Source organism: Flavobacterium procerum (assembly GCF_042431625.1).
Lineage (GTDB): Bacteria > Bacteroidota > Bacteroidia > Flavobacteriales > Flavobacteriaceae > Flavobacterium > Flavobacterium procerum.
The window spans coordinates 1-115,343 of the sequence record NZ_JBHLYW010000003.1 but is presented as its reverse complement, the minus strand read 5'-3'; the positions used below and the strand labels follow the sequence as shown (position 1 = coordinate 115,343).

The window sequence follows — 115,343 nt, the reverse complement described above, 5'->3', positions numbered from 1 at the left end:
TTACGGCGGTTACGAAAAAGTTGAAAGATCTTTTCTTAATAAAATAATCCGTTTTGAAACCGTTTTAACAGCTGTACAATATTTTTCATGGGCAAAATTAGGACTTCCATACATGGGCGTCGGAAGAAATTTAGCTTATAAAAAAGAAGAATTTTTCAACGTAAACGGATTCATTAATCATATTCAGGTACGTTCTGGAGACGATGATTTGTTTATAAACGAAGCAGCAAACAAAACCAACACAACAATTGCTTTTGCTCCGCAAAGTTTCACCTATTCAAGACCTAAAAAGACGTTCAAAGAATGGTTTACTCAGAAAAGAAGACATATTTCTACTGCAGAACATTACAAATTCTTTGACAAAATCCAATTAGGATTGTTTTTCTGTTCACAATTCTTTTTCTTTTTAATAGCTATTATTCTGCTTTCATTTCAATTTCAATGGATTGCAGTTTTGGCAATACTAGCAGCCCGTTATACCATAGTCTGGACAGTAATTGGCTTTTCTGCTGGGAAACTTAAAGAAAATGACTTGAAATTTTGGTTTCCTGTGGTAGAAATTGCGCTTATATTGACGCAAATTAATATCTTTATAACTAATATCTTTTCAAAACCAGTATATTGGAAATAAATTCTAAAATAGAAAAAGCAAAAAAAGGCGATCAAATCGCCTTTACTTTTTTATTAGACCATTATTGGAACGAGGTTTACAGTTTTATGCTCAAACGCACCGAAAACGAAACCACCGCAGAAGACATTACTATAGAAACATTTGCCAAAGCATTTGACAAAATTGGCTCTTACAATCCTGAATTTCAATTCAACACCTGGCTTATTGCTATTGCAAAAAATGTTTACATCGATATACTGAGAAAAAAGAAAACCAGTCTTTTTATCGAAATCACAGATAACGAAAACCAGCAAGCCTACAACATTGCAGACCCAACTCCTTCTGCAGAAGATGCTTTAATCAAAGAACAAAATCTCTCTAGACTTCTTTTATGCATCAAAGAACTAAAACCACACTATCAGGAAGTAATTCAGTTGCGTTATTTTCAGGAAATGACCTATCAGGAAATTGCAGTTAAAATTGACGAACCTTTAAGCAGTGTAAAAGTAAAGCTACTTCGCGCGAAAAAATTATTGGCTGAAATCATCGAACGTAACAGATAATTTACTATCTTTATTAAAAGAATAAAATATTCTTAGCTTTATTCTTAAAAAACATATTCTCTCACATTAAAACTGACTGCTTGTATTGTCAGCCCAACCCAAAACTTACTGCTTATGATTTAAAGTTACTTAACCTTAAAACCCAAAATTATGTCTAAATTAAGCCTTTACGAAACCAAGTGGACTGATCTTGTTTTCGAAAATAAAAACAAAGAGTATGGTGCGTATCAATTACGCCAGGAAAATCCTAAAACCACTGTCACTGCTCTATTTATGGGTTTGCTGTTAATAACTGCACTAGGAAGTGTGCCTGTGCTTATAAGTAAATTCACAACACAAAATGTTGTGGAAGAGATTGTTCCATCAGACTCTGACCCAATTACTCCTGTGGACCTATCTAATGATATTGTTCAACCTAAAACAGAAGAAGTTGCACCACCTCCTGCTCAACAAGCAGCTGCTGCAGATGTGATTGAGACAAAACAGCTGGTAAATCCTGAAATTGTACCTGAGAACCAAGCTACACCTGACATTGCCAAAAACGTAGACAATGTTGTGGCTACGCCAAACACTGGCAATGGAGAAGGAAATGTCAAAAATGCAATTCCATCAACTGTTGGCGGCAATGGTGTTGTCGACGGTACAGGACCAGAGATTACGACACCACTTCCTCCTGGAGCTCTAGACAAACTTCCTGAATTTCCAGGTGGAATTGAAAAATTCTACGCTTATGTGGGAAGAAACTTTAACCGACCAGAATTAGATGTCGAAAAAACACTAAAAGTATACATTTCTTTTGTTGTTGAGAAAGACGGATCACTTACCGATATTATTGTTAGAAACGATCCTGGTTACGGAATGGGAAAAGAAGCCATCAGAGTTTTAAAATCTTTAAAAACAAAATGGGTTCCTGGAATGCTTGACGGAAAAGCCGTTCGCACCGCATACAGCCTTCCAATTACTGTAAAAACAGAAATTGAATAAATAAACAAAAAAAGCAGAATTTAGGTTCTGCTTTTTTTTGACATATCACAAAAAAATAATCTCAAGTCTTTGTTTAGCAGCAGTAAAAACTCACTATTTTTACTTAAACTTTAAAACAAAATCAGATGGGATTATTTTCAGCTCTTATGGGTAACGCTGGCACTGTAAGCCAAGAAGAATTGCTTAAAAAATATGGACAGCTTTTAACCGACAACGAACAAATCGAAATGGGTTTTAAACTGATTCGCGACACTTTTATCTTCACTAACAAAAGATTAATTCTGGTAGATGTTCAAGGATTAACTGGAAGCAAAACGGAATACAAATCTATTTCGTATAAAAGCATTACACGTTTCAGCGTAGAGACTGCTGGAACTTTTGATTTGGATGCCGAATTAAAAATCTGGGTTTCGAGTGAATTACAGCCAAGTATCGTTAAACAATTCAACAAATCTGTAAATGTCTACGAAGTACAAAAGGTATTAGCATTTCATGTATTAGGTTAACCATTTTTATACCCCTAAAAACTTGGTACATATAAGAAAGCCGACCGTTTTTTCTCAAACGGTCGGCTTTTATTTTTTTTTAGAAATATTATTTCTTTTTGGTTGTAGTTTTCTTTGCAGTTGTTTTTTTGGTTGTTGCCGTTTTCTTTACAACCGGTACAGAATTGTCAATTTTCTGTTGTACATATGCTTTATAAAGTCCGTCTTTTTCAGCTCTTTTTTTAGCATCATCAGCTCTTTTTTGAGAATCTGGATGTGAACTCATCATTCTTGTAATAAATGAAGAATCGGTTCCTTCACTCATTTTTGCTAAAATCCTGAAAGCAGATTCTTCTGCATTTACATTATAACCATTTTTCTTTAAGAAATTGTAAGCATACAAATCGGCTTCAGATTCTTGTGTACGGCTGTGTTTACTATCTATTAAAGCACTTCCTATTTTACCCAACTGGCTATCTGTAACCGTTGCAATTTTTGCCGATTGCGAAGCTGCTCCATCAATCAAAGCCTCTTTTTGATACGCTGCTCGCATCGCATCTCTTGAGTCGTTGTTTGCAACGTGTCCGATTTCGTGCCCAATTACAGCTAATAATTCATTATCATCCATGATATCCATCAATCCAGAGTAAACACGAACACTTCCGTCTGCAGTAGCAAATGCATTTACCTCTTTCACTTTGTAAACTTTATAGTTTAAAGTAAGACCATCTGAATTTGCATGTTTCGCAAAAATCCTGTTTAAACGAAGCGTATAGCCATCATTCGGCCCTGCTACTTCGTTTTCTGCATCTAATTTAGCTACTGCCTCTTTAGACAAAGCCGCTGCGTCTGCATTGGTTAATGTAAATGCTGCGACTCCTTTTTGAACTGCACCAATTGCTTTTTCCCCTAAGTTAATCTGTGCATTGGTTTCTGTAACAGCAAATAAAGCGAACAAAACTCCTACTATTATAAATTTCTTTTTCATTTTTAAATTAATATTAAAATTTAACACCAAATGTATTATTAATAATTTTTCAAATCTTATCCCTTGACGTTTATTTTCTAACAATTAAAGGTATAAAATTTACATAAGAAATCATCGACCAACTACCATTATCTTAGCTATACTTCAAATTTACAAAATATAAACATCTTTTATAACTAATTTACTGACTAAAAATGATTTTTTTAACTTACTTTTTCAACAATTCTCAATCAAATTTTGTTAAAAATCAGCCATTTCACAATCAAAATAAACAGCAAACAAATCATCAAATAAAGTACATTCATTATCTTTGTATCCAGATTTATGAGATATGGAAACAGTCATTGAAAATATACCACCAGCAAAACCTAAATGGTTAAAGGTGAAACTACCAATTGGACAAAAATATACTGAACTTCGCGGTTTAGTTGATAAATACAGCTTAAATACGATTTGCACCTCTGGAAGCTGCCCGAATATGGGTGAATGCTGGGGAGAAGGAACTGCTACTTTTATGATTCTTGGAAATGTGTGTACACGTTCTTGTGGCTTTTGCGGAGTAAAAACAGGAAGGCCTGAAACGGTAGACTGGGATGAACCTGAAAAAGTTGCCCGTTCTATTAAAATCATGAATATTAAACATGCTGTAATTACGAGCGTTGACCGAGATGACTTGAAAGATGGAGGTTCTATTATCTGGATGGAAACCGTAAAAGCCATCCGAAGAATGAATCCAAATACAACTCTTGAAACATTAATTCCGGATTTTCAAGGAATTGAAAGAAATATTGACCGTATTGTCGAAGCCAACCCTGAAGTAGTTTCACACAATATGGAAACGGTTAGAAGATTGACACGTGAGGTGCGCATTCAAGCAAAATATGACCGCAGCCTTGAGGTACTTCGTTACTTAAAACAACAAGGAATCAACAGAACAAAATCTGGAATTATGCTGGGTCTAGGCGAAACAGAAGAAGAAGTTTTTCAGACGATGACCGATTTACGCAATGCTAATGTTGATGTGGTTACGATTGGACAGTATTTACAGCCAACTAAAAAACACCTTCCGGTAAAAGAGTTCATAACTCCTGATCAATTTGCGAGATATGAGAAATTTGGCCTTGATTTAGGTTTCCGTCATGTAGAAAGCGGACCTTTAGTTCGTTCTTCTTACAAAGCTCAAAAACATATTTTATAAAACGTTTAACTGGTTGTTAAACAAACAAGCATCCAAAAAGATTGAAAACAAGAATTGCCATTAACGGCTTTGGGAGAATAGGCAGAAATTTATTTCGCCTTCTCTTAAACCATCCTGAAATTGAAGTTGTTGCCATCAACGATTTAGCAGACAACAAAACAATGTCACATTTGATTAAATATGACAGCATTCATGGTGTACTACCATATGAAGTAAGTCATGATGAAAATGGGATAATCGTAGACGGCAGGCATTTCTATTTCTTTCATGAAAAGAAAATTTCAAATTTGGACTGGAAAAGCCATGATATTGATTTTGCAATAGAATCAACTGGAAAATTCAAGACACACGAAGATTTAAATCTGCATCTTGAGGCTGGAGCAAAAAAAGTGATTCTTTCTGCTCCTTCTGAGGTTGACACAATAAAAACCGTCGTTCTTGGAGTAAATGAAACTATTCTGGACGGAACTGAAACTATTGTTTCTAATGCAAGCTGTACCACAAACAATGCCGCACCGATGATTAAAATCATCGAAGAATTGTGCGGTATCGAACAGGCTTACATTACAACCATACATTCTTTCACGACCGACCAGAGCCTTCACGATCAACCTCATAAAGATTTGAGACGCTCGCGAGGAGCAAGCCAGTCTATAGTCCCGACAACTACTGGCGCAGCAAAGGCATTGACAAAAATTTTCCCTAAACTGCATGATAAAATTGGAGGTTGCGGCATTCGTGTCCCAGTTCCAGATGGTTCATTGACAGATATAACCTTTAATGTAAAACGCAATGTAAGCATTGAAGAAATTAACAAAGCATTTAAAGAAGCCTCAAAAACAAATTTAAAAGGAATATTAGATTACACAGAAGATCCTATTGTTTCTGTTGATGTAATTGGCAATACGCATTCGTGTTTATTTGATGCCCAGCTTACCTCTGTAATTGACCGCATGGTAAAGGTAGTCGGCTGGTATGACAACGAAATCGGCTATTCATCAAGACTGATAGATTTGATCTTGCTTATAAGAACAACATAAGATTCATCGTAAAGCAATGCCAAACATGAAATATTGTCTTTTTATTGCTATTTGTTTTTTTTCTTCGTTTTTGTATCCTCAGACTAATAAGGACACAGACAGTATTTACTATTACAACAGACTAGCAAATTCGAACCTAAGCAATAAAAAGTACAATGAGGCAATTCTGTACACTCAAAAATCTATTAAGCTCTGCGAAAACAGGGGCAAAAAAGAAAGTCTTGCCAACCAGACATTCAAACTTGGTAAAATCTATTACAATCAGCATAAGTACGAAGATGCGCTAAACAATTTCTACAAAACAGTTTCTTTATTTGACAATCTAAAACCAAACTGCACAAAAGTCCTTGCATTGCATTATATCGGCATAGTAAATACCGCAAAAGGAGATCCTAAAACCGCTACTTTGTACTTCACAAAATCCAGGAATCTTCTAGAAGAACTTAACATTCCTGATTATGCCGAAACTTTGGATTACCAAAAAGCAATGGTCTTAAAAAACAGCAATGAGCTAATTCCGGCGATTAGAACGTTTAGAAATATCATTCAAAAAAAAGATAACCCACAGATCTTAAAAACAAAAGCAGATTCGTATTATCAGCTCGGACTTATTGAGACGCAGCTCAAACACAATGACTCAGCAATAATTTATTTCAATAATGCTTTAAAATACAACGCCCAAAAAACTGATTTACATCAAAAATCAAAAATTGTTTTGGCAATTAGTCAACATTACAAAAAAAATCGAAATTTTGACCTAGCTTATTCTTATCTAGACGAACATTATCAAATTGAAAACTATCTCTTAAAGGTTAAAAACTCTAAAATTGATTTTAATGAATTTCAGAAATTCAAAAAAAATCAGGCCCTAAACAATACAATTAAAAAAGAAAGCGAAGAAAAAATCCAGCTCAAAACTTATCGTTATTCTAAGTTAGTCAGCATTCTTGCCATTGCACTGATTTCGATTCTATCACTTTTAAGCCTTGCACTTTACAAAAACAACATCATTAGAAATCAGAACAATTTACTGCTTCGTGAAAAAAACAAAGAATTGATTCTGGCCAAAAACAATGCTGAAAAAGCTACAAAAGCAAGATCAGAATTTTTATCTACCGTAAGCCACGAGTTACGTACACCCCTAAATGCCATTAACGGAATAACACATATATTACTAGAAGACAAACCAAAGAAAAGACAGCTAAAATACCTTGAATCACTTAAATTTTCGGGCAACTACCTGACTACTTTTATCAATGAAATTCTTGAAATAAATAAAATCGATTCTACTAAAGTCGAGGTCGAAAACATAAGTTTCAACCTAAAAGAATTACTGTTTAACATTCAAAGTTCTTTAAAAGAACTCGCTTTAGCCAATAAAAATTACTTTAATCTGGAAATTGACAAAGGCATTCCCGACAATTTAATTGGAGACCCTACCAAATTGTCGCAGATTATTTTAAATTTGATAAACAATGCATTGAAATTTACCCACAACGGCCACGTAAATGTAATTGCAAAATTGCAAGGAAAAGAAAATGACCATGCAACTGTTTTTTTCGAGATTGTTGACACGGGAATTGGCATTCCTGAAGACAAACTGCAGACCGTTTTCGAAAGTTTTTCTCAAGGATCTATCGAAGTTAACCGAAAATATGGCGGCACAGGATTGGGGCTTACCATCGTAAAAAAACTAATCGAAATATTAGGCGGAGAAATAAAACTAAAAAGCGAGGTTGGCAAGGGATCAACCTTTACATTCAAATTAAACTTTAAAATTAATAACGAACCGTTGGAATCACAACAAGAAATCAAGCCGTACAGCGATAAGCAATTAAAACATAAATCAATCTTACTGATTGAAGATAATAAAATCAATCAGATGATTACTCGTAAAATGCTCGAAAACAAAGCCATAAGCTGCGAGATTATCGACAATGGCGAAGAGGCTGTCGAGCTTTTAAAAGTAAGACGTTTTGATATGGTTTTGATGGACGTACACCTTCCAGGAATAAACGGTACAACGGCTACAAAACTTATTCGCGAATTTGATAAATCGACTCCTATTATCGCTCTGACGGCAATTTCGTTAAACGAAAACCGCGATATGCTAATCTCTTTCGGGATGGACGATGTTATCACAAAACCTTTTGTGCCAGACGAATTCTACAGTACAATTGCTAAGTTTTTTGATTAATAGTCTAAGATACTAAGTTTCTGAGATGCTAAGTTTATTTTACATACTCTAGAATTGTTGTGTCAAAATTTTGCTTGTGATTTATGAAAGTGCTTTTTATTGGAAGATAATACAATTGAGAAACCAATTTTGAATCTTTTAAACGAACATAATCTTTCTCGGTCGTAATTATTTTTTTTCCATTTGCTTTTAGCAGAATTGATTCTAAATCGGCATCTGAAAAATGATGATGATCTGGAAAAGTAAGACATTCATCATTTTCATTCTTTAAATAATCAAAGAATGGTTTTGGTTTTGCAATTCCTGCCAAAAGCAATTTAGATTCTGATTTTACTTTGTTCACAGCAATTTTCCCTGTTGAACTGTAAATTTCTTCATCATAATCTATAAACGTAAAGAAGATTTGCTGCGAACAACTTAGTTCTAACTTTAATCGAATTTCAGCTTGTTTTTCTTCAGATAAAACTTTTGGACATTTGGTAACCACAACAATATTGGCCCTTTCTGCTCCACTCCTGCTCTCTCTTAAATTTCCTGTAGGAAGCATAAAATCGTCTGCGTACAAATCATCGTAAGCTGTTAGGAGAATGTAAAAACCGGCTTTTACTTTTCTGTGCTGATAAGCATCATCAAGCAAAATAATTTCTGGCTTTTCATTTTTTGAAAGTAATTGCTGAATTCCGTTTGTACGATTGGCATCAACTGCAACCATTACATCGGGAAATTTTTGATAAAACTGAAACGGTTCGTCTCCCAAAATTTCGGCATTCGAATTTTTATCAGCTAAAATAAAACCTTCTGATTTTCTTTTATAGCCACGGCTTAAAGTGGCAACTTTATATTTATCAGATAATAATCGGATTAGATATTCTATTTGAGGTGTTTTCCCAGTTCCGCCCACGCTTAAATTTCCAACTGCAATAACCGGAAAATCAAATGAAGTCGATTTTAAAATTCCTTTATCAAAAAGAAAATTACGGATTGAAGTAATGAATCCATATAAAACGGCGAAAGGGAAAAGTAATTTTCGAAGTAAGTTCATAGAAGTTATTTATCTGAGTAGTGACCCATTGCAGAAACGACAAAAATTGTCACTGTATCATCTTCTAGATAATATATCATTCTGTCTTTTTGATTTATTCTTCTAGACCAAAATCCAGAAAGTTCATATTTTAATGGCTCAGGATTACCACTTCCTTCGAAAGGAGTTTCAGTCAATTCTAAAAGAATTTTCTCAATATTTTTAATGCTTTTTTTATCACCTGACTTATAATGCTGAATTATGTGTTTTTTTGCCAAGTCTTTTATTTCAATCCTAAACTTCCCCATACATCCTTAGGATTAACTTCAGTACTATTTTTACTTTTAGCAGATTTCAAAACCATATCTACAAATTCAGGATTATATGGACTTTCTTTTTCTTTTTTAGAATCGGTTTCAATTATTTCTATTCCGTCAACACCTTTAAAAAAAGCTTCAAACATCGCCATAAATGCTTTTCCTGATTTGGTGCGTTCGTCAATTTTTATTGTAGTCATGACTTTTGATTTAGAGTTACAAATATACGAAAATCAAACCATTCGTTTACATAAAGTAAACAGACCTAATTCTAGGAATTAAATAAATTATAATATTTTTCGTTAATTTGTTTCATGAATTTACTTCAGGTTTCGCATTCAAAGTTTTTTCTCATCAATATAAAACTTGGAACAAATAAAACCTGAAACTTGAAACAAAACCTAAAATGAAAATCAAAAATATTATATCTGTTCTAGAAGAAATAGCTCCTCTGGCTTACGCCGAAGATTTTGACAATGTTGGTCTTTTAGTCGGAAACTCAGAAACTGAATGTTCAGGTGTTTTAGTGTGTCATGACGCATTAGAAAATGTAATTGACGAAGCTATGTCAAAAAACTGCAATTTGGTCGTTTGCTTCCATCCTATCTTATTTTCTGGAATCAAAAAAATTACGGGCAAAAATTATGTAGAGCGAGCGATTTTAAAAGCCATTAAAAATGATATTGCCATTTTTGCTGTTCATACAGCACTTGACAATCATTCGCAAGGCGTAAATAAAATTTTCTGTGATGCGTTAGGATTGACGAATACTAAAATATTAGTTCCTAAAAATAATTTCATTCAAAAACTGGTCACTTTTACTGTTCCGGATAATGCCGATAAAGTTAGAAATGCCTTATTTGAAGCGGGCGCCGGAAAAATTGGAAATTATGACAATTGCAGTTTTAATACAGAGGGATTTTTTACTTTTCAGGGAAATGAAGACAGCAATCCCGTTATTGGCGAAAAAGGAAAATTGCACACGGGAGAAGAAATCAAAATCGAAGTTGTTTTTGAAAAACATTTACAATCCCGCATATTAAAAGCGCTATTTGCCAATCATATCTACGAAGAAGTCGCTTATGAAATTTACGATTTAAAGAATCAACACCAAAATATTGGTTTAGGAATGATTGGTGAATTTGAAAATGAAATGGAAGAAAAAGATTTTCTTCATTTTGTAAAAGACAAAATGATTGCAGACGGAATTCGTCATTCTGCTTTTTTAGGAAAAAAAGTAAAAAAAATAGCTGTGCTTGGAGGGTCTGGAAGTTTCGCTATAAAAAACGCAATTCAGGCTGGAGCCGATGCTTTTTTGACTGCCGATTTGAAGTACCATCAGTTTTATGAAGCTGAAAGTAAGCTACTTTTGGCTGATATTGGTCATTTTGAGAGTGAACGCTATACAAAAAATTATATTGTTGATTATCTTCGAAAAAAAATTCTTAATTTTGCAATCATTTTATCGGAAGAAAATACAAATCCAGTTAAGTACTTATAAAATATGACGAATACGAAAGAATTAAGTGTTGAGGACAAGTTAAGAGCAATATACGATTTACAGCTTATTGACTCTAGAATTGACGAAATCAGAAACGTTAGAGGAGAACTTCCTTTAGAGGTTGAAGATTTAGAAGATGAAGTTGCAGGTTTGAGCACTCGTTCAGAGAAACTGAAAGGTGAACTTGAAGTGATTGAGGAGCAAATCAAAGCAAAGAAAATTGCTATTGAGGAGCATAAGGAAGTTATCAAAAAGTACACAAAACAACAAGAATCAGTACGTAACAACAGAGAATTTAATTCTTTGACAAAAGAAGTTGAATTTCAGGAATTAGAAATTCAATTAGCTGAAAAGCAAATCAAAGAGATGAAAGCTTCTATCGAGCACAAAAAAGAAGTTATTTCTAACTTAAAAGAAAAACTTGATGCTAAAAGCTCTCACTTAAAACATAAAAAATCTGAATTAGACGCTATCATGGCTGAAACTCAGAAAGAAGAAATCTTCTTGACTGAGAAATCTGCTGAATATGCAGCGCAAATCGAAGACAGATTATTAGCTGCTTACAACAGAATCAGAAGCAGTGTTCGTAACGGACTGGCTGTAGTTTCTATCGAAAGAGGAGCTTCTGCTGGATCTTTCTTTACAATTCCACCTCAAACTCAGGTAGAAATTGCTTCAAGAAAGAAAATCATCACTGATGAGCACTCTGGAAGAATCTTAGTTGATACTGCTTTAGCAGATGAAGAAAAAGAAAAAATGGAACAATTGTTCGCAAAATTCTAAATATCAAGTCCCGATTTAATCGGGACTTTTTTTTTGCTTTTTTTTGCCACAGATTAAAAGGATTAACACTGATTAAATTCCCTTTATGCTGAAGAAAATCTTTTTTAATCCTTTCAATCTGTGGCAAAACTTTTTTTTACCTTTAGAAAAAATTTAAGTTTTGGGAATTAAAAAAGGAATTCGTTTTATTACATTAAAATCCGTTGGGTCTTATATTAATTTATTAAGTTATATAAAACCGCAAAAAGCTCTAGAGCTTTCTTATGCGCTTTTCAGCCAGCCCACAATTGGCAGACTGCAGAAAGAGAATCTTCCTAAGATTTTAAAAAATACCGAAACAGAAACGTTTCATCACAACGAACATCATTTTCAAACCTATATCTGGAAAGGAAACGAAACCAAAATTTTGTTGGTTCATGGCTGGGAAAGCAATTCTTCGAGATGGAAAAAGACTTTACCTCATCTTCAAAAATCCGGAAGCACGATAATTGCCCTCGATGCACCCGCACACGGACAAAGCAGCGGAAAAGAATTTAACGTGCCACTTTATGCAGAATTCATCAATAAAGCTGTAGAAAAATACCAGCCAGAAATTATAATTGGGCATTCAATTGGTGGTGCAGCCTGTGTTTATCATCAATATCTATTTCCGAACACCAGTATTTCAAAAATGGTAATTCTTGGAGCTCCTTCAGACTTAAAAACTTTGATTGACAATTATATTTCGATGCTGAGTCTAAACAACAGAATGCTTCCTCTTTTAGAGAGCAAATTTGTAAATCGTTTTAACTTTAAACTAGAAGAATTTTCAGGACAGAAATTTGCTTCTGCGTTTAATGTTCCGGGGTTAATCGCGCATGATGTTTCAGACAAAATTGTCGCTTTTGAAGAAGGAAAAAAAATAGCCAGCAACTGGAAAAACAGTCAATTTATCGAAACACGCGGTTTAGGCCACGGAATGCATGATGATGAATTGTACGATAAAATAATCGAATTTCTTTTTTCTGAGAATTCTGAGCCACTAAGTCGCTAAGCTACTAAGTTTTATCTAAGAAGTCTAAACAACAATCTTAAAATACTCAAACAGCTCCTTCTCTCCTTTTCCTGTAACAATTATTACTCGAGAATTTTCGGTCTTTCTGATCCAGTCTTCTTGCAGCATTTTATTAAAAAGCAATGTTCCAACTGAACCGGCAATATGATTTCTACGTTCACTCCAATCCAAACACGGTTTTAAGAAAATTCGTTTTCGCTTTTGCGCTTCTTCTAAATTAATCCCAAAATCTGAAAACCATTTTTCTCCTTCTAGGCTTACTTCAAAAGTATTATCCTTATCTAAAATTATTTTTTGTTCCAATAAACTATCCGTTAAAGCCACACCTATTTTTCCTGCGAGATGATCATAACAAGTTCTGCAGAATTTTATTGAAGGGTAATTTTCCGTTTTGCTTTTTGAAGAAACTTCAGATTTCGGAATCAAACTAGCCATTGCTTCAAGCGCATAGGCGACTTCTTTATTTGAAAACCGATAATATTTATGACGTCCTTGTTTTTCTACACAAAGCAAATCGGCATCTAGAAGTTTTCCTAAATGCATACTTATATTTTGTGGTGAAGTGTTGGCGCTTATTGCTAATTCTGTAGCAGTAAAAGCCCTTCCATCCATTAAAGTCCATAAAATCGAAGCACGCGTTGGGTCTCCAATTAAAGATGCTGTTTTTATAAATTGATCTTCCATTTCGGCATTCATAGTTAAGCGTAGAATGAACTATCGCCTTGTAAAGTTAAATAACTTTGCTAAAAACATTCGACATGAATTCGACTTTATTCCTTCAATCTGACATAAGCAATCCGTATCTGACCTATAAAACTATGTTGCAAAACAATCCAGTTTATTGGGACGAAACAAATAAAATATGGGCACTATATTCTTATGAAGATTGTGTTTCTATTTTGAAAGACCCTAAAGCCGAGATTCCGACTGTCAATCCAAATAACGAACAAAAACTAAATAAAAAAGCTTTAGAAATTTTAAACAACTTGACACGATTATCAAACGGAATACAGCATAAAATTTCAAAAGAAATTGCAATGTTGCTGTTCTCAAAAATGAAATCTGTCGATATAACTTCAATTCTTTCTCAACTCATAAAAAACAATTTGGCAGCAAATAAAATGGATTGGGTCAATTCTGTTTGCAAGAAACTACCGCTATTAGTTGTCTTGAAAAGTTTTAATTTTGAGGATAAGGATTGTAGTTTTATTTTATATCAAATAGAATCTTTGGTTAAAATAATGCTTCCGCAGAAAACAGAAGAGCAAGTGAAATCTATAAATGAAATTTCAGAAACAATCTTTTCAATCGTAGAAAAACAGCTCTTTCAATTAAGCTTTTACGAATCTTTATCAGCCAAAATTACCGAATCAAACGCTCTTTCGCTTGACGAAATTAAAACGATAAGCATTAGCAACTTAATTGGATTATTTATTCAGAGTTTTGATGCAGGAAGAGGGATTTTGAGTAATTCGTTGTTACAGATTCTCAACAATAAAACCTTTTCTACTAAAACGGAAATTGAAAAATCGGTTATCGAAACGTTGCGTTTTGATCCGCCCATTCATAATACAAGACGAATTGTTGTCGAAGATATTTTCATCGGCGAAAGCCTAATTAAAAAAAACGATTCGATTTTATTAGTGCTTGCATCGGCAAATCGAGATCCGAAGAAGTTTAAAAATGAATCAAAATTTGATATGGAAAGAAATACTAATACTGAAAATCTAACTTTTGGAATTGGCGGTCATATGTGCCTCGCAAAACATTTTTCCATTCATTTAGCCACTGAAGCATTATGGTTTTTATTTAATGAATTTAAAACCATTAAAATTTTAGAAAATAATATACAATACGAACCAATGATTAATGCCCGATTACCAAAAGTAATCTGGATTTCATTACAATAAAAAAACAAAAACATGATAGCTGTAATTTTTGAAGTTATTCCTAACGAGGGAAAAAAAGAAGAATACCTGGATATTGCCGCGAGCCTTCGTCCTGAACTAAACACTATTGAAGGTTTTATTTCTATTGAACGTTTTCAAAGTCTTACTAATTCTGGAAAAATCTTGTCATTATCTTTTTGGAAAGATGAAGAAAGCATCCAAAAATGGAGAAATCTAGAAATGCATCGTCACGCACAAGCGAAAGGAAGAAACGGGGTTTTTAAAGATTATCATTTACGAATTGCAACGGTTGTACGTGATTACGGCATGTTTGAAAGAAAAGAAACTCCAGAAGATAGTTCGATTTTTCATTCTTAAGGCACTAAGCTTCTTAGAATCTAAGATGCTAAGATTTCAAAAGCGTTTTTACTTTTTTAAAAATCTGAAATCTAAAGTCTAAAATCTAAAATTCTAAACTTTTGCCTACTTTTGCAGTATGGAAGAAAATTTGAAACGTCTTAATAAATTCATTGGAGAAACCGGTTTTTGTTCACGTCGTGAAGCAGACAAGCTGATTGATGAAAAACGTGTAACCATAAATGGCGCTGTAGCCGAAATGGGGACAAAAGTCTCTCCGGATGACGAAGTGCGCATTGACGGGAAATTAATCGTTGAAAAGCACGAAAAAATGGTTTATCTAGCTTTCAATAAACCGGTCGGAATTGAATGTACAACCAATCTCGAAGTACGAAATAATATAGTGGATTATATCAATTACCCGAAGCGAATTTTTCCGATTGGAAGATTGGATAAAGCCAGTGAAGGACTAATTTTTATGACCAATGACGGAGATATCGTAAACAAGATTCTTCGCGCACGAAACAATCACGAAAAAGAATATACTGTTACGGTAAACAAACCTATTACCGAACGTTTTATTCAGCGAATGGGAAATGGTGTTCCGATTTTGGATACTGTGACCCGAAAATGCAAAGTAGAACAAATTAGTAAAAACACGTTCAAAATTATTTTGACGCAAGGATTGAACCGTCAAATTAGAAGAATGTGCGAATATCTAGGTTATGAAGTAACTGCCTTAAAACGCATCAGAATCATCAATATTTCTTTGGATGTGCCTGTAGGACGCTACCGCGATTTAACAGATGCAGAAATTAAGGAACTCAACCAACTGATTGAGCCATCGAGCAAAACAGAAGAAGCGAGTCTGCCAAAACCAGAAGCTCCAAGACGAAGAACAGATATCAACAGAAATGACCCTAAATTTAGACGAAGAAACAATTAGTTTACCTAGTCAATTATTTTCTTTAACAGCTTTATTTTAGAACTGTAAACCTGCTGACCAAATCTTTGTATTTTTCACTTAAAGTTACATTGTGGTTTCCTTTTAATATAATCAAATTATCACTCAGCACTATCTCTAAGATTTTACTTGAGTTGACAATATAATTTCGATGCGTCTGGAAAAATTTGGACGCATCAAAAAGATGCATGATTTTGGTAAGCGAAATCAAGATTACGAATTTTTCAGTCTCTGTAATGATGTTACAATAGCGATCCTCTACCTCTATGTAAACAATATCCTCGATACGTACTTTTTTTAAAGCCTTATTTTTTTTAATAAAAAGAGTATCATTGCTTATTACTGTATTTTGGTCTTCGCTATGAAAAACATTCGTCTGCTCATAAAACTTCTCAACGGCCATTTCTAAAGCATACAAAATCTCCAATTCGTTAAAAGGTTTCATTAAAAAGCTGAAAGGCTTGGTCAATTTTGCCCTTTCAAAAATCTGACGGTCTTTTGAACTCGTTAAAAAAACAAACGGTTTTACGCTGTTCGGAACAATGTTAATGGTTTCTGCAAATGTAATTCCGTCCGGTTTTCCATCTAGAAAAACATCAATAATTACGATATCCACCACATTGTTGTAAAACATTTCCAACGCCTGATTGTACGTTGCGGCAATTCCGACAATATTGTAATTATTGGCAGAAAGTACTTTTACGAGCGCATCACTTTCTGAAACAGTGTCTTCTATAACAAGTACGTTTATATTATCCATGATTTTTAAACTTTTGTAGTGCAATAATAATTTTCGTTCCGATGTTTTCCTCACTCTCTATATCGAGTTTACCGCCATTTTTATGAATCATGCTTCTACACAACTGCATTCCGAGTCCGGTTCCGATTATATCGTCGTTTTTCTTTTTAGAAAGCAACACCGAATCTTTAAGCAGCTCTTCGCGGGTTGATTTGCTCATTCCTAATCCTGTATCTTCTATAACTAAATAACAGAAATCTTCAGATGATGGACGAGTATAAATGCTTATCGAGCCATTTTCTTTTGTGAATTTAATCGCATTATCCAAAAAATTTCTAAGAACAATTTTAAGCGAATCCATATCTGCAAAAACATATTCTCCAGAAGGCACATTGCTCGTAAAAGAAATATTTTTAATCAGCATCAATGGTTTGTAATTGTATTCAACTTGTTGTACAATAGACGCCAGATGCAGCGATTCTTGATAAAAATAAGTTTGTTTTGTCTGCAACAAAGCCCAATTAAGCAGGTTATCTAATAAATTATAAGCTCCGTTGGCAATTGTACTATTGTTATGAAGCAGTGTATCCAGTTCTTCATAATTCTTATTTTCCAGATTTTCCTGCAATCTTCCGTTGCTTGTTTTTAAAGCATTTACAGACGACCTTAAATCGTGGCTGACAATAGAGAACAATTTGTCTTTAGTGGCATTTAATTCATCCAGTTCTTCTTTCTGCTTTAAGATAATTTTATTGCTTCTGATTTTCTGTCTGTAAAAATAGACTCCTGTACCAAATAAAATCAGCAATAAAACCGAAGAAATGAGAAACCCATTTCTTTCGGCTATTTTTGCTTTATTCTCTGCAGCCAGAACATTGACTTCTTTTTGTTTTTGCTGTACAGCAAACTTTTTTTCAAGATCGGCAATGGCCCAGACTTTATTTTGATCGTTTAAGGAATCTTTCCAAGCTTCGAATTCTTTTCTGTATACTAATGCAGTTTGAAAGTTTTTTCTATTTTCCTCTACTGCTGCCATATTTTTGGCTGCTGCTCTTTTTAGATCAAAAGATTTTACTTTTTTAGATAGATTATAAGCTTTTTCAAAATAAGGAATTGCCTCATTATCTTTATATTGTATATAATATAAATTGGCAAGATCCATATAAGAACCTATTAATAATAGCGTGTCTTTTTCTATCTCCTGTAACCTTGTACTCTCAAACAAGTATTTCTCGGCTTTAGCAAAATTTCCTAAATGCAGATAACATAATCCTATGTTATGAGAAACAGAACTTTTTTTAAAATCGTAAGAACGTTCATGTAACTTATCAATCGAATTAAAATAGGATAATGCTTCTTCTAATTTATTTTGTTGCAATGCTATTTCCCCTAAAGAAAAATTAACCTTGTAATAAAAATCAAATTCAGAAGAGATTTGACCAAACTCTTTTTTTGCCTGATCTAAAATTTTTTTATTCTGAAAGCTTATCCCTCTAAAATAATGACAATAGTCCTTTAATTCTTTGTTCTTGGTCTTGCTAAGCTGTTTCATCGAATAAACTAAGGTAGAATCCCAGTTCTTTTCAAAAAAGAAGCGCTGTGCTTTATTAAAATTAATTTGATCATTATATTTTAAAACTTTTGCTTTTATCTGTAATTCTAAAAGGTTATCAGTTTTTTTGTTCTGCGAAAAAAGAATAAGAGAGTTGAGTGTCAAGAATAAAGTAATAAAAAAAACATTTTTAATCATTGTCCTTTTATTATTTATTAAGTACCTTAATTGTGCTGTACAGTAGTCTCCGTTCCTCTCGACGTTTCAGGATCTATATCCCAAAGAAAAGTTTGAATTGTATTTATGCCATCAAAAGCATTTTCTCCATAAGGAAATTTTTCAGCTTTAAAACTTGCTTCGTAAACATCAAAATTTTTGTTTATGTTATCATCGATATTATAAGCTATAAAAAACTGTAATTGACGTTGTCCGTCAAGATCTACATACCAATTTTGAAAAATCTCAAATTTTAACTCGCCTTTTTTTTCATCTTCTTCTGCTTCTTCTCTTTTTGGTTTACAAGCAACCAAAAAAACGGCTCTAATTTGGAATGTTCCATCCTTAAGCAATGTAGCTTGAACAATTGGAGCAAAAGGAATTTTTGAATTATTCTCAGGAAAACTTAGAGGTTTAGCTGTCAATTTGCTTTTATGTTCTAGTTCAATACATTTTCCTGGAGGATTGATTGTTTGATCTGGCGATAAAAGGGTAGTTGTTGTCATAATAATTGTTTTTGGGTTAAATTAATAGTTTAATGAAATTTTATAATTTCTTACAAAAAGCATAAAAAATATAATTTTTCAGGAATCAAATATAATAAAGATTTTCCTATAACATTTAGTGTTATGTCGATAAATAACATAAAAATAAGACGAACAACAAAAAATAACTGTCTGAAACAAATGGTTAAAAAAAAATCCCACCTCGTAAAAGATGGGAATCCAAAAAATAAACAATTCTTACTTTGTCTCTGTTGCTATAAACTCATAATACAAAGCTTTTGACAAAAAGGAATCATTTTTATGACTCAAAATACTATTCTCATTGTGGTATTCTTTTTTAATAGTTTCGTTTTTTAAAGTCTTGAAATAAGCTTCACGCTGTTCATCATTAAAATTTAATTCAAACAAAAAATAAGGCTCTACCCCTTTATTTACAGAAATATTATAAGTGGTTATCAAGTTTCCCCAGTTGACATAACTGCACAATAATATTGTACCGTAAAAAAACCAAACCATTTGATTGAAAAGAAATGCGTTCGTTTTCTGTTTCATTATTTTATAAAAAGTGAAAACGAGTCCAATCACGGCAAGAATCAAGAAAGCAAATACGCCAAGCCTTTTGTAGGTAAAACCGAAAAAAGAAACATATTCGGCATTTTTAAGCAAAGCGCTTACAATTAAAACTGCATTTAGGACAATCCAGATTTTGGATAAGTTTTTGAGTTTTGAAGCTTTTTCATCAAAATTAAAACCTGACTTGAAATAAAACAAAATCACGCCAATCGCCATAGTAATTGAAAAAATCACAGCATTTACTCTTTCATGCGTATCTGCGCTTAATTGGAAGATTTCATTCGATTCAAAAAATTGTTCGTAATTGTATGTCGCAATAAAAACTAAAAGCATCACATTGAGCAATAAAAGCGTAATCTCGCCACTTCTTCTTTCAAAATCCAAATCAAGGAACGAAAACGTGTTTTTATGATTGTTTTTAACGGAAGCATCAAAATCATTATCCAATTTTGAATTGTATTGAAAACTAAAATCAGGAACCCAATAATTCCAAAAACTGAACGAAATATAAAATCCTACTGCACTGATCAAAAACAGAACCGGAGGATCAATATCGAACGTATAATTTTCAAACAAAGAAGAGAAATGATTACTTCCGAAGGAATAAACCGTAAAGAACAAAACCAAAAACACTAGCGGAATAAACAAATAGGCAATAAATTTTTTCAATGTATCGTTCTTGACTTCCTTTTTGGGAAGCCATTGGCTGAAAATTAAAATCCTTCCTAAAGAAGTGATTCCGTTTAAAAAAATGAGCGGGAAAACCTGCAGAATTTTGAGTTCATTATGCTGCGTTTTAAACTGCAGAAAAAGAACAGACAAAGCCAAAGCCAGAAACGAAGGGAAATCGCCATACCAAGCAAAAGCAATAGCCGATAAAACCGAAGTAACCACTAAGATAAGATGCGTTCTACTGACAAATCGTTCTTGAAACAAAAAACAGATCATTGCAGTTAAAAAAATAGCAAAAATGCCCAAATTAACCCCAAGGGATTCTTTGTAAAAAAGCAATACAAAAACAAGACTGCTGACTAAAATAATTTGATGTTTTTTCATGATTTTAAATTAAAAGTACTTTGCAATTCAAAGTTTTTAGACAAAATTTTTTAGTTCTTATGATTTCATTAATTTTTCGAGATATGACAGGTGTTCTTTAAAGGCCTGACGTCCTTTTTCTGTAACCCGATAAGAGGTTTTAGGCTTTTTGCCGACAAATTCTTTCTTTACTTCAATGTATTCTGCCTTTTCTAATGCTGCCGAATGACTTGCTAGATTACCGTCGGTAATATTAAGAAGTGTTTTCATCTCCGTAAAATCTACCCATTCATTGACCATCAGAATAGACATAATACCTAATCTGACACGGCTTTCGAAATCTTTATTTAATTTATCAATAATTCCCATGGGCAGGTTTTATTTGTATTTTCTAAACATAATCAATCCGTACAAAATATGCAGAATTCCAAAACCAATAATCCAGAAAATTAAGCCGTAACCGATTAAAAAAAGCGAAATTAATCCCAGCAACAACTGTGAGAATCCTAAATATTTTACATCCGAAAATGTATATTTTTCAGCATTTATTACTGCAAGTCCGTAAAATATCAAGGTTGCAGGCGCCACAAAACCGAAAATTCCGTTGTAAATCAAAGCCAGGCAAAAAATACCACCAGCTACAAGCGGAACCCCTAGATTAAAAAGCATATTTTTTGTTGCAGATGTCCAAATCGGCAGACTGTATTTTCTGCTTTTTCTGATTGTAAAAAAAATACCAAACAGCACTGCAAAAAACATTATTGCAACTCCAGTCCAAAATAATTCTTTTACCAAAGCAAATGAATACGACCTGTGCTCGTCTGTAAGATAATCTATGCCGTTTGATTTAAACAACAGATAAACGTACATTCCACCTATAAGCGCAGACAGACCGGCAAAAACGCCCGATAATCCACTTAAGGATATAAATCTTGAAGAACGTTCCATCATGGAACGGATATGTGCTAAATCTTCTTGGTGCTTCTGATTCATAATTAAAGTACTTTGAAGTGCAAAGTTATGATTTATTTTGAAATCACAATGAAAAAAAGACCGCTTTTTTTAAAGAAAAGCGGTCTTAGAATTTAATTTGTCCGAAGACTAATTATAATTCGTCTTAAAATTTTGAAATTTATACAGTAAAGAAAACATGATGTAACGCTTTAAAACATTATTTTCTGAATCGACAACAGCTGTTGGAGTAATGGTTCTCGAAGTGCTCTGATTTTGATTCAGCAAATCATAAACCTTGACTTTGGCGGTAAATTTCTCTTTAGCAAATCGGTAGGATAAACTTGTATTCCACAAATAAAAATCTTTTTTATACGGCCCCGAAATATTCGAATTATAGGTATAACCAAAGTCGTTACCAAAAACCCAATTCTTAGGCCAAAAACTCGTCATTGCTATACTACAATTATGAATCGTATTTGAAGTTGAACTTAAAGAAGTATTGTTATATGAAACGTCATTGTATGAGAACTTATACGATGGCTGAATGTTTAGTAAGTCTCCATATTCATATGTAAATGCAAAACCAGGCGTTAATCTAAACGCTTTTGCTTCGTACAGCTGATTGTTTGTAAAACCTTTATTAAAAGTATAATTGCCATACATACTAAAGCGCAGTTTAAACTTATTTGTCTCTCTCTTTATCGTTTTATTCCACTCTCCTCCCAACGATATATCGTATGTGCCACTTACATTATCAAAAGTTGAAATTTGCTTTCCAGAACTGTTATAGGCAGAGGCATCCACAATCTGACTATCATAATATGCTGCATTAAAATTAACGAAATAACTAGAGCCTGATTGAAAATCATAACTTGAAAAATTTCCAAGTAAATAATGAAAAGTGGAAGCTTTTAGATTCGGATTCCCTGTTCTAACAATCAAAGGATTATCTAAGTTGACAACTGCCAAAACCTGATTTTCTGTCGGGAGTGTAAATTTGCGATCATATATCATAAAAAGTCTTTTTGATTTTCCAAAACTGTAACCTACATTAATTGATACATTTGGAATAAAATAATTCTTATTTAGATCTATTGTTTCCATTAAATATACAGCATGATTTTCAGTCTTGACCACAGAAGTTCCTGTAGATACAATTAAATTAAATTTCTCTGCACCAAAACCAGCACGCATTTTGGGCTTTACTTGAAAACTATTAAAAGAACTAAAATTACTAAGCAACTCATTAAAAACATCATATTCAACATCTTGACCATTTCGGTCAAATGTTTTTTTATCATTTACTCTTTTTTCAAAATCTGTATCTACTGAAAATTGTAGGCTCAGCAAATCGGTTACCGGTTCAGCATAGTCAATAGTTCCTGTATATTTTTGCCTATCATTTTTCTGAGTAACGTTTTGGTTACGTAAATCATCTGGACTTGTTCCCTGCGCAAAAACCGTTTCTGAATTTATCCTCGATTTTGAATCGTCTTGTGAATTATCGTTTTGAAAAATTACAGAAAAGTATCTTCCTTCTCTCTTACTTCTTGACACAAGCATAAAACTATTTCTGAAACTAGTGTTATTACTTTCATTTGTATTGAAAGAATTACTGGAATTGATTAATTGATTATTCTCGTCCCAAGTTTCTTTTTCGAAATTAGCCGTCGATAATGTTTTTCCCATATCAATAGAAGGTGCAACTACAATTTTTGTTAAAGGGGAAATATTAAAACTAAAACTTAAATTTGCATTATGTTTATTAAAATCCTGATTGCTTTTTGATGTAGATTTGGCTGTTAAGGAACCTGTTGGAAGCAAAGTAAGTTCTGACGTTTTACTCGTATTGTCTGAATTGGAATTGGCAAAATTATAATTAAAATCAGTATTCCCATCTTTAAACCATTCATCAGTATAATTTACTCCAACTATATTCGATTTTATTATCCCTGTTCCACCACCAGAAGCACCTCCAAAACCTTCGTTTCTTCCGCCACCCATATTATCAAAAACCTCATCCATAGAAAAGCCACCTGAATTAATATTATTAGAAGAAGCCAATAAACTGATGCGTCTTTTATCTTCAAAATAACTCATTAAAAGATTATTCTCATATCTCTCCGAACTTCCGTAGCCACCTACAATTTTACCAAAAAAACCTTTATTTTTCTCTTCAGCTATCGTTAAATTCATTGACACATTTTCTGATGTCGAAGCTTGTTTGGTAAATTCTTGCTCCTTGGTTTTAGCGTCTGAAACCTGTATTTTGTTTATCAACTCAGCCGGAAGGTTTTGAATTGCCACTTTTCCGTCTGGACCAAAAAAAGTTTTTCCGTTAACTAAGATCTGGCTTACCTTTCTTCCGTTTACGGTTATTCTCTTTTCCATATCAATCTCTACACCCGGTAATTCTTTTAGCAAAGCTTCTACATTGGCATCTGGACGTACTTTGAATGAAGAAGCATTAAATTCGATGGTATCTTTTTTTATTCGGATAGGAACTTCACTTTTTATAATAACTTCATCCAATTCAACATCATATTTTACAAGTTTAATCACTCTCAAATCTATATTGTTAGTGAGTTTTTCTATAGTAGTAGAAAATTCCTGATAACCTTCTGCTGCAATTTTTAGAATGCTATTTTGAAGTCCTGATTTGGCTTCCAATTTAAAGAGACCGTCTTTATCTGAAATCGTATAAGTAACTACGGAAGAATCTTTAGGATGCAATAAATAAATCGTTGCGGCTTCGATAGGTAAATCTTTTTCGGTAGCAACTTTACCTGTGATGATGACATTTTTCTGTGCAAAAGAGGAAAGACTACATAAGAACAAAACAAATAGAGTCAGTGCTTTAAAACTGCTTCTTATTGAGGAAAATTTATTTAAAAGAACTAATAATGTGGCAATTGGCAAGTTTGCATTCATGGGGAAATGATATACTTCTAAAGGCTTAAACTGTTTGTTTTATTAGGGGCAAACTTACTTTATAAATTCAAAAAATTACAACTAATTGTTAAAAATTAGATGTTAAATTTTAAATCAAACAAATAGTTAGTTTTTATCGATTGCGGAAACTTATTATGAATTCAAAACGGTTGCAGAATTTTGAAAATCCTATAAGAATAAATGTTTTTTAAAGACCTTGGTTTGCGTGAGGGATAGGAGCTGGCTACCGAAGTAGCGCGGATAGCCCGACCGAGTCTGCAGAAAGGCGCACATACGTACAAAGATTGAAAGCGCCTTTTTGCAGACTCGGTCACGCCCAAACTATAAAAACAAAAAAGCCCATTCGTAACGAACAGGCTTTGTATTATTTTTAAGTTTTAGAACCATCTTCTTCTTTTGAATAGGAAAACTCCAAAAGTAGATAACAATATGGAAACAAAAAGCAAGATCCAAATTCCGTATTTGCTTTCTTCCAGACCGTTTGGCACGTTCATTCCGTACAAACTGGCGATAAGGGTTGGAATCATCAAAATAATCGAAATGGAAGTCATCTGCTTCATAATATTGTTCATATTATTGGAGATTACAGAAGCATAAGCGTCCATCATTCCGGTTAAGATGTTGTTGTAAATATTGGCAGTATCCTGCGCCTGATTTAATTCGATTTCGACATCTTCTAATAATTCCGGATCGTAATTGGCTTTATGGGCTTTTAAGTTTTTAATTCTTTGAAACAATACATCATTTGCTTTTAGAGAAGTGATAAAGAACACAAAACATTTTTCGATTTGAAGCAAGGCTTGCAATTCTTCATTTTTGATTGATTTCTCTAAATTATCTTCCGCGAGTTTTATTTTATGATTGATTTGTTTCAGGTATTTCAAATACCAAACGCTGGATGATAAAAGCAATCGTAAAACCAAATTGAAATTATCTTCTATTTCGATGTTTTTGCGCTGTGAATAAGCCACAAAATCTTTAATGATTTCTGTTTTATAAAAACTGATGGTAACACAAATATCCTCTTTAAAAATGATTCCGAGAGGAACGGTATGAAAAGGAATTTTTACATCTCCGCTTTTTATAGGAATACGCATAATAATCAAAGTCCAGCCATCTTCGATTTCGATACGAGGTCTTTCGTCAATATCCTCAATATCATTGTAAAAAGCTTCAGGAACCTGAAGTTCTTCTAACAAGTAATTTTTATCTGATTCTGTTGGAGATTCGATGTGAATCCAGCAATTTGAAGTCCATTTTTGGATTTCTACCAATCCGTTGTTGTTTGCGTAAAAGGCTTTCATTTCAAAATACAGGGTTTTAACGCAGCATTTTGAAATTTCAAAAGCTGCTTAATTTAATACTAACGAATAATAATAATCGTCCATTTGGAGAAGTGTTTTTTAAGTGGTGCAAAAGTATCCTTTATTTTTAAGAACCAAAACTTTAAACTATTAATTATATATTAAAATGGCCATTTGTGAAGTTTTTTTAAACACATAGAGGTATAGATATTTGTTACCGTAAAAAGGCGTTTCACTTATTATAAAAAACATAGATACCTTAGCTCTGTGAGAGAAACTAGTTTCTCTTTTATATTCTTTTACGGAAAAATTAATTCTATGTTTCTATGTGTTTCAAAAATTTATACAACAAAAAAAAGCCTGCTCAATTGAACAGGCTTTCATAGTATTTTGAAAAAGAAATTATTTATTTCTTGCACTTCTCATTTTACGAGCTAAAAGTGTATTTTTAAGTAACATCGCAATTGTCATTGGTCCTACTCCACCTGGAACTGGCGTAATGAATGATGCTTTTTTACTTACTCCGTCAAAATCTACGTCTCCTTTGATAACGTATCCTTTTGCATTTGATGCATCTTCTACGCGTGTAATTCCAACATCGATAACGGTTACGCCTTCTTTTACCATATCTGCTTTTAAGAATTCTGGAACTCCTAAAGCTGTGATAATGATATCTGCATTTTTAGTGAATTCTGCCAAGTCTTTAGTGCGGCTGTGCGTCAAAGTAACTGTCGAATCCCCTGGATTTCCTTTACGGCTCATCAAAATACTCATCGGACGTCCTACAATATGGCTTCTTCCAATTACAACGGTATGTTTTCCTGAAGTTTCTACTTTGTAACGCTCTAACAATTCCATAATTCCGAAGGGAGTTGCTGGAATAAAACTTTCCATTTCAAGCGCCATTCTTCCGAAGTTAGTTGGGTGAAATCCGTCAACATCTTTGTCAGGATCGATTGCTAAAAGAATTTTCTGCTCGTCAATATGTTTTGGCAATGGCAACTGAACGATATATCCGTCCAGATTGTCGTCTTCATTTAATTCTACAATTTTGGCAAGCAGTTCCTCTTCAGTAATAGTTTCCGGCAGACTTACTAAAGTAGAATCAAATCCGATTTCCTGACAAGATTTTACTTTACTTCCTACGTAAGTTAAACTTGCTCCATTATTCCCAACTAAAACCGCTGCTAAATGAGGCACTTTTCCTCCAGCTGCTTTTATAGATTGAACTTCGGCTGCAATTTCGTTTTTAATGTCGTTAGATGTTTTTTTACCGTCTAGTAGCTGCATTGTTTTCTAAAAGTTAAATGTTCTATGTAAGAAGTGAGAAGTTATCTTCTCTTATATTAATTCAGTTATAAAATTTAAGGTCTAAAATTCCAACGTGTAACTTGAAACTTTAAACCTTAAACTTTTATTTTATCTCGGCATTCCTCCTGGCATTCCTTTCATGCCTCCCATCATTTTCATCAGATTTTTTCCGCCAGGACCTTGCATCATCTTCATCATCTTGCTCATTTGGTCAAACTGCTTCATTAACTGATTTACTTGCTCGACTTTAGTTCCCGAACCTTTTGCGATTCTGGCTTTTCTTTTTACGTCAATAATGGATGGCCTGCTTCTTTCTCCCGGCGTCATCGAATGAATAATCGCTTCAATATGTTTGAAGGCGTCATCTTCGATTTCTACATCTTTCATGGCTTTTGAGGCTCCTGGTATCATTCCAACCAAATCCTTCATATTACCCATTTTCTTTACTTGCTGAATCTGGGTTAAGAAATCGTCAAAACCAAATTCGTTTTTAGCGATTTTCTTTTGAAGTTTTCTAGCTTCTTCTTCGTCAAATTGTTCTTGAGCTCTTTCAACAAGAGACACAACGTCTCCCATTCCTAAGATACGCTCAGCCATACGTTCTGGATAGAAAACATCAATTGCTTCCATTTTTTCTCCAGTACCTACAAATTTGATTGGTTTGTTTACAATCGATTTGATTGAAAGCGCCGCTCCACCACGAGTATCACCATCTAATTTCGTTAAGATAACTCCATCAAAATTCAAAATATCGTTGAAAGCTTTTGCTGTGTTTACAGCATCTTGTCCTGTCATCGAATCGACAACAAACAAAGTTTCTTGTGGCTGAATTGCTTTATGTACACGAGCAATTTCATCCATCATTTCCTGATCTACTGCCAAACGACCTGCTGTATCGACGATAACAACATTGAATCCGTTTGCTTTAGCGTGCTTGATTGCATTTTGAGCAATCTCTACAGGATTTTTATTTTCTGGTTCTGAATAAACTTCAACACCTATTTGATCTCCAACAACATGCAACTGATTGATCGCCGCAGGACGGTAGATATCACAAGCTACAAGAAGTGGTTTTTTATTTTTCTTTGTTTTTAAGAAGTTGGCTAATTTTCCTGAGAAAGTAGTTTTACCAGAACCTTGAAGTCCTGACATCAAAATAACAGTTGGATTTCCTGATAAGTTAACACCAGCAACATCTCCACCCATTAATTCCGTCAACTCATCTTTTACCAGTTTTACTAATAATTGTCCTGGTTGCAATGTTGTCAATACGTCCTGACCAATTGCTTTGTCTTTTACTCTTGCTGTAAAATCTTTAGCAATTTTAAAGTTAACGTCGGCATCAAGTAAGGCACGACGTACTTCTTTTAAGGTGTCAGCAACGTTTACTTCTGTAATCTTACCGTGTCCTTTTAATATATGGAACGCTTTATCTAACTTATCACTTAAATTATCAAACATACTATTTTCTTTATTTGAGGTGCAAAGATAATCTAATTAGATATTTTAGGCAATTTTTATTTATGCTGAATTTTGCCACGAAGACGCTAAGGCACAAAGTTTTTTTTTGCCACCAACTACATTAATTTTTCGAATTACTTATGCTTTTCCTCTCGAAGATTGAGCAGATTGAGCAGATATTTTTTGATTGAGAATAAAAAATCCCTTTAATCTGCTAAATCTGCGAGAGAATAAAACTTAGTGCCTTGGTGCCTTTGCGGCAAAACAAAAAAAAGCGCAAAAGAATAAAACCTTTGTGCCTTTGTGGCTATGAACCTTTAAAATTGAAAGTATATAAACGGCTGCGAACCGGCTACGGCTGTTGCGTAAACAATCCAGTAAACAAAACCTAGAATAATAGCTTTTACTAAAATTGGTGTTTTATCAAAAACAGATTTCATTCCGTTTGTGAATGATTCGGGCAAGAAATGCCAAACGTAACCAAACAACATTAATCCGAATACATTTTTATATCCTAAAACAATTGTTTTCCAAAGTTCTGGTTCGAATGTCAATTGTCCGATCGTATTAATTACTTGCAAGGCTGTTTCGAAATCTCTGGCGCGGAAAAATATCCAGCAGAAAACTACAAAATGAAACGTGATGACGATTGAGAAAAATCTCCACAGAAAACTTGGCTTTTTGTCTTTTTTCGAAGGAAAGAATTCCATGAAAATTTTATGAACTGCTAATGCTATTCCGTGTAAAGCTCCCCAAACAATAAACTGCGCTCCGGCACCATGCCACAAACCTCCTAAAAGCATTGTGGTAAATAGATTGAAATTAGTCACCAAAGTTTGTTTTCTTTTACTAGAAAGTAAAAACGACAAACAGAAAATCAAAATACTAATTCCAGCTACAACAAGCGGGATTATAGTTTCATTATAATTTGAAATTCCCCAAAGCAATAATCCAAAGAAAAATAGACTTGGGAATAAATATCCTGCAAAAGAACCTGATCTGTTTCCTCCAATCGAAATATACAAGAAATCTTTTAACCAAGTTGAAAGCGAAATATGCCATCTTCTCCAAAAATCAGTAATCGAAGTTGATTTATATGGCGTTCTAAAGTTAGCTGGCAACTTAAATCCTAGCAATAATGCAATACCAATTGCCATATCTGAATATCCTGAAAAATCGCAATAGATTTGAATCGCATATCCGTAAGAGGCCATTAAATTCTCAAAAGAAGTATAACTCAACGGCGTATCAAAAACACGATCGACAAAGTTTACCGAAATGTAATTTGAAATTACGGTTTTCTTTATCAATCCTCCAATAATCAAAAACAGTGCGTTGTTTACATCTTCTCTAGTTAAATTTAACTTTTGGTAAATCTGCGGAAGGAAATCTTTTGCGCGTACAATCGGTCCGGCAACCAACTGCGGGAAAAACGAAACGAAAAATAAATATTCGATATAATTTTTGGTTGGTTTTATTTCTTCACGATAAATCTCAATGATGTAACTCATCGATTGGAAGGTATAAAACGAAATTCCGACTGGAAGGAAAATATCATGAAATTTAAGATTTCCGCTAAACATATCGTTATATGTTCCAATCATAAAATTCATGTACTTGAAGTAGCCCAATAATCCTAAATTTAAGATTACACTTACTACAAGATAAATTTTCTTGACATTATCACGGCTCTCTTTGTAAATAATCTGGCTCAGTCCGTAATCTACAACAGACGAAAGCAACAGCAGTAAGAAATAAACACCACTTGATTTGTAATAAAAGAAAAGCGAGAAAAAGATAACATACGTTAATCTTAAATAAAATGTCTTGCGTAAAAAACCATACACAAAATAGAAAACCAGAAATAAACCTAGGAATAAACCGGTATTAAATAAAAGCTTTTCGTCTGGATTGTAAACAAACCAACTTTCAGCCTTTTCCATCGTAATTGCACCAAAATTTTCAATAAACCAATTATTGATGCTCTCTATTGTTGTCAATGTTATCTCTAGTTTTTATAATAATTATAAGCTTTTAATAAAGCCTCTGTAAACATTTTCCCTTGTTTTTCGTAACCCTTTTTAGAATAGTGAACCCAGTCTGGGCCAATTAAAGCTTCTGCTTTTAGCTGCCTTATACCGCTCATTCCTCCAAATTCATCATATAAATCCCAAACTGCAAAACTGTCATTTTTTGCTGTACCAATAATTCCTTTTGTGTAATCATCGATGTAAGTATTTGGTTTTCTTCTGAGTAATGATGGCGGAGGCGTCATTACTATAATCGGCGCTTCTATTTTCTGCTCCCTTATTTTACTGATAAACTCCCTTAGTTCTCTGATGTATTTTTCAGCATCTAACTTATCATAACTTTCATTTGTTCCTAGCGAAAAAACTAGCAAATCGGGATGCAGTGATTTTAGCTGCTCAAAAAATAACGGGTATTTATTATAGTCTGAATATTTAGCGCCGTTCACCCCAATTCCGCTGTAGATTATTCCTGGATTGTCTTTTTCTAAAACCAATCCATTTAATTCATAATTTGAAGCCTCTTTATTGGGGACCAAAAATATTCGGCTTAAAGGATTTTCTGAATTATAATAATGCGAAAACGAATCTGATTGTATTTCTAAAGGCACAAATTCAGACATTGAAATTGTTTTTGGCTTTGTCTGATTGGTCGGAATTTTTAAAGTTCGTCCTGCACGTATGCCATTCGATTTTAGATTATTCGCTCTTTTGATTTCAGTAATCGAGACATTGTATTTGTCTGCGATTGTACCCAGCACTTCTCCTTTTTTAATTTTATGAGTAACTACCTTTCTTTCTGTTGTCTGAATCAGATTGACTTTTGAAGAAACCGCCAGATCAAACATATCTTGATTCTGAGGTGTTATAATTTTAATTGTATTGAATTTATAAGCTGGATCTTTTACATTCATTTCCATTACAAATCCGCCACTGTCTCTCCAGAGTCCTATACCGCACAAACCAATCGGATTGCTTTTTACCGGATAAATGTTTCTATAACTTTCCCAAACTCTGTTCGATTTAAAACGTTCGTTGTATGAGCCATTTGTTTTAGCCAACTGATACGGAAAAACCAAACCTCGGCCGGCGTTTCCAAATTCTTGTTGAAGTCGTTTTCTAACTTCATTAGTCATTAAATCACTCTGGATATGAGAGTCGCCAATATGCACAATATTGATTTTTTGGCTTCGCTGCTTTTCGTTTTCTTTCAGCTTCTCAAAAAAATCCTTCAATGCTACCGCATTGTAGATCGGATTATCAGAAGAAGTTTCAACGGCTGCAGTATCGGCTTTTTGAATCATGTTTTTGACTATTGGGTTTGACTCTGATTTTGGATTTTCATCATTTGTTGAAAAAAACAGACAACAAAGGATAACAATAAGTTTATTCATCATAAGCTGTCACTTTTTACCGAGACGGAATCGGGTCTTGATTTCCTAACCGTTCTTTTATTTGATCCCGAATCTCTTTTTTCTCTAAGTATTTTGTACTCTTCGTAACCTTCGTTCAGTTGATCATACAATAGTTTTCCAATCGCTTTTGCACCTCGCTGATTAAAGTGTGTGTAATCTTTATTGGCTTTGGCAGGAGTTTCTCCAACCCATTTCACCATAGATCCGTCACCGCCCATTAGTGTGTACAGATTCACAAAACCTGATTCTGTTTCTAAAGCGTATTTTTTCTGTGCTTTCATCAAAGGAACTACGGCCGAATCTGTTTTCATTTCAAGATTATATTTCGTCGATTTGTCAGCGGTAGAAACAATCAGAATTGAAACTCCCGGAAACGATTCCTTAATTTTGTTAACTACTTTAGTCATTCCTTTTTCGTACCATGAATAATTTTTGGTACCATAATTCAATACGTTAGTTCCGTAATGAAGAACCACTAAATCGTATTTTAAATTGGTATTAAAAGCCTGCATTACATTAGCATCAAAAATCGAAATCGGAAGCCCTGAATTTCCTCTCTGAGAGAAATTATCCACATGAACACCAATTCCGTTGTCAAAATTAAATCCAAAAATCGGAATAGAATCCGCTTGTATAAAATTAGCTTTGAAAGCTTTCAAACTTCCAGACGAGACTTTTAATGTATTTACAAGACTGTTTGGAGACAAGGTTTTTTTAAGCGTATCTTTTCCGATAATAAAATTGACCTTTCCAGTTCTAGAGGAACGCCCGTAAAATAAAGTCGGATTATCTAAGGTAGTAGCAAATTTATTTAATCCCGCCTCAAACTGAATCCAAGTTGTATTAGTTCCATTATTAGCAAAAAACACGTGGCCGTTTACTCCAAAAGGACTTATTGGTTTTTTTACATTCAAATACGATTGGGTTTTCCAGTTTTTAGAATATTGTCCTTTTATAGAACCACGAGAAGCTGCAGATTCTGAAGTTATCGAAACAAAACCAACTCCAGTACCGCCAAAACGTTCCTGATAATTCATACGGACATCTTGTACGATTAGATCTCCGTCGGTCATAGAATCTCCGTAATACGCAATACGAACTTTTGCCTGCGGATTTTTTTCTAACTGATACAATTTTTCGTAAAAATGAATTAGGTATTGGTACCCTTTGTAATTTTCAAATGTTTCTGACGGAAATTCAATTCCTCCAGCTTCATCAAAAACAATCTTCTGACGATTCAGTTTTCGGTCTTCTTTAGAAATGCTGTCGCTGTCTAGAGCCAATGAATCTTCGGCAACCGATTCTAAAAGAAGGCTGTCTATTAATACATTTTTAGAATCTAATTTGCTTTCTGAAAATATTTTATCCGGAAGGATTTGTTTGAACCCAATAAAAGCAACCAATGCCAATGCAACGATTGCAAAAGACTTAAAAAAATATGATTTTGTACCCACCTATTAATTATAAAATTATAAAGAACTGCATTCAAAAATTAAACCAATTAAATAATTGTTAACTTATTGCAGGAAAATTTTTTGCAAAGATAGAATAACATTTTATTTCTAATTCATTTTAACCAGAAACTAAATCAAAAAAAAAGAGGCTAGACGAATCTAACCTCTTTATCAAAAAAAAATAAAAAAAACAAAGCTAATGATTAACTAACTTTTTGATGTTTTTATTTAAAAACAACCTTCAACTACAATTATTTAAGGTTGTTATTTTTTTATTTTAAGATAGCATATTCCAATGAAGGATAACCTCTTTCTCCTGCATCATTTGTCAATGCAAGGAATTTAACTTTATAGTAGTTTCCTGCAACATCTTTTACTACATAAAAACGATCTGTTCTGATACTTGGTAAAGTACCTGGTCCACCACCATTTCTCCAGTTAGCTCCAATAATTCTCTGATCAGTTGAAGAAGTTGTAAAGTTAGTTTCAACAATTTTTGCTTTTGTAAAATCAGCGTATGATACTCCATCAGCCACTAATACTTGATATACTTGAGTTCCTGCTTTTACGTTTGTAGTAATAAAATCAGCATATCCGTAAGTTACATCCTGTCCTTGATAAGGAGTGTAGTTTGTAAATGTTGTAAAATTCAAATCCCATTTTGCTTTTTCAGGCTCAACAGAAACTGTATTTCCTGTAGTTAAGCTGAAAAATGTAAAGTTATAAGCAGCGTCTTTAGAAACTGTCTTTTCTGTAAAAGTTGCAGAAGTTAAATCTGCGTACTGAATTTTGTACCCATTTCCACTTCTTAAAATTCTTACTTTTTTCCACCCTCTTGCCGTTCCGTCTACACTAGCAGATCCTGTTGAAGGTTTAGTTGTAGAAATGTCAAATCCAAGGTTTACTAAATAAACTTTGTTATCTGCATCTGTAGCAGAAATTTCTGCAATTGCTGTTCCTACTCCTGCACCAGCACCAGCTAAAATACCAGTTGGATTATCTACATATCCTAAAGAAGCTGCAGTATCAAAACCAACATTTACAGTATTGTCAATTTCCTGAGATACGGTAATATCAGACGTAGCTAATTTTTTTATGGCCATCTTAAGAGATCCGTTAATTACCACTCTAAAGTCTGAACTAGATGAAAAACCAAAATCCCAAGAACTTCTGTTGATTGATTTAGATTCTTCTGTACTCAAATCAAGGTAAACCTGATTAGGCTGATTTGGACCTCCAACAGTTGGCTGTAAAACAGCTCCAACAGTTGGGATTTCAACTTCAGGTGTATCATCATCGCTTGAGCAAGCAGTAAGGGATAAAAACGCGAATGATAGTAATAATAATTTTTTCATTTTATTTATTTTAATATTAAAGATTAAGGTTATACGCTAATTTTAAAAAGTAAGAACGTCCATAAGCCAGCATTACGTTGGATCCTGATGAATGTGCTCCTTCACTTGTTCTGGTTTGATTCACATTAGTTACATCAAAAATGTTTCTTGCTCCAAGAGTTACTTCAAACTGGTCTTTAAAGAAATTTTTTCTAATAGAAGCATCAAACCAATTGCTTGGATCAATTTCAGACAAAGCATATTCAGAACCAGATTCTATAAATTGTCTGCTTTTTCCATTGTATTTATAGTATCCCGAAACAATTGTTTTCCATTTTGTTATATTATATGAGAAACTTGCATTAAGATTAAATGAATAAAGAAACTGATCGTTTGAAGTAAATTTATTATTGTCTACCAATTGTGAAATACCTATTAAAGCTGCTCCTACATTAATTGTAAGATTGTCTTTTATAATTTGGTTCATCGTAGAAAAATTCCACATTTGATATTTACTAATGTTTATGTATTGGTATTCCGGCGTTCCCGTATCAGGGTTATTGCGCACAAAAGCCATATCAATTCTGTCGTCAACATTTAAAAAACTTCCTGCTATAGTGTTTGACAATTGCCATCCCGAAGAAAAAACAGTAAATTTTTTAATACTCGCTTCGTAAGAAGTACTGGTTTCAGGAATTAAGTTTTCATTTCCTGTAAAGAAATGTCCGTCAAAAATTTGCTTTGAATACAACTCAGAGAAATTTGGAGTTCTAAATCCGTTTCCGTAAGAACCTCTAAGCTCCAGCCCTTTATCAAATAAATATCTTAAACCAACTGAAGAAGCATATTGATTTTTAAATTTAGATTGTGCAGAAAAGCGCAATCCCGGCTTTATAGAAAATCGATTGGTTGCCATAATTTCTGAAGAAGCAAAAAAATCATAATTTTCAAGTCTTTTACGAACAGGAACAAACAAATTATTCGCTTCCTGTACAAGGGCAAAACCTTGATTATTTACAAAATCATATCCAATTTGTAAATCAACTGTTTTATCAGAAAAGAAATTGTTCAAGGTTCCTGTAGAAGAAAGAACTTCCATCGATTGATCTTTAGCAGTGACATTAAGTCCTTCTGTTTTTGTAAACAAGTAATATCTGAAATCTTCTATTTCACGTTGCTGTTTCTGATGAGAAACAGAAATATTGTAATTTAATTGTGAAAATATTTCACCTGTCGCGTTTAGATTATGAAAATACCTATTGGTATAATATCTCATATCTTCACTATAGCGATAAGCTCCCAATGTAGGACTAAAAGTAGACTGAACTGTAGTGTTGTAATAATCAACATTTTCGTCTAAAAATTCGAACTTATAAAAAATGCGAAACCTATCTTTCTGATATGATATCAAAGCATTCCCATTTAATTGTTCTTTCGGAAGCCAAGTATAACCTCTCGTTTTGTCATTTTCAAGATAATTTTTTCCTTTTCTATCGCCTAAATATCCTTGAAACTCATTTCTGTTAATCCCCGCACTTACAAACCAATTTTTGCTGAAAGTATGCGAAGCTCTTAAAGATTGTATATGACGGCCTTTATCAAATAAAGCATATTCATTACTAACAGTTTCTTCCTGAACAGAAGCATGAATATTCCATTTATACTTGGAGGATTTCTTTGTTATAATATTTAAAACTCCACTGACAGCGTTTGCTCCATAAGAAACCCCCATTGAGCCTTCCACAATTTCTATATGATCAATATCGTTAAGGTTTATTTGAGACAAATCTGTGTTATTTCCGACACCTCCTTCATTTACTAATGGAATGTTATCTACCAAAATCTTAAAATACTGCGCATCTAAACCAAACAATGAAACTGTCGATCTACCACTTGTTCCACTTGGTCTTACAGTGATATTTAAATACTGATTTAATACATCAGACAAATTATTTGCTGCTAAGTTTTGTATATCCTGATTTGAAATCACACGTACATTAAAAACAGATTTTTTTATCGATTGCGGTTCAAATTGTCCCGTTACAACAACCTCTGATAATTTTTCTGATGACTTGATAGTGTCTTTTTGCTGCGAATACGCATTAATACAAAAAAGAAATCCAGCAAAAAGGGTAATTTTTATTTTCATTATTTTTATTCAGTCTTAATAACAGCTGCAAATATATAACTATTTTTAATTATTCTAAATTAAATTTATATATTTGCAAAAAATTTAAAACAAAAGAATAAGTTATGATTTCAAAAAGCCTCTTTTTATCGGCCGCTATGGCTTTAACATGTGGTCTTGGTTTTAGTCAGGACAAAAAACAACAAGACATAAAATCTATAAAATCTATGTGCGGTTGTTATGAAGTGAAATTTAATTTTACTGAAACATTCTCATACCCAAAAGATTCTCTTACTTACAAACCATCTGAGACAAAACATGAATCTGCTTTAGAATGGGTTCAGTTGTTAGAAGACACTCCAAATAAAATCGTAATGCAGCACTTATTAATTGTAAGTGACGATATGATCATCAAACACTGGAGACAAGATTGGTTATACGAAAACACAGACTTATATTCTTTCGATAAAGGAAATTCTTGGAAATACAAAAAGCTTGACAAGAAAGCCGTAAAAGGGCAATGGACACAAAAAGTATATCAGGTAGACGACAGTCCTAGATACGAGGGAACTGCAACTTGGGTACACGTTGACGGAAAAGATTACTGGGCTAACACTGCAGATGCACCGCTACCTAGAAGAGAGCAAACAAAACGTAACGATTATAATGTTTTAAAAAGAAGAAACATTCACGAAATTACTGCAACAGGTTGGAATCATGAGCAGGATAACGACAAACTTGTTCGTGATGGCGCTGGAAAAGATGTATTATTAGCGCAAGAAAAAGGATTTGATGTTTACACTAAAGTACCAGACATTAAATGTCAGGCTGCTCAAAAATGGTGGGTTGCAAATAATGTACTTTGGAAAAATGTTCGTGACAAATGGCAAACCCTTTTTGACAGACATCAGGACTTAAACTTAGAAGCTAAAGTAGAGAAAAAAGCTCTTTACTCTCTATTGTTTGATTTAAAACCAGATACTGCTAAAGCAGAAACTGACAAAATCATTGACAAATTTGTTAAATAATATTTTTGTATTAGTTGAAAAAGGCCGGTAATTTTAAAATTACCGGCCTTTTTTGGGTTTTAATTAGTCAATATCCCAAAATATTTTGGTTTTTAATTTATCTCCTCCAATTGCAGCTGATGCTGCTTGATAATTAACCGCATTTAAGGTCTGTTCTCTAATTGGATACGCCATTCTCGAAGGAACTTGACCTTCTGCTGCCGGATCAGCGTTAGACGGAGCTGTCAGCATTGGAAAATTTAATCTTCTTGTAGATGTCCATCCTTCAAAACCTCTGTTGTATTTTGCATACCAAGACTGTTCTCCGATTTTTTGTTTCCAAGTTCCTGTCGCTGTTGTGTACGCAACGCTTGTCTGCGCCAAATACGTATCTGCATCAGATACAGAAATTCCCCAATCGTCCATAGAAGCTCTAATTGCCTTAACATAATGTGATTCTACAGAACCGCTTACAGCAACACCTCGTGCGGCAGCTTCTGCTAATAAAAATTCAACCTCAGAATAATCCAAAAGAGTTCCCTTAAAGTCTGGTTCTTGAATTGCATCACTTACGTGCGTATATTTTCCGTATGAATTCTTAGTTCCAACTACACCTCCTTTATAAGGTGCTGGATTTCCAGACGCGTCTACAAGATTTTGAGCAAAATAGGCTTTTACTCTTGGGTCATTCTTTGCCACGACAGCATCCACAAATGTAGAAGCAGGAACAAAGTCGTGTCTGCCAGAAAACACTAAGTCAACATAGATCGGATTTGTATTTGGAAGATCTGCCATATATCTCAACTTTGCATTATCACTATTAGAAGTAAATGCATGAGATGCAGCCGCTTTAATTGCAGCATCTGCAACTGTGGTTTCTAATCCCGAAGCTTTTAAATTGATTCCCAGTTTCAATTTTATACTATTTGCAAATTTTATCCACGCCTCGAGATCATCATTGTAGATAACATCGGCGCTTCCAAAAGCACTACTACTAGAATCAATTCTTTCTAAATCTTTGTCCAAACGTACAATCAAATCTTTATAAATATCAATAGCTTTATCGTATTTTGGCATATAGTCTCCAGATCCTTTTAAGGCTTCAGAATAAGGAACATCTCCAAAAGTATCAACTAATACTTGAAAGGTGTAAACCATTAGAATATCTATCAAAGCCAACTGGTTTTTCTTAATAGTAGTTTTTTCTTTGAATTCAGGGTCACTGGATAAAATTTCAGAACTCTCTAAATTTTTCTTCGCTATTGCTAAATCCGCTAAAGGTCCCGCATATAAAGCATCCCAATGTCTTTCTGAAATTTTTCTCGAAGTCCAATTATAAATTGATTCGTCCAAATAAGTAGTCTCTGTCCATTGCTGGTTAGCAAGTCTGAAAACGTTTCTATTTACATTAGAATTTACCATTTGATCTGTTAACGTCTTTTCAGCACTTGTAAACAATGAAGATGCTGGAACCGTTGATGGATTTTTTTCATCCAAATTCAAATTTGTAAGCGCATCATCATCACAAGAAGCTGTAAGAACAAGAAGTCCGATAGCATATATTATTTTTTTCATTTTCATTTTGATCTATATTAGAATTTAAATGTTAAGTTGAAGCCGATATCTCTCGTTGTTGGCAGTGAACCAATCGAATATCCTCTAGAGCTATTTCCTGATGACAAACCACTTTCTGGGTCGGCATATGGAAGATTTTTACTTATGATCCACAAGTTTGAACCTAAAAGACTAAATGCAGCACTATTTATGAAAGTTCCTTCAAACAAATGTTTAGGGAAATTATAGGTAACAGACACTTCTCTTAATTTAACATATGAAGCATCGTAAATAAATGCTTTGTTTGGTTCTGCTGTATAACCGTAATTGTTAGAGAAGGTACCAGGGTTTTTAACAATCATAGTATTAGCACTTCCGTCTGGCGCTACTCCTTTATTTAAGATACCTTTTTCACGTATATCGCCTACAGCTGTTTCTGGATACAAACCTGTGGCAAGACCATAATACATGTCTAAAGAGAAAACATCTCCGCCCTGTTGTGTATCGATTAAGAAACTTAAAGAAACATTTTTGTACGAGAATTTATTTCTCACTCCCCCAATCCAGTCTGGTGTTACATTTCCGATGCTGTTTGTTGCAGAAGTAGTAATCATATATCTTCCTGTAGCTTGGTCCACAGTTCGTTGCCCATTTGTATAAACATAATCTGTTCCTTTCAGAGTGCCATATGGCTCTCCCGGAGTGGCATTAACCGTAACTCCTCCTTGAAAACTCCCTAACTGTAAATTATCTGCACCTTCTGGAAGCGAAACCACTTTACTTTTATTATTAGACCAGTTGATTGTAATGTCCCAGCTAAAATCATTTGTTTTAATCGGGGTTCCTGTTAACTGCAATTCAATACCTCTATTCAAGATATCACCTCCATTTACAAAAGCATTGGTCGCCATAGATGCCGAAGAAACAGCAGCAGCCACAATCTGATCAACAGAATTTGTTCTGTAATAGGTTGCATCAAAACCTAAACGCTTATTAAAAAAACTTGTTTCCAAACCTACTTCAAACGACTTAGTTCTTTCTGGTTTTAGGTTCGGGTTATTGTTGGTGTTTGGAACAGAATAAACTGGCTGACCTAAAAAGTTTGCACTTCTTCTATACGTATTAACTAAACTAAGAGCTGGTGCATCATTCCCTACTTCGGCATAATTCATTCTAAACTTCCCAAGATTTAACCAATCTTTTTGCAACAGATTAGAAAACAATATTGAACCCGAAATCGCTGGATACACATAAGAATTATTTCCTTTTGGAAGTGTCGAAGAAACATCTCTTCTAATAGATGCATCTATGAAATAAGTATCAAAAAGACCAACCGATCCTTGAGCATAAATACCATTTACCTGAGATTTTACCTTCTGCTCTATCGGGAAAGGCAACTCAAAACGAGAATTAGACAAAGCATAGATACCTGGCGTAACCAATCCTCCAATAGTTGATGCAAGAACATTATCCTTGTCCGTTCTTCTAATATTACTTCCTAGAACTCCATTTAAGCTTACGTGATCCCCTATTTTTTTATTGAAATTCAACATCAAATCATAATTGATTTCTTGATAATTGATATCGTATCTTTGATAACCTGATGGCTCATCCACGGGAGACAATCCAAATCCGGCTGGAATTGAACCTACCGCTCTTCTCTCTTCCTGCAATTCCTTATAAGTATCTAAAGAAACCCTTCCTAATGCACTCATCCAACTGGTAATTTCGTAATTAAGCGATGCATAACTAAACAAACGAGTTCTTTTATCTGAAGAGTAATTTTGATAACGTGTAAAATAAGGATTATCCCAATATATTGGAGTGATTCCTTCAGGAGTTGTCGGGTCAGACCAGTTCCACGTTATGTTTTGCCCTCCAGAAGAATTGTAAACTTGTTTTAAAGACTTAATATCGGTGTTGGTCTGCCACCATTGTCTAAAAGTTCCCATAATATTGTCATTGTAACCCGTTGAGTTACGACCGACCGTATTTTGTAAAGTAACAGCTGCATAAGCATTAGCCGTTAATTTGTCTGTTATTTTTTGGCTGAATCTTGCGCTTAACTGATTTTTTTTCAGTTCGCTGTTCGGCAAAATCCCAGTCTGATCTATATTAATATAAGACATAGACAGACTAGATCTTTCTGTAGATTTTTCTAATGCAATACTGTTCGTAAAAGTCTTAGCAGTATTAAAAAATGTTATCGGTCCATTTTTTGCCGCTACCCAAGGAGTTGCTTTTCCGTAATTTGGAGAATAAGGAGTAAAAGCATCCCATTGATAAACTGGTTGGCCGTCGAAAGGATCTCCGTAAGAAGCATCATTCGATGTATCTACTGTATCTGGAGAACCTGTCCCTAAAAACGAGCTTCCAAATCCATATCCTGATCCATATTTATCTTGGTATTCAGCAAAAGTAGATTTATCAACTTTACCAATATTTACCCCACTAGAAAAAGTAAAACCAATTTTATTATCCTTGTTTTTACCTTTTTTTGTTGTTACCATTACTACTCCGTTACTTGCTCTTGAACCATAAAGCGCTGTAGCAGCAGCTCCTTTAAGAATATTGATACTCTCAATATCTTCCTGATTGATATCAGAAATTGTGTTACCGTAATCATAACCACCACTTCCTGTCATTTGAGTTGCTGTGTTTGAATTTGTATTGTCTATCGGCACACCATCAACCACCCAAAGAGCCTGGTTATTTCCTGTCAAAGATTTGTTACCTCGAATAACAACATTTGTAGAGCCACCAAAATTTGTGTTTCTAGATACCTCGACACCTGCAGCTTTTCCGGAAAGTAGATTGGAAATATTAGTATTTCCTGCACCACCATTTAAATCTTTTCCGTCAATCTGTTGAGAGGCGTAACCTAAAGATTTCTTCTCTCTTTTAATTCCCATAGCAGTCGTAACCACCACGCCTTCTAATTCTTGCGCATCTCCTGCCATTTTAACATTGATTGTCGTTGACTGAGCTGTAATTTCCTGCGTTTTCACGCCCAGATAACTGAATACCAAAGTCTGAGATGATGATGCTTTAATGGAGTATTTCCCATCAAAATCTGTCTGGGTTCCTGTTTTTGTTCCTTTCAGTAATACACTTACACCCGGAAGAGGCATTCCTGCATTATCAGAAACTCTACCAGAAACTGTTCTCTCTTGTGCGAATATTACCTGCATACTCAATGCAAATAACAAAAACGCAATTCTTTTTAGTTTTAGTTTCATATTTTGAGATTTAAATTTGAAGCGAACTTAAAGAATTATATTTTTTTTAACAAGAATTTACATTTATTTAACTTTTAAAAATGTAGTATTTATTTTATTTAAAAATAAATTTAATAATTATTTGAAGCTAAAAACCTTCAAATAATAAAAAGATAAGCGATATAAAACCATTTCTTACATTAAAACGAAATCTTCGAAGAATCGAAATAAAAAAACCGTCTAAAAAATTTTAGACGGTTGGATCCTTTATTACTTTTACTAAAAGCTTACTAATTCAAAATAGATAAAAATAAATATAAGGAAGATATTTTTCGTTGGTAATGAGCAAGTTTGAAACTAAACTTTGGAAATCTATAGCTTGTAAGAAGAGCTCTTAAATTATATAAGAGGAAATAAACTTTACAATATAATAGGTGGTATATTGTTTTCAGAATTCTTAGACAAACATAAATAAAACAAACGTACTTTCCTACAAAAAAGAACAACCCATTCTAAAATATGTCTTATTTTAATACTTATTGTTTTTTAGGGGTAATTGTAAAAACAAAAAGCCGATAGTATGGAACTATCGGCTCTTACATTTTAATTAGAAAATTCTAACTAGATGCAATTATTTAGATTCTGCACATTCAGAAAAAGTAATCGCATGCTTTGTTAAATCTGTCCATTTCGGTTCTGGAGTTGATGAAATCAATTGATCACATCCTTCCCACAATGTTGGAAATTCTTTTTTGTATTCTTTTTTCTTCAATAAAAACGCTGGTGCATTCTTTTTAGCCACATAATATGATTTAGCATCACCCCCAACGAATTTTACTCCTCCAACTCCTAAAGAAGCAGTTTCTTTTGCGTAAGGATCACAATATATTTTAAATTCTTTACTGAATGCAGGGTTCAATAACTGCATTAATAATTTTGAAGTTTTTTTCTTAATTTTAACTTCAGCAGTTTCAAAATATGCATAACCTTCTTTAATATATTCTTGGTTCAATTTGTCATCGTTCCATTGTTTAAAATCAGAGATAAAGTCTAATTTTTTTCCTAGATTATCAAGTCCGCTTGGTGGTAAATACATGTACTTAATATCTTCTGGTTTCAATTTGTGTTTTTTTCCAGCTGCGTCTTGTAATTTAATAAATTCAATTAATCCTTTGTCTCTATCAATATCTCTGATAGTACCGCTAAGTTCAGTTCCATCTGCCAATGTAATGTAAGCTGTTTTACTGTGAGAAAATCCATAAGAAGGGGCAATTAAATCTTGTGCTTTTGTTGCCGTAAATGCAAAAAATAGCATAATAAGTAGTAAAGTTTTTTTCATCATTATTTTTGGGTTTAAAATTGTGCCTACTCTCACGATTTTCGGCTTTCTCGATTATTGTTCACAGTAAAAACCAATTAAACACCTAATAATCAAAAGATTAAAAGATGTCATGATTAATAATTTTCTTACCGTAAACATAAATATAAAAACCATAACTGCAAATTTTATTTTATGTCTTTATACTAAAACTGACTCAGTTCCCAACCTCATCCTATCTTCTTCAAATAAATTATCAATAATTAGTATATTTATAAAAAAGAGCCGATAATTAAGTCAATTATCAGCTCTCCTATTATTTATAATGTACAAAATTACATTCTTTCTGGAACTTCAATTCCAAGAAGGTTAAATGCACCTTTTATTACTTCAGCTACTTTTTGTGAAAGCTGTACTCTAAATATTTTTTTTGTTAAATCTACTTCTCCTAAAATATGTACTGACTGATAAAATGAATTATACTCTTTTACCAAATCATAAGTATAATTAGCAATTAATGCTGGGCTATGATTCTGTGCTGCATTCTGAATTACCTCTGGAAAAAGTTCAATCTGCTTAACCAATTCTTTTTCCTTTTCATGCAATTCTGTGATTTCAGCCGGAGCCGAAAAATCAAAATCAGCTTTTCTTATGATTGACTGAATTCTAGCATAAGTATATTGAATAAACGGCCCTGTATTTCCCGCAAAATCAACTGATTCTTCAGGATTAAAAAGGATTCGTTTCTTTGGGTCAACTTTTAATATGTAATATTTTAAAGCTCCAAGACCAATTGTTTTGTACAATTTGGCTTTTTCTTCAGCATTGTAGCTGTCCAATTTTCCTAAATCTTCTGAAATCTTTTGCGCCGTATCGGTCATATCCTGCATTAAATCATCAGCATCTACGACAGTTCCTTCACGGCTTTTCATTTTCCCTGAAGGCAAATCAACCATTCCGTATGATAAGTGATACAAACTTGAAGCCCAATCAAAACCAAGTTTTTTTAAGATTAGGAACAATACTTTAAAATGATAGTCTTGCTCATTTCCAACAGTATAAACCATTCCGCCAACATCTGGCATGTCTTTTACACGCTGAATTGCAGTCCCGATATCTTGTGTCATGTAAACCGCAGTTCCGTCAGAACGTAAAACAATTTTGCGATCCAGTCCTTCATCAGTTAAATCAATCCATACAGAACCGTCAGAATCTTTTTCGAAAACCCCTTTGTCAAGACCCACCTGAACAACATCTTTTCCTAATAAATAGGTATTGCTTTCGTAGTAATATTTGTCGAAATCAACTCCAAGGTTGGTATAAGTAGTGGCAAAACCATCATAAACCCATTGGTTCATTTTTTTCCAAAGTTCAATTACTTGCTCATCTCCAGCTTCCCATTTTTTAAGCATATCCTGCGCTTCAATAATAATTGGCGCTTGTTTTTTCGCTTCTTCTTCGGTTTTTCCGGTCTGAATTAAACTATTGATTTCAGATTTATAAGCTTTATCAAATTCAACATAATATTTACCAACCAATTTATCACCTTTCAATCCAGAAGTTTCGGGAGTTTCTCCGTTTCCGAATTTTTCCCACGCCAACATAGATTTGCAAATATGAATACCACGATCATTTATGATTTGTGTTTTATACACTTTTTTGCCCGATGCCTTTAAAATTTCGGCAACAGAATATCCTAACAAATTGTTACGAACGTGCCCCAAATGCAAAGGTTTGTTAGTGTTTGGAGAAGAATATTCTACCATCACCGCTTTTTCTGCCGGATCCGGTGCTACAAATCCGAATTGTTTATTTTCTTTTATTCCGTTAAAGAAATTCAGATAATAACCATCAGAAATTACAATATTCAAAAAACCTGAAACTACATTAAATCGGGCAACTTCAGAAACATTTTCAACCAGATAAGTTCCGATTTTATTTCCTAATTCGACAGGATTGCTTTTGACTACTTTCAACAAAGGGAAAATTACCATTGTAATATCTCCTTCAAACTCTTTTCTGGTAGTCTGAAATTCAATTTTATCAACAGTAACATCAAATAATGCCTGAATTGCTTTTTGTATAGAAGGTGTAAGAATTTGCGGTAATGACATGTAAACTTATTTTAAAGTGAGCAAAGATAGTGCTTATTCATCAATTAGAGAAAATCAAAAACATATTAAATTTCACAAAACAATTAGAATTTAATAAAAAACGACTTCTACAAAGCATTAGAATTACTAAAAAACCAAAAGCATAAAGTCTTACAAAACAGGCTTCCAGAAAAAATTTTAATCTTTTTTTAATTTTAACTGTAACATATCTACCGTAAATGAGTCTTAATAGGGACTTCAAATTTTATTGAAGTTAAAAACAAAGAAAAAAAACAAAGCTAACAATCATCATCATCAATCAATCAAAATAATCATTAACTAACATGAAATTAAAATTCTTTCTGTTTGCATTACTAGGTATAATCGCAACAGCACAAGCCCAGAACACAGGAACGGTCAGTGGGAAAATTACAGAAAAATCGAATAACGCACCAATCTCTTACGCTACGGTTTCGCTAAAAGAAAATGGAAAAGTAGTTTCTGGTGTTAACACAGACGACAATGGAGATTTTTCTTTTAAAAATGTTGCCTTAAAAAGCTACACTATCGAAATTCAATATATCGGATTTAGAAAATACGTTGGTTCTGTTCTTTTGAGTGAAAACAAAAAAACAGCCTCAGTTAATGTTGCTCTTGAAGAAGAAGCGACACAATTAAAAGGTGTAAACATTGTAGCAGAACGCTCGACAATCGAACAAAAAATCGACAGAAAAGTCGTGAATGTCGGAAAAGATCTTACGACTGCAGGTGCTTCGGCATCGGATATTATGAACAATATTCCGTCTGTGAATGTAGACCAAGATGGTAAACTTTCGCTTCGCGGAAATGATAATGTTCGTGTATTAATTGATGGCCGTCCGTCTAATATCGACCCAGCTCAATTGCTGAAACAAATTCCTTCGACTTCTATTAAAAAGATTGAGCTGATCACCAATCCGAGTGCAAAATACAATCCTGAAGGAATGTCTGGAATCATCAACATTATTCTGCACAAAAATGCGAATACTGGTTTTAATGGAAGTTACAGTGGCGGAATTACGTTTGGTGAAACGGCTAAATTTAACCAATCTTTAGATTTGAACTACAAAACTGGAAAAGTAAACTTTTTTGGAAACGCTGGAAACAACTCTGGGAAATACTTTAATGATGGTTTTATCGAAAGATCAGATAGAACTGTTACTCAAAAATTAGATATTGTTAACGACAATGAATCATACTTATATAAAATTGGTATGGATTATTTAATTGACGACCACAATACTTTGTCTATCTACACGAATCAAAATAAATCAACAGGAACTGGTATTGTGAATACCGACATTGATTATATCAATTCTCCAGACAACATTACTAATATGTATCAAAAATCAAGATATCAAGGACCTAATGAAACGGGAACTTATAACTTGGCATACAAACATATCTTTAAAAAAGAAGGACACACTTTAGATTTCGAAGGAAACTACAGTTACACAAAAGAAAGTCAAAATGCAAATTTTGATAATCAAATCACAATGACTAATAATGCTACGAGTTCTGAAATTTATAATGATTTCTTGAGCAATACTAGAAAATTAAGCACTTTAAACATTGACTATGTTAATCCGCTAAACGAAAAAACCACTCTTGAAGCCGGAGCTGAGGCAAGATTGACAAGAACCGACAATGACTATAACCGAGTAAACGATCAAAATCCTACGCAGAACTTAGTCTCTAATTATACTTATGATACTGATATCTATTCTGCATATGTAACTTTTGGACAGAAATTCAAAAAAATCAGTTATCAATTAGGTGCTCGTGTTGAAAGTTACAAAATGCAGGCGAATTTAAATCGTGGTGAAATTATGTATGATGATGATTATCTTACTTTATATCCTTCTGCCTATTTGACTTACAACTTAACTGAAAAAAACACTTTACAATTTAGCTACAGCCGTCGTGTAGACCGCCCAAGTTTAGGACAGACAAAACCAATTCGTGAGTTTTCTACTCCGTTAGTAACTTCTTTAGGAAATCCAGATCTAAGACCTCAGTTCACCAATTCTGTAGAAGTTAATTATACTAAAACTCTTGAAAAAGGAAGTTTTACAGCTGGTGTTTTTGTAAGAAGTATCAATGATCAAATCAGCAGAATTTTGTATCCTGACGAGACAGATCCAAGCGGAAACAAACAAATTATGTCTTATACGAACTTTGACCACAATACCGCTTACGGATTTGAAATATCGCTGAATTATAAAATTACAAAATGGTGGGATATTCAGCCATCTATTGATTTTTCTAGTATAAATCAAGAAGGAGTTGTATCTAAATTTAACGAAGGCAATAATCAAATTATCGCAGAAAATAGAAAAGTAACCGTTGCTGCATTTAATGGACGTTTGAACTCAAACTTCAAAGCCAATAAACGTTTAAGCTTTTTACTTTTCGGATTCTACAGAGGTGCTGTTGACGGGGTTCAAAACAACAGTCACGATATGTACAAAATGGACATCGGTTCACGTTACACTTTGTTAGACAACAAAATGAACATTAGCGTGCGTTTTAATGATGTTTTCAACACTATGAAATATGCTTTTGACACTCAATATCCTTATGCTCAAACAGGGCAATTTACCTGGGAAAGCCAAACAGTATATTTAGGATTAACTTATAACTTTGGAAGCAGTAAAATCAAAAAATTACAGCGTAAACAAAGAGATGACAATACTAACAAAGGTGGCGGAGGCATGTTCTAAACCACTCTAGCAATTAATTTTATTTTTAAGCATACTTGTAGAAAAGAAAAAGCCTGAAGTTTTTTGCCAACTTCAGGCTTTTTTTATTGATGTGAATTATAAAAAATTCCGTAATTCTTTTATTTCTTCCGGATTTGCTGTTTCAGTTCCGTTTGTAATCGCTGATGAATGATAGAAAGTAGGTTCGAGCTTTTCTGAAATCAATTTAATATTTGAAGACCGAAGACCGCCACCAGGCATAATTTCGATTCGGTCGCCAGCCAGTTGCTGTAATCTTTCTAAAGCATAAATTCCTTCCGTTACATCAACTCCCTGACCAGAAGTCAAAATCGTCTTAAAACCAGATTCGATTAAATCTTCAATTGCTTTTTCAGGATTCTTGACCACATCAAAAGCACGATGGAATGTACAAGAAAGCGGATGCGCCAGATGGACCAACTCTTTATTTTGTTTTTTATTTACTTTTCCGTTGTCTTTTAAAATACCGAAAACAAAACCATCTACTCCCAATTTTTTATATTGTTTGATGTCTTGTTTCATTTCTGTGAGCTCTTCATCAGAATAAACAAAATCACCGCCACGAGGCCTTATAATGACATGCATTTTTATATTGAGGCTTTCGCGAACTTTTACGACCAAAATAGAATTTGGTGTCGTACCGCCCAATTTCATGTTTTCGCAAAGTTCAATTCTGTCAGCGCCATTTTCTTGCGCAATCAAAGCTGAGTCGTAATTAAAGCACGCTATTTCGAGTTGATTCTTTTTCATTTTTTGTTTTCGAAAAACTATTCCTTGCCAAAAATAAAAAACCTGCTCATTATCTAAGCAGGTTTTAATATAAAATTAAGATGAAATTTTACCATTTGATGATGGCGCTTGCCCAAGTAAATCCGCTTCCGAAAGCTGCCAAAACAACAGTATCTCCAGATTTGATTTTTCCTTCTTCCCAAGCTTCTGTCAAAGCAATCGGAATAGAGGCTGCAGTTGTATTTCCGTACTTCTGAATATTATTATGCACCTGATCATCGCTAAGTTTAAATTTATTCTGAATGAACTGCGAAATTCTCAAATTTGCCTGATGCGGAATCAGCATATCGATATCTGAAACCTGCAGTCCGTTTGCTTCCAACCCTTCGTTAATAACTTCTGCAAAACGAACAACTGCATTTTTAAACACAAATTGTCCATTCATATAAGGATAATAACTTTCGTCGTTCGGATCGTTATCTGCAATAATATCAGTTACCCATCTTGCTCCCATTCCAGGCGCTTGCAAAGCCAATTCTTCGGCATGCTGTCCTTCAGAATGTAAATGCGTGGATAAAATTCCTTTAGTCAAATCTTCTTCACGACTCAAAACAGCTGCTCCAGCACCGTCTCCAAAAATTACAGAAACACCGCGTCCGCGTGTGGTCATATCCAAACCTGTCGAATGTACCTCTGACCCTATAACCAAAATATTTTTATACATTCCGGTTTTAATATATTGGTCTGCAACAGAAATTGCGTAAACAAATCCTGAACATTGATTTCTAACATCTAAAGCACCAACTGTTCTTAAACCAAGGTCACGCTGCACTAAAACACCTGGACCAGGGAAATAATAATCTGGACTTAATGTAGCAAAAACAACAAAATCAATATCTTCTTTGGCAACTCCAGAACGCTCTATAGCAATTTTAGCTGCTTTAACTCCCATTGACGTTGTGGTATCTTCGCCACGAATAATGTGTCTCCTTTCCTGAATTCCAGTTCTTTCCTGAATCCATTCATCATTGGTATCCATTATCTTAGACAAATCATCATTAGTCACAACATTTGAAGGAACATAATATCCTAAGCCCGCTATTTTTGAATGATACATACTCTTTATTATTTATTAAAAAATTGGATTGCAAATTTACGCATACTTTAAAACATAAGCGTACAAATTACTATTTTTTTCGTAATCGACAATTTATTATCTTCTAATAATGAGATGATTTATGCCTTTTTAAATTCAAAAAAAACAAATAAACCCACCAAAACATAAAAAGAATTAAATTAGCGCTATAAATTGTAACAAGTCTAAATGTACTTAGACAAACAATTATTACCATCATTTTTTAATCCCAAAAAAAACAAACCATGAAATTAAAGGTCACTTTATTTTTACTGCTGAATGTTGGTTTTTTCGCCATCGCGCAGGAAAATCTGACATACCAAAAACCCTCCAAATCAATTTTGGATTTAGCCGATTACGAAAGAGCGCCAACGGTATCTATGGATACTAAAAACGAAAATATACTCTTAATGTATCGCAATACCTACAAGACCTTAGACGATTTAAATCAGGAAGAACTTCGTCTTGCCGGTTTAAGAATCAATCCGATTACTAATATTTCGAGTACAGTAACTTATACTACCAACCTCAAGGTGCGAAAAGTAAACGGTACAAATGACATACAAGTTGCTGGTCTCCCTGCAAATCCGAAAATCAGCAATATCGCTTGGTCTCCAAACGACAAAAAAATACTTTTCTCGCACACCACTGCGACTGGAGTTGAGCTTTGGGTTTTGGACCTAGCATCTGCGCAAGCAACCAAATTGACAGAAGCTACTGTAAATGCAAATCTTGGAAATCCGTTTAGCTGGTTACCAGACAACGAAACAATCTTGGTGAAGATGCTTCCTAAAAATAGAAAACCGCTGCTTGATTCTAAAAAAGATTTACCAACAGGACCAATTATTTCTAATGCATCTGGAGAAAAATCTCAGAACAGAACGTATCCAGACATGCTTAAAAACAAAAATGATGAAGTTAATTTTGAAAACATCATTACTTCCGAATTGTACAAAGTAAGCCTAAACGGAAATGCCGTTTTATTTAAAGAAGCTGCCATGTTTTCTGGTGAAAGAATTTCGCCAGACGGAAATTACATCATGCTGACTACCATTCACAAACCTTTTTCTTATGTAGTTCCCTTATATAGATTTCCTTCCAAAACAGTTGTTTACGACATAAGAGGAAAAGAAATCAAAACGGTAAACGAGGTTCCACTGAGCGAAATCATGCCAAAAGGTTTTATGGCTGTTCGCAAAGGAAAAAGAGAAATGACATGGAGAAACGACAAACCTGCATCGTTAGCATATGTTGTGGCATTAGACGAAGGTGATCCAGCAAATAAAGTCGAATATAGAGATGAATTATTTTTATGGGATGCTCCTTTTACAGGAAATCCGGTTTCGTTTGCTAAAACACAGCAACGTTTTGATAATATTATTTGGGGTAACGACAATATTGCCATTCTTTCAGATCAATGGTACGATACCCGTAACACTAAGACGTATTTGATAAATCCGTCCAATCCAGCTCAGACTCCAAAAGTAATTACAGACCGAAACGCTCAAGATGTATATTCTGATCCAGGTAATTTTGAAACAAAAAAGAATGAATACAACAAACGTGTATTATCTCTAGAAAAAGACAATGCCTATCGTATTGGTGAAGGATATACCAAAGACGGACAATTCCCTTTTATTGACGAGTTTAATACAAAAACGCTTCAAAATAAAAGACTTTACACTTCTCCATATAAAGATAAAAAAGAAGATTTGTTGGAAATCGATGTAAAATCAGGAAAAGTGCTTGTTCAAATTCAGTCAAAAAGCGAATATCCGAATTACTATTTTAGAAACATCCACAAAAAAAATAGCTTAACACCAATTACTGCTTTTAAAAATCCTTTTGAAAGCATTAAAAATGTAAGCAAAGAGGTAATCAAATACAAAAGAAAAGACGGTGTAGAACTTTCTGGAACTTTATATCTTCCGGCTGGTTATGACAAAACTAAAAAAGAAAAACTCCCGCTTTTAATCTGGGCTTATCCAGCTGAATACAAAGACAAAAACAGTGCAGGACAATCTACACAAAACTCAAATGAGTTTACATTTCCATACTATGGATCTTTTGTGTATTGGGTAACCAAAGGTTATGTTGTTTTAGACGATGCAGCTTTTCCAATTATCGGTGAAGGAACTACAGAACCAAATGATAATTTTGTTTCACAGCTGGTTGCCAATGCAGAAGCCGCAATAGATGCCGTTGATGCTTTAGGGTATATCAACAGAAAAAAAGTCGCTGTTGGAGGACATTCGTACGGAGCTTTTATGACCGCAAACTTATTGACACATTCTAATCTTTTTGCCTGCGGAATTGCAAGAAGCGGTGCTTACAACAGAACTTTGACTCCATTCGGATTCCAGACAGAACAAAGAAATTACTGGGAAGTTCCAGAAGTATACAACACAATGTCTCCTTTTATGAATGCCGACAAAATGAAAACACCTATTTTATTGGTTCATGGAGAAGCAGACAATAATCCGGGAACTTTTACTTTGCAAACAGAGCGTTATTTCCAAGCTTTAAAAGGTTTAGGAGCGCCTGCGCGAATGGTTATTCTTCCGAAAGAATCTCATGGTTATGTGGCAAAAGAAAACATCTTACACTTGCTTTGGGAACAAGATCAGTTCTTAGAGAAATATTTGAAAAACTAATATTCAATTGGTTTCTAAAAATAAACCCGACAGCTGTTCTGTCGGGTTTATTTTTTATAGATAATTCAAAGCCAAAAACACTTCCTGTTCCTGCGGTAAATCAATTTCACTTTCAAAAAAGATCAATTGCCTTTTATAAACCGCTTCTATCAAATAATGTCCGCCTCTAAAATAAGTCCTTCTGATTTTTACCAAAAGTTTTGACTCGGAAACCATTTTAAATTGATGTGGATAAACTAATGTTTTATGTGTTTCGTCTTCATAAGGCAATAACAAATGAGTAGCAATCTCGTTTACTTCTCCAAAAAGCGAAGCGACATATTTTACCTGAGGGTCTTCATAAATCTTGCTAGGATTGTCTTTTACCATTACTTCTCCGTTGCGCATCACAATAGCCTGATCAGCAAAAGACAAGGCGTCTGTACTGTCATGAGTCGCAATGATACAAGTAATTCCTTTTTGCTTTAGATAACGAAACAAATTACGGCGAAGTGCATTTTTCCTGAAAGCATCAATCTGGCTGAAAGGTTCGTCAAGCAAAATTACTTCGGGTTCTAAAGCCAAAACGCGAATTAAAGCTACTCGCTGCTGCTGACCTCCGCTTAAGAATTTAGTTTTTACATTTGCAAACTGCTCCATTTCTACCATTTCGAGTAGTTCCTGAACGCGTAGTTTTTTCATATTGGCAAAACCATTCGAAAGGAATTTACCCACATTCTCTGCCACCGTTTCATATGGAGACAAATCAAAATCCTGCGCCAGATATTTCATGTATGGCATTCCGGGAATCAAATTAAACTTCGGTCCTAAGACAGGCTTTCCTTCATAAAAAATTTTTCCTTCATCCAAATCATACAAACCATAAATAAGTTTTAGCAGTGTGCTTTTTCCGCAACCGCTCTCACCGATAATGGCAATATTCTGACCTTTCTCAATAGTAAAGGAAATGTTTTTTATAACAGGATTTTCGGTATACGAAAAAGTGATATTTTGAATGTCGAGCATGAGATGTAATTAGAAAGGTCAAATTTACGATGTTTAAGTTCTAAAGTCAAAAAAAAGCTGCTTCAAATATGAAACAGCTTTTTTGATTTTTTATTTTGTCGGAAATTATTTTCCTGCTTGGTTTTTAGCATCATTAACCATTTTGTCGTTTGCTGTAATTGCAAATTCAACACGACGGTTTTGTGCTCTTCCTTCTGGAGTATCATTTGTTGCAATTGGATCTGCAATTCCCAAACCAGAAGTTTTGAAACGGCTTGCTTTTAATCCTTTAGAAACTAAATAAGCCTGTACAGAAGCTGCTCTTTGTCCAGAAAGCGTCAAGTTGTATTCTGGTTTTCCTGTGCTATCAGTATATCCAAAAATCTGAATATCAGTATCCGCATAGTCATTAAAAACTGGAACCAATTTATCTAGATTTGCTTTTGCCTGAGGAGTAAGTGTAGATTTATTAGTATCGAAACGAACTGCGTTTTCATTCAAAGTCAAGTGAATTCCTTCACCTACTCTTTCTACAGAAGCACCCGGCAAAGCCTGATCAATTTCACGTGCTTGCTTATCCATTTTGTTTCCAATAAGTGCTCCGGTACCACCACCAACGGCAGCTCCAATTGCAGCACCTAAAGCGGCATTTCCACCTTTTCCTAAATTATTACCTAAAACAGCTCCAATCACACCACCAGCTACAGCACCAATTCCAGCTCCTTTTTGTGTATTATTTGCGTTTTTTACGGAATCACAACTAGTAAAAAAACCAGTCACTACGAATAAAACGCTTAAACCTAAAACAGTTATCTTTCTCATTTTTTCTCTTTTTAAATATTAGTTTGCTCTTTGAAATTGGTAAGTTACATCTTTAACCTGTCCGCCAACGTTGATGTTGTCAATCAGCTGGAAAGAGCTCTCGGTTAAACCAGCAACTTTAAGCAGGTATCCATCTCTAACATTTTTTCTTTTGGTTCCTTCCTGAACAATTTTAAGCACAAAAAGCCCTTGATCGTTAATACTCCAAGCAATAGGAGAAGAAAATGCTGTACAGTTTGGAGAGTTCAAGGTCATCGTACCTTTGTTGTTATTTGAAATAAAACTCCATGAACTTCCGATAAAACATTTAGAATCTGCAAGATCAAACGAGTTTACTTTGATGTAATCAGAACCAGCATATGTTACATTTGTTAATACCCAATTCCCTTTAATAGCTACTTGAGTTGGTCTATCCAATTTTTTAGAAAGCGGTGTTTCTGTTGAGGCTGTCGATGAGGCAGATTTACACGCAAAAAACATTGCGGCAATCATGCATATAAAAATACTCTTCTTCATTTGTACAATTTTTATTAGATTATTATTTTGCCTTTTTAACAATTATTGTACCACAAATATACGATTCGTTCCTATATTTATCGTTTTACAATCTATTTATTTTCTTTCAAAATTAACATTTCCGACATTTTGTCACCTTCAAAAAATTGGTATTTTATTTGACTAAATGAAAATCATCACGTTAAACTCAAAAAATAAAAAATATGGCAACAGGTAAAATTAATGTTTCAGTAGAAAACATTTTTCCTTTAATTAAAAAGTTCTTGTACAGCGACCATGAAATTTTCTTGCGCGAGCTTGTTTCTAATGGAACTGATGCTACTTTAAAACTAAAACATCTTATCAGCATCGGTGAAGCGAAAGTAGAATACGGAAACCCGATTATCGAGGTCAAAGTGGACAAAGAAGGCAAAAAAATCCACATCATTGACCAAGGTTTAGGTATGACTGCTGATGAAGTAGAAAAATACATCAATCAAGTAGCTTTTTCTGGTGCTGAGGAATTCTTGGACAAATACAAAGATTCTGCAAAAGACTCTGGAATTATCGGACATTTTGGTCTTGGTTTCTACTCTGCATTTATGGTGGCTGAGAAAGTTGAAATCATTACAAAATCATACAAAGACGAGCCGGCAGCACACTGGACTTGCGACGGAAGTCCAGAGTTTACTTTGGAGCCAGCTGACAAAACTTCACGTGGTACAGAAATCATTCTTCACATTGCAGAAGATTCTTTAGAATTTTTAGAAGATTCTAAAATCAGCGGCTTATTAAACAAATACAACAAGTTTATGCCAATTCCGATTAAATTCGGAACCAGAACAGAGACACTTCCAAAACCAGAAGATGCTCCTGAAGATTATATTAATGAAACTGTTGAAACTGACAATATCATCAACAATCCTAATCCAGCTTGGACAAAACAACCTTCTGAATTATCTGATGAAGATTATAAAAACTTCTACAGAGAATTGTATCCAATGCAGTTTGAAGAGCCATTATTCAACATTCACTTAAACGTTGATTATCCGTTCAACTTGACTGGAATTCTATATTTCCCTAAGTTAGGAACTGATATGCAGATTCAAAAAGACAAAATTCAATTGTACCAAAACCAAGTTTACGTTACGGATAACGTAGAAGGAATTGTACCTGAATTTTTGACAATGTTGAAAGGTGTAATCGATTCTCCAGACATTCCGTTGAACGTTTCTCGTTCAGGATTACAGGCTGACGGTGCGGTTAAGAAAATATCGAACTACATTACTCGTAAAGTAGCCGACAAACTAAAAGCATTATTCAACGAAAATCGTGCTGATTTTGAGCAAAAATGGAACGATATTAAAATCGTTTTAGAATACGGAATGCTTTCTGAAGAGAAATTCTACGAAAAAGCTGGAGCATTTGTATTGTATCCAACTGTAGACGATACTTATTTCACTTTAGATGAATTAAAAGAAAAATTAAAAGAGAACCAAACAGATAAAGACGGTAAGCTCGTGGTTCTGTATGCAGGAAACAAAGATGCACAGCATTCTTACATTCAGGCAGCAAAAGAGAAAAACTACGAAGTATTGCTTTTAGATTCTCCGATTATCTCGCACTTAATTCAGAAAATCGAAAACGACAATAAAGACGTAACTTTTGTACGCGTTGACTCTGACCACATCGATAACTTAATCAAAAAAGAAGAAAATGCTATTTCGAAATTATCTGACGACGAAAAAGCAACTTTAAAAACTTCTTTGGAAGCTTATATTCCAAAAGCATACAGCGTACAGCTTGAAGCTATGGATTCTCAAGCAGCTCCATTTATCATCACGCAGCCAGAATTTATGCGAAGAATGAAAGAAATGAGCCAAACAGGCGGTGGCGGAATGTTCGGAATGGGCAATATGCCAGAAATGTACAATTTGATTGTAAATACAAATTCTGACCTAGCTTCTAACATCTTAAATACTGAAGATAAAGTTCACCAAGAACATTTAGTAAAACAAGCTTTAGACTTAGCTAAATTATCACAAAACCTACTAAAAGGCGAAGCATTGACTGCCTTTGTAAAAAGAAGTTTTGAGATGATTAAATAATTAATCGATACAATTTTCCGAAAGCCCCGCAAGTTAACTTGCGGGGCTTTTTTCGTTTAACACATCAGAATTCATCTGAAAATAAAACAATTACATCATGAATAAGTACAAAAAAACTTATATTTTTGAAATGATTTTTATACGAAAATACTAACAATACCCCAATACACTAATCAAGGAGCCAGCCCAAAATCCTAAATCGAGTAGGCAGTCAAAACCTAAGAACAATGTTTTATGTAAGATTAAATAAATTGAGGATTATAAAAAACGGAGATTTGCTTGGAAAAGGTGAAATCCAGTTTATGAGTTTTATCAATCAGTCAAATGATAGTTTTCCGGATTTGAATGAATTTTTTGAAACGAATGACGAGAACAGGAAAAAAGAAATCATCAAAGATGCAGTTTCCAAAGTCATTCAATCGCGAATCCTTTTGACGATTAATAAAGTAAAAGATAAAAGTATAATCACTTTTGGAGATACAGGCTATATTGTCTACAAAGAAAATAAAATTCCGAAAGATTTCAGCTGGCAAATCATCGCCGTTGATTTAGATAAAAAAACTCGCGACACTGCAGGATTGATTAAATCAATTTTGACAGATGCAAACATTAGCACAATCACAAAAGCTATAGAAATTCTGGCCAAAACAAGCAATCCGATCAGCGGAGCCGTGGTCGAACTTTCTAAGTTAGTTACTGGAATCATTTTGGACTTAGCCAAAAATAAAAAAGACGACCAAGTGGGCTATTTCCTTGCTTCGTTTATCGAAAAACTAGATTATCCTAACGGAATTAGAGATCGCCAAGACGTGCCAGATCTTACAGGCAATATGTTTGTCGATTATTCCATTTTTGGATATGAAGATTACGCACTTAAAGGCATTGAAAGCCTGAAATAACAGCAATTTTCTATTTTTCCAATAACATCAAATCCTGTAGAATTAATTTACGGGATTTATTTTTTTGAAAAAAAGGGTATTTATCCCCTTTTTTCAGAAATAGCTAAATTCTATTTTTACACAACTGAAAATCAAAATTTTAAAACAAAATAAAACTAGAAATATAAAAATTCCAGTTCAGGAAGGCGGCGGTGTTCTCGATTGCATTCGAAGGCTGTGCATATATTTAGAAAAAGATGATAATCTTTTTTAAGTTTAGCTGAAACATCTGCCCGCAGTATCAATACGATGCTCATGGCTGCCGCCAGAACTTAATTTTAATTGAAACAATCTCTCTTCAAATCCCGCCATACTCTAGAATTTTCTGTTTTTCAGAACTGATTTCTAAATACTTAAATTTCGAAAATCCGCAGAAATAGCATTATGGTTTTTTTTACGACTGATTTTTTTCATTACATTTGGTTGCCTTATCAATCTCATCTAAAAACAAAAACCAAATGAAAAAGACCGCAATTTTACTTTCAGCAGTTTGCGTATCAGCATTTCTGTATGTTTCATGCTCAAATAGTGATGAAATCACCAATCAATTTGACACCACATCTGTAAGCGCTTCTGCAGTAATTGATGCCTTAGACAATCTGGACATCAAAAATGCATTAACCATAACCAATACAAATCCAGCTGAGAGCCCAGCAACAAACTGTGCCAATATTACTGTAGAAAGTCCAAACGGAAGCGAATACCCAAAAGTTTACACAGTAGATTACGGAACTGTAGGCTGTACATTAAACAACATTACCAGAAAAGGGAAACTTAAAATTACACTTACAGGTCCAGTAATTACAACAGGAAGCAAAATGACTATAGAGCGAATTAATTACTCTCTAAACAGCTTTCTTCTTGAAGGAACTATCGAATACACCAACACGACTGCAACAGCAACAATACCGCAATGGACAAGAAAGGTAACAAACGGCAAACTTACCGATATACTTGGCCGCACATTTACAAATTCTGGCATTTACACAGTAAAACAAACCGCAGGTGTTGACACTCCATATGTACTAGAAGACAATGTTTATGAAATGACAGAAGGAAACCATACTGTAACATCGGGAACAGGAGGCACTTTAACACTTACAGTACAGGAAACATTAATTAAAAAGTATTCGTGCGAGTATATTTCTCAAGGGAAAGTAAAAATCCAAAACGCATCTTTAAACGGTGTTGTTGATTATGGAAACAATACCTGCGACAATAAATATACTTATACACATGAAAACGGGACAACCTACACTATGTCAATGTAATAACTATTCCGTTTTTCAAAAACAAAACAATCCCGATTTAGAAATAGATCGGGATTTATTTTTTTATAAAAATAAAACTGTCCCCTCTTTACATTTAAACTATTTTCTTTATTTTGCACCAAAATCTAAAAACCAATGAAAAAAACTATTATTGCTTTTGCTGCCTTAATCATCGCAGCATCTTGCAGCAAAAAAGAATCAACAGATACGGTACATATCACAGGAAATATTAAAGGCTTAAAAAAAGGAACCTTGTATATCCAAAGAATTGTTGATACAAATCTTGTAGCTATCGACAGCATCAAAATCGACGGAAATTCTGCTTTTGAAAGCACTATAAAATTAGAATCTCCAGAAATGCTTTATTTGTTTTTAGATCGCGGTGTGACAAATTCACTAGACAACAATATTTTATTTTTTGCTGAGCCAGGAAATATGACCATCAACACAGATTTAGACAATTTTATTTCTAGCGCAAAAATTACTGGTTCTAAGAATCAGGAATTATACGAACAGTATGAAAAGATAAACTCTCGTTTTATTGATGAAAACCTTTCTATGGTTGAACCTCGCTTTAAAGCAATAAAAAGACAGGATCAAAAAGCACTAGACAGCCTTAATGTTAAGCAAGAATCAAACATCAAGAGAAAATATCTTTATGCAACAAATTTTGCGCTTACAAACAAAGATTACGAAATCGCGCCTTATATTGCCATGTCACAGATTTATGACATCAATGTGAAGTTCTTAGATACAATTCAGAAATCAATGAGTCCAAAGGTCGCAAAATCGCTTTACGGTAAAAAGCTAACCAAATATGTAGCTGACATTAAAAAAGAACAGCAGAAAGCAGAAACAGCTCCTGCAACGACAGCAAACGAATAATTCTTAATAGAAATCACAATATTTAAATTCCAAATTCCAATCGACTTAAATGACTTGGAATTTGGAATTTTCTTTTTTTGAAATTTTTCAGAGATTTTCTAAAACAAAAAAACCATTCACGATTTGTGAATGGTTTTTATTTTGAGCCGATAGAGGGACTCGAACCCACGACCTGCTGATTACAAATCAGCTGCTCTAGCCAGCTGAGCTACATCGGCGTTTTTTTGAAGAACATTCCTTTTTAAATGAAGCTGCCCCTCATTTTAAGCAAAAAAACCATTCACTTTCGTGAATGGTTTCCGTTGAGCCGATAGAGGGACTCGAACCCACGACCTGCTGATTACAAATCAGCTGCTCTAGCCAGCTGAGCTACATCGGCCTCATTACGGGTGCAAATATAAAGCGGTTTTTCAATTTCCCAAAATAAATTTGCACTTTTTTTATACTTTTTTTGCTTACAAAGCGTTTATTTTTTCAATCAATTGATTAGCAGTTTCTTCCAATTCTGCATTTATTTGTTTGAAGTGTGCTTTTTTGTTTTCAACGTTCTTTGCGTTCACTTTTGTGATCAAAGTATCAAATGCAGCAATAGCTTCATCAACCAAAGCATTCGTTTCTGGAGTTGGATTTCCTGTTGTTGACATCTCGAACAAGTAAACTGCCTCAATAATATCACCCAATACAAAGTTGATGTCTTTCTTTAAATTCTTAACGTTTGCCATTTTTATTATAATTTTAATTTGCGTCTGCAAAAGTACATATAATCTTTAGAATATATGTTAAGAAATGTAAATTTCTAAAATTGAAGCTTTTCCGCTCAAATTAAATGCATTTATCGCAGCCGGAACCAAAACGGTATCTCCTTTTTGATAAGTCTGTTTAAATCCGCTGTATTCAACATCAAAACTTCCTTCTATACACATATAAACTGTAAAAGTCTCTCCAGTTTTAGACACTTCGATTTTATCTTCTAAAGGGACGAAATTTGTTGTAAAATAAGGACAATCAACAACTGTATTCGAAACATTTGTTTTAGAATCGTATTTCTTTTGTGTATCAACTTTATTATAATTGATTGCATCTAGAGCCAAATCTACGTGAAGTTCTCTTTTGTTTCCCTGCGCATCAGTGCGGTCAAAATCGTATAATCTATAAGTAATGTCAGATGTTTGCTGAATTTCGGCAACAACCAAACCAGCTCCGATTGCGTGAACCGTTCCTGTTTCTAAGAAGAAAACATCGCCAGATTTTGCTTTTACGTCATCTAAGATCGTTACTAAAGTATTATCATTTAAATGTTTTAAATACTCTTCTTTGCTTGAATCTTCTTTAAAACCAACAATAATTCTTGCATCTGCGTCGGCTTGCATGACGTACCACATTTCGGTTTTTCCAAATGAATTGTGACGTTCTTTAGCTAGTTTATCATTTGGGTGAACTTGAATCGAAAGATCTTCTCTAGCATCAAGATATTTAAAAAGCAACGGAAATTGTTTTCCGAAACGCTCGTAAACTTTTGTACCCAAAATCCCATTCGGGTTCTCGTCAATAAGCTCCATCAAAGATTTCCCTTTCAAATCTCCATTTGCAACTACGCTCACATCTCCTTCAACCGTAGACAACTCCCAGCTTTCTCCAGTGATTTTAGAAGTAATCGGCTTGTTTAATTCTGTTTTTAATTTTTCTCCTCCCCAGATTCTTTCTTTTAAAATCGGTTCAAATTGCAATGGGTATAAATTCTGACTCATTTTTCTTGGGCTTATAATTTTTGTTAATTCTGTTTGTTTTGTTTCTAGTTTACAAAACCAATTCTCTTACTGTTTCCAGCGCTTTCGGAATATGTTTTGCGGCATTAACACTGTCAAATATCGAAATGACTAAACCGTTTTTATCAATAATATACGTAACACGGCCTGGCAGAAGTCCGAACAAATTGTTTCGGACACCAAAAAGTTTTCTTAGTTTTTTGTCAGGATCTGATAATAATATAAAAGGAAGTTTGTGTTTGTTGGCAAATTTATGATGCGATTTTACACTATCACTACTAATGCCGATTACCTCAGCTCCAAGATCTTTAAAATCTTCATATTGATCTCTAAAACCGCAAGCTTCTGTGGTGCATCCTGGCGTATTATCTTTCGGATAAAAATAAACCACCAAAGGTTTTCTTCCTAAAACACTTTGGCTTTCAAACAATTCTCCATGACTGTCTTTGGCGGCAAAATTCGGAACTATATCTCCTATTTTTAATGACATTTTACTATTCTCCTTTATAAGTTACAAAATTGCGGTCTGTTTCGTTTAAAACGACTTCTAAATCGAACTCGGGCTGAATTCTTTTTCTAATTTTATTCCATATCACAACAGCAATGTTTTCTGCGGTTGGATTCAAATCCTGAAATTCTGGAACATCCAGATTTAGATTTTTATGATCAAACGGAATTTCCACTTCTTCGCGTATAATATCCGCTAATACTTTCACATCTAAAACAAAACCAGTTTCTGGGTCAATCTTTCCTGTAACACTTACTGTTAGACCGTAGTTATGACCATGAAAATTAGGATTGTTGCATTTTCCAAAAACAGCATCGTTTTTTTCAAATGACCAATCTTTTCGATGCAATCGATGTGCAGCATTAAAATGCGCTTTTCTTGATATGGTTACTCTCATTTAGGTTTTTTGGTTCGTTTGGGTTAAAGTTTATGATCTTCCAAATAATGATAAAATTCATCAAAAATTATTTTAAACCAAACCGTATATATTTCGGGCTGTTTTTCTATATCTGCTTTTACATCTTCGATTTTCATCCATTTCCAATCTTCGACTTCTTCGGTATTGATATTTGGATCTTCATTATAATATCCAATCATTACATGATCCAATTCGTGTTCTGTCAATCCGTTATCAAAAGGCGCTTTATAAATAAAATGAAACAGCTCTTTCAAATCTGTTTTAAATCCCATTTCTTCAAACAATCTTCTGCTTCCCGCTTCGATATTGGTTTCGCCTTCACGCTGATGACTGCAACACGTATTTGTCCACAGCAAAGGAGAATGATATTTCTGATGTGCACGTTGCTGCAGCATGATTTCATTTTGTTCATTTAAAACAAAAACCGAAAATGCACGGTGCAAAAGTGCTTTTTCATGCGCTTCCAACTTTGGCATTAAACCAATCTGCTCGTCATTTTGGTTAACTAATATTACGTTTTCTTCTGTCATAAGGCCTATTAATCAAACAAAAATACGAAAAAAGAAATGGCATAAAAGACTTCACAGGATTGTCAAAAACACAACTCGCCACTTTAATTTTTACTTTACTGATTTCCAACAAACTAAATTCACGTAAAAAATAAAAGCTGTTAAAATTAAGACATAAAAACCACAAACTCTTATTTTACGTAACTAATAAAAAGTTAAAACACACTTAAAAAAAACTCAATTATTTTAAAGTCAGTATTTCGTGATAAATCGCAGCGTATCTTTGAATAACAAATTTAAAATCTAAAGAATACCGACTGAACATCAAAAGCTTCATTATTCTAGTTATGAAATCTAAAACCCAACTTCTCAGCCTTTGTTTTTTACTCCCGCTTTTCATTTTGCAAGCCTGCGGACAAAACAATAATAAACACACAAAACCAACTTCTAAGGAAAACGTAATCAATAAACCAAACAATCCTTATTATTCTAATACAGACACTACGAAACTAAACGTAAGTAACGCCGAATGGAAAAAAGTTCTACCGGAAGATGTTTACGCAGTTATGCGCGAAGCTGATACAGAAAGACCTTTTACTGGAAAGTATTGGAATGCGAATGAAAAAGGAACTTACTATTGCGCTTCTTGTGGCAATAAACTTTTTAGATCTACTGCAAAATTCTCGAGCAGCTGCGGATGGCCAAGCTTTTTTGAACAAGACAACAAAAAAAGCATTGTTTTTAAAAACGACAATTCACTTGGAATGGAACGAACCGAAACGCTCTGCGGGCGTTGTGGCGGACATTTGGGCCATATATTTGACGATGGTCCTGAACCAACTGGAAAAAGATATTGCATGAATTCAATTGCTCTTGACTTTATTCCTGATTCTAAATAATCTATTATGAAAAATATACTTTTAATCTGTTTTCTGGCGCTTTCGCTAAAGGGAATTGCCCAAAACAAAAAAGCTTCTAATCTAGAAACCATTACGCTCGGTGGCGGATGTTACTGGTGCGTTGAAGCGGTTTATGAAAATCTGGACGGCGTAAAATCTGTTGTTTCTGGATTTTCTGGTGGAAATGTTGCCAATCCTACTTACGAAGAAGTCTCCACTGGAGAAACAGGACATGCAGAAGTTGTTCAAATTACGTATGACAAAACAGTAACCGATATTAATGAAATTTTCAAAGTCTTTTTTACTGTTCACGATCCAACAACTTTAAATCGACAAGGCGCTGATGTGGGAACGCAATATCGTTCTGTGATTTTCTACAAAAATGCTGAACAGAAAAAAGCTGCCGAAAGCATTATTGCTGATTTGAATAAAGCCAAAGTCTATAAAAATCCGATTGTGACCAAAGTAGAACCTCTAAAAGCTTTTTACAAAGCAGAAGATTATCATCAGAATTATTATGCGAACAATAAAAATCAGCCGTATTGCAAAATGGTGATCCAGCCGAAACTAGAAAAGTTTGAAAAGGTCTTTAAGGATAAACTTAAAAAACATTAAACATAAAAAAGGGAAATGAAATTGGCTTCATTTCCCTTTTTGCTGTGACCAAACTTTCTCAAAGTTGAATCAACCAAATTTATTTTTTCGCTACTTTTTTGAATCGCATTACTGGAACATCCCCATTAATCAAATTCAGCTTTCCGTCTTTGTCAATAGCATAAGTTGAAACTTGTTTTATTTGTTTCAAAAACTCTTGTTCTCCTCCACCTTCACAAAACATCATCGTTGCTGGTCCTGCTTCTCCAAAAGTCAGGGAATTTCCTTTTAGAGTGTATGGGGCACTATAACCATTACATCCATTATTGCCATAAACTCTAGTTTCTTTTTGGTTAAAAGTAAGCTGTGGCTTTTTATTCGGATACAATCCTTCAAAAGCAATTCTTGGTCCAGAAATATATTCTAATTCCCAAGTTGTATCAAATAGATTTCCTTCGTTTGAAGTGTCTTTTGATGCATTGCATGAAGCAAAAAACAAAGTCAAAACTGAAACGACTGCAAGTGTGTATTTTTTCATAAAAATGTATTTTTAAAATTAAAATTTGTCTATAGACATTCCGTTTCTCAATATTCATGCCCAGTTGTCAATTTATTAAAAAATCAATTCCGCAACAGACCTATTTTTTAATCTCTAAGTTATGTCAATTTATCCAAAACACTACTAGACAAATATTTAAATTCTAAAATATCGTTCTCTTTTTTTTGTAATTTGCGGTAATCAAAAAACCAAAATCATCAACCAAACATCAAAAAAATGAAGCAATTTCTATTATTGTTTGTCTTTATTATTAGTTTTTCTGGAATTCATTCGCAAGAAAACCTTCCAACAGATTTCCTTTCAAAAGAATTTCACAAAGGCCGTCGAGATGCTTTTAGAAGTTTAATGCCAGCCAATTCGGTTGCGGTAGTTTTTTCGTATCCTGAAAGAGTGTTTTCTAAAGACATTAATTATACGTATCACGCAAATCCTGATCTGTATTATTTAACAGGCTACAAAGAACCAGATGCCGTTTTGTTGCTTTTTAAAGAACCACAAGGAACCGAAAAATACAACGAAGTTCTTTTTGTCAGAGAAAGAAATGCTGCTCAGGAAACTTGGACAGGAAGACGTTTAGGTGTTGAGGGAGTCAAATCGAAACTAGGTTTGACAACTGTTTATAACGGAAAAGATTTTAATTCCTTTGTCATTGACTTCAAAAAATTTGACAAAATCATCTACGATAAAATTCCAACAGATCTTGGAAAGAATAAATCAGGCTTTGATCTTTTCGGTTTAATTGAATCTTTTAAATCTAAAGCGTCAATTACAGCTGAAAATGAAGCTTCAGTAACTCTTTTCGACAATATCACTAATTCTTTAAGAGAAATAAAAACTCCTGAAGAAGTAGACTTAATGCGTAAATCGGTTAAACTTTCCTGCATTGCACACAACGAAGTAATGAAAGCCGTTGGTCCAGACATGAGCGAAAATGAAGCAGACGGAATCCATAGATATATTCACAGGCATTATGGTGCAGAAGACGAAGGTTATCCACCGATTGTTGGCGCTGGAGCGAATGGCTGTATTTTACACTACGGAGAAAATAATGCAACCAAAATGGATAATCAGTTGTTGTTAATGGATGTTGGGTCTGAATATCACGGTTATTCTGCCGATGTAACCAGAACAGTTCCTGCGAATGGAAAATTTACTGAAGAACAAAAAGCAATCTATCAGCTTGTGTATGAAGCTCAGGAAGAGGTTTTCAAGATTTGCAAAATTGGCACACCTTTTCAGGATTTGAACAAAAGAGCGAGAGAAGTTATTACGGCTGGATTAATCAAACTTGGAATTATAAAAGACGCTAAAGACGTTAGAATTTATTACCCGCACAGCTGTTCGCATTTTCTGGGCTTAGATGTACATGACAAAGGAAATTATGCAGGAACTCTAAAAGAAAACATGATTTTTACCGTTGAACCTGGAATTTATATTCCGGCAAACAGCAACTGCGATAAAAAATGGTGGAATATCGGCGTTCGTATTGAAGATGATATTTTAATCACTAAAAATTCATACGAAAACCTTTCTGCAGAATCTCCAAGAAAATGGCAAGATGTAGAAGCTTTAGCAAAACAAAAAAGCACTTTTAACGAGATGAAGTTTCCTAAAATATAATTTATTTTTAGCCACAGATTAAAAGGGTTAAGAGGATTTTTTTTCAAATAGTAAATAGTAATCAGTGAAAATCCTTTTAATCTGTGGCTAAAAAACTTTTCAATCTAAGAGCGAATTTTCCCGTACTTTGTATTCTTAAACGAATTAAAAAATGAAAGCACTTACCTTCTCTACTTTTGGAGATTCAGCTGTTTTAGAATATATAGAGATTCCAAATCCGCAATTGAAAAACGACGAGATTCTAGTCGAAATGAAAGCCATCGGATTAAATTTTGCAGATGTTTACCGCCGAAAGGGAAATTACCACTTAAAAGGAAATCCGCCTTTTATTGCGGGTTATGAAGGTTCCGGAATTGTAGTTGATGCAAATAATCATCCTGAATATAAAATTGGTGACCGTGTAGCTTTTGCCGATGTTCCTTTTGCGAATGCTGAATTGGTTGCTGTTAATGTAAATCACGTTCTGCCATTGCCTGAAAACATTTCGTTTGAAACCGCAGCATCAGTTTTGCTTCAAGGTCTAACCGCTCATTATTTAGCAACCGACAGTCATAAAACAGCAAAAGGCGAAACAGTTTTAATTCATGCTGTTGCTGGCGGCGTTGGGCAAATCCTAACCCAAATCAGCAAACTATTTGGCGCAACAGTTATTGGATTGACCTCATCTGCCGAAAAAGCAAAAATTGGATTTGAACAGGGCGCCGATCATGTTTTTCTTTATAATGACGATTGGAAATCTCAAGTTTTTGGAATTGCTCCAAAAGGTGTTGATGTAGTCTATGACAGCATTGGAAGCACACTCATGGAAAGCTTTGAAGCGACCAAAGAATGCGGGCAAGTAGTCTTTTTTGGAATGGCGGGCGGAGATCCTGCACCAATCAATCCAAGAATGTTAATGGATGGCTCCAAAACTTTAACTGGCGGCGATTTATGGAGCTATTTAAATTCTAAAGAAGAAAGAATCAAAAGAGCTTCTCAATTATTTACTTGGATTGCTGACGGAAAAATCAAACTTTCAGAGCCAACTTCTTTTAAATTATCAGAAGGAAAACTGGCTCATGATTATCTGGAAAGCCGAAAAAGCACTGGGAAAATAATTTTGATACCGTAAACTTTTTTTCGCCACGAATTCACGAATTTTACTTTTAAAATCTATGCGCAAAGTTTTTAAATAAATTCGTGAATTGCTTCGCCAGTTCGCTATCGCTCGGGTCGTGGCTATTTGCTAAAGCTGGTCAATCTCAATTTTTGTCAATTCAGACAATTCTAAAATCCTTCCGACATCATTTTTATTAGCAACAAAAAACAGGTAATTATCTCCGTTTGTATTGTAACTCATCAATTCGAAACCACGTTTCTCTAAAGCAGATTGAATGTAGGGAAACAGATCATGGCTGTACGTGTCTTCTGGGTATTCAAAATTCAAATCCTCACCAATCATTTCAGAAATAAAATATTCTGCATCTTCAGGATCAAATTTCCAGTCGCTGTTCCACGCATCGATACCTTCAAAAAACTCAAAATGCCCTTCTATCGCATCGTAATAATCTTCTTCTGGCTTCTTATAATTTTCAAACAGAACAGTGGCTTGTTCTTTGATCTCTTTTTTGTCGATATCACCTCTCGAAACCAAGTTTATAAATTCTTCGAAAGTTTTAGTGGTAACTTCTTCAAATTCAATTAAATTTTCATTTGAAAGAAGCTCAACCGTTTCAGGAATTTCGATATTTAAATATTGGCAGATTCCCTGCAAAACCACTTTAAAATCACGAAGCCCTATTTCTTGACTTTCATTTTTGGGATTGCCGACATCGATAACTTCACTTTCCAATAATCCTTGCGTATAATCAAAAAAATGCCTTCCAGAATACAACAATTTAAAATCGTTTATTTCTAAACTATTAGTACAGCAAAAAAAGATAATGAAGTTTTTTATAGAGCGTTTAAAGAACTTTTTTTCATCTGCAGTTGGTTCCGAATAAAACTGAATATGTATAAAATCATATTCTAAACCTTCCTGAATAATTTCTTCAGAAAGAGTACTAATGTTCATTTTTTTATAAAGCTCATTTAAAACTTCATACGAATTATTAAAACCTGCCTTTTTAATTTCTGCATATCCTTCTTCATGATCGAAAGAACCCGGAAAGAAAAACAAATTTACATTTACATTTTCTTGAATTCCTTTTACCTTAAATTCAACATCCGACTGCTGATTATATAAGTACGAGTAAATAGGTTCAATAACATCGAAAGAAATTATTGATTTTGGATCGTTATTGCGTCCGAATAAATTGGAAAAGAAACTCATTTTGGTTGTATTATGACGTTAGTATGAAAATTTTATTCCTGATTTGAATATTCAAAACTCTGGTCCATTTTTTCAAAAGGAATAATATCCAAAAGCAATTGTTTGAATTCAATATCAGTCAGCAAACCTCTGGCCGGTTCTTTTCTTTTTGCAAAAACAACTTCGTAATCGATGATGTCCCTTTTCAGAATCTGCTCCAAAATCTGATTTTGCTGTTCCGTTAAATATTTTTTGTGTGTTTTAAAAACCGATTCGATATTGCTTCTAAATTCTTCATCGCTCACTTCATTATAAAGATCCTGATTAGCCATATCCGTCAGAATCATTCTAAAAATAAAATCCTGAAGATTTTTTGCTAGATAATTTGCTTCGTTTGAATCATGCCAAATATACACAACAGGAATATCGCCATTTTGTTCTTCATTTAGAAAGAAACAATAATGATCTCCTGCTCCACTTTGCGCAAAGGGAATAAATTTAAATTCTGGATTAATTTGTCTGTAATCATCCGGATCAGAAATATCTGCAATTTCTTCATTGACTGATTTTAGATTCAGCAGTTCAAAATCGTAAGAATGCAAAAGCAAGGGAGGATTATCTTTTAAAGTTGGATAAACTTCAGCATACCAATTTGGACCATATTCTCCAATATTCAGCATACCATCAGCATCTAATTGTTTGTATAAAATTGGGAATTCGAATCCGTGTTTCGTTTCAATGGCGTTTATAGTCATCTTTGGGTAATTTCTATTAGAATCAAACCACTAAGATAACAATCTTTTTACTACATGAAAAAACCTGAGATCAACTATTTCAAGGACTCAGCAATCATCAACGCACATTTTTCACCATCAATTGCTGCAGAAATGATTCCTCCAGCATAACCTGCACCTTCTCCGCAAGGATACAATCCTTTGATTTGCAAATGTTCTAAAGTCAATGGGTCTCTCGGAATTCTTACTGGAGAAGAAGTTCTGCTTTCTGGCGCATGCAAAATCGCTTCATTGGTTAAATAACCACGCATTGATTTTCCGAAATCCTGAAAACCTTGACGCATAATCTGAGTTAAAAATCCTGGAAAAACCTGTCCCAATTCTACCGAAGTTGTTCCTGGAACATAGGATGTTTTTGGAATATCTGCCGAAACTTTACTTTGGGTAAAATCTATCATTCGCTGTGCTGGAACTTTTTGAGTTTGTCCAGCCAAATGCCATGCTTTTTGTTCGATACTTTTTTGAAATTCCATTCCGGCCAAAGCACCGAATTTTGCGAAAGGCTTAAAATCTTCCAATTTTAACTCAACTACAATTCCAGAATTTGCTGTAGATTGATCACGTTTAGATGGCGACCAGCCGTTTGTAACCACTTCACCCGGGCTTGTAGCACATGGCGCAATTACACCGCCCGGACACATACAGAACGAATACATTCCGCGTCCGTTGACTTGTTTTACAATTGAATACGGTGCTGGAGGCAGATGTTCTCCACGATAATCACAACTGTATTGAATACTGTCAATCAATTCTTGTGAATGTTCTGCACGAACTCCCAAAGCAAAAGGTTTTGCTTCAATTAAAATTTTTCTTTTATCTAATAATTCAAAAATATCACGAGCCGAATGTCCTGTTGCCAAAATCAGTTTATTGGCATGAATTTTATCTCCGTTCTGTGTTACGATACCTTCAACTTCATTATTCTTTATCAAAATATCATCTACTCGGGTTTCAAACAAAACCTGTCCGCCAAATTCTCTAATTTTCTCGCGGATATCTTCGATAATTTTTGGCAATTTATTTGTTCCGATGTGCGGATGCGCTTCGACCAAAATATCTTCAGAAGCACCAAAAGCTACTAGAAGCTCTAAAATTCGGGTAACGTCACCGCGTTTTTTAGAACGTGTGTACAATTTACCGTCAGAATAGGTTCCTGCTCCTCCTTCACCAAAACAATAATTCGAATCTTCGTTTACGATATGCTCGCGATTGATAGATTTTAAGTCACGACGTCGGCCACGAACGTCTTTTCCGCGTTCAAGCACAATTGGTTTCAAGCCTAATTCGATTAACTGCAAAGCCGCAAAAAGTCCGGCCGGACCTGCACCCACTACAATAACTTCTTGGGCAGAAGAAACATCTTTATAATTAGGAAGTTCAAGTTTGGTTTCCTGAAAAGGTTCGCCTTTTAGAAAAATAAGCACTTTCAAATTGATTTTAATCGCTTTTTGACGTGCATCAATAGAGCGTTTTAAAATAGAAACATGCTGAATTTCCTGAGAAGAAACTTTTATCTGTTTAGATAAATGGTCTTTCAGCAATGATTCGTTTGCAGCGGTTTCTGGTGTAACTTGAAGTAAAAGCTCTTTTGGCATTTTATAAATGATAATATTATTAAAAGAATCTAACCATAACCATTAACAAATATGCTATATAGCATAATAATGGCATAACTACTATCGAGATGTAATGAAATTTTAAATATTTAAAAGATGTTTCTAATGAATCTGAATCATCATATTCAAGAGCTATTTTAAGATTCGTCGAAAATTTAAATAAAAAATAAGTCGGTAAAAAACAAAATATAGTCACAAGAATAATAAAATAGGTCATCGCCCACATAATCAAATACCCGACTCCTCCTCCTGAAGGCACATCACCGAAATTTGACAAAAAAATATAATCATAAATACACATAATAATCGCACCTATTATTACTATTAACCCAATAATTGACATCACATAAACCCATTTACTAATGGCTCCCAAATGACGTTTTGCGCCATCCGTAAATTGTAAATTATCTGAAACTGAGTTTTCCTCCATTTAATATGATTTATTACGATTTTTAAGAATCCTAAAATATTCTGCAAAAATAGTACTTTGAAATGAGATTTTATCTTTACTGTGAGATTTGCACGCAGATTGACACAAATCTAGATAGATTTTCAGCACAAAGTATATCGTAGAGACTCACTGCAGTACTTCTAACATATTGCGATAAACGTTGCGTAGACGCACTGCCGTGCGTCTCTACAGAATATCAGAACGATAACAAAATCTTAATTGATAAAAAAATTCATCCAAACGAATACACATCAGTTTGTCTCCAAAGAAAACTTAGAATCTTAGCATCTCAGAACCTTACAACCTTTAAAAAAGACTTTGTACCTTTGTCACTTTGAACCTTTGGAACTATAAAATAATGTCTAGAAAAATAAAACTGATTTGGGATTTCCGCGGTCCGGCTTCGGCTAAAACAGCAGAACACCACGAAATTCATTTAAAAGAATATATCGCAATAGAAAAACTGCCATTAAATATTACTGGTTTTTCAATTCTAAATGATATGCACGCAACCGCTTTTATGGTGGTTACTGATGAAAATATGATTCAGGTGAGAGATGCCTTGAAACCACATCGAGGGGAATTGTATGAAGGTTAAAATTCCAATATTCTGGTAAATTCCAATAAAAAAATTCCAAATTCCAATTGCTGAGATGGCTTGGAATTTGGAATTTTATATTTTAAGATCTTCTTTATTTCAAATCAAGATTATAATCTGTAAATATATAGGTGTTGTCATTTTTTCCTGAAAGTTTAATACTTTTAAATTCAACAGACTCCTCACCTTTTACTTCATAATTATAAACATCAATGTCTTTACTACTTGCAGATGCCTCATAAAATTTGCCGTTTTCTGTCCACCATTTTCCTTTTTCTGTAAAAGTTTCAACTTGACAATTCTCTATAGTCGTAAACATAATCACATAAGTTCCGTCTTTAAATCTTTGCTGTATCCAATGTTTTTCGACTCCATCAATCTGACCATCTTTCTCAAAACCTTTCCAGATTCCTACCAATTTAGAATCGTTGCTCTTTTTGTCGATTGAAAAACTTAAAATTAAAATTGAAATTACCGCTAAAGTGGCAATCTTAAATAGCGAAGACACGTTTTTCATAAATATTAATTTATTGGGATTTCTATAGTTTTCATAAAGTCATTAGAAATAGAAAACATAAGAGCATCAATTTGCTTCTCAATCTTAAACTCATTTTCTTTTTTCTTTAGAGCTTTATTTTCTCTTCCTATTCCGGGATTTATTATTAAAAATATACTGTTGTTATATTGAGGACCAAATCCCATTTCTTTAAATTGATTAAACCTGGTTTTATACTCTTCAGTATCTTTAAAATATCGGAAATAGTTTTTTCTGAACTTCTTAAACTCCTCCGTAGTCAATTCTTTTGATTTAACATTTAAGCCATTTTTTATTTCGATCAAATTATATTTTTCATATAAAGACGAATAACCTAAACGACCATAATCTACCACGTCTCCGAATACACAGATTAATAACCCAGAATAAAAATCGCACTGAAAATTGCTTTCTTTTCCAAAAATATCTTCATAAATTGAAACCTGAAAAAAACTCACATTACCTTTTTCATCCGTTTTATATTCTTCTGTATAAATATTTTCAACAACAAGTTTATCGCCCACCAATTTAAAATAAGCGAAGTAACCTCTCCAATTAGCATTAGAAAGACTAGTTCTTATATTTTCTGGAATGGGATGATTCTTAAAATAATCTTTTAAAGGATCCGACTGAATTCTTACAGTATCTTTATCAATTATTAAATAATCGGGATTATCTGCTATAGCAAATAATTTGGTTGTAATTAAAAAGACAAGAATCAATTTAAAAAAATTCATAGCTGATCTTAATTCGCAACTTCGCTAATAAATTTAATACGCATTAGTCGTAGCTCATCAATATCGTAATCGCCATCGAATTCTTTTAGTGCATCTTCAATTTTATCCGATTCTGATTCCATAAAATAATCATGGATTTCTTCCTGCTGATCGTCGTCTAGCATATCATCAATCCAGTATTTTATATTTAATTTGGTTCCCGAATATACGATTTGTTCCATTTCCTTAATCAGAGCATCCATGGTCAAACCTTTTGCAGAAGCGATATCATTTAATGATAATTTTCTGTCGATATTTTGAATGATGTATAACTTATTAGCAGAATTAACCCCAGTAGACCTTACAACAAGATCGTCTGGACGAATAATGTCGTTGTCTTCAACATAACGGCTAATCAAGGCTACAAACTCACTTCCATATTTTTTAGCTTTTCCTTCACCTACACCATGAATATTGTATAATTCGGCAATTGTAATCGGATATTTAAGCGCCATATCTTCAAGAGAAGGGTCCTGAAACACTACAAACGGAGGTACTCCCAGTTTTTTTGCTACTTTTTTACGAAGCTCACGCAACATTCCTGTCAAAACTTCATCGGCAGTACCAGAACCTTTAGAGCCTGTTACAATTGTTTCGTCATCAGCATCTGTATATTCATGGTCCTCAGACATCATAAACGATACTGGATTTTTAATAAAATCTAATCCTTGTTGTGTAATTTTAATAACACCATAGGTTTCAATATCTTTCGACAAATAACCAGAAACCAAAACCTGTCTTAAAAGCGCCATCCAGTACTTTTCGTCATGTTCTGCCCCTGATCCGAAATATGGCTGAGTATCTGTTCTGTGTGCTTTAATTACGGCATTTACACGACCAATTAAAGTAAACACAATTTCTTTTGATTTGTATATATGTTTGGTATCGCGCACGATTTCCAGTAATCTGACTGCTTCATCCTTGGCTTCGATTTTGCTTTTAGGATTACGTACGTTGTCATCCATATCAGCACCTTCACCATTTTCGCTGTCGAATTCTTCTCCGAAATAATGAAGAAGAAACTTTCTACGCGACATTGAGGTTTCGGCGTAAGCTACAACTTCCTGCAAAAGGGCAAAACCGATTTCTTGTTCAGCAACTGGTTTTCCGGACATAAATTTCTCCAGCTTTTCTACATCTTTATAAGAGTAATAAGCCAAACAATGCCCTTCTCCTCCGTCACGTCCCGCACGTCCGGTTTCCTGATAATAACTTTCAAGCGATTTTGGAATGTCGTGGTGAATTACAAAACGAACATCCGGTTTGTCGATTCCCATTCCGAAAGCGATTGTTGCCACCACTACATCAACATCTTCCATCAAAAACATATCCTGATGTTTTGCACGCGTCTTTGCATCTAAACCTGCGTGATAAGGAACCGCACTGATTCCGTTTACCTGAAGAACTTCGGCAATCGATTCTACTTTTTTACGACTCAGGCAGTATATAATCCCTGATTTTCCTTTATGCTGTTTTATAAAACGAATAATATCAGACTCGATGCTTTTCGTTTTAGTTCGCACTTCATAATACAAATTTGGCCTGTTGAATGATGCTTTAAAAGTATTTGCATCAGACATATCAAGGTTTTTGAGAATGTCTTCCTGAACCTTTGGAGTTGCAGTTGCAGTAAGTCCGATAATAGATACTTTTCCTAACTGCTTAATAATATTTCTTAGATTTCTGTATTCAGGTCTGAAATCGTGGCCCCATTCTGAGATACAATGCGCTTCATCAATAGCTACAAATGAAATTGGCACACTTTGTAGAAAAGAAACATACTCTTCTTTTGTCAAAGATTCGGGAGCTACGTATAAAAGTTTGGTTAAGCCTGAAGTAATATCTTTTTTAACCTGTGCAATTTCTGTTTTTGTAAGGGAGGAATTCAACACATGTGCAATTCCATTTTCTGAAGAAAGGCTTCGAATCGCATCGACTTGATTTTTCATCAAAGCAATTAGCGGAGAAACAACAATTGCTGTTCCATCCTGAATTAAAGCGGGTAATTGATAACAAAGAGACTTTCCACCACCGGTCGGCATAATTACGAAAGTATTCTTTTCATCTAAAATACTCGTAATGACTTGCTCTTGCAAGCCTTTAAATTGGCTAAAGCCGAAATACTTCTTTAATTCTTTATGTATTTCAATTTCGTTTGAATTCATTCTCTATATTAATGGTAATTTGTATAAATTTGCAACACATAAAGATACAACTTTCTTTTATACCTACAAATTTTAAATATTCTGTTTTGATTACAAAAGAAAATATACTGGCAATCGCCAAAAAAACAATTCTTTCTGAAAGTGAAGCAATTACAAAACTAATTGATTTTCTTGATGAAAATTTTCACGAAGCAGTTCTACGTATCTATGAATCAAAAGGGCGATTAATCGTTACAGGAATCGGAAAAAGCGCAATCATTGCACAAAAAATGGTGGCTACTTTTAATTCGACCGGAACTCCTTCTATGTTCCTGCATGCATCAGAAGCCATTCATGGTGATTTAGGAATGATTCAGAATGATGATGTTATAATCTGCATCTCTAAGAGTGGCAACAGTCCTGAAATTAAGATTCTTGTTCCGCTATTAAAACGTTTTGGAAATACATTGATTGCAATTACCGGAAATATCACTTCGTCTTTAGCAAAAGGCTCCGATTATATTCTAAATACTACCGTTGACACAGAAGCTTGTCCTATTAATTTAGCACCTACCAACAGCACAACAGCACAACTTGTAATGGGCGACGCTCTTGCAGTTTGTTTAATGGAGATGCGTGATTTTAAACCCGAAGATTTTGCGGTTTATCATCCAGGAGGCGCTTTAGGAAAAAAACTTTTGCTTCGCGTAAAAGATATGATTGAAAATTCGTTAAAACCAGCTGTTAGTCCAGAAACCTCTATCAAAAAAGCAATTTTCGAAATTTCTGAAAAAAGATTAGGAGTTACTGCCGTAATTGAAGACAATAAAATTGTCGGAATTATCACAGATGGTGACATCCGACGAATGCTAAACGACGTAGATACTATAGCAGATTTAACAGCAAAAGATATTATGTCTAAAAATCCAAAAATAGTTTCTTCTGAAACTATGGCGGTAGAGGCTTTGAATATACTTGAAGATTTTTCAATCACCCAATTGATTGTTGCAGACAATGGCGAGTACAAAGGAGTACTGCATTTACATGACATTTTAAAAGAAGGAATCGTATAATGGCAAAGAAAAACCTAAACGAAATGTCGTTTTTAGACCATCTTGAAGAACTAAGATGGCTTTTAGTTAGAAGCACAATTGCAGTTATTGTAATGGCTATTGTGACTTATTTTATAAGTGATTATTTGTTTGACGAAATCATTCTAGGGCCAACAAGACCCACTTTTTTTACATATGTATGGTTTTGTGACTTATCTCATCAGTTGGGATTTGCAGACAGTATTTGTATTACAGAACTGAATTTCATCATTCAGAATACCGAAATGGAAGGTCAGGTAAACATATTTGTATGGATGTGTATTTTGGCCGGATTTATCCTGAGTTTTCCTTTTATATTATGGGAAATCTGGAAATTCATCAGTCCAGCTTTGTATGAAAAAGAAAGAAAAAATGCTAAAATATTCATTTTCACTTCCTCATTACTATTCTTTTTAGGAGTGGTTTTCGGCTATTATGTAGTAATCCCGATGTCTGTAAATTTCGTCGCAACCTTTTCTATCAGTGATGTTGTCGTAAATCAGTTTACGCTTGATTCGTATATGGGAATGGTAAAAACGAGTATTCTGGCAAGCGGTCTGTTTTTTGAACTGCCAATTATCATTTATTTCTTAACCAAACTAGGACTTGTAACACCTGAATTCTTAAGAAAATATTGGAAATACGCAGTTGTAATCATTTTAATTATTGCCGCAATTGTTACGCCACCAGATGTTGTGAGCCAAACTATTGTAGCGATTCCGATGTTAATTATCTACGAACTCAGCATCTGGATTTCGAAGGTTGTTTATAAAAATAAATTAAAAGAAAATGTCTGATTTAATTCAAGAATTCAACGATTATCGTTCAAAAATGAACGAAAAACTACTCGCAGATAACAACAAAATTGTAAAGCGTATTTTTAACCTTGACACCAATGCATATGCACCGGGAGCTCTTGATGTAAAAACAAAAGAACTTCTAGGTTTGGTGGCTTCTACGGTTTTACGATGCGACGACTGTGTAAAATACCACTTAGAAACCAGCTACAAAGAAGGTGTTTCTAAAGAAGAAATGATGGAAGCAATGGGAATCGCAACTCTTGTTGGAGGAACTATTGTAATTCCGCATCTACGAAGAGCTTACGAATTTTGGGAAGCGCTGGAGGAAGCTGGGAAGTAATTAGAAAATGTGTCCATTTGATAATTAGATAATTTCTTAAAATACTCTAATTATTTAATTCTGAAATACAAATTCTAAATTTTGAAAATGCAATAATTTGTTAATTGATTCATCCTATTGAATATTTTACATTTATTTTGCCATTCAAATCAAATTATAAAATTGATTATGATTTAGTTTTTTTAATTATCTCATTTTCAAATTATCTAATTTTCACATTAAACAAATGAAGCTAAGAGCTGATAATTTAATCAAAACCTACAAAGGAAGAAGTGTTGTAAAAGGAATTTCTGTTGAAGTTAATCAAGGAGAAATTGTAGGGCTTTTGGGGCCAAATGGTGCCGGAAAAACGACGTCTTTTTACATGATTGTTGGATTGGTAAAACCTAATCAGGGAAATATTTATCTCGACAACTTGAACATCACCGACTATCCAATGTACAAACGTGCACAACAGGGAATTGGCTATCTGGCACAGGAAGCTTCTGTTTTTAGAAAATTAAGTATCGAAGACAATATTTTGAGCGTTTTGCAATTGACCAAGCTTTCTAAAGAAGAACAAATCGCTAAAATGGAGAGTCTAATTGAAGAATTCAGCTTAGAACATATTCGTACTAACCGAGGAGATTTACTTTCGGGAGGAGAACGACGTCGTACTGAAATTGCACGTGCATTGGCAACCGACCCGAAATTTATCTTATTGGATGAACCTTTCGCAGGAGTTGACCCCGTTGCGGTTGAAGATATCCAAAGAATTGTCGCGCAGCTAAAAAACAAAAACATCGGAATCCTGATTACCGACCACAACGTTCAGGAAACATTAGCAATTACCGACAAAACCTACCTAATGTTCGAAGGAGGAATTCTAAAAGCAGGAGTTCCTGAAGAATTGGTAGAAGACGAAATGGTTCGTAGAGTTTATCTAGGACAAAACTTCGAGCTTCGTAAGAAGAAACTTGAATTCTAGTATTTCAGTGGTCAGTTTTTAAGTGATCAGTTATTTGAAAGTAATTTAGTGGTCAGTTTTTTAGTCATCAGTTTGAAGCTGAATACTAAAAAACTGATTTTTTTGACATAAACTGATTACTGAAAATCTGAATACTGAACACTTTTTTAGGACTGAACACTACTAAAAACCTGAATACTGAACACTATTCCACAGTAATAAACTGCAATTGTTCTATATCGCCATTGTAAATATTGACATCAACACGATGTTTTATTCCAGACAAGGAAGCCTTTTCTGTAAACTGCCAGAAAAGCCAGTCGTCTTCGATTTTTTCGCGGTAAAAATTGTAATTGGCAATCCAAAACAAATAATCCCCGAATTCTTCTTTTAAAAAATCTGAATAATATCTTTCTCCTGAATAAATAATCGGACGCACCTGATAATGTTTTTCTACTTTAATCAGCCAACGTTTTAAACCTTTTTTTAAACTGTCTAAAGATTGATTTTTAGGGAGTTTTTCGATATCTAAAACTGGCGGAAGATCGCCCTTTTGCAGTTTCACAGTTTTAATAAAAAGATCTGCCTGCTCAATTGAATTTTCGTTTGGACGGTAATAATGATAGGCTCCGCGCATAATCTTATTTTCTTTTGCGCCTGTCCAGTTTTTCTTAAACTGACGATCAACTCTGTCGTTTCCTGCCGTTGCACGGATAAAAACAAATTGTATCGGGTATTTGTCTTCTAAAATCTCAACTTCATCCCAGTCGACTTTTCCTTGAAACTCAGATACGTCAATTCCAATCACTTTTCCTTTGTGATTTTCCAAGACACGAATATTACGTACATCAGAAAGATGTTTATCAACTTCATCTTCTCCTATAACTTTTTCTGATTTGAAGCCAAGATAATAAGCAAGTCCGTGGCGGTAATGATAGATTACACCAACAAATAGTGCTACAAAAAAGAGCAGAGAAAGCGTTCTAAAAATTCTGCCGAGAAAAGACCTGCCTGCAGGTTTTCTAGAATATGTTTTACGATAAGTCGTTTTTCTTGCCATTACAATAGAACTACTTTTTCAAAAACAAATTATTGACGATAGACAATAAAACGTAGAAAACAATAATCAACGGAATTGCAATATATTGCAGCAAAACCAACATCACAATACAAACTGCTAAAAACACGAGTTGAAGTGCGTTTTCTTTTAAACTGAATTTTTTAATCTTTAAGGCAAACAACGGAATTTCAGCATTCATAACATAAGCACTGCAAAATGTTATCAGCAACAAAATCTTATGATTGGTAAACAATTCTAAAATAAAAAGAGAAGACGATGCGTATTCATCTAAAACCAATTTCAAACTAATAATAAAAATTGCATTTGCTGGTGTTGGCAACCCAATAAAAGAATCAGTCTGACGCGTATCAACATTAAAATTAGCCAATCTGTAACAAGCCCCTAAAGTTACAATAAATCCAAAATACGGAATATATTCTGACCCAATTACATCGTGAGGATTAGCGCTTTGTAAAAACATACTATACATTACATAACCTGGCACAACACCGCTGGTAACCATATCTGCCAAAGAATCCAATTGTAATCCAAGCGGACTGGAAACTTTAAATAGTCTAGCGAAAAATCCATCGAAGAAATCAAAAAAGATTCCTAAAAACACCATGCAAAAAGCCATCAAAAAATTGCCTCTTGAGACAAAAACAATAGCTACGCAGCCACAGAAAAGATTGATTAATGTAATTAGGTTTGGAATTTGCTTTTTAATGTTCATGTTTTGATTTTGATAAATTATGAAGGACAAATTTCGTATAAATAAGTGAACTTTGATAGAAAAGTTCACACTTTGATTTACAAATTTCGTACCGCAGGCAAATTCCCAAAACTTAACTTTTGTAATAATTGAATTAGATGATTAAAATATTCTATTTTTGGTAAAAATTAAAACAAACCTCAATCTGCAAAAATCGATACGTTGAAGAAAATCTTTGCATTTTTACTCTTTTGGAGTTTTACCTTTCCATACGCACAAACCGTTCGAAAATATTCGAATGAATTTATGAATATTGGAGTTGATGCTGCTGCTCTAGGAATGTCGAGCGCCGTGACCGCGTCTACAAACGATGTAAATGCCGTTTATTGGAATCCGGCCGGCTTAACCAATCTCGAAGATCATCAGCTTGCTTTGATGCATGCCAGTTATTTTGCCAATATTGCGCAATACGATTACATTGGATATGCAAGTCCGATTGACGATAGAAGTGCTTGGGGAATTTCGATGATTCGTTTTGGAGTCGATGACATTATGGACACCACACAGTTGATCGACAGTCAAGGAAATATAGATTACAACAGAATTCGATTATTTTCTACAGCAGATTACGGATTCACTTTTTCGTATGCTAGAAAATTGCCTGTTGACGGATTTCAGTATGGTGTTAATGCAAAAGTAATTCGAAGAGTTATCGGAAAATTTGCCAATTCATGGGGATTCGGATTTGATATCGGACTTCAGTTTGAAAGAAACGACTGGAAATTTGGTTTAATGCTTCGTGATATCACCACTACTTATAACATCTGGAATATTGATGAAGAAGAATACAAAAAAATCTCTGATGCAATTCCAGGAGAGAATAATGAATTGCCTGAAAGTACCGAAATAACGTTGCCGAAAGCGCAACTAGGAGTTTCTAAGAGATTTGATTTTCATAATGATTACAGTCTTGTAACTGCTGCGAATCTAAATATGCGATTTGAACAAACAAATGATATTATCTCATCAAAAGTAGTAAGTATAGACCTAGCTCTAGGGTTTGAATTTGGCTATACAGATTTGGTTTTCTTAAGAGCCGGTGCAGGAAATTTTCAGAATGTAACGCAATTAGACAATACAGAAAAATTAAGTTTTCAGCCTAATATCGGTTTAGGATTTAGATACAAAGGAATTCAAATTGATTATGCTTTGACCGATTTAGGAAACCAAAGCACCGCATTATATTCTAATATTTTTTCGCTGAAAGTAGATTTAGGAATCTTTAGGTAATAATTAAAACCATAAATCTTTAAAAAAATTAAATCATGAAAACTGTCCTATTCAAAAAAACACTTTTTATTTTATTCTTCTTATTAAGCTTTATTGGTTTCAGCCAAAGTTTGCCCTTATCAAAAGATGCTAAAATAAGTATTCTTACTTGCGGACTTGGAAACGAAACGTATTCTTATTTTGGTCATACTGGTATAAGAGTTTCTGACCCTGGAAATAATTTTGATGTGGTCTACAATTACGGAGCTTTTGATTTTAGAACACCAAATTTTGTTCTAAAATTTGCAAAAGGAGATTTACAGTATTTTGCTACTGTACATTCGTATGCTGATTTTTTTAATGAATATACCTATGAGAAAAGAAGCATTTTTGAGCAAGAACTTTTGATTTCTCTAGATTTAAAACAAAAACTTTTTGATCGATTAAATGCTGTATTAGCTTCAGAAGACCGTTATTACACCTACAAATTCATTGATAAAAACTGTACTTCAATGGTTGTTGATGTAGTGAATAAAGCATTAAATGGAAATGTCATTGCTAAAAAAGAAGATGCAGACAAAACGTATCGTTCGATTCTGTTTCCGTATTTTAACGAACATTTTTATGACCAATTAGGAACCAGTATTATTTTTGGAACAAAAGTTGACCAAATGGGAACCAAGATTTTCCTCCCTTTTGAACTAAAAAACAGTTTAGATAAAACTACTTTCCAAAACAAACCACTGGTTGCAAAAAGCAAAACATTACTTGAGTTTAAAAAAGAGACACCTAAATCGTGGTGGAATAATATTTACACTTATCTTTTTATTTTGCTTTTTGTAGTTTTTGCAAGAAACAAAACCGTTGATAAAATTTATTTTACAATCCTTTCCTTAATTGGAATCTTTTTCGTGATTATGGGATTTTATTCTTTTCACCAAGAACTAGCGATGAACTATAATGTTTTATTATTCAGCCCATTATTGTTGCTTCTTGTTTTGTTTTCAATTTTCAAGAACAAATTATGGACCTATAGATTTTCGCTAATCAATTTTGTGTTTTTAGTAATTTACTTTTTGTTTTTGATTAATAAGGCACATTTCTTTATCACTTTGCCGTTAATCATTACGAGCGGAGTACTTTTGGTACGAACCGGAATTCGCAACAAAAAGCCAATTCCGATTATAATCTAAAAACTATTGGCCTCTATAGAATAAAACCGTAGTAATGGTTTTAAAAGTGATGCTTAAATCAAGAAAAACGCTTCTGTGTTTGATGTAATACAAATCATATTGAAGTTTAATCAAACTTTCGTCTATAGATTCTCCATAAGAATAATTTACTTGCGCCCAGCCGGTAAGTCCTGGTTTTATCACGTGGCGAGTTTCATAAAAAGGCATCAGTGCAGCAATTTCGTCAACAAAAAATGGACGTTCTGGTCTTGGGCCAATGACTGCCATATCGCCCTTTAAAACATTAAAAAACTGAGGAAGCTCATCAATTCTTGATTTACGTAAAAACTTCCCGAAAGGCGTAATTCTTTTATCATTAGACGACGCAAATACAGCACCGTTAACTTCAGAATTTTCAATCATTGTTCTGAACTTATAGATTTTAAAAATCACTCCGTTTTTGCCTACTCGATCTTGTGTATAGAATAAACTACCCCTGTTTGCTATCAGATTTCCAATATAAATAATTGGAATAAAGAGAAGGCAAATTGTAAGACCAAAAGCGGACAAGAAAAATTCCATCAAACGAATCTGAATCAGATACAACTTGTTATTATTGCTCCTGCTGAAAGGGAAAAAGCGGTAAAAATCTCGACCGATATAATGAACAGGAATTCGCTGTGTTTTACTTTCGTAAACCTGAGTATATTCTCTAATTATATAACCCGACTCTAACAAATGAAGCAGTTGTTGGTAAAGATCCGCTGTAATTCCGTCGGTTTTCTGCGATGCAATTATAATTTCCGAAACATTATTCGATCCAGCAAATCTTTTTAAATCTTTCTTTTTGATTTCTTTTACATAATGAAAATCAACATCGGCAACTGACTCAGAATCTGAATTTACGAAGCCTATAATTTTATAATGCGGATCTACATTTTCTAATCCTAAAACCAATTCTTCAACTTGACTCTCATCACAAATCAAAACAACATTCTGCGAAAAACGAGTAGATGCCAGAAAATAGACATAAAAAAAACGCCAAGCTAAAAGAGCGCTCAACACCGCAAAATAAAAGACTAAAATTACGATTCTTTGCTTAGGCAGTTCAGGAGAAAGCACCGGAGTAAATAAATAAAACGTAGAAGCTGTAATAGAAGAAAGAATAACACTTCTCAGTACCTGAAGCTGGTTACTCGCAGTTTGAAGATTATACATTTCGAAAATAGTTCCAAAAATGTATATATAGGAAACCAATAATAGGCTTTTTAGGAATTTTACCGTACTCCATTCAAAATAGTGGAATTCAAAAATTAAACTCAGCAGATAGAGAAAAGACAAAATAAATACTGCATCAAATAGATGGAGTAAAATTTTCCTTTCAGAAATTTCGAAATGTATTCTTCTTTTTGCAGGCATCTGTCAAAATGTTTGGGAGTCATTTTATTAGCAGCAAATGTATTGTAAAAAAACCGAGAAAATCTATAAAATATTATGCTTTTTCTGATTTTTCAACCACAACAGACAGAAGCGTAAGAGCATATACAAAAGCAGGAGCTGCAGTTCGCATTGCAGCGTGATTGATTGTAAGCAACCAGAAAGCAAAAAAAGATAAAAAATAAAGATGTTGCCTATTGTTTACATAAAGTATAAGTGGCGTAATGAAAAGTACTAAAAAGGCAAAAATTCCAAATATACCATGTTCAGAAATCAATCTAGTTATCTCATTGTGAGAAGCGACTTCATCACCTGTAGTTTCCATTCTTTTTGACTTACTCATACCAGCCCCTATTCCTAAAATGGGATTATCAATAAACAACTTAATTTCTTCATTCATAATTTCCTCTCTTCCTCCTAGACGATCTGCTTTTTCTCTTCCAAGTGCATCTTTATTAGCATATCGTTTTTCGATTAAACCGTTAGTTTGCAAAGAGCTGTAAGTCCAGATGCCGATAGCCATAAGGCTCGTCATAAAAAAAACTAAACTAAATTTAGATCTTCCTTTTTGGTTAGAGAAAAAATACACCACAAACAACAAGCAAATAATCATTCCAAGAGCCGTTAAAACACCTCCACGCGAAAATGTTACAATAGCTCGATAACTTATAAAAATCAGCAAACTTACATTTAAAAGCATTGTCATTTTTGACTTTGAAAATAAAACTAGTTGTGTAAAAAAAATGAAAATACCCAACCCTAAAATGGTAGAAACTTGATTAGGGCCAAATCCTCCAGAAGTCTCAAAATTAGATTGCGTTCCAGTTACCACGTCTTTCACACTGGGATTATATAAAAATAAATATACAGTAGTAGTTATAATCGGAAGTCCCATTATCAACAAAACATTCTGTAAATCCGAAAGCAAAATTTTGCGTTTTACCATATAAACCGCACAAAAAAATAGACATACAGGCCCTGACAAATTAAACATCAAGATTTTTCTTATGTTGACATTAAAGGTATCTAACGTCGTGGTTAACACAGCACTCGGTACAAGAAGAAGAAAAAACAATACATAAATAAAGGCATTTTTAGAAAAACTACTATAAATCATGCCTAAAAACATGTAAAAAATTAGGCAGACTTTTACATATTCATTATTAAAATTTCCACCCGTCATTCGTAAAAAGACTTCAACTCCCACCATATAAGCACTTACCAATAACACTTCGTTATTTTTATTCTTATTGATAAAAATAATTGAAAGCCCAAAAACTAAAATTAAAAAGCTGTAGATTTTAGATAAAAAGGGTAATGCAAAAATTGCCAGAGCAATAAAGACATGGCTTAAAATAAGAAAAACATGTAATTTATTACTTTTCATTTTTTTATTTTTTGGTATTCTGAAATGATTTTATTTATAACAATGTCTTCTGCGTAATTTTTTAAAATAGTTTCTTTTAATTTCTTTCCTAAACCCTTTCTGTAGGATTCGTTATTAATAAGTGCTGACAACTGCAATTTTACTTGAGAGTCCGAGAGAGGATCAAATAATAAGCCATTAAAGCCATGTTCAATAATTTTAGAACAGTATCCCGCATTAGTAGAAACGACAGCTAGTCCTTTTTCTCCATATTCGAGCAAAGCAACAGGAAAACCTTCTTCCGTAGAGGACAAAACTCCTATTGAAGCCTGAGATAAGATATAGCCAATATCATTTCTTACTCCATACAAATATACACTATGCTCTAAAGAATTTGTATTAATGAAACTTTTGATTGTATTCGAATAATCATCAGAATAATTTTTTCCAATCAAATGTAAACTCCATCCTAAATCATTTAATTTTAAATCTCGAAATGTTTTTAAAATCAAGATATGATTCTTGGGGTTCTTTAAATTCGCCAAAAAAACGATTCTTTTTCCTTCATCTCCTTTCAATTTTGTTGTTTGTTCACGTATGTCTACATTCGCAAAATTGGGTATAAAAGTTACTCTAGAGCATTTCATGTGTTTTCTACTCCATTCCTCAAGCTTTGGATTTACCACAAAAATTGAAGAAAAAAATATTGACAAAGAAATCAAAACCTTATTCTGTTGTTTTGTTTCCTTGATTCTTGTTCCATAGTGGTCATGCCATACAATTTTTATTGCTGGCATTGTTAATTTTACAAACACAGCAATAAAAAATGATGAGCCATGTGTGTGTAAAATATCGATTTGATTTGTTTTTAGATATTTCCTTAAACGAAAAATTGCCAGAATATCGATAGTCTTATTTCTTTCTAAAAAAAAATAAGGAACTTCTTTATACAATTGTTCCTTTAAAACTCCTTCTTTTCTTGTTGATATCAATCCTGAAAAATCTATTTTCCGCGATAGAGAATTAGCGTAATTCACCGCCATTCTTTCTGCCCCTCCAGCTTCTAATGAATCTATAACTTGTGCAACTCTCATTTGACTAAAAGCTTTTTAATTTCTGCTTCAAAAATATCTGTTGTATAATCTTTTGACCATTCTGATGCCAATTTACTTTTTGCTAAAAAACACTTTTCATTTAAGAGTATTTGTTCAATAGCTTGCAAATCTTTTTCTAAATTCATTTCTAATACAATTCCTCTATTCCCATAATCTAACATATAAGGAACACATGAAACAGCAGTTGAAACAGGAACACATCCCCAAAACATACCTTCTGCGACTGTTTTAGGCCAACCCTCACTTTTAGATGGTAAAATTACAAAATGGCTTTTTTGATAAGCTATTTTCAAAACATCTTTATTTTGGTTACCATGCAAAAAAACCGATTGTTGCAGTTTGTTTTCTGCAATAAAATTTTCAAGAGAAGTCCTTTCAGGTCCTTCACCAAATAAATCAAATTGAACTTTAAAGTCTTTTTTCAGCAATTCATTTACAAGCAATAAGGCATACATTGGATTTTTTCCTGAAACCAAACTTCCTGTAAAAATGAATTTTATACTTTCACTTAGTTCTGATTTTTGAATTTCAATTTTCTCTTCTTCTCGATAAGTCGCTGTAAAAAAAGGTTTTATGTTTTTTGATTGATTTTTCCATTCTCCATAAACCAAAACTTGCATGTTTTTAGTTAGAAAGGTATTGCTCAAAATATATTTCTGTAATCTATAACTCCAAGGCTGTTTGCTTTTAGGATCCCAATTACCAGCATACTTTGCGGTCTTTGTTTTATGCGGAAAAAAAACCTGTACAACACTTGCAAGCAAACCAATATTTCCTGGACACCTTAAATGAATATGGTCTGCCTTTCGCATCGCTTTAAACAAAATCATGAGGTTGTAAAAAACGCTGAAAAAAGATTTTATCGCATTTTTCAGTGTTTTTAGATTTGAATCAATGAGCTTGAAATGATGTGTGATTTCAAACGGAATTTGAGAAATCAAAAGCCCATTCTCTTGTTTCCAGACTGGACAGCAAAAATCTATCTGAGCTGCATTTTTTTTTAAAATAACAAGTTCATTTACATAAGGTGCATAAGCAAAAGCTTGTTTGTCTTTGTAAATTATCGGTGCTGTTGATACGATTAGTAATTTCATATATATCCGTTTGATCCTTTTTGCGAAATTACAACAGCGGGAACTCCTGAAAGTACCGAAAAACCAGGAAAACTGTCTTTTACAAGCGAACATGCACTAACTAATATATTATCTCCCAAAACAATTTTTCCTGCAACAACCGCATTTGCACCAATATAGATGTCATTTCCTAGAATAGGCACACCGCGTTTCTCTCCAATACCAGATACGCCTATTGTAACTCCTTGCGAGATATTGCAATTATTTCCAATAATAACATTTGCATTTATAATTATGCCTCCGAAATGCCCGATATAAAAAGAATGTCCGATAGTTACGGAAGACGGAATTGATATTCCTGTCAGGATTTCAATTATTTTCTGATTTATCAAAACCCAAAATAACAAAGGAAAACGAAAAATTTTCCATTTTGCTTTTTTATAGATAAAATGAGAAATCCTATAATTAAAAGACGCCCAAAAACCTTGCGTAAAAAATACAATGCCGAAAAAATTCCCACCGTATTTTAAGTGTTTTTTGTAATCAGACTTAATCAGCTGCAATAATGTCATAATCTATTTTAAATCGTTTGTATTTTCATTCAATAAAATTAAATCTTTACTGCCACTTTTTTCAAAATCAAAGCTTTGGTAATACTTCGAGTAGTAATCACATACATTTTTCATCATTTTACTTTTAGTTTCTGGTGGCATTGCTAGGGCCTTATCTATGACTATTTTAATATCATGGATTATTTCGTAAACTAAACAATTAAACCATTTTGAAGTGAAGGGTTCAGCCAGTTAGGATAATTTAAAATCGGTATTACGCCAACCGGCATCGCTTCAAGGACATTATGGCACATTGGCATTGTCATGCCGGGTGCACAAAAAATAAAATCGGTTGCAGATAGATAATGTCTCCATTTATGTGTAGGAATAGCTCCCGACTGCCATTTCATAAGAACAAACTTGCCGTCAAATCTATTAGAATCAAGCTCATTTACAAAATCAGTTCCTGAAATTGAAATTAGTTCATTATATTTTATGACTTCCTGATAGATTTCCCATCGGTTTAATAATCCGAAATTTGATTTTATTGTTTTGGTATTATAAATCTTTTCTTCAAAATTCCCGCTCATTAAAATACCTGCTTTTTTGGGCAATTTATTAACTTCTCTTTGCATATAATTTCCCGGATGCATTATATAAGGAAGTGTATTCTCTTGAAAATCATTTACACTGTAAATTTTTTTATAATTGTAATTAATTCTGAAATCAGCATTTTTCTTATGACTGAAAACTTTAGCTTTTTTGTTATTTGAAAATGGTACTTCAAAATAAATATAATCAAGATTCTTAAACCATTTTGCTAAAAAAATCATTCGAAGCACAGAAAACTTTATAACGATTGGCTCTTTGTAAACACTACGAATTCGGAAAAAAAGGTTTAAATAAGTCCTAACCTTCGTCTGATGATTTAAATGAATATAAATTACTGGTTCTTTTTCTTTATAAAAACGAACCTTCGAGTAGCTCTCTTTAAATTCTTTAAGCTTTTTGAGTATTTTCTTTTTTAATAAAAATATCATTGAATTTTGGGTTTATTAAACAATAATGATCCCAATCCTGCCATTCTGCCTAAGCTTTCTGTAAAAGCACTTTTCTTTTGTTTTTCGGTCAATATATTGGTCAATCTAATTAGGATTAGTAAAATGGTTATAGAATTCCACTTCAATCGGTCTTTTAAAGTTGGATTTGGATTTTTTACTCTCCATACATACCAACCGTTTCGAACCACCATTTTTCCGTATTTATACTGATTTGGTCTTCCTGATGGAGCATGAAAATGATCTAATTTTACTTTTGTGTTAATTACATTTTTCCCGAACTGTAATGCTCGCAGACTAAAATCAGCATCTTCATACAAGCCATAACCCTCAAAAAATTTTGAAAATTTGATTTGATTATAAACATTTTTACGAAACGCCATTGACATCCCTATTAGCAAATCAGCTTCGTAGATTTTACCCGTCAGAGGAAATCCACAGGTTCTGCCATGCGAAAACAAAGGCATTTTTCCTGGTCCTAAATCTGATGTAAGTTCTAAATAATTTCGAACCACATTTCGTAGCCCTTCTTTATAAACAAAACCTTCGAAGGAATAATATTTTCGTTTATCATAAAATATCTCAGGTTGCTTTTCTTTCCATTTATTTTCATTTACCGCAACTCCTCCAACTCCTGTAATTTCAGCATCATTTTGAAAAGTCTCGGCAATTTCGGCAAAATAATCGCTTTCCAAAATTGTATCATCATCTATAAAACAAATAAAATCCGAATCTTGATTTACTTTTGAAATACCCAAATTTCTCTGTTTTGTTAAGCCCCGGTTTTCATCAGAAACTAAAAAATACGCTAAGTTTCGGAAATTATTCTCGCGAAAAATTGCTTCCGTTTCTTTATTTACAGAACCGTCAATAATTAAAATTTCATCAGGATATAAATTTTGCCCCTTCACTGAATTTAAAAGACTCAATAAGGACATTGGGCGCATGTATGTACAAATGATTAATGAAAATTTCATCAGCTGTTTCTTAAATTATTCATCCAATATAAACTTTGTCTCCATTGTTTTTTAAAATTTGCATAGTACAAAATTGGGTTTTTAATTTTTTGAACTTTATAAAACTTTAAAAATAGAATCAATTTATAGGCACGAATTTGGTTTAATGTTAAATGAAACTGCTTGCATAACATAACTGTTGGCGAAGGTTTTGGCTGAACTGAATCAGAAGACCATTTCAAGACTGGTTTTGTTCTGAAACCACCGATTGGTGCTTTTAGATGCAGTATTTCTAAATCAGGAAAATAAATTATATCTGTCCCTATGTTTCTAAGTTGCATACCAAAATCAATGTCTTCTCCATACCCAAATTCAAATTTCATATCAAATCTCACTTTACTTAATATGCTTGAACAAATAAAACTATTCCCTGAACCAAAAAAAGAAGATTGTTTTATGCTTAGATCTTTTTTAATCTCATTTACTTGCAAGTAAGAAGTTGTTAGTGCTTTTAAACCAAATCTTTTTAGATTACTTAAAACATTTTGAAGTAAATCAGAGTTAAATCTGTTATCATCATCGTTTAAGAATACCCATTCGCTTTCAACTTGATTTAAAGCTATATTTCGTGCATTGCAAGCACCTGCCTGATGAGTAAAAGTATGTTTTATAATAAAAGGCCAATTTTCTGAAGTCAAATAATCCAGTTCTGAAATGCTTTCAGGGTTAGGGTTTTGCTCGATAATAATTACGTTTACTGGCAAATGAGTTTGTACTGCCAAATCTTCTAGAACATCATATAGGTATTTTTTTCTCCCAATTGTTGGAATTATTACATCTATAGTCCCTAATTGTACAACATTTTTTGAAGAAATGACTTCGATATTATCTAAAACAACAGTTGTTAATTTCTTGTTTTTAAAATAGAAACTCCTAATGAGAGGCAAAAACTTGAATTTTCTCTCAAACAATGCTAGACAAATAAATAAAAAGAAAGTCCATTGAGATTTATAATTCTGTTTCACAAATTGGAATAAAATGAAAAAATCTTCTTTGAACTCTGCTATTTTAACAGATTTATTCTTTAATAATTTTGGCTCTGAATAACACAGAAGTCCTTCTTCTGAAGCTTTCTTTGCAAGGGAAATTAAAAAAAAATCGAGATTTCTGATATGGTAAAAATCCTTTTTGAGAGCTTTTAAAATTGATGCATGAATACCTCCTACCCAAGAACTCATCATCCAGGTTGGATAAGTAACATTTTTATTAATTTTTAAAAAAGGTGCCCCATCTACATAACCAATTGAATTAGGCAAAAAAGAATTCTCACCAGGATTATAAGAAGCCATTATCTTTTTATGATGAAAAATAGCTTGTAGATTTTCAAAATTCAAACTGTCTTTCAATTCAATCTGGCACCAAATAATGAATTGATCTTTAAATTTCTCTGCCGCTTCAAACAAAACATCTACTGGATTTTCATTTTGAAATTTTAGCAATCCTTGATCATTTTCAACCTCAACAATTTTATTCTTTTGATGATAGACAATAATCATGATTTCTTATTTGAGTTTATAATCTCTTTGTAAAACTGTATGTTATCATGAACCAGTTTACTTATATCAAATCTTTCGTAAACTCTTTTTTGGGCTGATTTCCCGATTTGGAGTGCAAATGAATCGCTTTCTACTATTTTCACAATTCGATTAGCAAACAATTCATGATCAGAAGGATACACCAAAAATCCGCTTTCTTGATCTACAATCAATTCCTGCGCCCAGCCGATGTTGCTGTTTACTACAGCTTTCTGCATTGCCATAGATTCTATGGTTACCATTCCTAACGTTTCTGCATAGGTGGGGAAAACGCATACATTTGCCTTCTTGATATATTCCTGCACTTTTTGATACGGAATTTTACCTGTATAGCTAACATTTTGCAAATCGTCATTTTTAAATTTCTGTTGCATCAAATCCCAAGTTGACTTTGAACCCGTTGTAATATCTTCTGAATCGCCACCGATTAAAATTAATTTTGCATCTGGAAAAACCTGACGAACCTTACTGAATATTTCAGGAAGTTCTAAAACTCCTTTTTTTCTAATCAGCGTGCCAATATACAAAAGCAGTCCTTTCTCAAAAACTTCAGGAGATTCATTTTCAAACTTTTCGGTCTCCAATCCGTAATGAATGGTTCTGATTTCTTTATTTTTAATATCAAATAATTCTTTCGAGACTTTACCAGCAAAAGCTGTTGGAGCAATAAATGCTTTTGCTTTTTTTATTGCTGTCTTTTCAAACCAAAAATTCTTTCTTTTCTGCGGTCTGTTTTCGAGATGGCAGAAGTAAGTATCACTTCCGTGAAAACGAATTGCTAATGGTATAGCGAAACGCATAAAAGCAGTGATTCCTGTCCAGTCCGGAGCTTCTAGTAAATCTATTTTTTCTTTTTTAACAATCGGATTGATATAATTTTGAATGTGTTTTCGATGAAAAAACCATCCAAAAAATCTATATTTTTTATGTTGAATTAAATGTATTGTGATTCCGTTTTCTTCTAAAATTTCCTGAGTTTTCTGTCCATAAACAAAAACAGTAACTTTAATGTTCTCGGCACTCAAAGCTGTGCAAAGATTTTTTATGCTCGTTCCGATTCCGGCAGCATGAGTAATCTTTGGGTGAGGAAATTCTGGGGTTAAAAAAGCTATATGCATTTATTTCTTAAAAAAGTCTTTTAAAATTATGGCCGAAAATTTCCTTGCGCCGTCATCTGTCATGTGTCCGCATGAAGAGAAATATTTATTTTCGATAACCGCATTTTCATAATTATGAATTTCTGGATATGCTTTTTTTACCTTATCGAAATAATTCATTCCAACCACATTTTCACACATTGGTGTCATTATAGCAATAAAGTTGATCTTATTCTTTTGGCATATTGCTTTTATTTCTTCATAATACTTATTATGAGGCAAAGGATTTAGATTGACAATATTATTTTTCATATTGCCGTTTTTGTGTTTTTTTAAGGGGTAAAATCCCAAATTATCCATTGCATTTGTTTCTTCATTTTTTACAATTTTAAACATCTCTCGAAAACCAATCTTCGAATCGTATTTTATATATCTGTAAAAAGGAATATAGTACAGTTCGTTAAAATCTTTCTCTTCTTTAAAATGCTTTTTTACTACTTCTGAATTGTGGATAAATGGTAAAAATTTTGCCGACACTCCCTCTGATTGTTTGTCATTAGAAAGATTCAAATCGGCCTCAAGAATTACATTCTTAATTTCATATTTTCTTTCAATCATTAATTTCAGCATTAAAGAAGCTTCAAATAGATGACCGCCACTAATTCCATAATTAAAGGTTTTGATTCCCTTATCCTGAAACATCTGAGGTACAAAATGATTATTTGCCCTTGATGATCCCAAAATCACCAAATCATAATTTTGAGCGTCAGAATTTACCACGCTTTCGATTTTGCCTCTATTTTTCGAGTGCATGAAAATGTATGTATAAAGACCGTCTAGAAATACAGCTATTAAAGCCACGACTATAAAAATCTTAACGATATACAATAAAAACTTTTTCATTAGAACTGAAAATATATAAATTCTTTATAATCTGAATAGGTTCCAAAAGCAACTATTGCTATTATTGCCAAAGCAGTTTTCAGCATGCTGTTTTTCCCCGAAAGTGGCTCAACTCTGGTACGATTGTACCATTCAACCAAAACAAAAACACCTATCATCAAAATTATTTCATAATTGTAGCGTTCGTTATCCAAATATTGAAAACTGAAATTCCAATCTGTTGCCATTCTTTTTAAGTATAAAAAGGCATCAGAAATTGTTCTGGCTCTAAAAAATACCCAAGCAATACAAGTCAGTAAAAAAGTAAGCAAAATGCTGAAAATGACTTTTAGGGATTCCAAATTCCATTTTAAAATTACTGAATCTATGTTGTTCCTATTGCTATTAGATAGTAATAAGGGAAGGAAATAAACTGCGTTAATAAATCCCCAGACAATATAGGTCCAATTGGCGCCATGCCAAAAACCGCTGACGATAAAAATGACAAAGGTATTTCTGATTTTCATCCAAAGACCACCTTTACTTCCTCCTAACGGAATGTACAGATAATCGCGGAACCAAGATGAAAGCGAAATATGCCAACGTCTCCAAAACTCTGCAATATCTCTTGAAAAGTAAGGATAATTGAAATTTCGAAGCAGGTCTAAGCCAAATAGTTTTGAAACCCCAAGTGCAATATCTGAATACCCTGAAAAATCTCCGTAAATCTGAAAAGCAAAATAAACCGCTCCTAAAATCAGCGAAAAAGTATTCATAGAAGTATAATGATCAAAAATCGCATTAGCATATACCGCGCAGGTATCGGCAATTACAACTTTTTTGACCAAACCCCAAATAATTTGATAAACTCCTTCTTTTGCTGTTTGAAAATTAAATTCGCGTTTTACTTTTACCTGAGGCAATAAATGAGTAGCTCGCTCGATTGGTCCAGCAACCAAAAGCGGAAAATAGCTTACAAATAATGAATAATCTACAAAATTATATTCAGCTTTTATTCTTTTATAATAAATATCAATTACATAAGATAGTCCGTGGAACGTGTAAAATGAAATTCCGACTGGCAAAATCACATCCAACAAAATCGGACTTACTTTGAAACCGAAAGAAGTGAACATTTCAGCAAAAGAAGCGGCAAAAAAATTGTAATATTTAAAGATTCCTAGAAATCCTAAATTAACTATAATACTCAGCCAAAACCAGAACTTACGGCTTTTCTCTGACTTTCCTTTTTCAATCTGAATCCCGGTATAATAATCTAAAAAGGTTGAGAAAACTAGTAAGAATAAAAATCTCCAATCCCAACAGGAATAAAAGTAATAACTAGCAATTATCAGTAAAGCATTCTGCGTACTTTTCGTTTTATTGAAAACAAACCAATATAGAAAAAAGACAATTGGTAGAAAAACAGCAAACGCTATAGAATTGAAAAACATAAAAAAATTACTTTCTTAAAATCTCATTAAAACTTTTCCAGATATTTTCAGATGCCTGAGTAGGTTTTGTCCCAACAATAATATCAAACCATTTTTTCCCTTCGTTAACACTCGAAAGTTTTCCGTCAATTATATCTTTAACGATTCCGGTCAAATCGGCTTTATTTCTTACCCACAAAGCAGCTTCTTCAGAAGGTTTTGATCTAAAATGAATGTATTTATAATTTTGTCCAATATCTCTAATTCCTTTTTTTAATTGTGGCTGTTCATAATCAAAAAAGAGACAAGACTTATCATGAGCTGCAAAATCAAAAACCATAGAGGAAGCAATATTGCCAACAAAAGCAGTATGTTCGCACACATTTGCCTGTAAAGCAAAATCTTCTTTTGTAGGCATAATTTCATTCCAGCTTTGGCCAACTGGGCTCCAAAGCGGATCTATACTCACAATTACATCTTTATATTTTTCTAATACTGCCTCATATCGATCTGTAAAATCTACAGGACATTTTCGGTATATTATTCCTAAAGAATAGCCTTGACTGTTTAATTCTCTAACCGAAACAGCAAGATCTTCAAGATAAAATTGATCTAATGGAGATGTTACGATATCGTCTCCAGAATAACAGATGTATTCTTTGGAAATATCTAAATTATGCGATTTGTAAAATTCTTCTTTTGTCTGCAAAAGGCTGTTATCAAAATGACTTTCAAATTGAGGCGTTCCTGTTACAAAAACCTGATTTTCTTTTACATAAGGGCAATACATTAAAACCTCTTTTTTCATGTGCTCGCTCCACACAAAATAATAATCTGTTTCTACCAGTGTAGTTGCTTTAGGAAGATTATCCCATGAAAATATAAAAGTCCCTGTCGGAATTCCTAAATCCTGAGCGGCCAAAATTGGTGCAATTGCCTGCGTTGGACGCTGGTTGGTACAAAAGACAAAATCGGGCTTATGTGTTTCGAGCTGTTTTCTGCAATATTGGTATTTTGGAGTACTTCGTTCTAATTTTTTAATTTTATTTCGAACGAAATCAATCCCTTTCTGATTAGATCCAAAAGTCGTTAGGGTGTCAACCATAAGGCTCTTGAATGCATTTTTAATTCCTTTATACGAATGCGGAAAATTGTAGGTATTGTAAACTGTTTCTTTAAACTTCTTGTCGAAAAAATTCAACTCCATACGTTTGCGCGCGCGCGTATAGACCGTCGTAAAAGGATGCAAAGAAGTATCTTCAATCTTCACTTCCTTAAAACCTAATTTTTCTGAAATTGAAAAAGGAGTATTATTCCAATAGGTAATATCGTAGTTGTTGTTTTCTCCGATGCTTTTAAAGGCTGTTAAAGCAAAATTACGAAGCCCGACGCCGTCAGGCAGAAAAATAAAGATGTTCTTTTTCATTTAAAATTTTAATAGACTTGGGATAGACTTAGCAACAGTTTTATTTAAAAGGACAAACTCTCATAAGTCCGTCACATAATTCAATGATTTTTTCTTTTTGAGGCAAACTTGGCAATTCTTCAAAAAGATTTTTCATTTCAATCTCTGTATAAACTTCTGATTTGATTTGAGGTTTATAAAATGGCATTTCAACAGATTCAAAATAATCTTGATACTTTATGTCATCACCAAAAACTTTGTTTGAAAATTTTTGCCAAACTGCAGGAATATTATACGCATGTGCTATAATTACGCCATGGAGCGAAGATGAAATAATTTTTTCACATTGTAAAAATTCAACTGTTTTCGATTCGATGTCGTTTGTCATCATATCGATCAGTAATACTTCCTCATTATTGGCAAACCAGTCTTTTACCTGTTTGTAATCATTATAATGAGGTACAAAGCCGTATTTGTATTTTTTTTCGATTTTTGGATTAAAATATCGTGGCAACAAAAGTGCCGGATCTCCATAAACTTCTGGAACATCGTAACCAGAATTTAAAAGGAACTTTCTAGTCTGAGGTCCGCGGACAGCCAAAAAAACAGCTTTTTTTATTTGATTTCTTTGATCAATAATACCACTTCCCCAAACAATACATTTTTCGTTTACGTTGGCCAAAATACTTCCAACAGTAACATAAATAGGTGCAAACCAATCTAAAAAAGAAAATTTCTTTGGCCAGGCAAAAACAACTTTCTTATCCGATATTTTTTCTACAAGGTATTTTCCGAGAACATCACCATAGTTTTCATGAGATTTACCCTGAATAATTCTTTCATTCCACCAAAAAAGTCTGATTTTGCCTGACAACATACAGAATTATACCTTTTTATTTTTCAGTTTATCTCTTTGCACTTGTTCAATTGGCAAAATATCAGAAGTCTTGTAAGTCAATGCCTCATAAACAGCCGAAAGATCACGTGTCAGTTTTCTTAACCCCATTGGCTCAAGAGAAGCTGCATGATCAGTGCCTTTCCAAGTTCTGTCAATTGTATAATGTCTTTCTATTATATTGGCTCCAAGAGTATAAGCAGCAATGTCGACGGCAATTCCTAAATGATGACCTGAAAAACCAATATGTTTTACTTTGTCTTCGTATTTTTGTCTCAGCAGGTTGATATCCAACAGACAAACATCCTCAAACGGAACAGGATATCCAGAAGTACAATTGTATAAAACCAAATCTTTGTTTCTTCCTTTTGATGTAAAGAAATCTACCAAAATATCAGTCTCACCTTTAGTTGTCATTCCAGTTGAAATATGGATTTCGCCAGAATAATTTTCACATAGCCAACCCAACATTTCAAAATTATTATTACAAGCAGAAGGGATTTTAATAAATTCTGGATTCAATGCTGCGATTTCTTTTGCCGATGTAGTGTCCCAAACCGAAGTTGAGTAAACAATTCCGATTTCTTCACAATATGCTTTTAGTTCTGCGTGTTGCGCTGCATTAAATTCTAAAAATTCTCTGTGCGCACCATAAGTATCTCCATACGAATTACTTGCATTCGGATGTGGCGCATAATACTGTTCTTCTGTTAGAAGTTCCTTGTTGTTGCGTTTTTGGAATTTTACAGCATCTGCATTACCAAAGATTTTAGCAATTTTTATTAATTCTTTGGCTATTGCCATTTCACCCTTATGATTACAGCCTATCTCGGCAATGACGTAAGGTTTTTTAAATTCCTTCATAACGTTTATTATACTTTAATAAAATTTCACAAGTCTCTCGTATTGCACCTGCTCCAGATGCGTGAGTCAAAACATAATCAGCATTTGCTTTAACTATATCTACCGCGTCTGCAGGGGTAAATGACCATCCTACACTGCATATATTGGCAAGATCATTAACATCATCACCTACGTACGCAACGGCGCCAAAACTACTATTTCTCTCTGAAAGAAAATGTGTTAAAAACGAAAACTTATCCTTTACCCCTAAAAAAGTTTGATTTAGTTGCAATTTTTTCATTCGTTGAGCAACTAATTCAGAATTTTCTGATGTTAAGACAATGACTTCTACCTTGTTTTGTCTTAAAATTTCCAGTCCCATTCCGTCACGCATATCAAATTTTTTGGCCATTTCACCATTCTGATCATAATAAACGCAACCATCTGTAAAAACACCATCAACATCGAGAATCAAATATTCAATACGCTGATGTATTTTCTTTTTCTTCTGACGGTCTGCCAGCAGTTTTTCGACAATATCCCAGTCAGACAAACTATCAATTTCTACAAGAGACTCTTCTGCCATTTTAACCAGGCCGATTGTACCACTCACTCTGTTTTTTGAACTTATAAAAGCTTCTTTTGTTGTACAATACACTGCACCGTTTTCAATTAAAAGCCCTTGAAAATCTTGTCTTCTCGGACGATTGAAAACATCATAATTCTGTGGTGTTCCATCTTCGTTCCAAATAAATCGATGGGTATTTACAACAGTTAAAGCAGAAGTTTTTTTATTGCCGATGACTTCCTTCAGGGCATTATTAATATCTAATGCCGTTGTTTGTGGCGAGGTTGCTTGAAGCAGACAAAGCAAATCAAAATCATAGTTTACAGTTGTTGCAAATTCAATCATCGCACTTTCTGTTGATGCGGTATCAGATGCATTCTCATCATTTCGCAAAAGCGTTTTTATTTTTGGAGTCCAAAAATATTCTTTTTTAATGTAGGCAATTATTTCTTCGTCATCCGTAAAAACATATACCTCATCTAATTCCGAAAAAACGGCTTCTGTAAGCACCCAAGAAAAAAGCGGACGTCCCAGCATTTTCTTTTTATTTTTACCCGGAATTCCTTTCGAATTTTTACGAAGCGGTATTATAGCTGTTTTTTTCATATTCTTTATTATTTACAAAGGAGACCATTCTGTGTCTAGGCTATAGCAATCTATATTATTTCGCATCAAGGTTACAAAACGTGAAATATTGCTTGAATTTGTTCCTATGAATATTTTTGAATTTATCAATAAATTAGCATCTTTCAGAACATCTATTACTTCGGCTCTTTTTCTTTTAATATCTTTTGTGTCATTATATTGAACCTGAAAATAACCTGCCCTAGCTGAATCACAGAAACTCAAATAACTAAATTCTGGTGATTTTTCTCGAAAATTTTCTACTACATTGTAGTCGTCTGTGCAAATGGTAATTTTTTTAATCTCCGAATTAATTTCTTGAACTTTATCTAAATAGAGCTCAACATCAAATAGCTCTGCTTCTTTTGTTTTGCCAGTTACTTTGTCACCTCTTCTGATATGAATTCCAAAACTTTCCTTTACAAAATTACTATCATTCTCTTTCATGAAAAAGATTTCTTCAGCGGTTTCTTTATTGTAGTCCAATAATATATCAACAAGCTGTCTTTTTGCGTCAAAAATAGGCCCGTCAATACCCAACTCAGGAAAACTAAAATGTTTTTCGGTAAATGAAGTGCTTCTCATTTTGTTCCAAATATCATCTCGTAAAATCTTCCTACCCTTTATTTTTTTATGATACATTTTAAAAAAAACATCAATTCTTTTTTCAGAAAACACATCACTAGGTACAGGAATTAGTCCCTTATATTCTTCAAGCAAAGGTGTAAAATAATCATTCCAGTTTCCTCCAACCCAATTTCTGGTGCAAAGTCTTAACTTGATTTCATTATCTAGGCAAAACAAAGCCGCAAGGACAAGATTATTAATTTCTGAGAAAAAACCTCTATTCGTTAGCGGATATATTAGCTCCGTTTTGCTTATCGAATTATTTATTGATTTGTACGCTTCTCTATATTGATTTATCATATTTTGCTTTGACATTATTTGGTTTGAAAAGATGCAATACCAGCATTTTCTCTTTAGTTTTTTCTTTGAACTATAGAATAGAGCTTTTCAACAATTTTATCGAGTATCTTTCTTCTTTCTGAATTTTCCAAATCTGGCCCCTTTTCGCTTATTGAATTATACACACTTATGCATTTATTTAATCGTAAGAGATACTCATTATCTGACATTTGCTCCATGTAATCAAACAATTCTTTCGGATTATTAAATTTAGAATAGTCAATAAAGCTGTTTTCCGGGAAAATTTCATAAACATTCGTTCCTTCACCATAATAAATTGGAAGGCAATAACTTTCTATACTATCCCAGATTTTTTCTGTCAAATAATTAAAAGCAATCGTATTCTCGAAACATAGATTAAATTTATAAGGATCCAATAAAGTTTGTTTTCTTGTCCTCCATTCGCCAGCTCTTGAATTTTCTTTAGACATACCCTCAGGCCATCCTTTTCCATAAATATCCATAATAGAAGATTTATGACCTTCAGTAGCGATATGTGCTCTCAATGCTATTAAATCAATATTTTCGCCATCACGTATTAGTTTTGGCGCATTCACCCCTCCATAATAAGACATTAAAACTACAGCCTTTTTCGTTTTTTCTGGACTTATTTTTGTTATCGGCTCCAATCTTTTATTTATCAATACTGCAGTAAAAGACAAATTGGAAACGAATACATCAAGCGTATAAATATTCATAAAATGAATTTTTATCAATCCAAAAAAAATCTTTTTTAAGGCTTTGAAAGATGTATCAAATCTTGGTTCATTAGTCCAAATTAAAAATTTCTTTCTCTGAAGGAATCTCCAAAAATGCTTTTTTAAGTGCTTATAATTCTGTGAGATTATGACATCTGCCTCATTAACATTATCAACTATAATAATATTATTTTTAGACAAAAAATCTAAATCACCGGGAATATAGTTTCCAAAAGGAGTATAGGTAAATGTCGAAGCTTTAAATATTTTGATAGGGGTCATTTATTTCTTAATTGTTAAACGAATTTTATTTTCATTTATAGAATATTGATAAGGTGCATTTCTGTAAAAAGAAATTATAGCTTCTAAAAGCAGATTGTTTATTGTTTGTAATTCATAATATTCTGTATACTTTCTGCCAATAAATCTCTTAATTAGATTTTTAGTTTTATCCTCATCTGCAGTCATCTTAATTTCTATTTCTGCAATTGAATTTTTCAAATCTACTAAGGTACCTCGAAGCAAAGCATCAACTGTTGCTTTTTCATTTGTTATCGAAATAAAAACATCAGGATTCTCCAAAGCAATATAATCCTCTTTATTCGGAATTATACCCCAATCGAAATTAAGATTGGCTTTTGTTTTTTTTAATTCCTGCGTTTGTATAAGATATCTCGAATTAATTTTTTCCAGTGAACTGTGAAAAGCAGCTTTATTGTGTACTGAGCGATATAATTTAGGATGCCATTGATGCAACATCAAAATTTCTCTATCATAATACTCAACGGGTATTCCAAGATTTTTCAATCTGATATGTACATCTGTATCTTCTGACCCCCATCCATGATAAAACTCATCAAATCCGTTTATCTGTTTAAGCAATTCTGTTGGGTACAACGTCATTCCTGTCGCATTATCAGTTGAATTAAAACTAATTTGATACGCTTCAAACGAACCGTTTTTATCACTTTGATTTTTATCTAAAAAACCTACCTGAAAATATCTAGCAGTATTCTCTTCTTTTAGTTCATAAAGTCTGTTTACAAAATCAGGATGATAAATCATGTCTATATCTCCAACGAAAAAAAAGTCAGTTTTACATTTTTTAAGAGCAATATTAATAGCTCTGCACTTATTCCAAAGCTGCCCTGAAACTGGACAGTCAATAAAATTTATTTTCGGGTAAGAATGCAGCAATTCTTTCAAACCGATAAAATAGTTTTCATCAGAACCGTAATCTACAAAAAACAATTCGAATCTATCATTAGATTGATTTTTGAGCGAATCTAAACATTTTTTCACAATGTTTAAATCGCGATTTCGATTGGTCAAAACAATTGATATCAACTTGTAAAATTTTTAATTTGTTCGCTGTTCAGTCCTTTATACTTAAGAATGAATCTTTGAATCTTTTTTATACCGATAATTTTTCTGAAAATTTTTTCGCCTACAAAATATTCCAGACTATTCTTTTTGAGAGTCTTTAAAAAACGATGATCTAAAGCCTGTTTTTCATTCGTTTTTAACTTATCATAAACATCTTTCATCCACGGCTCTAAACTGTTTCCCATATGAAAAGCATAATTATCGTAAGTCGCAAGACGATAACCTCCCATTTTCAAAACCGGCACATCCAGATATAAATGTTCACTGTTTCCGCCTAACAAATATTCACTGTTTTTTTTAGGCGACTCATTAAAAACTTCGCGTTTGTATGTAACCACAAAATGTGAGCATCCTAAAACAGCAGTCGTATCGTTGGCTTTTACTGTTCCTATTACATCTTTAAACTTTAAATCTAATCGTGACCAACCAATGCTTTTTGCAAATGCAGTTAATCCTTCTGGATTTTTTACTGGTCTAAAATATATTTTTTTCGAAAAAAAATGATTCATCCAAATATTGCCTGTATGCCTAAAATGAGTTCGAAAAACCGGCACTGGACTTACCGAACCAGCTTTCGGGAAGGCTTTAAAAACTTCCAAAACTGCCTTTTCCCAACTATTATCAAACAAAACATCGGCATCGGTCACTGTAATCAAACGCTCATCTGCGGTTCGAAGCGCTTTTAAGATACTATTGATTTTACCGATTGAGCTTTTTTCTATAATTAATTCATCAATAGCATTTTCATTAAAAAGAACCGCTAATTTTTCATTAACCGTTGCACAGCTACCATTACTCACTACAGATATCTTAATAAAAGAAGAACTTGTTTTTTTTACCGATAATAAACAATATTTAAAAATCTGGAAAGCATCTGCATAATATCCTTCTTCATTAGGAATATACAACGGAATGATAACTCTATGAAAAGCATCATTTTTTTGAATTTGTTGATCTCTTACCGGATTATCACCTACTCTCATTTGTTAAAAGGACAAGCGTTTAGTAATTCTCGTCTTCTAAGAGAAACGATTTCTTCTTTAGGAAGCAAAATCTCTTTCTCGGCAGACAACAAAATCTTTATCTGCTCATACGTTAAATCGCTTACGTTATACGAAAACTCTTTATTATATTGAATATTCAGCGACTCAAAATAATCGTAAAACTTGACATTATCTCCTGATAATTTGTCTGAAAATTTAACCCATAAAGCTGGAATATTATAAGCCTGCGAAACTATAACACCATGCAAGGACGATGCTACAATTTGTTCACATTCTAAAATTTCGACGGTTGTCTGTTCAACATCAGAAGTCAGTAAATCAATTACTTTTATTCTGGAATCATTTTTATAAAACTCTTTTACTTCTTCATAATCAACATAATGCGGTATAATTCCGATTTCGAATTTCTTTACTGTTTTATTTTCAAATAAGACAGGAAGTAAAATTGCGGGATCGCCATAAACTTCGGGCACTTCATATCCTAACTCCATTATTCGTTTTCTAGTACGTGGACCTCTTACTGCTAAAAACTTAGCTTTTCTGATGTTCTCATTTTTCTTTATGATACCGCTTCCCCAAACAATTGTGTTCACACTTGCCGCTGTTATGATACTACCTATAACGCTGTAGTTTTTCACAAAAAAATTATAAAATCGCGATGAAGGATATTTAACCTTAATTACAAAAGACTTACTAAGCTTTTTGACTATGTACTTTGATAATACATCGCCGTAATTATCTCTTTTGTCTTCTCGGTTTAAAGAACACCAATACAAAAAAATGATTCTCATTAATAATCGAACTTTTTTGGTTTATTAAATTTAAATCGAATCATAAAAAACATTCTTTTAAAGGCGTAATACACTTGTATGAAAGATTGTTTAAATATTCTGATTAAAGACATTACAAATCCTTTTAGAATTGAAAGTCCAGAATCTTCCTGATGCCAAATCTGATAATTTCCAAGCACATCTCTTGTAAATCGGAAATAATCTTGGGCAGTTGTTCTTTTTATTTCGTAATTAAAAACTACTGGAGCAAAATCAATTGCATAGCCTGCTTTTAATACTCTTTTGGTCCAATCTTTATCTTCAAAAGTTGGCACATTTTCGTTAAACGGAATAATTTTCCATATTTCTTTTTTTAAAGCTGAACCAGAAAAAATCAGACCCGATTTATTAGGATCAGTAACTGCATCAATACCTAAGATATAATTCTTATAATCATTTGTTGAATGAAGGCATCTCACGCCTGCTAAATTTGCATTTTCTTCAAATTTTTGTTTGATTACCTTAAAAAAGTCAGGACTCACCGGATAGGAATGTGCACTAAATATAACCACAATTTCGTTTGATGCAGATGAAGCTCCTATATTGGCACTACCTCCATAACTGAAGTTTTCTATTGAAACAAATCTAGCTTCGTACTGTTCAGCTATTTTACGGCTGTTGTCTACAGATAGATTGTCCAAAACAACAACCTCATCAATATCCTGAGCATACCTTTGTTTTAAATTTTTCAGTAGAAAATCAAGTGCTTTCTCCTGATTTTTAGTTCTAATTACTACACTAATTTTCATAATCTGCTCTTGATTTTCACTAACAATTTAAATAGAATATTCTTTTTGACTTTTTCGTTGAATTCTTTTAAAATCAAATTCTCATTATAAGCCATAATCGGATTTGGAAAATGTTTTTTATAAATTGCCTTATGTTTCTCATACACGTAATCGTATAATCCGAAGTAAAAATCAGGATCCCTTACAAATTTATTGCTCATGCTGCCTAATTCATGCTTTCTGTAAAAAAACATAAATTCTGGAATTTTATACACTTGGCTGTTTTCATTGAGAATTCTAATCCAAAACTCCCAATCTTCAAATGACTTCATGCTTTCATCATACCCATTTACCCTCTCCCATTCCTTTTTTTCAAAACAAGAACAGCAAACAAAACAGTTTCGTACCAACAATTTCTGATACCTATAATCTGGCAGTTTCATCTCATTATTAGCGACTCCAAAAAACTTTATTTTTGAGGTCACCAGCTTTAAATCTGTATTTTTAATAAAAGCCTGACTTATCTTTTCTAGGAATGTAAAATGAATTTTATCATCTGAATCAAGCGGTAGGATATATTTTCCTTTACTAATCGTAATTCCAGCATTTCTTGCACTGGACAGACCTCCGTTTTCTTTTTTCAAATATTTAAAACGATGATCTTTACCGCACCATTCCTGAGCTATCTCCTCTGTATTATCCGGACTGCCGTCATTAACAATGATGCATTCCCAATTTTCGAAAGTTTGATCTAAAACAGATTGCAATGTTTCCGATAAGAAATGTGCTTGATTGTAGCAAGGTACAATAACAGAAATTAAAGTTTTTTCTAACACTCGTCCTATCAAATTAATTCGCAATTATTTTAAATCTATTTCTAAGTTTGTTCATGCCAATCCCTTGCATTTTAAATAATCCAGTATTTAAGAAAAATAGCATCATTATCACGGCGCATTTTTGATTTGCTGCAAAAATATTCGATTTAATTGTCCAGAAAAGAAATTTATTAGATTCTTTCTTGTTTTGATAAAAATAGGGCATTATAAACTGTAAAATAATTTTACTGATAAATTTCCTAAAATCAAGTTTATAATTTTTAGTTTTTAATAAACCCCTGTGAATTTCATGAAAAACAATAAGTGATTCGTAAATATTCTTAATAAAATCGGGACTAAAAATCTTTTGCTTATCGTCTCTATAATAATTATCGATTTTAAAATCCCTATATATCTTTACCCTTTCAGGCTGCGAAAGTACTTTTATATTAAAACTTAAATCCTGAAAACGCTTTAAATTTTCATCAAATCTACAACTCCCAATACTGCTTTTTTTATATAAACACGCCATAATTGGCCAAGGAATTTTATAGCTTAAAAACATGCTTAAATAATTTTCGCTGTTGTTTATCTCTGGATCTTTATTAATAGAAAATGCTTTTTTTACGTCATCAATAAGAAAGGCAGTATCTCTAACTAACAAATCTATGGATAAATTATTGGCAACTATATCAATTCTTTCCTCCAAACAAAAAGGCTCACAAATATCATCCGAATCCAAAAACATGACATATTCGCCTTTACTCTTCTCCAACCCGAAATTTCTACAGGCATTTGCTCCTTTTAAGCGATCTAAAGGCCTGCTGTAAAATTGGAAACGGCTGTCTTTTTCTACAAATTTATCTACCAAATTTTTAGTATCGTCTAACGAACCGTCATCCACCACTATACATTCCCAGTTTTGATAAGATTGTGCACAGATACTTTTTAAAGTTCCATGTATGACATGTGCCCTGTTATAAGCCGGAATTATGATAGAAATTAAAGGAATCATTAAACTAGTTTATAAAAGAGTTGTTAGTTTTTCTGGACTCTGCCCTATTTCTAATTATTTGTTTTTTATCCAAATTGTTCAATATTTTAATTCTGAAAAAACTTTGTTTTAATTGATAAAAATTAAAAAAGAACAGAGCTTTAAATATTTTTTTTATGTGCTTATAATACTCTTTATTAAACGTTTTAGTTTCAAAAGGATTTGAATATTCAAGTATTAATGAACGATTATAAACTATATTTACATCTCTAAAATATTTGTTTGGTTCCCTATATTCTCTATCATGGTAAATTATAGAAGTTGGTAAAACACCCGTTTTAAGTCCATGATATTTTAATCTTTGAATATAATTAAGATCTTCTCCATAATGAAAAAAAGATGGATTAAACCCGCCAACTATTTCTATACAGTTTTTAGAAAGTAACCATGCTGCTGCATTTGCAAAATCAGTTTCATATATTCCTTCTAATGTTTTATTTAAAAAAATATCTGAATATAGATTTTTACATTTTGAAGGATTTATATAATTGGAAAAATTATAATCTAGTGCATCTCCTTTCCCATTAAGGTGCATAGGACTTACAATACCATACTCTGGATGATTTTGGTGAGCTTTTACTAAATTTGATATTGTATCAGGTTCGACCCAAGCATCTTGGTTTAGCAAAAAAACATAATCGGCTCCCTCTTCATAAGCTTTTTTAATTCCTAAATTATTTGCTTTACCAAAACCTAAATTTTTATCTTGTTTCAATATAGTAACATTTGAAAAATGCTCTTCTACAAAAAGAAGAGTTTCATCGGTTGAAACATTATCAATTAGAATTATATTATATGGCATGACGCTTTCTAAGCACTTAGAAATCCACTCCATAGCATTATAAGTTACTATAACAACATAAATTTTTTTTTGCATCCTGACAAATAATTATAGAGTATTAAATAATACTTGACTTTTCATTTATTCTTTTTATCCTTATGATAAGATGAATCGCAATCTTTCTTAATTTAACACTAAATTTCTTAGGTTGCCCTGTAGATAAAAAATTATAATTTCTGTGTTTGTGATCGTAGAATAATGAATATCTATTTTCTGTTCTATGACCTTGTATAATTGCTGGATTAATATTATTTTTTTTTAAAGCATATGGTAAAGAAAGTTGGTCTCTTCTTGATTTATACCTTATTTCATGCCACCATAATTTTAAAAACCTATTATCGATTAATTTAACATTTTTCACAAACAATGAGGTATCGTAAAGCCCTACTTCATTTTTCAATCCTTTAAAAAAGTATCCTAAAACCTGCTTAAAGATTACCAAAGGATAGTCTTTCTTTAGTTCAATACATCTTATCGCTTCATCATAAATACAATTTCTTTCAGAATGCTTAAAAAATGCAACGGGTTTATCTTTAACACAATTAACGATATTAAGCATTTCATTATGCAATATTTGCAAGTTTGCATCATGCCAAATAACAAAATCATAATTTTCAAACAGGTCTAAACCCATAACTTTATAAAACCTTGCATTCTTCGTTACATCATTGTACAGAGGTTTTTTAAGTATAATCTTATAGTTGTCAATATTCCCTTCAAAATTATCTGTTATCAAAAAATAGTCGATATTGTCATCACTATTAAAATTAAGAACAGGATTTAAAATATCTTTATCTCCAAAAATAGCAGTGTATACAGCAATTTTCATTCGTTTAGTTTAATAATGAATTGGAATTGGATTAAAGCCAGTAGATGTTCTAAATACAGCCAGCGTGTTACTTACTACAGAAAAGTATATTTCCTTATTTTTATTTCTATAAAACTTTATAATTTCTTTCTCTCCCTCTCTGTTTGCGTCATCTAATAATAAACAAAAATCATTTGCGAAATTATTTGATAAAGATTCAAATGCTGGGAATCTTGAAAATTTTATCTTTTCGGTATTCGCCGGTGGGCCATCAACAATTATTAAATCAAATTTTTCGTTATTAATGACACTTGATATAGCATTTAAATCATACCAATTTAAGTTTCCAAATGATGATGTACCAATCTCTTTTAAATCGGCTCTAATAATAGTTACAAACTCTAAAAGGTTCTCTTTTTTTAAATAGTCTTCTATAATTGCTGCCCACGATTGATTATGTTCGACTGAATAAATTTTAGCGTTTATATTATTTCTTTTGATTAATCTAGCCATTAGCAGAGTTGATAACCCTGAACCAAACTCCAAAATCATTTTACGTTGATTAATTATAATCTCATTTAAAATATAAGTTATGCAAACCGGTCTTAACGCTCCTCCATTAAATGGCAAATAAGGTAAATCTTCTAAAAGAGGTTGAAGAATTGCCATTGAATACACATCATCAGATTTTTTGGAATGATTATTTAGTTCTAGATTTTTTTTATTGCTATTTTTTATAAAGTATTTTAGCTTAGATAGTATACTCATGATGTAAAATTATGTTTTATTAAAAAACTTCCTTGTTTTTCTATTATTGCTTTACCCGTTTTAAAAAAGTCTCCATTCTCAATCTCAAAACTAACAGCATTAGGTAGCCAGTCCTCATTTTGATTGTTTACAATTAAATTTGAAGTCAAAGAATATATACCTGTAGTCAAAGGAATTTCATTAATTTCCATCTTTATAACTATATCTTCTAACTCATCAAAAATGTATTTTTTTTCAAATAAAGAAGTGCTAAACCATGAAATTCTTACATCATTGGAATCGTTTAAACCAAAATCTAACCTTAAATTTTCTATTTTAATTTTATTATGATTTCGAATTTTAATTTCAAATATTATAGTATCACCACTTAAATAAATTTCACTTTCATTTCTAGCACTTGTAAGTTTTTTAATATCGACAATTTGAAAGTTTCCTAATCCTTTTCTATCAATTCTATCAACAATTAAATCAGCTGATTTATTAAAATTAGAGCTCAAATAATATTCTATACTACTGTCAATATCGCCAACAAACTTTATCTTGCCATATTCCAAAACTATTCCTTTTGTACATAAACTTTTAACAGCTGCCATATTATGGCTAACAAACAAAACTGTTCTCCCTTCTCCACGTGAAATATCCTGCATCTTACCAATCGCCTTCTTTTGAAACTCTGCATCGCCAACTGCCAAAACCTCATCGACAACCAAAATTTCAGGCTCCAAAAAAGCCGCAACGGCAAATGCCAAACGAACTGTCATTCCAGAGCTATATCTTTTTACTGGAGTATCGATATAACGTTCGCAACCAGAAAACTCAATGATTTCATCCAATTTCGAAGCGATTTCTTTCTTGGTCATTCCTAAAATGGCTCCATTAAGAAATATATTTTCTCGACCAGTCATTTCGCCATTAAACCCTGTACCAACTTCTAACAAAGAAGCGATACGCCCTCGAGATTTTATGCTTCCTGTTGTTGGTGCTGTAACTTTAGAAAGTATTTTTAAAAGGGTTGATTTTCCTGCACCATTCTTACCAATGATTCCTAAAACTTCTCCCCGTTCTACTTCGAAATTAATATCTTGCAGTGCCCAAACATAATCTGAAGTTCCTTTTGTAGAACGGTCATTAGTATCACCAATTTTTAGATATGGATTTTCCTTCCCTCGAATTTTATACCACCATCGGTTTATATCATGTCTCAAAGTTCCAGTTCCAACCTGCCCTAAACGATATTGTTTAGAAATATTTTCAGCTTTTAAAATTATATCTTTCATTTAAAAAATCTTTTTCGAAGTCAATTATACAGTATCTATGAAACTTTTTTCTGTTCTATTAAAAACTAATAATCCAGAAAAGAAAATAACCAAAGTTACTATCATTGCGTAAGTTAGACCTAGAAATGAAATGTCACCAATATTTAAAAGCATATAACGTGAAGTCTCTATAACATAAGCCAATGGATTGTATTCTACAATCCATCCTAAATTGGGTAATTTTTGCTTTATTAATTCCATCGGATACATTACTGCAGATATATACATCAGCAATTGAACTCCAAAACCTACTAGATTATTCAGATCTCGATATTTTGTAACCATTGAAGAAATTACCATGCCTAATCCTAATCCTAAAATTCCCATAAACGCAATCAAAACAGGAAAAAACAATAACGATATATTTAAGCTTAAATTAGATCCTCTTAAATAATAAAAAAGATAGAATGCTATAAAAATACCAAACTGAATTCCAAATTTGAGTAAATTCGAAATAACTATAGATAGAGGAGTGATAATTCTTGGAAAATATACTTTTCCGAATATGCTGGCATTAGATTTAAAAGTGTCTGAAGTACCAGTTAAACAAGCAGTAAAATAATTCCAAACCATAATACTCCCTAAATTGAATAAAAAAGGAGGTATAGTCCCTGTCTTAATTCCTGCAACATTATTAAATATTATTGTAAAAGTTATCGACGTAAAAAGAGGTTGAATTAAATACCAGAGAGGCCCCAAAACTGTTTGCTTATAAACAGTAATTATATCTCTTTTTACGAAAAGCATTAGTAAATCTCGATACTGCCAAATTTCTTTAAAATTCAGAGATAAAAATTTATTTTTCGGCGTTATTTCAAACAACCATTCTTTAGAATCGGGGGTAGGGTTCATTTGTTTTTGATTACATAATTTTGCAAAATAGTCTTTTAGAATTCAAAGAATAAAACTCGAGAAACACTGGATTTAACAAGATTTTTACCTTTTAAAGAAATTTCTAAAAATGGAAAAAGGCGTTTAAAAAACACCTTTTTCTACTATTTAAATTTTGTCCAAATATATAATTTATTTATCAAGAACTTCAAAAGTTGAGTTCATACTTTTAAACTCGGGAACAATTTTTTTCATTTTTGCTACTATATCTTCATTGTCATAAAAATCTGCAATTCCGATTAGTTCTTCTACATCCACATGGAGGTTCTCGTATTCGTCCTGTATTTCCTGTGCAATCATGATTTTATTATGATAAGTCGGAAGTGTTTTTGAAGTGTCATTCAACAATTCTTCATAGAGTTTTTCGCCAGGACGAAGACCAACAATTTTTATTTTTATTTCTTTATCTGGTATAAATCCTGCCAGTTTAATCATCTTTTTGGCTAAATCAATAATTCGAACAGGTTTACCCATATCAAAAATGTAGATTTCGCCTCCATTCCCCATCGCACCTGCTTCAAGTACCAATTGGCAAGCTTCTGGAATCGTCATAAAATATCTGATAATATCTTGATGCGTAATGGTAACTGGTCCACCCTCTGCAATTTGTTTTGTAAACAAAGGAACAACCGATCCGTTAGAGCCCAAAACATTTCCGAAACGCGTAGTAATAAATCTAGTTCCTCCTTCAACATTTTCTTTTTGATTTTTCAAAAATAATGACTGAACGTACTTTTCGGCAATACGTTTACTGGCCCCCATTACATTGCTTGGATTCACAGCTTTGTCTGTAGAAACCATTACAAATTTCTTCACACGATATTTACAGGCTAAATCTGCAAGATTTTTGGTTCCTTTAATATTTGTATGAATGGCTTGTGCCGGATTTTCTTCCATCAATGGCACATGTTTATAAGCTGCAGCATGAAAAACAACATGCGGATTATAACTTTTGAATATTTTTTCAAGCGCTTTATGACTTCTCACGTCTGCAATTACCGCAACCATTTTTGTTGACAAATTCATATTCTGAATCTCTAAACATAAATTATGCAACGGTGTCTCAGCATGATCCAGTATGATTACATTTTTAGGATTGAAATTCAAAACCTGTCTTACGATTTCACTTCCGATTGAACCGGCAGCTCCTGTAATTAAAATCGTTTTATCTTTAAGCTGTTTCGAAATAGATTTACTGTCCAGAACGATCGGTTTTCTTTCTAACAAATCTTCAATCTGTATGTTTTTTACTTTTTGTGAAATCTCTTTTTGATTTTCCCAATCCGAAATCAAGGGAACTGTATAAACACGATAATTAAATTCCAAACATTGATCAACTATAATAAGCTGCTCGTCTTTGGTCAAACTTTTGTCAGCGATAATAACACCTTCCGCAGCGACAGAACGCATTAGTGCTGGCAGTTTTTTTCTTAAGATAAGAATTGGGAGGTCAAGCATTCGTTTAGAAGCATTCTGATTGTTTTTATCCACAAAACCAACAATCTTAAAACGAGAAGGCGATTCAAATTTTAATGCATTTGCCACAGAGATTGCATTTGCATCTGTCCCATAAATAACAGTTCTGATTAGTTTTGTACTTGCTTTCTCAGAAAAGTACATTTCAAATGTCTGCTTAACTATCACTCTGTATAAAAACAAACCACAGAAAGACAAAACCAAATTTATAAAAAGAGCTGTATTTAAAAATGCTTTATGTCCTGTATATAATTCGAAAACCAAATTAAAGAACAAGAAAAACACCAAAACCGACATTTGAGAAAAAAGCAGTTTAATAGCATCAATATAAGAGGAATGTCTTATAATTCCCGAATATGTTCTAAACAGCCAAAAGAAAAAGATGTTTACAAAAATCAATCCTCCAACAAAATAAAAATCATGTGAGGTAATGATATAACCAATCGCAGTACCATCAAAAAGCATGTAGGTAAACGAGAAAGAAAAGAAAAGAA

Annotated in this window: 104 protein-coding genes and 2 tRNA genes (1 of these 106 running past the window's edge); 31 read left to right on the top strand and 75 right to left on the bottom strand. The window is 33.3% G+C overall.

Annotated features, from left to right (window positions below; genetic code table 11):
- The 4 genes from ACFFLS_RS02650 to ACFFLS_RS02635 all read left to right on the top strand — a co-directional run.
- On the top strand, positions 1-631 hold the 3' portion of the coding sequence (locus ACFFLS_RS02650; RefSeq protein ID WP_379683347.1) for a glycosyltransferase. 476 nt of this gene lie to the left of the window's left edge; the window shows 631 of its 1,107 coding nt (coding positions 477-1,107); its start codon lies beyond the left edge, outside the window; the stop codon is at positions 629-631.
- On the top strand, positions 622-1,173 hold the full coding sequence (locus tag ACFFLS_RS02645) for an RNA polymerase sigma factor (RefSeq protein WP_379683348.1): 552 nt from the start codon (positions 622-624) through the stop codon (positions 1,171-1,173). Before ACFFLS_RS02650 ends, ACFFLS_RS02645 begins: the two co-directional genes overlap by 10 nt.
- A 150-nt stretch (positions 1,174-1,323) precedes the next feature.
- Positions 1,324-2,157: an energy transducer TonB gene (locus ACFFLS_RS02640; RefSeq protein ID WP_379683349.1), complete on the top strand. Its 834-nt coding sequence runs from the start codon at positions 1,324-1,326 to the stop codon at positions 2,155-2,157.
- A gap of 125 nt (positions 2,158-2,282) precedes the next feature.
- The gene (locus ACFFLS_RS02635; protein WP_379683350.1) at positions 2,283-2,663 is read left to right on the top strand and encodes a PH domain-containing protein; all 381 of its coding nucleotides are present in this window, start codon (positions 2,283-2,285) and stop codon (positions 2,661-2,663) included.
- Positions 2,664-2,751: 88 nt separating this feature from the next.
- Here the strand turns inward: ACFFLS_RS02635 and ACFFLS_RS02630 are convergent, their stop codons facing one another.
- Positions 2,752-3,630 carry a M48 family metalloprotease gene (locus ACFFLS_RS02630; RefSeq protein ID WP_379683351.1) on the bottom strand — a complete coding sequence of 293 codons (879 nt, stop codon included), beginning with the start codon at positions 3,628-3,630 and terminating at the stop codon, positions 2,752-2,754.
- A gap of 331 nt (positions 3,631-3,961) precedes the next feature.
- Between ACFFLS_RS02630 and lipA the strand changes: the two genes are divergently transcribed.
- The 3 genes from lipA to ACFFLS_RS02615 are packed head-to-tail and all read left to right on the top strand — an operon-like array spanning position 3,962 to position 8,065.
- A complete protein-coding gene (gene lipA, locus ACFFLS_RS02625; RefSeq protein WP_379683352.1) occupies positions 3,962-4,828 on the top strand; it encodes a lipoyl synthase in 867 nt (288 codons plus the stop codon).
- A gap of 41 nt (positions 4,829-4,869) precedes the next feature.
- Positions 4,870-5,868: a type I glyceraldehyde-3-phosphate dehydrogenase gene (gene gap, locus ACFFLS_RS02620; protein ID WP_379683353.1), complete on the top strand. Its 999-nt coding sequence runs from the start codon at positions 4,870-4,872 to the stop codon at positions 5,866-5,868.
- A 25-nt stretch (positions 5,869-5,893) separates the two neighbouring features.
- Positions 5,894-8,065, top strand: coding sequence for a tetratricopeptide repeat-containing hybrid sensor histidine kinase/response regulator (locus tag ACFFLS_RS02615; protein WP_379683354.1), 2,172 nt, complete (start codon positions 5,894-5,896; stop codon positions 8,063-8,065).
- Between the two features lie 34 nt (positions 8,066-8,099).
- On the opposite strand, the gene lpxK is transcribed toward ACFFLS_RS02615, so the two are convergent.
- From lpxK to ACFFLS_RS02600, 3 genes are read right to left on the bottom strand one after another with little or no spacing between them, the layout of a single operon-like run.
- Positions 8,100-9,107: a tetraacyldisaccharide 4'-kinase gene (gene lpxK / locus ACFFLS_RS02610; protein ID WP_379683355.1), complete on the bottom strand. Its 1,008-nt coding sequence runs from the start codon at positions 9,105-9,107 to the stop codon at positions 8,100-8,102.
- A gap of 5 nt (positions 9,108-9,112) precedes the next feature.
- Positions 9,113-9,364: a Txe/YoeB family addiction module toxin gene (locus ACFFLS_RS02605; RefSeq protein ID WP_379689146.1), complete on the bottom strand. Its 252-nt coding sequence runs from the start codon at positions 9,362-9,364 to the stop codon at positions 9,113-9,115.
- A gap of 5 nt (positions 9,365-9,369) precedes the next feature.
- Positions 9,370-9,603: a DUF2683 family protein gene (locus ACFFLS_RS02600; protein WP_379683357.1), complete on the bottom strand. Its 234-nt coding sequence runs from the start codon at positions 9,601-9,603 to the stop codon at positions 9,370-9,372.
- A gap of 206 nt (positions 9,604-9,809) precedes the next feature.
- Here ACFFLS_RS02600 and ACFFLS_RS02595 point away from each other — a divergent pair, with 206 nt between their 5' ends.
- The 3 genes from ACFFLS_RS02595 to ACFFLS_RS02585 all read left to right on the top strand — a co-directional run bounded on the left by ACFFLS_RS02595 (position 9,810) and on the right by ACFFLS_RS02585 (position 12,720).
- On the top strand, positions 9,810-10,904 hold the full coding sequence (locus ACFFLS_RS02595) for a Nif3-like dinuclear metal center hexameric protein (protein ID WP_379689143.1): 1,095 nt from the start codon (positions 9,810-9,812) through the stop codon (positions 10,902-10,904).
- Between the two features lie 3 nt (positions 10,905-10,907).
- Positions 10,908-11,687, top strand: a complete 780-nt coding sequence (locus ACFFLS_RS02590) for a zinc ribbon domain-containing protein (protein WP_379683358.1) — start codon at positions 10,908-10,910, stop codon at positions 11,685-11,687.
- Between the two features lie 160 nt (positions 11,688-11,847).
- On the top strand, positions 11,848-12,720 hold the full coding sequence (locus tag ACFFLS_RS02585) for an alpha/beta fold hydrolase (protein ID WP_379683359.1): 873 nt from the start codon (positions 11,848-11,850) through the stop codon (positions 12,718-12,720).
- A 24-nt stretch (positions 12,721-12,744) separates the two neighbouring features.
- On the opposite strand, the gene ACFFLS_RS02580 is transcribed toward ACFFLS_RS02585, so the two are convergent.
- Positions 12,745-13,437, bottom strand: a complete 693-nt coding sequence (locus ACFFLS_RS02580; RefSeq protein WP_379683360.1) for an ArsR/SmtB family transcription factor — start codon at positions 13,435-13,437, stop codon at positions 12,745-12,747.
- A 62-nt stretch (positions 13,438-13,499) separates the two neighbouring features.
- Here ACFFLS_RS02580 and ACFFLS_RS02575 point away from each other — a divergent pair, with 62 nt between their 5' ends.
- The 3 genes from ACFFLS_RS02575 (at position 13,500) to rluF (ending at position 15,933) form a co-directional block, all read left to right on the top strand.
- The gene (locus ACFFLS_RS02575) at positions 13,500-14,651 is read left to right on the top strand and encodes a cytochrome P450 (protein ID WP_379683361.1); all 1,152 of its coding nucleotides are present in this window, start codon (positions 13,500-13,502) and stop codon (positions 14,649-14,651) included.
- A 12-nt stretch (positions 14,652-14,663) separates the two neighbouring features.
- Positions 14,664-15,008, top strand: coding sequence for an antibiotic biosynthesis monooxygenase family protein (locus ACFFLS_RS02570; protein ID WP_379683362.1), 345 nt, complete (start codon positions 14,664-14,666; stop codon positions 15,006-15,008).
- A gap of 118 nt (positions 15,009-15,126) precedes the next feature.
- Positions 15,127-15,933 (top strand): 23S rRNA pseudouridine(2604) synthase RluF, encoded by an 807-nt coding sequence (rluF, locus tag ACFFLS_RS02565; RefSeq protein ID WP_379683363.1) that lies wholly within the window; start codon positions 15,127-15,129, stop codon positions 15,931-15,933.
- 31 nt (positions 15,934-15,964) lie between these two features.
- On the opposite strand, the gene ACFFLS_RS02560 is transcribed toward rluF, so the two are convergent.
- The 15 genes from ACFFLS_RS02560 to ACFFLS_RS02490 form a co-directional block, all read right to left on the bottom strand.
- Complete coding sequence (locus ACFFLS_RS02560) at positions 15,965-16,711, bottom strand: LytR/AlgR family response regulator transcription factor (RefSeq protein ID WP_379683364.1); 747 nt, start codon at positions 16,709-16,711, stop codon at positions 15,965-15,967.
- A complete protein-coding gene (locus tag ACFFLS_RS02555) occupies positions 16,704-18,440 on the bottom strand; it encodes a tetratricopeptide repeat-containing sensor histidine kinase (RefSeq protein ID WP_379683365.1) in 1,737 nt (578 codons plus the stop codon). Before ACFFLS_RS02555 ends, ACFFLS_RS02560 begins: the two co-directional genes overlap by 8 nt.
- A gap of 26 nt (positions 18,441-18,466) precedes the next feature.
- Positions 18,467-18,964, bottom strand: coding sequence for a hypothetical protein (locus tag ACFFLS_RS02550; RefSeq protein ID WP_379683366.1), 498 nt, complete (start codon positions 18,962-18,964; stop codon positions 18,467-18,469).
- Positions 18,965-19,201: 237 nt separating this feature from the next.
- Entirely contained in the window at positions 19,202-20,593 is a 1,392-nt protein-coding gene (locus tag ACFFLS_RS02545) for a DUF4153 domain-containing protein (protein ID WP_379683367.1), read from the bottom strand.
- A gap of 57 nt (positions 20,594-20,650) precedes the next feature.
- A complete protein-coding gene (locus tag ACFFLS_RS02540) occupies positions 20,651-20,941 on the bottom strand; it encodes a winged helix-turn-helix domain-containing protein (RefSeq protein WP_379683368.1) in 291 nt (96 codons plus the stop codon).
- A 9-nt stretch (positions 20,942-20,950) separates the two neighbouring features.
- Complete coding sequence (locus tag ACFFLS_RS02535) at positions 20,951-21,565, bottom strand: hypothetical protein (RefSeq protein WP_379683369.1); 615 nt, start codon at positions 21,563-21,565, stop codon at positions 20,951-20,953.
- A gap of 108 nt (positions 21,566-21,673) precedes the next feature.
- Positions 21,674-24,457: an outer membrane beta-barrel protein gene (locus ACFFLS_RS02530; RefSeq protein WP_379683370.1), complete on the bottom strand. Its 2,784-nt coding sequence runs from the start codon at positions 24,455-24,457 to the stop codon at positions 21,674-21,676.
- 398 nt (positions 24,458-24,855) lie between these two features.
- Positions 24,856-25,782 (bottom strand): magnesium transporter CorA family protein, encoded by a 927-nt coding sequence (locus ACFFLS_RS02525; protein ID WP_379683371.1) that lies wholly within the window; start codon positions 25,780-25,782, stop codon positions 24,856-24,858.
- Between the two features lie 402 nt (positions 25,783-26,184).
- Positions 26,185-27,072, bottom strand: coding sequence for a bifunctional 5,10-methylenetetrahydrofolate dehydrogenase/5,10-methenyltetrahydrofolate cyclohydrolase (locus tag ACFFLS_RS02520; RefSeq protein ID WP_379683372.1), 888 nt, complete (start codon positions 27,070-27,072; stop codon positions 26,185-26,187).
- A gap of 129 nt (positions 27,073-27,201) precedes the next feature.
- Positions 27,202-28,554: a signal recognition particle protein gene (gene ffh / locus ACFFLS_RS02515; protein WP_379689140.1), complete on the bottom strand. Its 1,353-nt coding sequence runs from the start codon at positions 28,552-28,554 to the stop codon at positions 27,202-27,204.
- Positions 28,555-28,871: 317 nt separating this feature from the next.
- Positions 28,872-30,554 carry an MBOAT family O-acyltransferase gene (locus ACFFLS_RS02510; RefSeq protein WP_379689137.1) on the bottom strand — a complete coding sequence of 561 codons (1,683 nt, stop codon included), beginning with the start codon at positions 30,552-30,554 and terminating at the stop codon, positions 28,872-28,874.
- An 8-nt stretch (positions 30,555-30,562) separates the two neighbouring features.
- Complete coding sequence (locus ACFFLS_RS02505) at positions 30,563-31,978, bottom strand: LysM peptidoglycan-binding domain-containing protein (RefSeq protein WP_379689134.1); 1,416 nt, start codon at positions 31,976-31,978, stop codon at positions 30,563-30,565.
- Positions 31,975-33,450, bottom strand: coding sequence for an SGNH/GDSL hydrolase family protein (locus ACFFLS_RS02500; protein ID WP_379689132.1), 1,476 nt, complete (start codon positions 33,448-33,450; stop codon positions 31,975-31,977). Before ACFFLS_RS02500 ends, ACFFLS_RS02505 begins: the two co-directional genes overlap by 4 nt.
- A gap of 272 nt (positions 33,451-33,722) precedes the next feature.
- Positions 33,723-34,805: an HmuY family protein gene (locus tag ACFFLS_RS02495; RefSeq protein ID WP_379683403.1), complete on the bottom strand. Its 1,083-nt coding sequence runs from the start codon at positions 34,803-34,805 to the stop codon at positions 33,723-33,725.
- A gap of 16 nt (positions 34,806-34,821) precedes the next feature.
- The gene (locus ACFFLS_RS02490) at positions 34,822-36,933 is read right to left on the bottom strand and encodes a TonB-dependent receptor plug domain-containing protein (RefSeq protein ID WP_379689130.1); all 2,112 of its coding nucleotides are present in this window, start codon (positions 36,931-36,933) and stop codon (positions 34,822-34,824) included.
- 104 nt (positions 36,934-37,037) lie between these two features.
- On the opposite strand from ACFFLS_RS02490, the gene ACFFLS_RS02485 reads away from it, so the two are divergent.
- Complete coding sequence (locus ACFFLS_RS02485) at positions 37,038-37,940, top strand: DUF6607 family protein (protein ID WP_379689127.1); 903 nt, start codon at positions 37,038-37,040, stop codon at positions 37,938-37,940.
- A gap of 63 nt (positions 37,941-38,003) precedes the next feature.
- Here the strand turns inward: ACFFLS_RS02485 and ACFFLS_RS02480 are convergent, their stop codons facing one another.
- From ACFFLS_RS02480 to argS, 4 genes are all read right to left on the bottom strand, one after another.
- Positions 38,004-39,494, bottom strand: a complete 1,491-nt coding sequence (locus ACFFLS_RS02480) for a SusD/RagB family nutrient-binding outer membrane lipoprotein (protein ID WP_379689124.1) — start codon at positions 39,492-39,494, stop codon at positions 38,004-38,006.
- 17 nt (positions 39,495-39,511) lie between these two features.
- The gene (locus ACFFLS_RS02475; RefSeq protein ID WP_379689122.1) at positions 39,512-42,712 is read right to left on the bottom strand and encodes a SusC/RagA family TonB-linked outer membrane protein; all 3,201 of its coding nucleotides are present in this window, start codon (positions 42,710-42,712) and stop codon (positions 39,512-39,514) included.
- Between the two features lie 610 nt (positions 42,713-43,322).
- A complete protein-coding gene (locus ACFFLS_RS02470) occupies positions 43,323-44,033 on the bottom strand; it encodes a hypothetical protein (RefSeq protein ID WP_379689120.1) in 711 nt (236 codons plus the stop codon).
- Between the two features lie 311 nt (positions 44,034-44,344).
- The gene (gene argS, locus ACFFLS_RS02465; protein WP_379683416.1) at positions 44,345-46,123 is read right to left on the bottom strand and encodes an arginine--tRNA ligase; all 1,779 of its coding nucleotides are present in this window, start codon (positions 46,121-46,123) and stop codon (positions 44,345-44,347) included.
- A 323-nt stretch (positions 46,124-46,446) separates the two neighbouring features.
- On the opposite strand from argS, the gene ACFFLS_RS02460 reads away from it, so the two are divergent.
- The gene (locus tag ACFFLS_RS02460) at positions 46,447-48,864 is read left to right on the top strand and encodes a TonB-dependent receptor (RefSeq protein WP_379683417.1); all 2,418 of its coding nucleotides are present in this window, start codon (positions 46,447-46,449) and stop codon (positions 48,862-48,864) included.
- A gap of 96 nt (positions 48,865-48,960) precedes the next feature.
- Here the strand turns inward: ACFFLS_RS02460 and ACFFLS_RS02455 are convergent, their stop codons facing one another.
- The gene (locus tag ACFFLS_RS02455; protein ID WP_379683418.1) at positions 48,961-49,632 is read right to left on the bottom strand and encodes a copper homeostasis protein CutC; all 672 of its coding nucleotides are present in this window, start codon (positions 49,630-49,632) and stop codon (positions 48,961-48,963) included.
- Positions 49,633-49,720: 88 nt separating this feature from the next.
- Positions 49,721-50,728 (bottom strand): 3-oxoacyl-ACP synthase III family protein, encoded by a 1,008-nt coding sequence (locus ACFFLS_RS02450; protein WP_379683419.1) that lies wholly within the window; start codon positions 50,726-50,728, stop codon positions 49,721-49,723.
- Positions 50,729-50,991: 263 nt separating this feature from the next.
- Here ACFFLS_RS02450 and ACFFLS_RS02445 point away from each other — a divergent pair, with 263 nt between their 5' ends.
- Complete coding sequence (locus tag ACFFLS_RS02445; RefSeq protein WP_379683420.1) at positions 50,992-53,400, top strand: S9 family peptidase; 2,409 nt, start codon at positions 50,992-50,994, stop codon at positions 53,398-53,400.
- Positions 53,401-53,454: 54 nt separating this feature from the next.
- Here ACFFLS_RS02445 and ACFFLS_RS02440 read toward each other — a convergent pair whose 3' ends face one another.
- From ACFFLS_RS02440 to ACFFLS_RS02430, 3 genes are all read right to left on the bottom strand, one after another.
- Positions 53,455-54,405: an ABC transporter ATP-binding protein gene (locus ACFFLS_RS02440; RefSeq protein ID WP_379683421.1), complete on the bottom strand. Its 951-nt coding sequence runs from the start codon at positions 54,403-54,405 to the stop codon at positions 53,455-53,457.
- Positions 54,406-54,510: 105 nt separating this feature from the next.
- On the bottom strand, positions 54,511-55,206 hold the full coding sequence (locus ACFFLS_RS02435; protein WP_379683422.1) for a YiaD family glycine zipper/OmpA-like lipoprotein: 696 nt from the start codon (positions 55,204-55,206) through the stop codon (positions 54,511-54,513).
- 18 nt (positions 55,207-55,224) lie between these two features.
- Complete coding sequence (locus ACFFLS_RS02430; protein WP_379683423.1) at positions 55,225-55,722, bottom strand: lipocalin family protein; 498 nt, start codon at positions 55,720-55,722, stop codon at positions 55,225-55,227.
- Between the two features lie 203 nt (positions 55,723-55,925).
- Between ACFFLS_RS02430 and htpG the strand changes: the two genes are divergently transcribed.
- From htpG to ACFFLS_RS02410, 4 genes are all read left to right on the top strand, one after another.
- Positions 55,926-57,809, top strand: a complete 1,884-nt coding sequence (gene htpG, locus ACFFLS_RS02425) for a molecular chaperone HtpG (protein ID WP_379683424.1) — start codon at positions 55,926-55,928, stop codon at positions 57,807-57,809.
- A 227-nt stretch (positions 57,810-58,036) separates the two neighbouring features.
- The gene (locus ACFFLS_RS02420; protein ID WP_379683425.1) at positions 58,037-58,708 is read left to right on the top strand and encodes a hypothetical protein; all 672 of its coding nucleotides are present in this window, start codon (positions 58,037-58,039) and stop codon (positions 58,706-58,708) included.
- A 497-nt stretch (positions 58,709-59,205) separates the two neighbouring features.
- Positions 59,206-60,018: a hypothetical protein gene (locus tag ACFFLS_RS02415; RefSeq protein ID WP_379683426.1), complete on the top strand. Its 813-nt coding sequence runs from the start codon at positions 59,206-59,208 to the stop codon at positions 60,016-60,018.
- Between the two features lie 135 nt (positions 60,019-60,153).
- Positions 60,154-60,903 carry a DUF4369 domain-containing protein gene (locus ACFFLS_RS02410; protein WP_379683427.1) on the top strand — a complete coding sequence of 250 codons (750 nt, stop codon included), beginning with the start codon at positions 60,154-60,156 and terminating at the stop codon, positions 60,901-60,903.
- A gap of 144 nt (positions 60,904-61,047) precedes the next feature.
- On the opposite strand, the gene ACFFLS_RS02405 is transcribed toward ACFFLS_RS02410, so the two are convergent.
- The 7 genes from ACFFLS_RS02405 to idi form a co-directional block, all read right to left on the bottom strand.
- A tRNA-Thr gene (locus ACFFLS_RS02405) sits at positions 61,048-61,121 on the bottom strand.
- 87 nt (positions 61,122-61,208) lie between these two features.
- A tRNA-Thr gene (locus ACFFLS_RS02400) sits at positions 61,209-61,282 on the bottom strand.
- A 76-nt stretch (positions 61,283-61,358) separates the two neighbouring features.
- Positions 61,359-61,625, bottom strand: coding sequence for a hypothetical protein (locus ACFFLS_RS02395; RefSeq protein ID WP_135222905.1), 267 nt, complete (start codon positions 61,623-61,625; stop codon positions 61,359-61,361).
- Between the two features lie 57 nt (positions 61,626-61,682).
- Positions 61,683-62,651: a type I phosphomannose isomerase catalytic subunit gene (locus ACFFLS_RS02390; protein WP_379683428.1), complete on the bottom strand. Its 969-nt coding sequence runs from the start codon at positions 62,649-62,651 to the stop codon at positions 61,683-61,685.
- Positions 62,652-62,700: 49 nt separating this feature from the next.
- Complete coding sequence (locus ACFFLS_RS02385; RefSeq protein ID WP_379683429.1) at positions 62,701-63,159, bottom strand: peroxiredoxin; 459 nt, start codon at positions 63,157-63,159, stop codon at positions 62,701-62,703.
- 4 nt (positions 63,160-63,163) lie between these two features.
- Positions 63,164-63,574: a 6-carboxytetrahydropterin synthase gene (locus ACFFLS_RS02380; protein WP_379683430.1), complete on the bottom strand. Its 411-nt coding sequence runs from the start codon at positions 63,572-63,574 to the stop codon at positions 63,164-63,166.
- Between the two features lie 23 nt (positions 63,575-63,597).
- Positions 63,598-64,125 carry an isopentenyl-diphosphate Delta-isomerase gene (gene idi, locus ACFFLS_RS02375; RefSeq protein ID WP_091496463.1) on the bottom strand — a complete coding sequence of 176 codons (528 nt, stop codon included), beginning with the start codon at positions 64,123-64,125 and terminating at the stop codon, positions 63,598-63,600.
- 326 nt (positions 64,126-64,451) lie between these two features.
- Between idi and msrB the strand changes: the two genes are divergently transcribed.
- Both msrB and msrA read left to right on the top strand, forming a co-directional pair.
- A complete protein-coding gene (gene msrB, locus ACFFLS_RS02370; protein ID WP_379683431.1) occupies positions 64,452-65,003 on the top strand; it encodes a peptide-methionine (R)-S-oxide reductase MsrB in 552 nt (183 codons plus the stop codon).
- A 6-nt stretch (positions 65,004-65,009) separates the two neighbouring features.
- A complete protein-coding gene (gene msrA / locus ACFFLS_RS02365) occupies positions 65,010-65,618 on the top strand; it encodes a peptide-methionine (S)-S-oxide reductase MsrA (RefSeq protein WP_379683432.1) in 609 nt (202 codons plus the stop codon).
- A gap of 79 nt (positions 65,619-65,697) precedes the next feature.
- On the opposite strand, the gene ACFFLS_RS02360 is transcribed toward msrA, so the two are convergent.
- Positions 65,698-66,135: an META domain-containing protein gene (locus ACFFLS_RS02360; RefSeq protein WP_379683433.1), complete on the bottom strand. Its 438-nt coding sequence runs from the start codon at positions 66,133-66,135 to the stop codon at positions 65,698-65,700.
- Between the two features lie 237 nt (positions 66,136-66,372).
- Here ACFFLS_RS02360 and ACFFLS_RS02355 point away from each other — a divergent pair, with 237 nt between their 5' ends.
- On the top strand, positions 66,373-67,776 hold the full coding sequence (locus ACFFLS_RS02355; RefSeq protein WP_379683434.1) for an aminopeptidase P N-terminal domain-containing protein: 1,404 nt from the start codon (positions 66,373-66,375) through the stop codon (positions 67,774-67,776).
- Between the two features lie 151 nt (positions 67,777-67,927).
- Entirely contained in the window at positions 67,928-68,887 is a 960-nt protein-coding gene (locus ACFFLS_RS02350; protein WP_379683435.1) for a quinone oxidoreductase family protein, read from the top strand.
- A 114-nt stretch (positions 68,888-69,001) separates the two neighbouring features.
- On the opposite strand, the gene ACFFLS_RS02345 is transcribed toward ACFFLS_RS02350, so the two are convergent.
- The 4 genes from ACFFLS_RS02345 to ACFFLS_RS02330 form a co-directional block, all read right to left on the bottom strand.
- A complete protein-coding gene (locus ACFFLS_RS02345) occupies positions 69,002-70,087 on the bottom strand; it encodes a DUF6630 family protein (RefSeq protein ID WP_379683436.1) in 1,086 nt (361 codons plus the stop codon).
- Positions 70,088-70,119: 32 nt separating this feature from the next.
- Complete coding sequence (locus tag ACFFLS_RS02340; RefSeq protein WP_379683437.1) at positions 70,120-70,821, bottom strand: SMI1/KNR4 family protein; 702 nt, start codon at positions 70,819-70,821, stop codon at positions 70,120-70,122.
- 74 nt (positions 70,822-70,895) lie between these two features.
- Positions 70,896-72,455 (bottom strand): NAD(P)/FAD-dependent oxidoreductase, encoded by a 1,560-nt coding sequence (locus ACFFLS_RS02335; protein WP_379683438.1) that lies wholly within the window; start codon positions 72,453-72,455, stop codon positions 70,896-70,898.
- Between the two features lie 19 nt (positions 72,456-72,474).
- A complete protein-coding gene (locus ACFFLS_RS02330) occupies positions 72,475-72,906 on the bottom strand; it encodes a hypothetical protein (RefSeq protein ID WP_379683439.1) in 432 nt (143 codons plus the stop codon).
- A 379-nt stretch (positions 72,907-73,285) separates the two neighbouring features.
- Between ACFFLS_RS02330 and ACFFLS_RS02325 the strand changes: the two genes are divergently transcribed.
- Entirely contained in the window at positions 73,286-73,525 is a 240-nt protein-coding gene (locus ACFFLS_RS02325; protein ID WP_379683440.1) for a hypothetical protein, read from the top strand.
- 94 nt (positions 73,526-73,619) lie between these two features.
- On the opposite strand, the gene ACFFLS_RS02320 is transcribed toward ACFFLS_RS02325, so the two are convergent.
- From ACFFLS_RS02320 to recQ, 3 genes are read right to left on the bottom strand one after another with little or no spacing between them, the layout of a single operon-like run.
- Positions 73,620-74,042, bottom strand: coding sequence for a hypothetical protein (locus ACFFLS_RS02320; RefSeq protein WP_379683441.1), 423 nt, complete (start codon positions 74,040-74,042; stop codon positions 73,620-73,622).
- A gap of 5 nt (positions 74,043-74,047) precedes the next feature.
- Positions 74,048-74,797 (bottom strand): hypothetical protein, encoded by a 750-nt coding sequence (locus ACFFLS_RS02315; RefSeq protein ID WP_379683442.1) that lies wholly within the window; start codon positions 74,795-74,797, stop codon positions 74,048-74,050.
- A gap of 8 nt (positions 74,798-74,805) precedes the next feature.
- Entirely contained in the window at positions 74,806-77,001 is a 2,196-nt protein-coding gene (gene recQ, locus ACFFLS_RS02310; RefSeq protein WP_379683443.1) for a DNA helicase RecQ, read from the bottom strand.
- 86 nt (positions 77,002-77,087) lie between these two features.
- On the opposite strand from recQ, the gene ACFFLS_RS02305 reads away from it, so the two are divergent.
- From ACFFLS_RS02305 to lptB, 4 genes are all read left to right on the top strand, one after another.
- On the top strand, positions 77,088-78,053 hold the full coding sequence (locus ACFFLS_RS02305) for a KpsF/GutQ family sugar-phosphate isomerase (RefSeq protein WP_379683444.1): 966 nt from the start codon (positions 77,088-77,090) through the stop codon (positions 78,051-78,053).
- Entirely contained in the window at positions 78,053-78,868 is an 816-nt protein-coding gene (gene tatC / locus ACFFLS_RS02300; RefSeq protein WP_379683445.1) for a twin-arginine translocase subunit TatC, read from the top strand. Before ACFFLS_RS02305 ends, tatC begins: the two co-directional genes overlap by 1 nt.
- Entirely contained in the window at positions 78,861-79,211 is a 351-nt protein-coding gene (locus tag ACFFLS_RS02295; protein ID WP_135222890.1) for a carboxymuconolactone decarboxylase family protein, read from the top strand. The genes tatC and ACFFLS_RS02295 overlap by 8 nt, the downstream gene beginning before the upstream one ends.
- A 226-nt stretch (positions 79,212-79,437) precedes the next feature.
- Positions 79,438-80,178 carry an LPS export ABC transporter ATP-binding protein gene (gene lptB / locus ACFFLS_RS02290; RefSeq protein ID WP_345146463.1) on the top strand — a complete coding sequence of 247 codons (741 nt, stop codon included), beginning with the start codon at positions 79,438-79,440 and terminating at the stop codon, positions 80,176-80,178.
- 184 nt (positions 80,179-80,362) lie between these two features.
- Here the strand turns inward: lptB and ACFFLS_RS02285 are convergent, their stop codons facing one another.
- Positions 80,363-81,217 carry a glycoside hydrolase family 25 protein gene (locus ACFFLS_RS02285; RefSeq protein ID WP_379683446.1) on the bottom strand — a complete coding sequence of 285 codons (855 nt, stop codon included), beginning with the start codon at positions 81,215-81,217 and terminating at the stop codon, positions 80,363-80,365.
- Between the two features lie 10 nt (positions 81,218-81,227).
- Positions 81,228-81,950, bottom strand: a complete 723-nt coding sequence (locus ACFFLS_RS02280; protein WP_379683447.1) for a CDP-alcohol phosphatidyltransferase family protein — start codon at positions 81,948-81,950, stop codon at positions 81,228-81,230.
- 201 nt (positions 81,951-82,151) lie between these two features.
- Between ACFFLS_RS02280 and ACFFLS_RS02275 the strand changes: the two genes are divergently transcribed.
- Positions 82,152-83,219 (top strand): putative type IX sorting system protein PorV2, encoded by a 1,068-nt coding sequence (locus ACFFLS_RS02275; RefSeq protein WP_446685097.1) that lies wholly within the window; start codon positions 82,152-82,154, stop codon positions 83,217-83,219.
- Positions 83,220-83,254: 35 nt separating this feature from the next.
- The gene (locus tag ACFFLS_RS02270) at positions 83,255-84,391 is read left to right on the top strand and encodes a lipoprotein N-acyltransferase Lnb domain-containing protein (protein WP_379683448.1); all 1,137 of its coding nucleotides are present in this window, start codon (positions 83,255-83,257) and stop codon (positions 84,389-84,391) included.
- A 3-nt stretch (positions 84,392-84,394) separates the two neighbouring features.
- Here ACFFLS_RS02270 and ACFFLS_RS02265 read toward each other — a convergent pair whose 3' ends face one another.
- From ACFFLS_RS02265 to ACFFLS_RS02125, 29 genes are all read right to left on the bottom strand, one after another.
- Positions 84,395-85,789 (bottom strand): sugar transferase, encoded by a 1,395-nt coding sequence (locus tag ACFFLS_RS02265; protein WP_379683449.1) that lies wholly within the window; start codon positions 85,787-85,789, stop codon positions 84,395-84,397.
- A 73-nt stretch (positions 85,790-85,862) separates the two neighbouring features.
- A complete protein-coding gene (locus ACFFLS_RS02260; RefSeq protein ID WP_379683450.1) occupies positions 85,863-87,194 on the bottom strand; it encodes an O-antigen ligase family protein in 1,332 nt (443 codons plus the stop codon).
- Entirely contained in the window at positions 87,191-88,267 is a 1,077-nt protein-coding gene (locus tag ACFFLS_RS02255) for a glycosyltransferase (protein WP_379683451.1), read from the bottom strand. The genes ACFFLS_RS02260 and ACFFLS_RS02255 overlap by 4 nt, the downstream gene beginning before the upstream one ends.
- Positions 88,264-89,382 carry a glycosyltransferase gene (locus ACFFLS_RS02250; protein WP_379683452.1) on the bottom strand — a complete coding sequence of 373 codons (1,119 nt, stop codon included), beginning with the start codon at positions 89,380-89,382 and terminating at the stop codon, positions 88,264-88,266. Before ACFFLS_RS02250 ends, ACFFLS_RS02255 begins: the two co-directional genes overlap by 4 nt.
- Entirely contained in the window at positions 89,379-89,933 is a 555-nt protein-coding gene (locus ACFFLS_RS02245; protein ID WP_379683453.1) for a serine O-acetyltransferase, read from the bottom strand. Before ACFFLS_RS02245 ends, ACFFLS_RS02250 begins: the two co-directional genes overlap by 4 nt.
- A 191-nt stretch (positions 89,934-90,124) precedes the next feature.
- Entirely contained in the window at positions 90,125-90,952 is an 828-nt protein-coding gene (locus ACFFLS_RS02240; RefSeq protein WP_379683454.1) for an ATPase, read from the bottom strand.
- On the bottom strand, positions 90,949-91,947 hold the full coding sequence (locus ACFFLS_RS02235; protein ID WP_379683455.1) for a glycosyltransferase family 2 protein: 999 nt from the start codon (positions 91,945-91,947) through the stop codon (positions 90,949-90,951). The genes ACFFLS_RS02240 and ACFFLS_RS02235 overlap by 4 nt, the downstream gene beginning before the upstream one ends.
- Positions 91,947-93,275 (bottom strand): glycosyltransferase family 2 protein, encoded by a 1,329-nt coding sequence (locus tag ACFFLS_RS02230; RefSeq protein ID WP_379689118.1) that lies wholly within the window; start codon positions 93,273-93,275, stop codon positions 91,947-91,949. Before ACFFLS_RS02230 ends, ACFFLS_RS02235 begins: the two co-directional genes overlap by 1 nt.
- Before the next feature lie 203 nt (positions 93,276-93,478).
- Positions 93,479-94,639, bottom strand: a complete 1,161-nt coding sequence (locus ACFFLS_RS02225) for a glycosyltransferase family 4 protein (protein ID WP_379683457.1) — start codon at positions 94,637-94,639, stop codon at positions 93,479-93,481.
- Positions 94,640-95,521 (bottom strand): hypothetical protein, encoded by an 882-nt coding sequence (locus ACFFLS_RS02220; RefSeq protein WP_379683458.1) that lies wholly within the window; start codon positions 95,519-95,521, stop codon positions 94,640-94,642. It lies immediately after the preceding gene.
- Complete coding sequence (locus ACFFLS_RS02215; RefSeq protein ID WP_379683459.1) at positions 95,521-96,954, bottom strand: MBOAT family O-acyltransferase; 1,434 nt, start codon at positions 96,952-96,954, stop codon at positions 95,521-95,523. The genes ACFFLS_RS02220 and ACFFLS_RS02215 overlap by 1 nt, the downstream gene beginning before the upstream one ends.
- Positions 96,955-96,961: 7 nt before the next feature.
- The gene (locus ACFFLS_RS02210) at positions 96,962-98,359 is read right to left on the bottom strand and encodes a glycosyltransferase family protein (protein WP_379683460.1); all 1,398 of its coding nucleotides are present in this window, start codon (positions 98,357-98,359) and stop codon (positions 96,962-96,964) included.
- A 40-nt stretch (positions 98,360-98,399) separates the two neighbouring features.
- Positions 98,400-99,215 (bottom strand): polysaccharide pyruvyl transferase family protein, encoded by an 816-nt coding sequence (locus ACFFLS_RS02205; protein ID WP_379689115.1) that lies wholly within the window; start codon positions 99,213-99,215, stop codon positions 98,400-98,402.
- Positions 99,216-99,221: 6 nt separating this feature from the next.
- A complete protein-coding gene (locus ACFFLS_RS02200) occupies positions 99,222-100,097 on the bottom strand; it encodes an N-acetylneuraminate synthase family protein (protein ID WP_379683462.1) in 876 nt (291 codons plus the stop codon).
- Positions 100,084-101,250 (bottom strand): cytidylyltransferase domain-containing protein, encoded by a 1,167-nt coding sequence (locus ACFFLS_RS02195; protein WP_379683463.1) that lies wholly within the window; start codon positions 101,248-101,250, stop codon positions 100,084-100,086. Before ACFFLS_RS02195 ends, ACFFLS_RS02200 begins: the two co-directional genes overlap by 14 nt.
- Before the next feature lie 12 nt (positions 101,251-101,262).
- Positions 101,263-102,210, bottom strand: coding sequence for an O-fucosyltransferase family protein (locus tag ACFFLS_RS02190; RefSeq protein WP_379689113.1), 948 nt, complete (start codon positions 102,208-102,210; stop codon positions 101,263-101,265).
- A gap of 38 nt (positions 102,211-102,248) precedes the next feature.
- Entirely contained in the window at positions 102,249-103,214 is a 966-nt protein-coding gene (locus tag ACFFLS_RS02185) for a glycosyltransferase family 10 domain-containing protein (protein WP_379683465.1), read from the bottom strand.
- Positions 103,215-104,264 carry a glycosyltransferase family 2 protein gene (locus tag ACFFLS_RS02180; RefSeq protein ID WP_379689179.1) on the bottom strand — a complete coding sequence of 350 codons (1,050 nt, stop codon included), beginning with the start codon at positions 104,262-104,264 and terminating at the stop codon, positions 103,215-103,217. It abuts the gene before it with no gap.
- A gap of 11 nt (positions 104,265-104,275) precedes the next feature.
- Positions 104,276-105,301, bottom strand: coding sequence for a glycosyltransferase family A protein (locus ACFFLS_RS02175; protein WP_379683467.1), 1,026 nt, complete (start codon positions 105,299-105,301; stop codon positions 104,276-104,278).
- Positions 105,298-106,113, bottom strand: a complete 816-nt coding sequence (locus ACFFLS_RS02170; RefSeq protein ID WP_379683468.1) for a polysaccharide pyruvyl transferase family protein — start codon at positions 106,111-106,113, stop codon at positions 105,298-105,300. The genes ACFFLS_RS02175 and ACFFLS_RS02170 overlap by 4 nt, the downstream gene beginning before the upstream one ends.
- Positions 106,113-106,901, bottom strand: a complete 789-nt coding sequence (locus tag ACFFLS_RS02165) for a glycosyltransferase family 2 protein (protein ID WP_379683469.1) — start codon at positions 106,899-106,901, stop codon at positions 106,113-106,115. The genes ACFFLS_RS02170 and ACFFLS_RS02165 overlap by 1 nt, the downstream gene beginning before the upstream one ends.
- A complete protein-coding gene (locus ACFFLS_RS02160) occupies positions 106,898-107,716 on the bottom strand; it encodes a glycosyltransferase family 2 protein (RefSeq protein WP_379689110.1) in 819 nt (272 codons plus the stop codon). Before ACFFLS_RS02160 ends, ACFFLS_RS02165 begins: the two co-directional genes overlap by 4 nt.
- Positions 107,717-107,729: 13 nt before the next feature.
- The gene (locus ACFFLS_RS02155) at positions 107,730-108,710 is read right to left on the bottom strand and encodes a glycosyltransferase family 2 protein (RefSeq protein ID WP_379683471.1); all 981 of its coding nucleotides are present in this window, start codon (positions 108,708-108,710) and stop codon (positions 107,730-107,732) included.
- A gap of 4 nt (positions 108,711-108,714) precedes the next feature.
- The gene (locus ACFFLS_RS02150) at positions 108,715-109,626 is read right to left on the bottom strand and encodes a glycosyltransferase family 2 protein (RefSeq protein WP_379683472.1); all 912 of its coding nucleotides are present in this window, start codon (positions 109,624-109,626) and stop codon (positions 108,715-108,717) included.
- A gap of 22 nt (positions 109,627-109,648) precedes the next feature.
- Complete coding sequence (locus ACFFLS_RS02145) at positions 109,649-110,419, bottom strand: glycosyltransferase domain-containing protein (protein WP_379683473.1); 771 nt, start codon at positions 110,417-110,419, stop codon at positions 109,649-109,651.
- Between the two features lie 9 nt (positions 110,420-110,428).
- Positions 110,429-111,166 carry a class I SAM-dependent methyltransferase gene (locus ACFFLS_RS02140; RefSeq protein WP_379683474.1) on the bottom strand — a complete coding sequence of 246 codons (738 nt, stop codon included), beginning with the start codon at positions 111,164-111,166 and terminating at the stop codon, positions 110,429-110,431.
- On the bottom strand, positions 111,163-112,443 hold the full coding sequence (locus tag ACFFLS_RS02135; RefSeq protein ID WP_379683475.1) for an ABC transporter ATP-binding protein: 1,281 nt from the start codon (positions 112,441-112,443) through the stop codon (positions 111,163-111,165). Before ACFFLS_RS02135 ends, ACFFLS_RS02140 begins: the two co-directional genes overlap by 4 nt.
- Before the next feature lie 24 nt (positions 112,444-112,467).
- The gene (locus tag ACFFLS_RS02130) at positions 112,468-113,334 is read right to left on the bottom strand and encodes an ABC transporter permease (RefSeq protein WP_379683476.1); all 867 of its coding nucleotides are present in this window, start codon (positions 113,332-113,334) and stop codon (positions 112,468-112,470) included.
- A 171-nt stretch (positions 113,335-113,505) separates the two neighbouring features.
- Positions 113,506-115,343 (bottom strand): polysaccharide biosynthesis protein (locus ACFFLS_RS02125; RefSeq protein ID WP_379689108.1); only part of this gene is annotated, 1,838 nt, incomplete at its 5' end.

Coding starts and splice junctions, on each gene's coding strand:
- ACFFLS_RS02640 (WP_379683349.1), top strand. CDS start 1,324: ATGTCTAAATTAAGCCTTTACGAAACCAAGTGGACTGATCTTGTTTTC.
- ACFFLS_RS02635 (WP_379683350.1), top strand. CDS start 2,283: ATGGGATTATTTTCAGCTCTTATGGGTAACGCTGGCACTGTAAGCCAA.
- ACFFLS_RS02630 (WP_379683351.1), bottom strand. CDS start 3,630: ATGAAAAAGAAATTTATAATAGTAGGAGTTTTGTTCGCTTTATTTGCT.
- lipA (WP_379683352.1), top strand. CDS start 3,962: ATGGAAACAGTCATTGAAAATATACCACCAGCAAAACCTAAATGGTTA.
- ACFFLS_RS02615 (WP_379683354.1), top strand. CDS start 5,894: ATGAAATATTGTCTTTTTATTGCTATTTGTTTTTTTTCTTCGTTTTTG.
- lpxK (WP_379683355.1), bottom strand. CDS start 9,107: ATGAACTTACTTCGAAAATTACTTTTCCCTTTCGCCGTTTTATATGGA.
- ACFFLS_RS02600 (WP_379683357.1), bottom strand. CDS start 9,603: ATGACTACAATAAAAATTGACGAACGCACCAAATCAGGAAAAGCATTT.
- ACFFLS_RS02595 (WP_379689143.1), top strand. CDS start 9,810: ATGAAAATCAAAAATATTATATCTGTTCTAGAAGAAATAGCTCCTCTG.
- ACFFLS_RS02590 (WP_379683358.1), top strand. CDS start 10,908: ATGACGAATACGAAAGAATTAAGTGTTGAGGACAAGTTAAGAGCAATA.
- ACFFLS_RS02580 (WP_379683360.1), bottom strand. CDS start 13,437: ATGAATGCCGAAATGGAAGATCAATTTATAAAAACAGCATCTTTAATT.
- ACFFLS_RS02575 (WP_379683361.1), top strand. CDS start 13,500: ATGAATTCGACTTTATTCCTTCAATCTGACATAAGCAATCCGTATCTG.
- ACFFLS_RS02570 (WP_379683362.1), top strand. CDS start 14,664: ATGATAGCTGTAATTTTTGAAGTTATTCCTAACGAGGGAAAAAAAGAA.
- rluF (WP_379683363.1), top strand. CDS start 15,127: ATGGAAGAAAATTTGAAACGTCTTAATAAATTCATTGGAGAAACCGGT.
- ACFFLS_RS02560 (WP_379683364.1), bottom strand. CDS start 16,711: ATGGATAATATAAACGTACTTGTTATAGAAGACACTGTTTCAGAAAGT.
- ACFFLS_RS02555 (WP_379683365.1), bottom strand. CDS start 18,440: ATGATTAAAAATGTTTTTTTTATTACTTTATTCTTGACACTCAACTCT.
- ACFFLS_RS02550 (WP_379683366.1), bottom strand. CDS start 18,964: ATGACAACAACTACCCTTTTATCGCCAGATCAAACAATCAATCCTCCA.
- ACFFLS_RS02545 (WP_379683367.1), bottom strand. CDS start 20,593: ATGAAAAAACATCAAATTATTTTAGTCAGCAGTCTTGTTTTTGTATTG.
- ACFFLS_RS02540 (WP_379683368.1), bottom strand. CDS start 20,941: ATGGGAATTATTGATAAATTAAATAAAGATTTCGAAAGCCGTGTCAGA.
- ACFFLS_RS02535 (WP_379683369.1), bottom strand. CDS start 21,565: ATGAATCAGAAGCACCAAGAAGATTTAGCACATATCCGTTCCATGATG.
- ACFFLS_RS02530 (WP_379683370.1), bottom strand. CDS start 24,457: ATGAATGCAAACTTGCCAATTGCCACATTATTAGTTCTTTTAAATAAA.
- ACFFLS_RS02525 (WP_379683371.1), bottom strand. CDS start 25,782: ATGAAAGCCTTTTACGCAAACAACAACGGATTGGTAGAAATCCAAAAA.
- ACFFLS_RS02520 (WP_379683372.1), bottom strand. CDS start 27,072: ATGCAGCTACTAGACGGTAAAAAAACATCTAACGACATTAAAAACGAA.
- ffh (WP_379689140.1), bottom strand. CDS start 28,554: ATGTTTGATAATTTAAGTGATAAGTTAGATAAAGCGTTCCATATATTA.
- ACFFLS_RS02505 (WP_379689134.1), bottom strand. CDS start 31,978: ATGATGAATAAACTTATTGTTATCCTTTGTTGTCTGTTTTTTTCAACA.
- ACFFLS_RS02495 (WP_379683403.1), bottom strand. CDS start 34,805: ATGAAAAAATTATTATTACTATCATTCGCGTTTTTATCCCTTACTGCT.
- ACFFLS_RS02490 (WP_379689130.1), bottom strand. CDS start 36,933: ATGAAAATAAAAATTACCCTTTTTGCTGGATTTCTTTTTTGTATTAAT.
- ACFFLS_RS02485 (WP_379689127.1), top strand. CDS start 37,038: ATGATTTCAAAAAGCCTCTTTTTATCGGCCGCTATGGCTTTAACATGT.
- ACFFLS_RS02480 (WP_379689124.1), bottom strand. CDS start 39,494: ATGAAAAAAATAATATATGCTATCGGACTTCTTGTTCTTACAGCTTCT.
- ACFFLS_RS02475 (WP_379689122.1), bottom strand. CDS start 42,712: ATGAAACTAAAACTAAAAAGAATTGCGTTTTTGTTATTTGCATTGAGT.
- ACFFLS_RS02470 (WP_379689120.1), bottom strand. CDS start 44,033: ATGATGAAAAAAACTTTACTACTTATTATGCTATTTTTTGCATTTACG.
- argS (WP_379683416.1), bottom strand. CDS start 46,123: ATGTCATTACCGCAAATTCTTACACCTTCTATACAAAAAGCAATTCAG.
- ACFFLS_RS02460 (WP_379683417.1), top strand. CDS start 46,447: ATGAAATTAAAATTCTTTCTGTTTGCATTACTAGGTATAATCGCAACA.
- ACFFLS_RS02455 (WP_379683418.1), bottom strand. CDS start 49,632: ATGAAAAAGAATCAACTCGAAATAGCGTGCTTTAATTACGACTCAGCT.
- ACFFLS_RS02450 (WP_379683419.1), bottom strand. CDS start 50,728: ATGTATCATTCAAAAATAGCGGGCTTAGGATATTATGTTCCTTCAAAT.
- ACFFLS_RS02445 (WP_379683420.1), top strand. CDS start 50,992: ATGAAATTAAAGGTCACTTTATTTTTACTGCTGAATGTTGGTTTTTTC.
- ACFFLS_RS02440 (WP_379683421.1), bottom strand. CDS start 54,405: ATGCTCGACATTCAAAATATCACTTTTTCGTATACCGAAAATCCTGTT.
- ACFFLS_RS02435 (WP_379683422.1), bottom strand. CDS start 55,206: ATGAGAAAGATAACTGTTTTAGGTTTAAGCGTTTTATTCGTAGTGACT.
- ACFFLS_RS02430 (WP_379683423.1), bottom strand. CDS start 55,722: ATGAAGAAGAGTATTTTTATATGCATGATTGCCGCAATGTTTTTTGCG.
- htpG (WP_379683424.1), top strand. CDS start 55,926: ATGGCAACAGGTAAAATTAATGTTTCAGTAGAAAACATTTTTCCTTTA.
- ACFFLS_RS02420 (WP_379683425.1), top strand. CDS start 58,037: ATGTTTTATGTAAGATTAAATAAATTGAGGATTATAAAAAACGGAGAT.
- ACFFLS_RS02415 (WP_379683426.1), top strand. CDS start 59,206: ATGAAAAAGACCGCAATTTTACTTTCAGCAGTTTGCGTATCAGCATTT.
- ACFFLS_RS02410 (WP_379683427.1), top strand. CDS start 60,154: ATGAAAAAAACTATTATTGCTTTTGCTGCCTTAATCATCGCAGCATCT.
- ACFFLS_RS02395 (WP_135222905.1), bottom strand. CDS start 61,625: ATGGCAAACGTTAAGAATTTAAAGAAAGACATCAACTTTGTATTGGGT.
- ACFFLS_RS02390 (WP_379683428.1), bottom strand. CDS start 62,651: ATGAGTCAGAATTTATACCCATTGCAATTTGAACCGATTTTAAAAGAA.
- ACFFLS_RS02385 (WP_379683429.1), bottom strand. CDS start 63,159: ATGTCATTAAAAATAGGAGATATAGTTCCGAATTTTGCCGCCAAAGAC.
- ACFFLS_RS02380 (WP_379683430.1), bottom strand. CDS start 63,574: ATGAGAGTAACCATATCAAGAAAAGCGCATTTTAATGCTGCACATCGA.
- idi (WP_091496463.1), bottom strand. CDS start 64,125: ATGACAGAAGAAAACGTAATATTAGTTAACCAAAATGACGAGCAGATT.
- msrB (WP_379683431.1), top strand. CDS start 64,452: ATGAAATCTAAAACCCAACTTCTCAGCCTTTGTTTTTTACTCCCGCTT.
- msrA (WP_379683432.1), top strand. CDS start 65,010: ATGAAAAATATACTTTTAATCTGTTTTCTGGCGCTTTCGCTAAAGGGA.
- ACFFLS_RS02360 (WP_379683433.1), bottom strand. CDS start 66,135: ATGAAAAAATACACACTTGCAGTCGTTTCAGTTTTGACTTTGTTTTTT.
- ACFFLS_RS02355 (WP_379683434.1), top strand. CDS start 66,373: ATGAAGCAATTTCTATTATTGTTTGTCTTTATTATTAGTTTTTCTGGA.
- ACFFLS_RS02350 (WP_379683435.1), top strand. CDS start 67,928: ATGAAAGCACTTACCTTCTCTACTTTTGGAGATTCAGCTGTTTTAGAA.
- ACFFLS_RS02345 (WP_379683436.1), bottom strand. CDS start 70,087: ATGAGTTTCTTTTCCAATTTATTCGGACGCAATAACGATCCAAAATCA.
- ACFFLS_RS02340 (WP_379683437.1), bottom strand. CDS start 70,821: ATGACTATAAACGCCATTGAAACGAAACACGGATTCGAATTCCCAATT.
- ACFFLS_RS02335 (WP_379683438.1), bottom strand. CDS start 72,455: ATGCCAAAAGAGCTTTTACTTCAAGTTACACCAGAAACCGCTGCAAAC.
- ACFFLS_RS02330 (WP_379683439.1), bottom strand. CDS start 72,906: ATGGAGGAAAACTCAGTTTCAGATAATTTACAATTTACGGATGGCGCA.
- ACFFLS_RS02325 (WP_379683440.1), top strand. CDS start 73,286: ATGTCTAGAAAAATAAAACTGATTTGGGATTTCCGCGGTCCGGCTTCG.
- ACFFLS_RS02320 (WP_379683441.1), bottom strand. CDS start 74,042: ATGAAAAACGTGTCTTCGCTATTTAAGATTGCCACTTTAGCGGTAATT.
- ACFFLS_RS02315 (WP_379683442.1), bottom strand. CDS start 74,797: ATGAATTTTTTTAAATTGATTCTTGTCTTTTTAATTACAACCAAATTA.
- recQ (WP_379683443.1), bottom strand. CDS start 77,001: ATGAATTCAAACGAAATTGAAATACATAAAGAATTAAAGAAGTATTTC.
- tatC (WP_379683445.1), top strand. CDS start 78,053: ATGGCAAAGAAAAACCTAAACGAAATGTCGTTTTTAGACCATCTTGAA.
- ACFFLS_RS02295 (WP_135222890.1), top strand. CDS start 78,861: ATGTCTGATTTAATTCAAGAATTCAACGATTATCGTTCAAAAATGAAC.
- lptB (WP_345146463.1), top strand. CDS start 79,438: ATGAAGCTAAGAGCTGATAATTTAATCAAAACCTACAAAGGAAGAAGT.
- ACFFLS_RS02285 (WP_379683446.1), bottom strand. CDS start 81,217: ATGGCAAGAAAAACGACTTATCGTAAAACATATTCTAGAAAACCTGCA.
- ACFFLS_RS02280 (WP_379683447.1), bottom strand. CDS start 81,950: ATGAACATTAAAAAGCAAATTCCAAACCTAATTACATTAATCAATCTT.
- ACFFLS_RS02270 (WP_379683448.1), top strand. CDS start 83,255: ATGAAAACTGTCCTATTCAAAAAAACACTTTTTATTTTATTCTTCTTA.
- ACFFLS_RS02265 (WP_379683449.1), bottom strand. CDS start 85,789: ATGCCTGCAAAAAGAAGAATACATTTCGAAATTTCTGAAAGGAAAATT.
- ACFFLS_RS02260 (WP_379683450.1), bottom strand. CDS start 87,194: ATGAAAAGTAATAAATTACATGTTTTTCTTATTTTAAGCCATGTCTTT.
- ACFFLS_RS02255 (WP_379683451.1), bottom strand. CDS start 88,267: ATGAGAGTTGCACAAGTTATAGATTCATTAGAAGCTGGAGGGGCAGAA.
- ACFFLS_RS02250 (WP_379683452.1), bottom strand. CDS start 89,382: ATGAAATTACTAATCGTATCAACAGCACCGATAATTTACAAAGACAAA.
- ACFFLS_RS02245 (WP_379683453.1), bottom strand. CDS start 89,933: ATGACATTATTGCAGCTGATTAAGTCTGATTACAAAAAACACTTAAAA.
- ACFFLS_RS02240 (WP_379683454.1), bottom strand. CDS start 90,952: ATGATATTTTTATTAAAAAAGAAAATACTCAAAAAGCTTAAAGAATTT.
- ACFFLS_RS02235 (WP_379683455.1), bottom strand. CDS start 91,947: ATGAAATTTTCATTAATCATTTGTACATACATGCGCCCAATGTCCTTA.
- ACFFLS_RS02230 (WP_379689118.1), bottom strand. CDS start 93,275: ATGGCTTCTTATAATCCTGGTGAGAATTCTTTTTTGCCTAATTCAATT.
- ACFFLS_RS02225 (WP_379683457.1), bottom strand. CDS start 94,639: ATGCATATAGCTTTTTTAACCCCAGAATTTCCTCACCCAAAGATTACT.
- ACFFLS_RS02220 (WP_379683458.1), bottom strand. CDS start 95,521: ATGAAAAAGTTTTTATTGTATATCGTTAAGATTTTTATAGTCGTGGCT.
- ACFFLS_RS02215 (WP_379683459.1), bottom strand. CDS start 96,954: ATGTTTTTCAATTCTATAGCGTTTGCTGTTTTTCTACCAATTGTCTTT.
- ACFFLS_RS02210 (WP_379683460.1), bottom strand. CDS start 98,359: ATGAAAAAGAACATCTTTATTTTTCTGCCTGACGGCGTCGGGCTTCGT.
- ACFFLS_RS02205 (WP_379689115.1), bottom strand. CDS start 99,215: ATGTTGTCAGGCAAAATCAGACTTTTTTGGTGGAATGAAAGAATTATT.
- ACFFLS_RS02200 (WP_379683462.1), bottom strand. CDS start 100,097: ATGAAGGAATTTAAAAAACCTTACGTCATTGCCGAGATAGGCTGTAAT.
- ACFFLS_RS02195 (WP_379683463.1), bottom strand. CDS start 101,250: ATGAAAAAAACAGCTATAATACCGCTTCGTAAAAATTCGAAAGGAATT.
- ACFFLS_RS02190 (WP_379689113.1), bottom strand. CDS start 102,210: ATGTCAAAGCAAAATATGATAAATCAATATAGAGAAGCGTACAAATCA.
- ACFFLS_RS02185 (WP_379683465.1), bottom strand. CDS start 103,214: ATGACCCCTATCAAAATATTTAAAGCTTCGACATTTACCTATACTCCT.
- ACFFLS_RS02175 (WP_379683467.1), bottom strand. CDS start 105,301: ATGAGAGTAGGTGATAATCCGGTAAGAGATCAACAAATTCAAAAAAAT.
- ACFFLS_RS02170 (WP_379683468.1), bottom strand. CDS start 106,113: ATGAGAATCATTTTTTTGTATTGGTGTTCTTTAAACCGAGAAGACAAA.
- ACFFLS_RS02165 (WP_379683469.1), bottom strand. CDS start 106,901: ATGAAAATTAGTGTAGTAATTAGAACTAAAAATCAGGAGAAAGCACTT.
- ACFFLS_RS02155 (WP_379683471.1), bottom strand. CDS start 108,710: ATGATTCCTTTAATTTCTATCATAATTCCGGCTTATAACAGGGCACAT.
- ACFFLS_RS02150 (WP_379683472.1), bottom strand. CDS start 109,626: ATGCAAAAAAAAATTTATGTTGTTATAGTAACTTATAATGCTATGGAG.
- ACFFLS_RS02145 (WP_379683473.1), bottom strand. CDS start 110,419: ATGAAAATTGCTGTATACACTGCTATTTTTGGAGATAAAGATATTTTA.
- ACFFLS_RS02140 (WP_379683474.1), bottom strand. CDS start 111,166: ATGAGTATACTATCTAAGCTAAAATACTTTATAAAAAATAGCAATAAA.
- ACFFLS_RS02135 (WP_379683475.1), bottom strand. CDS start 112,443: ATGAAAGATATAATTTTAAAAGCTGAAAATATTTCTAAACAATATCGT.
- ACFFLS_RS02130 (WP_379683476.1), bottom strand. CDS start 113,334: ATGAACCCTACCCCCGATTCTAAAGAATGGTTGTTTGAAATAACGCCG.